Annotated in this window: 87 protein-coding genes and 2 tRNA genes (2 of these 89 running past the window's edge); 36 read left to right on the top strand and 53 right to left on the bottom strand. The window is 70.4% G+C overall.

Annotation, left to right across the window (positions count from 1 at the left end; genetic code table 11):
- The 3 genes in view from OV090_RS46790 to OV090_RS46800 are tightly spaced (at most 41 nt apart) and all read left to right on the top strand, a layout consistent with a single transcriptional unit that may run on beyond the window.
- Positions 1–32: the end of a hypothetical protein gene (locus OV090_RS46790; RefSeq protein ID WP_267711564.1), read on the top strand. It extends 595 nt beyond the left edge of the window; 32 of the gene's 627 nt are visible here — the last part of the coding sequence; its start codon lies off the left edge, out of view; the stop codon is at positions 30–32.
- A gap of 5 nt (positions 33–37) precedes the next feature.
- On the top strand, positions 38–616 hold the full coding sequence (locus OV090_RS46795) for a hypothetical protein (RefSeq protein WP_267711565.1): 579 nt from the start codon (positions 38–40) through the stop codon (positions 614–616).
- A gap of 41 nt (positions 617–657) precedes the next feature.
- Entirely contained in the window at positions 658–1,512 is an 855-nt protein-coding gene (locus tag OV090_RS46800; RefSeq protein ID WP_267711566.1) for a hypothetical protein, read from the top strand.
- On the opposite strand, the gene OV090_RS46805 is transcribed toward OV090_RS46800, so the two are convergent.
- The 3 genes from OV090_RS46805 to OV090_RS46815 form a co-directional block, all read right to left on the bottom strand.
- Complete coding sequence (locus OV090_RS46805; RefSeq protein WP_267711567.1) at positions 1,509–2,066, bottom strand: DUF3501 family protein; 558 nt, start codon at positions 2,064–2,066, stop codon at positions 1,509–1,511. The genes OV090_RS46800 and OV090_RS46805 overlap by 4 nt on opposite strands.
- Before the next feature lie 2 nt (positions 2,067–2,068).
- Positions 2,069–3,424, bottom strand: a complete 1,356-nt coding sequence (locus tag OV090_RS46810) for a heterodisulfide reductase-related iron-sulfur binding cluster (RefSeq protein ID WP_267711568.1) — start codon at positions 3,422–3,424, stop codon at positions 2,069–2,071.
- Positions 3,425–3,558: 134 nt separating this feature from the next.
- Complete coding sequence (locus OV090_RS46815) at positions 3,559–3,987, bottom strand: rubrerythrin family protein (protein WP_267711569.1); 429 nt, start codon at positions 3,985–3,987, stop codon at positions 3,559–3,561.
- 139 nt (positions 3,988–4,126) lie between these two features.
- Here OV090_RS46815 and OV090_RS46820 point away from each other — a divergent pair, with 139 nt between their 5' ends.
- Positions 4,127–5,302 (top strand): molybdopterin-dependent oxidoreductase, encoded by a 1,176-nt coding sequence (locus tag OV090_RS46820; RefSeq protein ID WP_267711570.1) that lies wholly within the window; start codon positions 4,127–4,129, stop codon positions 5,300–5,302.
- 51 nt (positions 5,303–5,353) lie between these two features.
- Here OV090_RS46820 and OV090_RS46825 read toward each other — a convergent pair whose 3' ends face one another.
- The 6 genes from OV090_RS46825 to OV090_RS46850 all read right to left on the bottom strand — a co-directional run bounded on the left by OV090_RS46825 (position 5,354) and on the right by OV090_RS46850 (position 14,903).
- Complete coding sequence (locus OV090_RS46825) at positions 5,354–5,794, bottom strand: hypothetical protein (RefSeq protein ID WP_267711571.1); 441 nt, start codon at positions 5,792–5,794, stop codon at positions 5,354–5,356.
- Positions 5,795–6,036: 242 nt separating this feature from the next.
- Positions 6,037–6,843 carry a hypothetical protein gene (locus OV090_RS46830; RefSeq protein ID WP_267711572.1) on the bottom strand — a complete coding sequence of 269 codons (807 nt, stop codon included), beginning with the start codon at positions 6,841–6,843 and terminating at the stop codon, positions 6,037–6,039.
- Positions 6,844–7,044: 201 nt separating this feature from the next.
- The gene (locus tag OV090_RS46835; RefSeq protein WP_267711573.1) at positions 7,045–10,827 is read right to left on the bottom strand and encodes a BadF/BadG/BcrA/BcrD ATPase family protein; all 3,783 of its coding nucleotides are present in this window, start codon (positions 10,825–10,827) and stop codon (positions 7,045–7,047) included.
- A 58-nt stretch (positions 10,828–10,885) separates the two neighbouring features.
- Positions 10,886–12,688: a 2-hydroxyglutaryl-CoA dehydratase gene (locus tag OV090_RS46840; protein WP_267711574.1), complete on the bottom strand. Its 1,803-nt coding sequence runs from the start codon at positions 12,686–12,688 to the stop codon at positions 10,886–10,888.
- 807 nt (positions 12,689–13,495) lie between these two features.
- Complete coding sequence (locus OV090_RS46845; RefSeq protein WP_267711575.1) at positions 13,496–14,773, bottom strand: NifU family protein; 1,278 nt, start codon at positions 14,771–14,773, stop codon at positions 13,496–13,498.
- Positions 14,774–14,820: 47 nt separating this feature from the next.
- Positions 14,821–14,903: transfer RNA gene (locus OV090_RS46850), tRNA-Leu, on the bottom strand.
- 25 nt (positions 14,904–14,928) lie between these two features.
- Between OV090_RS46850 and OV090_RS46855 the strand changes: the two genes are divergently transcribed.
- Positions 14,929–15,666: a hypothetical protein gene (locus OV090_RS46855; protein ID WP_267711576.1), complete on the top strand. Its 738-nt coding sequence runs from the start codon at positions 14,929–14,931 to the stop codon at positions 15,664–15,666.
- Positions 15,667–15,774: 108 nt separating this feature from the next.
- Here OV090_RS46855 and OV090_RS46860 read toward each other — a convergent pair whose 3' ends face one another.
- Together OV090_RS46860 and OV090_RS46865 are read right to left on the bottom strand one after the other, a co-directional pair.
- Complete coding sequence (locus OV090_RS46860) at positions 15,775–17,193, bottom strand: FAD-binding oxidoreductase (RefSeq protein ID WP_267711577.1); 1,419 nt, start codon at positions 17,191–17,193, stop codon at positions 15,775–15,777.
- 127 nt (positions 17,194–17,320) lie between these two features.
- Positions 17,321–17,599 (bottom strand): hypothetical protein, encoded by a 279-nt coding sequence (locus OV090_RS46865; protein ID WP_267711578.1) that lies wholly within the window; start codon positions 17,597–17,599, stop codon positions 17,321–17,323.
- A 75-nt stretch (positions 17,600–17,674) separates the two neighbouring features.
- Between OV090_RS46865 and OV090_RS46870 the strand changes: the two genes are divergently transcribed.
- From OV090_RS46870 to OV090_RS46880, 3 genes are all read left to right on the top strand, one after another.
- Positions 17,675–18,589, top strand: coding sequence for a TatD family hydrolase (locus OV090_RS46870; RefSeq protein WP_267711579.1), 915 nt, complete (start codon positions 17,675–17,677; stop codon positions 18,587–18,589).
- A gap of 1 nt (position 18,590) precedes the next feature.
- On the top strand, positions 18,591–20,195 hold the full coding sequence (locus tag OV090_RS46875) for a hypothetical protein (RefSeq protein ID WP_267711580.1): 1,605 nt from the start codon (positions 18,591–18,593) through the stop codon (positions 20,193–20,195).
- A 140-nt stretch (positions 20,196–20,335) separates the two neighbouring features.
- Positions 20,336–20,758: a VOC family protein gene (locus tag OV090_RS46880; protein ID WP_267711581.1), complete on the top strand. Its 423-nt coding sequence runs from the start codon at positions 20,336–20,338 to the stop codon at positions 20,756–20,758.
- A gap of 4 nt (positions 20,759–20,762) precedes the next feature.
- Here the strand turns inward: OV090_RS46880 and OV090_RS46885 are convergent, their stop codons facing one another.
- Complete coding sequence (locus tag OV090_RS46885; RefSeq protein WP_267711583.1) at positions 20,763–21,569, bottom strand: PfkB family carbohydrate kinase; 807 nt, start codon at positions 21,567–21,569, stop codon at positions 20,763–20,765.
- Here OV090_RS46885 and OV090_RS46890 point away from each other — a divergent pair.
- Positions 21,568–21,786, top strand: a complete 219-nt coding sequence (locus tag OV090_RS46890) for a DUF5818 domain-containing protein (protein WP_267711584.1) — start codon at positions 21,568–21,570, stop codon at positions 21,784–21,786. The two genes, OV090_RS46885 and OV090_RS46890, sit on opposite strands and share 2 nt — an antisense overlap.
- 204 nt (positions 21,787–21,990) lie before the next feature.
- Here the strand turns inward: OV090_RS46890 and OV090_RS46895 are convergent.
- Together OV090_RS46895 and OV090_RS46900 are read right to left on the bottom strand one after the other, a co-directional pair.
- Positions 21,991–22,073, bottom strand: a tRNA-Leu gene (locus tag OV090_RS46895).
- Between the two features lie 110 nt (positions 22,074–22,183).
- Complete coding sequence (locus OV090_RS46900) at positions 22,184–25,225, bottom strand: hypothetical protein (protein WP_267711586.1); 3,042 nt, start codon at positions 25,223–25,225, stop codon at positions 22,184–22,186.
- A 347-nt stretch (positions 25,226–25,572) separates the two neighbouring features.
- On the opposite strand from OV090_RS46900, the gene OV090_RS46905 reads away from it, so the two are divergent.
- Positions 25,573–27,171, top strand: a complete 1,599-nt coding sequence (locus OV090_RS46905; RefSeq protein WP_267711588.1) for an adenylate/guanylate cyclase domain-containing protein — start codon at positions 25,573–25,575, stop codon at positions 27,169–27,171.
- A gap of 268 nt (positions 27,172–27,439) precedes the next feature.
- On the opposite strand, the gene OV090_RS46910 is transcribed toward OV090_RS46905, so the two are convergent.
- From OV090_RS46910 to OV090_RS46940, 7 genes are all read right to left on the bottom strand, one after another.
- Positions 27,440–39,601: a tetratricopeptide repeat protein gene (locus tag OV090_RS46910; protein ID WP_267711589.1), complete on the bottom strand. Its 12,162-nt coding sequence runs from the start codon at positions 39,599–39,601 to the stop codon at positions 27,440–27,442.
- Positions 39,602–39,874: 273 nt separating this feature from the next.
- A complete protein-coding gene (locus OV090_RS46915; RefSeq protein ID WP_267711590.1) occupies positions 39,875–40,678 on the bottom strand; it encodes a tetratricopeptide repeat protein in 804 nt (267 codons plus the stop codon).
- 436 nt (positions 40,679–41,114) lie between these two features.
- Entirely contained in the window at positions 41,115–43,217 is a 2,103-nt protein-coding gene (locus OV090_RS46920) for an AgmX/PglI C-terminal domain-containing protein (RefSeq protein ID WP_267711591.1), read from the bottom strand.
- 121 nt (positions 43,218–43,338) lie between these two features.
- Entirely contained in the window at positions 43,339–43,617 is a 279-nt protein-coding gene (locus tag OV090_RS46925; RefSeq protein WP_267711592.1) for a hypothetical protein, read from the bottom strand.
- Positions 43,618–43,839: 222 nt separating this feature from the next.
- Positions 43,840–45,300 (bottom strand): tetratricopeptide repeat protein, encoded by a 1,461-nt coding sequence (locus tag OV090_RS46930; protein WP_267711593.1) that lies wholly within the window; start codon positions 45,298–45,300, stop codon positions 43,840–43,842.
- A 32-nt stretch (positions 45,301–45,332) separates the two neighbouring features.
- Complete coding sequence (locus OV090_RS46935) at positions 45,333–49,214, bottom strand: hypothetical protein (RefSeq protein ID WP_267711594.1); 3,882 nt, start codon at positions 49,212–49,214, stop codon at positions 45,333–45,335.
- Between the two features lie 105 nt (positions 49,215–49,319).
- The gene (locus OV090_RS46940; protein ID WP_267711596.1) at positions 49,320–51,092 is read right to left on the bottom strand and encodes a hypothetical protein; all 1,773 of its coding nucleotides are present in this window, start codon (positions 51,090–51,092) and stop codon (positions 49,320–49,322) included.
- A 771-nt stretch (positions 51,093–51,863) separates the two neighbouring features.
- On the opposite strand from OV090_RS46940, the gene OV090_RS46945 reads away from it, so the two are divergent.
- A complete protein-coding gene (locus tag OV090_RS46945; protein WP_267711597.1) occupies positions 51,864–52,487 on the top strand; it encodes a hypothetical protein in 624 nt (207 codons plus the stop codon).
- Positions 52,488–52,489: 2 nt separating this feature from the next.
- Here OV090_RS46945 and OV090_RS46950 read toward each other — a convergent pair whose 3' ends face one another.
- From OV090_RS46950 to rpsP, 6 genes are all read right to left on the bottom strand, one after another.
- Complete coding sequence (locus OV090_RS46950; RefSeq protein WP_267711598.1) at positions 52,490–52,924, bottom strand: YraN family protein; 435 nt, start codon at positions 52,922–52,924, stop codon at positions 52,490–52,492.
- A gap of 6 nt (positions 52,925–52,930) precedes the next feature.
- Positions 52,931–53,344, bottom strand: coding sequence for a 50S ribosomal protein L19 (rplS, locus tag OV090_RS46955; RefSeq protein WP_267711599.1), 414 nt, complete (start codon positions 53,342–53,344; stop codon positions 52,931–52,933).
- Entirely contained in the window at positions 53,331–54,689 is a 1,359-nt protein-coding gene (trmD, locus tag OV090_RS50325) for a tRNA (guanosine(37)-N1)-methyltransferase TrmD (protein ID WP_346660422.1), read from the bottom strand. Before trmD ends, rplS begins: the two co-directional genes overlap by 14 nt.
- Positions 54,686–55,279, bottom strand: coding sequence for a ribosome maturation factor RimM (gene rimM, locus OV090_RS46965; protein WP_267711600.1), 594 nt, complete (start codon positions 55,277–55,279; stop codon positions 54,686–54,688). Before rimM ends, trmD begins: the two co-directional genes overlap by 4 nt.
- 11 nt (positions 55,280–55,290) lie before the next feature.
- A complete protein-coding gene (locus OV090_RS46970) occupies positions 55,291–55,548 on the bottom strand; it encodes a KH domain-containing protein (RefSeq protein WP_096329709.1) in 258 nt (85 codons plus the stop codon).
- Between the two features lie 99 nt (positions 55,549–55,647).
- On the bottom strand, positions 55,648–55,944 hold the full coding sequence (gene rpsP, locus OV090_RS46975) for a 30S ribosomal protein S16 (protein WP_267711601.1): 297 nt from the start codon (positions 55,942–55,944) through the stop codon (positions 55,648–55,650).
- 247 nt (positions 55,945–56,191) lie between these two features.
- Here rpsP and OV090_RS46980 point away from each other — a divergent pair, with 247 nt between their 5' ends.
- Together OV090_RS46980 and rimO are read left to right on the top strand one after the other, a co-directional pair.
- On the top strand, positions 56,192–57,982 hold the full coding sequence (locus OV090_RS46980) for a multiheme c-type cytochrome (protein ID WP_267711602.1): 1,791 nt from the start codon (positions 56,192–56,194) through the stop codon (positions 57,980–57,982).
- A gap of 74 nt (positions 57,983–58,056) precedes the next feature.
- Positions 58,057–59,400: a 30S ribosomal protein S12 methylthiotransferase RimO gene (gene rimO, locus OV090_RS46985; protein WP_267711604.1), complete on the top strand. Its 1,344-nt coding sequence runs from the start codon at positions 58,057–58,059 to the stop codon at positions 59,398–59,400.
- Positions 59,401–59,438: 38 nt separating this feature from the next.
- On the opposite strand, the gene OV090_RS46990 is transcribed toward rimO, so the two are convergent.
- The 5 genes from OV090_RS46990 to OV090_RS47010 form a co-directional block, all read right to left on the bottom strand.
- Positions 59,439–60,377 carry a class I SAM-dependent methyltransferase gene (locus tag OV090_RS46990; protein ID WP_267711605.1) on the bottom strand — a complete coding sequence of 313 codons (939 nt, stop codon included), beginning with the start codon at positions 60,375–60,377 and terminating at the stop codon, positions 59,439–59,441.
- A gap of 20 nt (positions 60,378–60,397) precedes the next feature.
- Positions 60,398–61,228 (bottom strand): class I SAM-dependent methyltransferase, encoded by an 831-nt coding sequence (locus OV090_RS46995; RefSeq protein ID WP_267711606.1) that lies wholly within the window; start codon positions 61,226–61,228, stop codon positions 60,398–60,400.
- 70 nt (positions 61,229–61,298) lie between these two features.
- Positions 61,299–61,775: a J domain-containing protein gene (locus OV090_RS51380; RefSeq protein WP_267711607.1), complete on the bottom strand. Its 477-nt coding sequence runs from the start codon at positions 61,773–61,775 to the stop codon at positions 61,299–61,301.
- Between the two features lie 65 nt (positions 61,776–61,840).
- Positions 61,841–62,488 (bottom strand): PilZ domain-containing protein, encoded by a 648-nt coding sequence (locus OV090_RS47005; RefSeq protein WP_267711608.1) that lies wholly within the window; start codon positions 62,486–62,488, stop codon positions 61,841–61,843.
- Between the two features lie 15 nt (positions 62,489–62,503).
- The gene (locus tag OV090_RS47010; protein ID WP_267711609.1) at positions 62,504–64,075 is read right to left on the bottom strand and encodes an Rne/Rng family ribonuclease; all 1,572 of its coding nucleotides are present in this window, start codon (positions 64,073–64,075) and stop codon (positions 62,504–62,506) included.
- A 224-nt stretch (positions 64,076–64,299) separates the two neighbouring features.
- Here OV090_RS47010 and OV090_RS47015 point away from each other — a divergent pair, with 224 nt between their 5' ends.
- Entirely contained in the window at positions 64,300–64,794 is a 495-nt protein-coding gene (locus OV090_RS47015; RefSeq protein ID WP_267711610.1) for a hypothetical protein, read from the top strand.
- 24 nt (positions 64,795–64,818) lie between these two features.
- Here OV090_RS47015 and OV090_RS47020 read toward each other — a convergent pair whose 3' ends face one another.
- Positions 64,819–65,127, bottom strand: a complete 309-nt coding sequence (locus tag OV090_RS47020; RefSeq protein ID WP_267711611.1) for a hypothetical protein — start codon at positions 65,125–65,127, stop codon at positions 64,819–64,821.
- Between the two features lie 92 nt (positions 65,128–65,219).
- Between OV090_RS47020 and OV090_RS47025 the strand changes: the two genes are divergently transcribed.
- Complete coding sequence (locus OV090_RS47025; protein ID WP_267711612.1) at positions 65,220–66,305, top strand: FAD-dependent oxidoreductase; 1,086 nt, start codon at positions 65,220–65,222, stop codon at positions 66,303–66,305.
- A 2-nt stretch (positions 66,306–66,307) separates the two neighbouring features.
- On the opposite strand, the gene OV090_RS47030 is transcribed toward OV090_RS47025, so the two are convergent.
- Positions 66,308–67,096 (bottom strand): Stp1/IreP family PP2C-type Ser/Thr phosphatase, encoded by a 789-nt coding sequence (locus OV090_RS47030; protein WP_267711613.1) that lies wholly within the window; start codon positions 67,094–67,096, stop codon positions 66,308–66,310.
- Between the two features lie 50 nt (positions 67,097–67,146).
- Here OV090_RS47030 and OV090_RS47035 point away from each other — a divergent pair, with 50 nt between their 5' ends.
- Positions 67,147–68,790 (top strand): DUF4388 domain-containing protein, encoded by a 1,644-nt coding sequence (locus OV090_RS47035; RefSeq protein ID WP_267711614.1) that lies wholly within the window; start codon positions 67,147–67,149, stop codon positions 68,788–68,790.
- Between the two features lie 96 nt (positions 68,791–68,886).
- Here OV090_RS47035 and OV090_RS47040 read toward each other — a convergent pair whose 3' ends face one another.
- On the bottom strand, positions 68,887–69,861 hold the full coding sequence (locus tag OV090_RS47040; RefSeq protein ID WP_267711615.1) for a fused MFS/spermidine synthase: 975 nt from the start codon (positions 69,859–69,861) through the stop codon (positions 68,887–68,889).
- A 38-nt stretch (positions 69,862–69,899) separates the two neighbouring features.
- Positions 69,900–70,889 (bottom strand): fused MFS/spermidine synthase, encoded by a 990-nt coding sequence (locus tag OV090_RS47045; protein ID WP_267711616.1) that lies wholly within the window; start codon positions 70,887–70,889, stop codon positions 69,900–69,902.
- 79 nt (positions 70,890–70,968) lie between these two features.
- On the opposite strand from OV090_RS47045, the gene OV090_RS47050 reads away from it, so the two are divergent.
- The 4 genes from OV090_RS47050 to OV090_RS47065 all read left to right on the top strand — a co-directional run bounded on the left by OV090_RS47050 (position 70,969) and on the right by OV090_RS47065 (position 73,894).
- Positions 70,969–71,418 (top strand): hypothetical protein, encoded by a 450-nt coding sequence (locus OV090_RS47050; protein WP_267711617.1) that lies wholly within the window; start codon positions 70,969–70,971, stop codon positions 71,416–71,418.
- 242 nt (positions 71,419–71,660) lie between these two features.
- Complete coding sequence (locus OV090_RS47055) at positions 71,661–72,575, top strand: hypothetical protein (protein WP_267711618.1); 915 nt, start codon at positions 71,661–71,663, stop codon at positions 72,573–72,575.
- A 151-nt stretch (positions 72,576–72,726) separates the two neighbouring features.
- On the top strand, positions 72,727–73,455 hold the full coding sequence (locus OV090_RS47060; RefSeq protein WP_267711619.1) for a sigma-70 family RNA polymerase sigma factor: 729 nt from the start codon (positions 72,727–72,729) through the stop codon (positions 73,453–73,455).
- 19 nt (positions 73,456–73,474) lie between these two features.
- Complete coding sequence (locus OV090_RS47065; protein ID WP_267711620.1) at positions 73,475–73,894, top strand: hypothetical protein; 420 nt, start codon at positions 73,475–73,477, stop codon at positions 73,892–73,894.
- Positions 73,895–73,966: 72 nt separating this feature from the next.
- On the opposite strand, the gene OV090_RS47070 is transcribed toward OV090_RS47065, so the two are convergent.
- Positions 73,967–76,228, bottom strand: coding sequence for an adenylate/guanylate cyclase domain-containing protein (locus OV090_RS47070; RefSeq protein WP_267711621.1), 2,262 nt, complete (start codon positions 76,226–76,228; stop codon positions 73,967–73,969).
- Complete coding sequence (locus OV090_RS47075; protein ID WP_267711622.1) at positions 76,228–77,349, bottom strand: hypothetical protein; 1,122 nt, start codon at positions 77,347–77,349, stop codon at positions 76,228–76,230. The genes OV090_RS47070 and OV090_RS47075 overlap by 1 nt, the downstream gene beginning before the upstream one ends.
- A gap of 295 nt (positions 77,350–77,644) precedes the next feature.
- On the opposite strand from OV090_RS47075, the gene hisH reads away from it, so the two are divergent.
- The 6 genes from hisH to OV090_RS47105 all read left to right on the top strand — a co-directional run bounded on the left by hisH (position 77,645) and on the right by OV090_RS47105 (position 81,506).
- Positions 77,645–78,265, top strand: coding sequence for an imidazole glycerol phosphate synthase subunit HisH (gene hisH / locus OV090_RS47080; protein WP_267711623.1), 621 nt, complete (start codon positions 77,645–77,647; stop codon positions 78,263–78,265).
- Positions 78,265–78,987: a HisA/HisF-related TIM barrel protein gene (locus OV090_RS47085; protein WP_267711624.1), complete on the top strand. Its 723-nt coding sequence runs from the start codon at positions 78,265–78,267 to the stop codon at positions 78,985–78,987. The genes hisH and OV090_RS47085 overlap by 1 nt, the downstream gene beginning before the upstream one ends.
- Complete coding sequence (hisF, locus tag OV090_RS47090; RefSeq protein ID WP_267711625.1) at positions 78,981–79,796, top strand: imidazole glycerol phosphate synthase subunit HisF; 816 nt, start codon at positions 78,981–78,983, stop codon at positions 79,794–79,796. Before OV090_RS47085 ends, hisF begins: the two co-directional genes overlap by 7 nt.
- A gap of 66 nt (positions 79,797–79,862) precedes the next feature.
- On the top strand, positions 79,863–80,588 hold the full coding sequence (gene hisIE / locus OV090_RS47095; RefSeq protein WP_267711626.1) for a bifunctional phosphoribosyl-AMP cyclohydrolase/phosphoribosyl-ATP diphosphatase HisIE: 726 nt from the start codon (positions 79,863–79,865) through the stop codon (positions 80,586–80,588).
- 75 nt (positions 80,589–80,663) lie between these two features.
- Positions 80,664–81,260, top strand: coding sequence for a glycerol-3-phosphate acyltransferase (locus OV090_RS47100; protein WP_267711627.1), 597 nt, complete (start codon positions 80,664–80,666; stop codon positions 81,258–81,260).
- Positions 81,261–81,263: 3 nt separating this feature from the next.
- Positions 81,264–81,506 (top strand): RNA-binding protein, encoded by a 243-nt coding sequence (locus tag OV090_RS47105; protein WP_267711628.1) that lies wholly within the window; start codon positions 81,264–81,266, stop codon positions 81,504–81,506.
- Between the two features lie 89 nt (positions 81,507–81,595).
- Here OV090_RS47105 and OV090_RS47110 read toward each other — a convergent pair whose 3' ends face one another.
- The 3 genes from OV090_RS47110 to hisS all read right to left on the bottom strand — a co-directional run bounded on the left by OV090_RS47110 (position 81,596) and on the right by hisS (position 85,998).
- Positions 81,596–82,708, bottom strand: a complete 1,113-nt coding sequence (locus tag OV090_RS47110; protein ID WP_267711629.1) for a hypothetical protein — start codon at positions 82,706–82,708, stop codon at positions 81,596–81,598.
- A 39-nt stretch (positions 82,709–82,747) separates the two neighbouring features.
- Complete coding sequence (locus tag OV090_RS47115; RefSeq protein WP_267711630.1) at positions 82,748–84,193, bottom strand: sigma-54 dependent transcriptional regulator; 1,446 nt, start codon at positions 84,191–84,193, stop codon at positions 82,748–82,750.
- Positions 84,194–84,510: 317 nt separating this feature from the next.
- Positions 84,511–85,998 (bottom strand): histidine--tRNA ligase, encoded by a 1,488-nt coding sequence (gene hisS, locus OV090_RS47120; protein WP_267711631.1) that lies wholly within the window; start codon positions 85,996–85,998, stop codon positions 84,511–84,513.
- Between the two features lie 110 nt (positions 85,999–86,108).
- On the opposite strand from hisS, the gene OV090_RS47125 reads away from it, so the two are divergent.
- The gene (locus OV090_RS47125) at positions 86,109–86,381 is read left to right on the top strand and encodes a hypothetical protein (RefSeq protein WP_267711633.1); all 273 of its coding nucleotides are present in this window, start codon (positions 86,109–86,111) and stop codon (positions 86,379–86,381) included.
- A 28-nt stretch (positions 86,382–86,409) separates the two neighbouring features.
- On the opposite strand, the gene ileS is transcribed toward OV090_RS47125, so the two are convergent.
- On the bottom strand, positions 86,410–89,712 hold the full coding sequence (gene ileS / locus OV090_RS47130) for an isoleucine--tRNA ligase (protein WP_267711634.1): 3,303 nt from the start codon (positions 89,710–89,712) through the stop codon (positions 86,410–86,412).
- Between the two features lie 193 nt (positions 89,713–89,905).
- Between ileS and OV090_RS47135 the strand changes: the two genes are divergently transcribed.
- Positions 89,906–91,045, top strand: coding sequence for a hypothetical protein (locus OV090_RS47135; RefSeq protein WP_267711635.1), 1,140 nt, complete (start codon positions 89,906–89,908; stop codon positions 91,043–91,045).
- Between the two features lie 121 nt (positions 91,046–91,166).
- On the opposite strand, the gene OV090_RS47140 is transcribed toward OV090_RS47135, so the two are convergent.
- From OV090_RS47140 to OV090_RS47150, 3 genes are all read right to left on the bottom strand, one after another.
- Positions 91,167–92,216 carry a DNA adenine methylase gene (locus OV090_RS47140; protein WP_267711636.1) on the bottom strand — a complete coding sequence of 350 codons (1,050 nt, stop codon included), beginning with the start codon at positions 92,214–92,216 and terminating at the stop codon, positions 91,167–91,169.
- Positions 92,213–93,112: a tetratricopeptide repeat protein gene (locus OV090_RS51385; protein WP_267711637.1), complete on the bottom strand. Its 900-nt coding sequence runs from the start codon at positions 93,110–93,112 to the stop codon at positions 92,213–92,215. Before OV090_RS51385 ends, OV090_RS47140 begins: the two co-directional genes overlap by 4 nt.
- Positions 93,113–93,206: 94 nt before the next feature.
- Positions 93,207–94,052: an OmpA family protein gene (locus OV090_RS47150; protein ID WP_267711638.1), complete on the bottom strand. Its 846-nt coding sequence runs from the start codon at positions 94,050–94,052 to the stop codon at positions 93,207–93,209.
- 580 nt (positions 94,053–94,632) lie between these two features.
- On the opposite strand from OV090_RS47150, the gene OV090_RS47155 reads away from it, so the two are divergent.
- Genes OV090_RS47155 through OV090_RS47175 form a run of 5 tightly spaced genes read left to right on the top strand, consistent with a single transcriptional unit; the run spans position 94,633 to position 98,653 of the window.
- The gene (locus OV090_RS47155) at positions 94,633–94,941 is read left to right on the top strand and encodes a hypothetical protein (protein WP_267711639.1); all 309 of its coding nucleotides are present in this window, start codon (positions 94,633–94,635) and stop codon (positions 94,939–94,941) included.
- Positions 94,942–94,945: 4 nt separating this feature from the next.
- The gene (locus OV090_RS47160) at positions 94,946–95,965 is read left to right on the top strand and encodes a hypothetical protein (protein WP_267711640.1); all 1,020 of its coding nucleotides are present in this window, start codon (positions 94,946–94,948) and stop codon (positions 95,963–95,965) included.
- Between the two features lie 6 nt (positions 95,966–95,971).
- On the top strand, positions 95,972–97,237 hold the full coding sequence (gene murA, locus OV090_RS47165) for a UDP-N-acetylglucosamine 1-carboxyvinyltransferase (RefSeq protein ID WP_267711641.1): 1,266 nt from the start codon (positions 95,972–95,974) through the stop codon (positions 97,235–97,237).
- Positions 97,221–97,949 carry an ATP phosphoribosyltransferase gene (gene hisG, locus OV090_RS47170; RefSeq protein ID WP_267711642.1) on the top strand — a complete coding sequence of 243 codons (729 nt, stop codon included), beginning with the start codon at positions 97,221–97,223 and terminating at the stop codon, positions 97,947–97,949. Before murA ends, hisG begins: the two co-directional genes overlap by 17 nt.
- On the top strand, positions 97,946–98,653 hold the full coding sequence (locus tag OV090_RS47175) for a hypothetical protein (protein ID WP_267711643.1): 708 nt from the start codon (positions 97,946–97,948) through the stop codon (positions 98,651–98,653). Before hisG ends, OV090_RS47175 begins: the two co-directional genes overlap by 4 nt.
- A 69-nt stretch (positions 98,654–98,722) precedes the next feature.
- Here OV090_RS47175 and OV090_RS47180 read toward each other — a convergent pair whose 3' ends face one another.
- The 4 genes from OV090_RS47180 to OV090_RS47195 form a co-directional block, all read right to left on the bottom strand.
- On the bottom strand, positions 98,723–99,220 hold the full coding sequence (locus OV090_RS47180; RefSeq protein WP_267711644.1) for an Hsp20/alpha crystallin family protein: 498 nt from the start codon (positions 99,218–99,220) through the stop codon (positions 98,723–98,725).
- A 60-nt stretch (positions 99,221–99,280) separates the two neighbouring features.
- Positions 99,281–100,546 (bottom strand): imidazolonepropionase, encoded by a 1,266-nt coding sequence (hutI, locus tag OV090_RS47185; RefSeq protein WP_267711645.1) that lies wholly within the window; start codon positions 100,544–100,546, stop codon positions 99,281–99,283.
- Positions 100,543–102,213 (bottom strand): urocanate hydratase, encoded by a 1,671-nt coding sequence (gene hutU, locus OV090_RS47190; protein WP_267711647.1) that lies wholly within the window; start codon positions 102,211–102,213, stop codon positions 100,543–100,545. Before hutU ends, hutI begins: the two co-directional genes overlap by 4 nt.
- A 265-nt stretch (positions 102,214–102,478) precedes the next feature.
- Complete coding sequence (locus OV090_RS47195) at positions 102,479–103,744, bottom strand: vWA domain-containing protein (protein WP_267711648.1); 1,266 nt, start codon at positions 103,742–103,744, stop codon at positions 102,479–102,481.
- Positions 103,745–103,881: 137 nt separating this feature from the next.
- Here OV090_RS47195 and OV090_RS47200 point away from each other — a divergent pair, with 137 nt between their 5' ends.
- Both OV090_RS47200 and OV090_RS47205 read left to right on the top strand, forming a co-directional pair.
- Positions 103,882–106,443: an Ig-like domain-containing protein gene (locus tag OV090_RS47200; RefSeq protein ID WP_267711649.1), complete on the top strand. Its 2,562-nt coding sequence runs from the start codon at positions 103,882–103,884 to the stop codon at positions 106,441–106,443.
- A 129-nt stretch (positions 106,444–106,572) separates the two neighbouring features.
- Positions 106,573–107,622, top strand: a complete 1,050-nt coding sequence (locus OV090_RS47205) for a TIGR03032 family protein (RefSeq protein WP_267711650.1) — start codon at positions 106,573–106,575, stop codon at positions 107,620–107,622.
- Between the two features lie 78 nt (positions 107,623–107,700).
- On the opposite strand, the gene OV090_RS47210 is transcribed toward OV090_RS47205, so the two are convergent.
- On the bottom strand, positions 107,701–109,086 hold the full coding sequence (locus OV090_RS47210) for a hypothetical protein (protein WP_267711651.1): 1,386 nt from the start codon (positions 109,084–109,086) through the stop codon (positions 107,701–107,703).
- 445 nt (positions 109,087–109,531) lie between these two features.
- Here OV090_RS47210 and OV090_RS47215 point away from each other — a divergent pair, with 445 nt between their 5' ends.
- Positions 109,532–110,461, top strand: coding sequence for a MerR family transcriptional regulator (locus tag OV090_RS47215; RefSeq protein ID WP_267711653.1), 930 nt, complete (start codon positions 109,532–109,534; stop codon positions 110,459–110,461).
- Between the two features lie 157 nt (positions 110,462–110,618).
- Here the strand turns inward: OV090_RS47215 and OV090_RS47220 are convergent, their stop codons facing one another.
- The 3 genes from OV090_RS47220 to OV090_RS47230 all read right to left on the bottom strand — a co-directional run.
- Positions 110,619–111,260, bottom strand: coding sequence for a lysoplasmalogenase (locus OV090_RS47220; RefSeq protein ID WP_267711654.1), 642 nt, complete (start codon positions 111,258–111,260; stop codon positions 110,619–110,621).
- Between the two features lie 173 nt (positions 111,261–111,433).
- Positions 111,434–114,475 carry a hypothetical protein gene (locus OV090_RS47225; RefSeq protein WP_267711655.1) on the bottom strand — a complete coding sequence of 1,014 codons (3,042 nt, stop codon included), beginning with the start codon at positions 114,473–114,475 and terminating at the stop codon, positions 111,434–111,436.
- A gap of 35 nt (positions 114,476–114,510) precedes the next feature.
- Positions 114,511–114,923: the 3' portion of a hypothetical protein gene (locus OV090_RS47230; RefSeq protein ID WP_267711656.1), read on the bottom strand. It continues 157 nt past the right edge of the window; 413 of the gene's 570 nt are visible here — the last part of the coding sequence; the start codon falls outside the window, past its right edge; its stop codon occupies positions 114,511–114,513.

Genomic DNA, 114,923 nt, shown 5'->3' on the forward strand with positions numbered 1-114,923 from the left:
TCACCCGCATCCGCCCGGAAGACGAGGTCTGAGCGCCATGCATCACCGCAACCGCATCCCCGTGCTCGCCCTCATGGGCCTCCACTTCACCGGCTGCACCGGCGACGACGACAAGCCGAACCCGATCGTCGGCGACTGGGGCGCCGTCCAGCTCGAGGGCGAGAAGCTGCCCATCATGGAGTCCGAGGGCCCCTACTCGGCCGTCTACGGCCTGCGAATGAACATCGAGGACGACCTCGTCGGCGCTTTCGAGTACTACGGCGTGCTCGACTACGACAGCTACGAGTACCGTCACTCGTACGGCTCGGAGCTGATCGTCGACGACAGCGCGGCGCCGAAGTACCGCATCGAGGTGCAGAAGGACTTCCTCAGCGGTGGCGACGTGGACTACTCCGACTCGGTCGGCACCGCAGTCACCTCCGACGGCTATGACGGCGGCTACCTCGGCGACGACTCGCCGACGGTCGACCTGGCCGCGCCGGGCCGGCCGATCGTCGCACCGGCGGAGCTGGTCCTCACCTGCACTTTGGACCAGGACCTCCTGACCTGCAGCAGCGAAGGCGTAGAGTCGCTGGTCTTCAAGCGCCAGGTGCCGGTGGCGCCCGAAAAGGGCTGACGCTGGCCCGCGGCCGCGCGCGATGCTAACTCGCGCGCACGATGCCCAAGCTGCACCACGAGGCGCTCGTCCAGTTGGTCCGTCACGCCCCGGCGCTGATCCCCGACCTGCTGTGGCCCGGCGAGCGCTCGCCCGGACCGGTGCGGATCACCGCCGCCGAGTTCGTCGACCTCAACTTCGCCGAGCACCGCGCGGACGTCGTGCTCGGCCTCGGCGGCGCGCAGGACCGGCCCGACGAGGCGCTGGTGGTCGAGGTCCAGGTCGAGCGCGACCCTCGCAAGCGCTGGACCTGGCCCGTCTACGTCGCCGGCCTGCGCGCGCGCCTCGGCTGCCCCGTCACCCTCGTGGTCGTGTCGCTCGACCCCGAGGTGGCCCGCTGGTGCGCCGAGCCGATCGACCTCGGCCGGCGCCGCACCACCGTCCATCCGTGGGTGCTCGGGCCCGAGGCGGTGCCGGCGATCACCGACCTCGAGCGGGCGCGCGAGCTGCCCGAGCTGGCGGTGCTGTCGGTCGCGGCCCACGCCGACGACCCCGGCGCCGAGCACATCGCCCTCGTCGCCCTCGAGGCCACCCGCGAGCTCGACGACCAGCGGGGGATCCTCTATCCTGACTTCGTCGTCGCCCTCCTGGGCCGCGTGGCCCGCACCGCGCTGGAGAAGCTCCTCATGGCCAACGGAAGCTGGGAACCGCTGAGTGACATGTTCCGCAAACCCTGGCTCGAGGGCAAGGCCAAGGGCAAGGCCGACATGCTGCTCAAGCTGCTGCTGCTCAAGGGCTTCGCCCTGAGCGACGAGCAGCGCGCCCGGGTCCTCGACTGCGGCGACGAGGCCCAGCTCGACGCGTGGGCCGCTCGCGTGTTGACTGCGACGCGCCTCGACGAGGTGTTCGCCGACTAGTCGCCGAGGTCGGCGCTCAGGGCCTCGCGCTGCTCCGCGGTCAGGGCCGTCTCGCCGACCAATTCGCCGGCGAAGTCGACCCCGCAGGCGACCGGCGCGGCGCCCTGGACGGCGAACTTCAGGTACTGCACCGACGACAGCCGCCGCTCGCTGACCTGGCGCGGGTCCCAGGCCGCGCGGATGTGCCGGCCGTCCGCGCCGACCAGGTACAGGTGCTGCGGCAGCGCCTGCCAGCGCGCCAGCTTGAGGTCGCGCTCCGCCGGGTCGTCGAAGCCGATCAGCACGGTCACCCCGATGTCGCCGCCGTGGCCGAGCAGCTCGTTGTAGGTCTCGATCTCGTGGAGGATGTCGCGCTCGCGGACGATCTGCTCGACGCGCATCATCTCCTGGATCTGGTAGCGGATGGTCTCGTGGTTCTCGAACAGGAAGGTCAGGCAGTCGGCGACCACCACCCGGCGCAGCCGCTTGGCCGCCAGCGCGGCCTCGCGGTGCTGCGCCCGCTGCTCGGCGTAGGTCACGTAATCGACGATCTCGGCGCGCTGGACCGCTCGCATGGTCACTCTTCCTTCGTCTCGTCGGTCTCGCCGGGGCCGAAGCTGTCGCCGCGGTAGGCGCGGGCCAGCAGCGACATCGGGTGCAGCGGGCGGGTCCCCGCGTGCTGTTCGAACTGGAGCGCGGCCAGCGGGCAGTCGGTCACCCACGTCGTGGCCTCCGCCCCGTGCATGCCCTCGAACGCCTTCTTGCCGATCCGCTGCGACGGCTCGAAGCCCTCGACGCGCATCGCGTAGGTGCCGTCGTGGCCGCAGCACTCGGTCACCGTCGTGACCTGGACCCCGGGCAGCCGCTTGATCAGGTCGCGGCCCTTGAAGCCGACCGCCTGGGCGCGCAGGTGGCACGGCGTGTGGTAGGCGATCTGGCCGTGCGGGCTGCTCTCGAACGCGCCGGCGAACCGCGGCTGGCGGCGGATCGACCACAGGAACTCGCTCGGGTCCATGACCGCGGCTGCGAGCTTGGCGGCTCGCTCACGATCTGTCCCTTCGAGCAGGCCCGGGTACTCGCGGCGCAGCATCATCGAGCAGGTCGGATTGATCGCCAGCACCTTGGCGCCGCGCTCGACGAACGGCATGAGCACGTCGAGGTTCTTGCGGGCGTTCTTGCGCAGCGACGCCAGGTCGCCGTGCTCCCACGCCGGCATCCCGCAGCAGCGCAGGCCGGCGGCGCAGCGCAGGTCGACCCCGTTGCGCGCCATCACCTCGCAGGTGTCCTTGCCGATCTGCGGCTCGTTGTGCTCGACGTAACAGGTCTGGAACAGCACCGCCTCGCCGCCGGGCTCCTCGGCGATCTTGCCCGACTGGTCGGCCCACTGCTCGAAGCCCTGCGGCGCGAACTCCGGCAGCAGCTTGTCGCGGTGGATCCCCAGCACCTTCTCCATGAACCACCGGTGCAGCTTCACCTGGTTCAAGGTGTTGACCGCGCCGAGGCTGGCGCGCGCCAGCTTGCCGGTCAGGTCCGGGTCACCGAGGAACTTGTCGCCAAGGCTCGTGCCCTCCTCGCGGGCGCGGATCGCCTGGTGGCGATGGACCAGCCTGGGGAAGTCGAGCTGGAACTCGTGCTTGTCGCGCGGCGTGTACGGGCACTGGACCTCGCACAGCTTGCACTGGAAGCAGGCGTCCATCACCCGGTGCGTCTCCTCGGCGCCCAGCTTGGTGACGTCGCCGTCGTGCTTCTTGTCGAGCAGCTCGAACAGGGTCGGGAACGCGTCGCAGTACTTGAAGCACATGCGGCAGCCGTGGCAGATCTCGAACGCGCGCGTGACCTCCTTGGCCAGCGCGGACCTGTCCCAATAGACAGGTTCACTCGGATCGTAGGACAGCCCGTCGGTCGGCTTGTACGAGATCGGCCCCTGGCTCATGGCGCTCTGCGGTGCGGGAGTCGGTGGAGCGGCCCGGGGCCGCAGCGTTCAGCTGGCCTCGCAGACATGTCCGTTCGAACATGTCCGCAAGGCCCTGTCGTTCTGCGCACCGCCGAGGGCGGCGCGCGCGCGGCTCAGAACTCGATGACGTCGAGGGCCTTCTGGAACCGGCCGGCGTGCGAGCGCTCGGCCCGCGCCAGGGTCTCGAACCAGTCGGCGATGTCCTCGAAGCCCTCTTCGCGGGCGGTGCGCGCCATGCCCGGGTACATGTCCGTGTACTCGTGGGTCTCGCCGGCGACCGCGGCCTTGAGGTTGTTGGAGGTGTCGCCGATCGGCAGGCCGGTGGCGGGGTCGCCGACCTTGCGGAGGTAGTCGAGGTGGCCGTGCGCGTGGCCCGTCTCGCCCTCGGCGGTGTCGCGGAACAGGCCGGCGATGTCGGGGTGACCCTCGACGTCGGCCTGCTTGGCGAAATACAGGTAGCGGCGATTGGCCTGCGACTCGCCGGCGAACGCGTCCTTGAGGTTCTGGTGGGTCTTCGTGCCGTTCAGCTTCTGCGCGCTCATGTGGAGGATGCTCCTGCGTGGATCGGTGCGCACCCCTTTTACCACGGCGGCCGTGTCCTTGGACACATGCCCGGACGCTCGTCGCGTCGCCCGCTGCGTTGCTCGCGGGCGGGGGCCGGGCTAGCGTGACGGCGTTCCGATGACGGACGGCGACACTCTCCGCGTACACGACTTCCCCGAAGCCACCGAAGCGCTCGCGCCGGAGGGGGCTTCGCTCGAGCTGCGGCCTGTCGACGGCATGCCGACCTGGTTCGGCCGCCGGCTCGCGCGCGCGCTGCTGCGACTGGTGAGCATGGAGGAGAACAAGCCTGCCCAGCTGTCCCAGATCGTCACACCCACCTCCGGTTACTTTCGCCGCGACCGCCACGTCCACCCGGCCGTCGACCCCGAGACCTACCGCCTGCAGATCACCGGCGTCGCGACCCCGCGCGTGCTGACCCTGCCCGAGCTGCTCGCCCTGCCCCGCGAGACCCGCGTGTGCGTGCAGGAGTGCGCCGGCAACGGCAACCACCTCCAGGGCTCGGCCGGCCTGTGCGGTCAGGCCGTGTGGGAGGGCCCGAGCTTCGCCAGCCTGCTCGAGCTGTGCGGCGGGCCGGGGCCGGCCACCCACTTCGCCTGCCACGGCCTCGACGACCTCGGTCTCCTCAAGCGCGGCTACCACTACGGGCTGTCGCTCGACGAGCTCACGCGCGCGCGGGCGATCGTCGCCGTGACGATGAACGGCGAGCCGCTGTCGCGCCGCCACGGCTTCCCGTCGCGCCTCATCGTGCCGCGCATCTACTCGATGTCGCACGTCAAGTGGCTCAGCCACATCGAGGGCAAGACGAGCCCGCACATGGGCATCCACAACCGCTTCGTGTTCACCAACAAGGAGCGGCGCGGCGGCAAGTGGGTGCGCGTGCAGGCGCGCTGGATCGGCCTCAAGTCGATCATCTCCGACTGCCGCGCGGCCCAGGGCGGCGGCTGGCTGCTGCTCGGCGCGGCGTGGGGCGGCGAGCGCCCGGTCGCCGCCGTCGAGGTCAGCACCGACGGCGGCCTGTCGTGGCAGCCCGCCCGCCTGCAGCCGATCCGCGAGCAGGTCGCCCGCGACGCCCGCCTCGCCTCCGGCGAGGTCGACGGCGCCTGGTCGGTGTTCCAGTTCCACTGGCAGCCGCCCGGCCCCGGCACCTACAAGATCGGCGCGCGCGCGATCGACGAGGACGGCAACGTCCAGGCCCTCGACAACGACCCCGACGTCCATGGCCATTTTAACCAGACCCGCGTCAAGTGGCGCATGGTCGCGGTGCCCGAGAACCGCCTACCGGCTGGCGCTTGAGACATGTACCGGAGGGCATGCTCTTTCGGACATGCCCGATCAGACGGCTCATTATAGGCTGGTCGTGCCGATGAACAGGCCGAACTGCGGCATCGGGGCGTACTCGCGGTGGCCGATGTCCCAGCCGAGCCGGACCAGGCCGCCGAAGTGCCAGCGGCCCGACTCGAAGCGCACCGCGACCCGCGTCTCCGCCTCGACCACCGGGCTGAGCGGCCACACGAACGCCGCGCCGCCGCCGACTGCTACCAGTCCCCGTCGGTTGCGACCGAAGCTGCGCATGCCGGTGACGTGGTGGCGGTGCGCCACGGGGATCGCCCCCTCGCCGAAGTAACGCTCCGCCCCGCCGAGCGACAGGCCGATCTGATAGCCCACGGCCCACGGACCCCGCGTGCGCCCGCCGAGGAACACGGTCGCGGGGCTGAACGAGGGGATCGGGCTGATGCCGAGGTTCAGCCCGATCCACCAGGCGTAGACGAACCGCCCGCGCTGCACGGCCGCAGGGTCCGGCGTCGGCGCGGCGTGAACCACGGGGGTCGTCGCGGCTGCGGGCGCGCTCGGCCGTGAATCCGCCGGCAACGGCTCACCCGGCTGCCCGCTCGCGGACGCCGGCGAAGCCGCAGGCGCCGGTACGACCGCCGCCTCGGTCGACTCGTTCGCAGGTGCTGCGGGCGGCGTCGCCACCTCCACCGATTCGGCCGGCCCGACGAGCAACCGGGCCGCCAAGACCACGGCGCTCACGCCGACCTCCGGCGCCGGCCGGCCAGCCACAGCAACGGTCCCACGACCCACAGCGCGTGCCAGGGTCCCGGCTCGGCGACGGCGCACAGCACCAACACCGCCTGGTTGAAGCGGATCTCCTCGACCCTGACCGCCTCGCCGCGGGTGCCGTCGACCGCGACCGGAGTCAGCGTGATCGGGCCGTCGGTCTCGGGGAAATCGTCGACGAAGGAGAGGGTCTTTTGGGTGACCGGAAGGACATGTCCTTCGGGATAGGCGAGCTCGATGCGCCCGCCCTCGCGCAGGTAGGCGGCGTCGAGGTCCGCGAGCTCGAGGTCGAGCCGGTCGCCGCTGCTGCACGGGAAGTCGGACTGACGGTCGAGCCCGATGGCCGCGACGCGCACCGTCTCGGGAGCCGCGGCTGGACCCTCCCGGGTGGTGAAGCTCTGCTCGCTGGAGGCGCAGCCGTTCACGTAGGTGTGGTCGGGCCACAGCGGCTCGCGCGGGACCAGCTCGACGATCCGGCCGTGGTGGCCCTCTCGCGTGCACTCCGAGCTCTGCACGCGATCGACCTCCACCGTGTGCGCCTCGGAGGCGAAGCTGCACGGCACGAGCTCGGAGTAGCAGCTGAAGAACTGCCACAAGCGGGCGTCGACCGGCACCGGCTCCGCGGGCGCGCTGACGGTCCAGTCGTCCTCGCCGTCGCCGTCGCCGTCGGTCTCACCCAGGACTTCGGACCCGCCGCCGCTCCACCACGGGCCGCCGCCGCACGACAGCGCGTCCGCGGGCCGGGCGGCGTACAGGACGCCCAGCGCTACCACCATCGACGTCAACCATAACACATCCAGGGTGACACGCGACCTCCGAGCCGTCAACGCGTCGCCGGCGATGGACACAAACCTGGCCCGCAGGACAGGCTCTCCAGATCTCGCTCGACGCGCTCGGGCCCCGTCATCCGCCCGACCCACGCAAAAAGCGACGACCTCCGCGCGGGAGGTCGTCGCAACGCTTACCTGTCCTTCAGGTCAGCCCTTCTTGTCGAGGTGCGCGCCGGCCGGCACACCGCCGGCGGTCGGGCGCGGCAGCAGGCCGGCCGCCTGCAGCACCACGTCGGGCTTTTGCGCCTGCTCGGCCGCCAGGCGCTCCTGGGCCGACTCGATGCGGCGCAGCAGCTCGGCCTGGTACTCCTCGAGGCGCTCCTGCACGCGCTGCTTCTTGGCCAGCTGGCGGCGCATGTCCTCCTGGTAGCGCTTGAGGAAGTAGCCGATGGTCTCGATGCGGATCTTGATCGACCCGGTCGGCTTGTTCTCGTCGATGTCCTTGAACGAGAAGTACGGCGTGCCGGAGTTCTCGATGATCTCCTCGATCACCGTGTAGATCGGCGCGTCGTGGCCGCACTTGAAGCTCGACAGCTCGAGCGCGACCAGGTTGGGGTGGCGCGCCGTGAACTTGGCGGCCCACACCTTCTGGTTGGTGTTCTCGCTGTAGCTGTTCTTCCACACGTCGGTGATGTCGAACGGGTCCTTGATGAAGCCCGCGTCGATGTCCGGCTGGAACAGCGGCTGGACGATGTCCTCGTCGAGCGGCAGCGACTGCACGGTGAAGATCGGGTAGCCGAGCTTCTGCAGCTCGTCCGGGATCTCGTGGTTCATGCCCGGGTCGTTGTGGTACGGGCGGGCCAGCAGGACCACGCCGATCCGCTGCTCCTGCTCGAGCCACTTCAGCACCTTGCGCCCGTCGGCGCGGTGGCCGACGAAGAAGCCGTCCTGGGCCTTGAACGCCTCCTCGACCGCGCGGGCGTTCTCCTCCTCGGACAGCCCGAGCACGTCCTTGAAGTACTCGAACATCTGCTTCTTGCACAGCTTGCGCTCGGCCATCTGCACGAACGGCACGACCAGCTTGATGCCCTTCTGGGCGAACACGTCGGCCTCCTTGATGAAGGCGGCCTTGGTCGTGTCGGCCGAGCCGACCACCGTCGGGCACGCGCGCGAGCCGACCGTGCCCGACAGCCAGGTCTCCATCGAGTCGACCTGCGGGAACACGATCACGTCGAGCGGGCGCTTCTTGTGCTTGGTCTCGACCAGGTTGTGCATGTGGGCGATGCACACCTTCGACGGGAAGCACGGGTCGATCGCGCCGCGCTTGGCGCCCTCCTTGTAGAGCTCCTCGGAGGTGAAGTCGGAATAGACGATGTTCCTCGCCGGGACCCCGAGCGCCTCGAAGTAGGCGCTGAAGAACGGGTTCTGCGAGTACTGGTTCAGCACCCGCGGGATGCCGATCCGCAGCGTCGCCCGCTTCTTCATCAGCGCGATCCGCTGCTGCTGGGCGGCCAGCGTCTCGCGCGTGACCGCGGCCAGCGGCGCGGCCTTGCCGACCTTCTCCGCGACCTTCTCGAGCGTGCCCGCGGCCTTGCCGAGCAGCTCGGCGACCTTCGGGCTGCGGTTCAGCTTGCGCAGCAGGCCGTCGACCTTGTCCTGGTGCTCCGCCAGCTGCGGCGGCAGGTCGAGGTGCTCGCTCAGGCCGAGGCCGACGTCGTCGATGCTGTCGGCCACGTTGGGCGGGTTCTGGGCGTCCCAGATGTCCTTCGCGGCCTTGGCGGCGAGGTTCGGGTAGTTCTTCTTGAGCTGGTCGAGGCCGCCCTTGATCTTCTTCATCGAGTCGAGGTCTTCGACCTCGCCCTTCTCGCAGGTGGCGATGATCAGCCGCTTGGTGCCGACGGCCTCGTCGGGCTTGTCCTCGCGCTTGCGGATCTTCAGCAGCTGACCCAGCGCCATCCGCTTCTCGGCCTCCTGCTGCTTCATCTCGAGGTCGACGTCGATGAAGGTGCGCAGGCACTTGTTCTTGCAGAAGTAGCAGCGGGTGCTCTCGTCGCGCCGCTGCGAGAAGTCGATGCTGGCGACCTTGTCGATGCCGATCCACTCGGTCGTGTGCTCGAGCTGCTGAACCATGCGCCGCACCTCGAGCGCCGCGCCGATCGCCCCCGACTCGCCGCAGTGCTGGTGGACGATGACCTGCGCCTCGGTGCCCTTCGACTTGAAGCGCTCCTGGATGAAGTCGACCTGGGCCTTGACCGCGGCGAGGTTGTGCTGGGTGCCGCCCTGGAGGATGAACTTGCTGCCGAGCTTGGCGAGGTTGGGGATCTGGCTGACGTACAACCAGATGTTCTTGGGCAGCACGGCGGCGAGGCCGGCCATGATCTCCTCGGGGGCCCAGCCCTGACGCTGGAAGTCGACGATGTCGGACTGCATGAACACGGCGCAGCCGTAGCCGAAGGTCGGCATCGCCTGGGCGCCGAAGGCCCGCTGGGCGTACTGCTTGACGTCGATGCCGAAGCCCTCGGCCGTGCTCTGCAGGAAGTAGCCGTTGCCGGCCGAGCACTGGGTGTTGAGCTTGAAGTCCTTCACCTTCCCGTTCTTCAGGATGATGATCTTGATGTCCTGCCCGCCGACGTCGCACACGACGTCGACGTTGTCGTAGAAGTGCAGCGCGCTCTCGCAGTGCGCCACGGTCTCGACGATCGCCGCGTCGGCGCGCAGGGTGTCGCGCAGGATGTCCTTGGCGTAGCCGGTGGTGCCGACGCCGAGCACGGTCAGGGTGCAGCCTGCCCCCTCGACCTGCTGGCGCAGGTCGGCCAGCAGCTCCTTGGTGTCGACGATCGGGTTGCCCTTCGAGAGCTGGTAGACCTTGCGGATCACCTCGCCCTGCTCGTTGAGCATGACTGCCTTCGACGAGGTCGAGCCGCCGTCGATGCCGATGAATACCCGCACGTCCTCGCCCGGGGTGAACTCCTTCGGCACGAACTTCGGCGGCCGGTACTTGGTCATGAACTCTTCGAGGTCGGCCTCGTCCTTCGACAAGCCCGCCGCGCCGGCCTTCTTCTTCTCGAGCAGGCGGCCCTCGGTGAGGTACCAGTGCAGCTTCTCGGTGCCCTGATAGACGCCGACGCGCTCGTCCTCGTCCTTGCCGAACTCGACCGCGCCCATCGCCGCGTAGTACTGGGCGTTCTGCGGCACGATGATGAGGTCGGCCGGGTCGACGCCCTCCGGCAGCGGCACGTTGCGCTCGTGCCAGATCGGCGGGATGTTGGCCTTCCACGCCTCGACCATGCCCTTGATGTACGTGTTCGGGCCGCCGAGCAGCAGCACGTGCGGCATCAGGGTGTGGCCGCGCGTCAGCACCGACAGGTTCTGCTGCACGATCGCCTCGAACAGCGACGCCATCAGCTCGTCGGCCGGCACGCCGAGCTTCTGCAGGCCGTTGACGTCGGTCTCGGCGAACACGCCGCACTTGCCGGCCACGGGGTGCAGCTTGTGGCCGACGTAGCCCTGCTGGCACAGCAGGTCGGCCGGGATCTTCAGCTTCGCGTTGATCTTGTCGATCACCGCCCCGGTCCCGCCGGCGCACTTGTCGTTCATCGACGGGATCTTCTTCTTGCGGCCGGTCTCCGGGTCGGGCTTGAAGATGATGATCTTGGCGTCCTGGCCGCCGAGCTCGATGACCGAGTTGACCTCGGGGTGCAGCTTCTCGACCGCCAGCGAGACGGCGTTGACCTCCTGCACGAACTTGGCGCCGACCCACCGGCCGACGGTCGCGCCGCCCGAGCCGGTGATGAACATTCGCGCGTTGCCGCGGAGGTCGCCGACGGCCTCCTCGATCTCCTTGAACATCTTCAGCGCGCGGTCGGCCTGCTTGCTCTCGTGGCGCTGGTAGTCCTTCCACACGATCGTGTCCGTGGCCGCCTCGACGACGACTGCCTTGACCGTGGTCGACCCGAGATCGACGCCGACGATGTACTTGAGCTGGGACATGTTCTGAAGTTCCTGTTCCTGAAGACCTGGCGAGAAGGACCTGGCGCGAGAGGCAGCCTCACTCGGCGGCGACGCGGTCCTGCTTGGGCTTGACGCCGTCGGCCTGCATGCGCTCGGCGACGTGCAGGGCGAAGTTGGCGCCGGTGCCGACCACGCGCGGGTTTTGCCGCGGGAACTGGTACATCGGCCGCTTCATCTCGGGGTGAGCGTCGACGTAGGCCTTGAGCTCCTCGAGGCTGTACGGGAGGCCGGAGAGGACCTCGGCGAACTCGCGCTTGGCCTTGGCCTTGGCCTCGCCGAGCGCCATCTGGACACGGCTGTGGGCGTTGATCTCGCCCTCGCCGGAGGTCTCGATGGGCAGGAAGATCATCTCCTTGTAGCGGTTGACGACCGCCGACTGAGCGCCGTCGGACTGGGTGCTGGGCATGCAGCCGAACGGCTTGAGGCTCAGCACCATGTGGGCGAGGCCCTTGTGCGAGTAGTAGATGTTCTTCGACACCTCGAGGTGGCCTTCGCCGCCCTCGGAGCGGGTGTGGTAGAAGCCGTGGCCCAGCCGCTCCATCTCGTCCATGTCGACGATCTCGTGGGCGATGTGGCCGAGCGCCTCGACCATGCGGCTGTACTCGCGGCGGAAGATGGTGTCGGCGACCTTGGCGATCGCCCGCTTCTTCATGTAGCCGACCTCGAGCTGGGCCCGCTTGCCGAGCTCGTACCACTTGACCTCGTCGGCCTTCTCGACGAGGCCGTGGCGGTCGCGCGCCTTGATCTTGGTCTGCCACAGCATGTACGCCAGCCAGGTGGCGATCGGCTCGGTGATGACCTCGGCGCCCTCGCTGTGGAGGAAGCGGAACATGTTGAAGTTGCCGTCGCCCTCGGTGGTCTGAGCCCAGAACTCGCCGGTGACCTTGACGATCGGCTTGGGCTGCAGGCGGTCGACCTCGACCTCGTCGAACTTGCGCGCGACGTGCCGCAGCGGCTCGATGTAGTCCTCGCTGGTCAGCAGGTCGAGGAACTTGACCGCCTGCTCGGCGATGTCGAACGCCTTGGAGTTCTTGCCCTTGAGCAGGTCGCCGACGGTGGTGCCCGCGAGCTCGGCCGGCTGCTTGCGCTTCATGACCCGGTACATGAACTCGAGCGACTCGCTCGCGGCCTTGTCGGTGGCGCCGGGGGTGGTCTCGTAGGCGCGGATGCAGTTGGCGACCTCGCTCAGGATGTCGCCGCAGTTGAACGCCGAGACCATGCCGGCGAAGAAGTCGAGGTTCATCTTCAAGCCGGCCTCGAGGTCGCCCTGCTTGAGCCCGCCCTTCTGCTGGAACAGCATGACGCGGAAGCCGTCGAACCCGGCGTTGCGCAGCGCCAGCCGGTACTCGGCCTCGTACATGCCGAAGCGGCACGGACCGCACGCGCCCGCGGTCAAGAACACGTGCGAGTCGATGATCTCCTGCACGCTCATGCCCTGCTTGTCGCGCAGGTGCTGCAGGTACTGCACGAGGTTGCCGACCGTGAAGTAGGTCGGGTTGCACTGGCCGTTGTTGCCGTACTCCTTGCCGAGCTGGAACGCGTCGACGTTCGGCGTCGGCACGACGGCGGTCTTGTAGCCCAGCGACTCGAACACGCCCTTCAGCAGGTGCTCGTGGCGGAAGGTCAGACCGCCGAACAGGAGCGTGGTGTGCGGCCGCTGCGGCGCCGTGAACGTGTGCTCGAACGGCTTCTTGAAGTGCATGTTGACGCCGCCGAAGCTCACGCCCTCCTCCTGGGCGAACTTCTGCTGCGCTTCATCGAGGAGCGACTTCACCTGCGGCTGCGAGAGGATCTTGAGCGAGGTGCGTTGCGAGGTCGGGGTCGTCGTCGTGGTCGCCATCTGGGTCCTGCCGGGCGGTAAAAGTTGGCTGACAGTGTCGTCAGTGACACAGGTGTCAGTCAACCGGGAAGAATCCTGCACACTTCCCAAATCCCGGCAAGAAAGCACACCACGGGGCGAAAGGACCCACGGGCCCGTCCCGAGCCGGGGTTTAATAACCCCTGACCACGGGGTGAGAATTGGGCGCTTTCGCGCGCGCGAAGGCGCGGTTCAGAACTGCATTCCTCGGGCGCCGGGAGGGGAATTCGGCGTGGCGAGCCGGTGCGGCCGAGCGACCGCGATCGCCATGAAGAGGATCGCCGTCCCGCGGCCGCGCGGCTCGCGACTCGAAGAGGAAAGAAGAGGGGAATGAGCCGATCTCGGTGACGGGCGCGTCACGACGGCTTGGGATGCGGGGGCGAGAGGAGCCGATCGCCGAACGGCGCAGCGGGGTTGAGTCTTGCGAGGCAGCGGCTCGCTCGTGGCGTCAGCGCCTCGCGTCGAGCTCGCGTCCTCTGCTGTGCGGCGAGGCGCGGGCGCCTGCTGTTCAGGTGCGACGCTCGGCCCCTCGCTTCTGCTGGGGCCTGCTCGCGCGACACGGGCTCCGGTCGCTGCGGACGCTCGCGAAAGGACGACGGGCAATGAGGCGAGGCGGAACGGACTTCGGTGCGCTCAGGAAGCGACGCCGAACAGCGCGGCTCGGCCTCACGCCACGGGGGCGCGTGACGTACGGGCGCCGCGGGAAGCGATGCCGAACAGCGCGGCTCGGCCTCACGCCACGGGTGCGCGCGACGTACGGCGCCGCGTCGCGCTCGTGTCGTGCTCGCGTTACGGCGCGAGCTGGGGCGAGCGGATGCCCTTGATTTGCGGGATCTGCTGCTTCAGCTTGCGCTCGATGCCCTGCTTCAGGGTCGCCTGCGAACTCGGGCAGGTGACGCAGTTGCCGGTCAGTCGCACGCCGACGGTGTCGGAGGTGACGTCGAGCAGCTCGATGTCGCCGCCGTCGGCCTGGACCAGCGGGCGGCAGGTCTCGAGCACTTCGCGGACGCGGGCGATCAGCGCCTCGCCCTCGAGCGGCTCGCTGTCGACCGCGGCGTTCGGGTCCTCGAGCAGGGCCTCGAACGGCGAGCGCTCGGGGTGGATCACCGGCAGCTTGACGGGCGGCTTCTTGGCGGGAGCGGCGGGGGTCGGCTCGTACGGCACCGTCGCGCCGCCGGCGGCCTTCCAGCCCTCGATGCCGCCGCGCAGGCTGACGACCGACTTGAAGCCGCGGCGGCCGAGGATCTCGGCGGCTTGCAGCGAGCGCCGGCCGGAGCGGCAGTAGGCGATCCACACGCCCTGCGGGTCGAGGTCGTCGACCTTCTCGAGCTCGCCGAGCGAGACGGTGCGCGCGCCGGCGAGGACGCCGGTCTGCGCCCACTCCGACGGCTCGCGCACGTCGAGCAGCAGGACCTTGCCGCCCTCGGCCAACCTGGCCTTGAGGGCAGCCGCGGTCAGCTCGCGGCCGTCGCCCTCGTCCTCGTCGTCGTCGCCCCCGACGATCGCCGCGACCACCGGCTCGGCCGTCGGGTCCGCGAGCAGCTGCTTGAGCTTGCCCGACTCGTGCAGCTCCCGCAGCTCGTCGAAGCCGCCGATGCACTGCTCGCGGATGAACACGTGCGGCGTGGTGCGGCGGCCGGTCTTGGTGCGGACCGCCGTGCGCAGGTCGTGGTTGTCGGTGTAGTCGATCGTCTTGGCGAGCAGGTTCTGCTCGCGCACCAAGTCGAGCGCGGCGCGGCAGTAGGGGCAGCCGCGCTTGTAGTAGATCACGAGGACCGGCTCGGCCGGCTTGGCGTCGGCGGCCTTCTCGGGCTTGACGATGCCGCGGTCCTGCTGCCACTTGCGCAGCTTGTCGCGGTCGGTCTGCCACATCGGCTGGTCGGGCGTGCCGCCGTCCCAGCCGGGGATCTCGAGGCGGATGTCGATGCGATCGAGGCCGACGATCCCACGCACGCGATCGAGGCCGGCGGCGGCCATGCGCACCGGCGCGTGCTCCGAGGTCTTGCCGCGCTCGACGACGCGGTCCAGGGTGTGCACGGTGATGCGCTTGAGGAGCGTGCCGATCACGATGGGACGCCTTAGCCGGCGGGACCGGCGGCGTCAAGTCGGGCAATTGCGAGCCGTCGGACTCGAACCGACACACCCGGCGGGTACTGGAACCTAAATCCAGCGCGTCTACCAATTTCGCCAGGCTCGCGCGGAACAGAGCGTATCATCCCGCTGTGACGTCGCTCCAGAGGGTTTACACGTGGGCGTGTGGATTCGCGGTGATCGGCTGTTCGCAGCCGACCGGGCCGCAGAGGGCGGAGCCCGAGGTCAAGGCGGAGGTCAGGACCGAGGCCAAGGCCGCGGAGCCGGCCAAGTCGCCGGAGGTCAAGGCCGCGGCGCCGACGACCTTCGGCAAGGTCCGCAGCGACGTGAGCCTGCCGCTGCCGGCCCTGCTCGGCCAGCCGGTCGCCTCGGTCGAAGCCAACTTCGGCGAACACCAGGGCAAGGGCATGGCCCGCTCGACGTGCGTCCGCTTCGCGCCGGAGCGGACCTTTTTCCGCTGCAGCTTCGCGCTCCAGCGCTACGCCGACAAGGGCGACGAGTGGGCGGGGATCCGCGTCGAGTACGAGGACGGGATCGCGGCCTCGATCGGCTTTGACGGTTTTAAAAAGGGAGCCGGCCCGTTCGACCCCAAGGCGCTGCTGGCGGCCGTGGGGCTCGAGCTGCCGGACGAGCCCCGCACCGACGCGCCGGCCGCCGGGGTGCGGCGATGGGCGTGGTTCAACGACCGCGCGCGCCTCAAGATCGGCGAACACCAGTATCGGGTCGAGATCTCCGTGGTCGGCGACGACTGGGCCCGCAGCCGCATCGACGTGCTGCTCAACGAGCCGCTCTCGCCCGAACAGCAGGCCAAGATCGTCGAGCCCGGCGCGGGCAAGCCGGAGCTCAGCGAGCCGCCGCCGGGGCAGTGAGCGGGCGAGCCCCTCGCGCTCGCGCTCCGTTGCTCAAAACCTCAGGACATGTCGCTCAGAACATGTCCCGAGGAGCATGCTCTTCAGAGCATGCTCCTTTGCACATGCTCAGAAGATCTTGCCGGGGTTGAGCAGGCCGGCGGGGTCGAGGACCGACTTGATCCCGCGCATCAGCGCGACCTCGGTGGGGTTGCGGCTGTAGTGCAGGTGGTCGCGCTTGAGCAGGCCGACGCCGTGCTCGGCGGAGATGCTGCCGTCGTGGGCCTGGACGAGGGCGTAGAGCTCGTCGTCGAAGGCGTGGACGCGGTCCAGGAACTCGGGCAGGCCCACGGCGTCGGGGCGCAGCAGGTTGAGGTGGAGGTTGCCGTCGCCGACGTGGCCGAAGCACAGCGCCTCGATGCCGGGCAGGCGCTCGGCGACGAGGGGACGCCAGGCGGCCAGGAACTCGGCGACGCGGGCGACCGGCAGGGCGATGTCGGCCTTGTGCGGGGTGTGGCGGTGGAGCGACTCGCTGATGTCCTCGCGGTAGGCCCACAGCGCGCGGGCCTGGGCCTGCGTCGCGGCCAGCACCGCGTCGGCGACCTCGCCGGCGTCGACCGCCTCGCCGAGGCAGGCGCCGAGCTCGTCGCGAGTGTGCTCGAGCGCCGCCGCCCCGGGCACCGGCACCTCGACCTCGACCAGCACGTAGCGCGCGGCCGCCTCGGCGAACGGCGGATCGCCCTTGCGGTGGGCGAGGACGTGGCCCAGGCAGCCGTGGTCGAGGAACTCGAAGGCCGACAGCGTCAGGCTGCTGCACCGCAGGCGGGCGAACAGCGCCAGGACCTCGGCGTCGGACGGCACGGCGCACAGCGCGACGAGGCTGTCGGCCGGCGGCCGCGCCAGCTTGAGGGTGACCTCGACGATCACCCCGAGAGTGCCCTCGCTGCCGATGAACAGCTGCCGCAGGTCGTAACCGGTGTTGTTCTTGACCAGGGCCCCGCCGAGCACGAGCAGCTCGCCGCTGGCGAGGACGACCTTGAGGCCGAGCACCCAGTCGCGGGTGAGGCCGTAACGCAGCACCTTCACCCCCCCGGCGTTGGTCGCCAGGCTGCCGCCGATCTGGGCGCTGCCCTTGGCGGCGTAGTCGACGGGATAAAGGAGGCCGGCGGCGGCCGCCGCGTCCTGCACGGCCTGGAGGGTCGCCCCGGCCTCGCAGCGCAGCGTGCGGGCCGCCGGGTCGACCTCGAGGATCCGGTGCATCCGCTCGAGCGACAGGACGACCTCGCCGCGGGTGGCGGTGGCTGCCCCCGCGAGGCCGGTGCGGCCGCCCGAGGGGACGATCGGAACGCCGTGAGCGGCACACGCGCGGACGACCGCCTGGACGTCGGCCGCCGAGCGCGGAAACACGATGAACGACGGCTGCACCGGCCAACCGCCGCGGCATCGGTCGGCGCCGTAGTAGCCGAGGTCGGCCGGATCGTCGCTCAGGCGCTCGGCGCCGAGGGCCGCGATCAAGGCCGCGCGGAGGTCTTGGAGGTCGGGGACCATGGCGTGCGAGGGTAACCCAAAGGCGCGAGCGCGCCCGCTTGCCGCGGACGCGCTCGACACAGCTTCCCGGTTACCAGCGTTAGGCCGCCCCCGAACGATGTTCTTCGCCCGGGAAGCGGCCTTGGTGCTAGAGCGCCGGGAGGGCGTTGGCCGGCAGGCGCATGAGCTGGCGGACCATGCGGACCACCGACTTCACGACCGGGTGGCCCTTGATGAAGACGACGCCCACCACGTGCTTCTCGTCGCCGGCGACCAGGATCGCGTGCTCGCCGACGAGGATGCGAACAGCGGTTTCGCCCGCCACCTGCCGCAGCTTCACCGCTTCGAGCACGATGGGCTTCCAGCGCTCCTCGCCGACCCACGCCGCGTCGCCCGCCTGCGACTGCTCCGCGGTTTGGTCCAACACGGCCACGATACCGTCGTGGCGAAGAACGCGCTCAATTCGTGTCGATGACATGGACTTCCCTGTTTTCTGGCCCAATTGGGCCCGTACGTCGCAAACTGGGGGGGTCGCGTTACGGGCTTTGGGTTTTACAAAAAGCCCCCAGGTGCGTCAAATCCGCAAGACCGTATCCTCGGCATTTACCGTATGAATTTAATCGACACCCACGCGCACATCGACATGCCGCGCTTCGGCGATCGTGCGGAACGTCGATTTGCCGCTGTTCGGGCCGCTGCCGCGGGAATTTCGGCAATCGTGATCCCCGGTGTCGAACCGGAATCTTGGGCCGACCTGCTCGAGACCGCGGCGGACCTGCGCGAAATTGCGCCGACCGTGCGCTTTCACACCGCCCTGGGGATCCACCCGCAAGTCCTCCCGGAGCTCGACCCCGCGCATGATTCCGCGGTCCTGACCGCATTAAGCGACCAAATTCGCGCCGCGCCGGCCGGGCTGGTGGCGATCGGCGAGTGTGGCCTCGACTTCGGGGTTGGAGTGCCGCGCGAGCGGCAGGTCGCGGTGCTGCGGGCCCACTTCGCGCTGGCGCGAGCGACCGGGCTTCCGTTGCTGCTGCACTGTTTGAAGGCCCACGCGGCCATGCTCGAGCTGCTGGACGAGCAGCCGTTGCCGCCGTCGATCCTGCACAGCTACTCGGGCAGCGCCGAGATGGTGCCGGCGTACTGTCGCGGCGGTCACGCGATCTCGTTCGCCGGGGCCATCACGTTGCCGGGCGCCCGGCGGCCGGTGCTGGCCGCCCGCGCCGTCGCGGCCGACCGGCTGCTGCTCGAGACCGACTCGCCCGACCAGACCCCGGCGTCGCGTCGGCCGGCCCGCAACGAGCCGGCGTTCCTCGAAGACATCGCTCGCGCCGTCGCCGCGGCCCGCGGTGAGCCGCTCGAGCTGGTGGCCGCGACGACCACCGCCAACGCGCGCCGCCTGTTGCGGCTCGCCGCCTGACATGATGCGAATCTGCCGTCTGATCACCGTTCTGGCGCTCGGTACAGGCCTGCTCGGCTGCGGCGCCCCGCCGCCCACGCCGGCCCCGGCCGCCGGGGTCCCGCCCCCCCCGCCGCCCGTGGTCGCCACGCCCGAGCCCGAGCGCGTGCCGCCGCCGCCGGAGAAGCTGGTGGTCTCGCACCCGCGCGAGCTGGCGGAGCTCGACCTCGGTCGGCTGGTGTCTCTCGACCTCGCGCTGTCGCCGGAGGACCGACGCGAGCGGGCCAGCCAGCTGCGCGACGACCTCGATTACGACCACGCCTGCGCGGAGCTCGACCTGACCCGCCTGGCCGAGCGCACCCCGGCGCTGCGGACGCTGCGGATCTCCGGCTGCCTCGACGCGGTCCACGCGGGCCTCGGCGCGCTCGTCGGGGTCGAGAGCCTCGAGCTCGCGGACGTCACGCTCGACGGCGTGGTGATGGGCCGGATCGCCAGCCTGCCGCGGCTGCGCGACCTGACCCTGGCGCGGGTGACTCAGGGCGCCGAGCCGGTGGCCTTGCTGGCGCGCGCGCGGCTCGAGTCGCTCGTGCTCCGCGACCTCGCCACCGACTCGGGGCTGGCGGCGATCGCCGGCGACGTCGCCGGGCTGCAGGCGCTCACCCTCGAGGGCCAGTGGGCCGGGCACGACGCGCTGCTCGAGGTCGCCGACGCGACCGCGCTGCGCGACGTCAAGCTGCTCGACACCCGCGCCGGCAACTTCTCGCTGCATCAGCTCAAGCCGCTGACGGGGCTGTCGCGGCTGACGCTGCGCGGCCCCGGCTTCAACGACTACAGCCCGCTGTACGTGCGCGACCTGCCGCTGACCGAGTTCACGTGCGCCTGCCCGAACCTCGGCGACAAGGGCCTGCGCGCGCTGGGCCGTCAGCCCGGGCTGCGGCGGCTGGTGCTGCCGCAGTCGCGGATCACCGGCGCGGGGCTCGAGGAGCTGGCGAAGCTCGGCCTGCAGTCGATCGAGATCCGCGGCCGCGACCTCGGGCCCGACGGGCTGCTCGCGCTGAGCCGCCTGCCCGACCTGCGGACCCTCGTGCTCGGGCTGGCGCCGCCGCTGACGCTGGCCGACCCGACGATGCAGCACCTCGGCGAGCTCGCCGGCCTGCGCACGCTCGTGCTCGACATCCCGAGCCTCGGCGACCGCGTCGCCGACGAGCTCGGCGAGCTCATCGGATTGGTCGAGCTCGACCTCGGGCGCACGCAGATCTCCGACAACGGGCTGCGCGCGCTCGCGGGGATGCACGGGCTCAAGGTGCTGCGGCTGCATCACACCAAGGTGACGCACCGCGGGCTCGCCCACCTGGCCGGGCTGACGCAGCTCGAGGTGCTCGAGCTCGACCACACCGACGTCGTCGACGGCGGCGTGGCCCACCTCAAGGACCTGACCGCCCTGCGGGTGCTGCGGCTCGACGCGACCCTCATCACCGACCAGTCGCTGCAGTACCTGCGCGGCATGGACAAGCTCGAGCAGCTCAACCTCGCCGACACGGTCGTCACCGCCGACGGCGCGGCGACGCTGCTGGCGCTGCCGTCACTGCGCTCGGTCAACCTCGCCCGCACGCGCGCGAGCGACTGAAGACCGCGGCGAGGTCCGAGCTGTCTCCGAGGACAGGAGACATCCGAGGGTGGCCAAGCCGCGCAGATGCGGTAGCCTCCTCGAGGCTCGCGTCGCGCCGGCTTCCCTCGCCGCCTGACGCTTTTCAAAAAGAGGCAACGATGCAGTTCAGTCTGATCGGCGTGGTGGTGGCGGCGGAGAACCCGACCCGGAGCGCGCAGTGGTTCGTCGCGCACTTCGGGTTCGAGCTGGGCATCGACATCGGCTGGTACGTCAACCTCCAGCACCCCGGCCACGCCAACGTCAGCCTCGACTTCGTCCAGCGCGACCACGAGTCCTGGCCGATCGCGACGCGGGGCAAGCCCGTGGCAGGCTCGCTGCTGGCCTTCCTGGTCGCGGACGTCGACGCCGAGCACGAGCGGCTGCGCCGCGCGGGTCTCGAGATCGTCCTGCCGCTGGTCACCGAGCCGTGGGGTCAGCGGCGGTTCCAGGTGGCGGCGCCGGACGGCCTCTTCGTCGAGGTGCTGCAGAGCGTCGCGCCCGACCCGGCGTGGCTCGCCGCCAACGGCCTGGCCGCGAGCTGAGGCCTCACGCCAGCGGCGGCGCGCGCTCGGGCAGGTGGACGCGGCCGTCGACGCCGGGCACGCAGCGGGTGCGGGCGACGTCGAGCCAGGCCACCGCGGCGCTGATGCACGCCAGCATGTGGCGGCCCTGCGCCAGGCCGCAGGCGATCGCCGTCGCCAGGGCGCAGCCGGTGCCGCGCGGGTCGGGGCCGGCGACGCGCGGCCGCTCGAACACGTGGACCTGTCCCGGGAGACAGACGATGTCGCGGACCCGCTGCTCGTCGACCACCGCGCTTTTGAGCAGGACCCCGGCGCGACCGAGCGCGTCGGCGGTGCGCTGGACCAGCTCGGGGTCGTCCTCGGTCGAGCCGGTGAGCACGGCCGCCTCGCGCCGGTTGGGTGTGACGAGCCATGTCTCTTCGGACATGTCCCGAAGGCAATCTCGCAAGATGTCCGCGCTGGCCCCGAGGTCACCGCCGTCGGAGGCCGCGAGCACCGGGTCGACGACCACCGGCACGCGGTGAGACGCGACCTCGCCGAGAACCGCCTCGACCAGTTCTCCCGGCAGCAGGCCGATCTTGATCGCGCGCGGCGGCGGCATCGTCCGCAGCTCGCGGACGACCGCGCTCACCGAGCGCGGCTCGGCAGTCGCAGGTCGGCCGTGGCCCTGGCGCGTCCACGCCGTGATCAGGCGCGCCACCGGGACGCTCGGGGCGCACGCGGCGGCCGTGAAGCTGTCGCGCAGCAGGCCGGCCCCGCCGGTCGGATCGAGCCCGGCGAGCAGCCACAGCGCGGTGGCGTGGCTTGAAGTCTCGGGTACACTGCGGACCATGGCGACCTTCACCGGGACCGTGCGGAAGAACGACCTCGAGGGCGGCTTTCACGAGCTCGTCACCGACAAGGGCGATGTGTACCGCCTGAGCAAGTGCTCCGTGAAGGCTGGGGCGCGGGTGAAGGTCGAGGGCAACGTGGAGTCCGGGGGTTTTGGGATCCACATGTCCGGCCCGAGCATCGCGGTCAAGAGCATCGAGGTCCTCGGCCAGTCCTGACCCCGCCCGGCGCTCTCACCAGCGCATCAGGCCGTCGCCGACAGGTCGCCCGCCCCGCGCTGGCAGCCCGTCGGGACATCGTTTTGTGGCGAGACCGTGCGGCCCGAGCGAAGGCCCCCTGCCTGCGCGGCGGGCCTCGAAACTTCAGGCGACCAAAGACGAAGGCCCTGTCACCGGGTGGTGACAGGGCCTTCAGCCTTCTAGTGCGAGGAAAGGGACTCGAACCCCCACGTCCTAGGGACACACGGACCTGAACCGTGCGCGTCTACCAATTTCGCCATCCTCGCGGCGGGCGTGGAACCTAGGATAACCCGGGTCTGGCGTCAAGCACTTTCGCGAAGATCGAGGTCGAAAGCTCCCGGACTCTGGGCGCCTTCTGCGCGAGCCGGCTCCGGCGCTACGAGGACTTGTCGCCCTGCGCCTTGCCGGACTCGGCGACAGGCAGGGGCCCGGTCTTGCCGTCTTCGGCCGCCTGGTCGGGACGGACGGCCAGGAGCGCCTGCAGCTCCGGCTCCATCTCGCCGTCGGCGGGCCAGGCCTCGTCCTCCAGCACCTCGATGACGATCCGCTGGGTCGTCATCTCGCTGGCGCGGGGGGCGCTCGAACGCTTGTCGTCGTCGAGCTCGCCCCACTCGGTGTCGATCGAGAACACCTCGTCCTCGTCGTCCTCGTCGGGCACGACCACCACCCGCGTGTGCGACGCATCCATGTCGTCGTCGGAGTCGGCGTCGACGTCGGACGGCAGCCGGAACACCGGGCTGGAGACCTCCGCGCTGCCGAGCGAGCCTATGTCGAAGTCGCCGGAGTCCCCCGCCGAGCCGCCCGCCAGGCGCGCCGCCAGGCTGACCGGCTCGGACTCGTCGTCGAGGTCGATGCCCGCCAGCGGATCGGGGTCGCCGGGGTAGCGGCGGATCGCCGGCGCCACGATCGAGTCCTCCGGGTCGGGCTCGGGCTCGTCGACGTTCACGTCGAAGCTGCCGCTGGTGTCGGGCCCGTCGATGATCGTCGCCGGCGCCAGCGACACGCGAGCCAGGCGGGCGCGCTCGCTGTCGAGGAGGCGCTCGAGCTCGGCGATCTTCGCCTGCGCCTCGACCAGCAGGTTGCGCGTGACGTCGAGCTCGTCCGCGAGGTCCTCGTACTGTTCCTTCTGCTTCTCGAGCTGGGCGAGACCGGCGGCCAACCGCGCCGCGGAGCGGTCGGTGGCGTCGTTCATCTCCCAGATCTTCTGCTCCGCGGTGTCGAGCTGGAACAGCATGTATTCCATCTCCTCGGCGCGGATGCCGGCCTCGAGGCGAGAGCGGCGCAGGCGGGCCCGTTCGTGCTCGACGATCCGCTGATGCTCGGCCTCGCTGCGGGCCAGCGCCTCGGCGTGTTCGGCGGCCTGGTCGGCCAGCTCGCCGCGCAAGGTCAGGATCTCGGCGCGCGCGGCGTCCGACAGCGGACCCGAGGCCTGGCCCATGCGGCTCGCCCCGAGCGACACGATCTGCTGCAGCTGATCGATGGCCTGATGCTTGGCCTCGAGCTCGCGGCGCAGGCGGAACAGCTCGACCTCGGCGCCCTGCTTGGCCCCGGCGAGCGCCTCCATGTCCTGCCGCTGGCGACGCAGGCGGGCCCGCAGGTGCTCCTGTTCGGCCACGCCCTCCTCGAGCCGGCGCTGCAATTCGGCCGCCTCGTCCTCGCGCTCGATGGTCTTGCGCTGCTGGTCGCGCAGGCGCTCCTGCAGGCTCGGGACGGTCTCCTCGAGGCGCTGGATGTGGACCTGCAAGACCGCCAGCTCGCCGCGCAGCTGGGCCGCGAGCGTGGCGTGATCTTCGACCGAGCGCCGCAGCTCGCGGACCGTGCGGGTCGCGTCGGCCAGCTCGCGGTCGCGTCGGCGGACGATGTCGGCGGCGGCGCGCTCGCGGGCTCGCAGCTGGTCGCGCTGGGCAGTGACCTTCTCGAGCTCGAGCTGCCGCGCCGCGCTGTCGGCCGGCGTCGCCGCCCCGCCGCCCCCGCCAGCCTCCGCGCGCGTGCGCAGCCGCTGCTCTTGCGTGTTGTAGAGGCCTTGCAGCTCGGCGTGGTCGACCTCGAGCTTGCGCAGCTCGTGGCCGAGGCGCTCGAGCTCCTGCACGCGGTCCTGCTCGATCGCCCGGCTGCGCTCGACCTGCTCGCGCAGGCGATCGACGTCCGTCACCAGGCGCACGTTCTCGAGGTGCTCGCGGCGGATCTCCTCTTCTTGCTGCAGCACCCGCGTCTCGAGCTCTTGCAGCTCGCCGGTGCGGCGCGCCAGCTCCTCGCGCAAGCGGTTGCGATCGATCGCGGCGTCGGCGGTGGCCCGGCCGCTCTCCGGGGCGGCGAGCGGCGCGACCTCGTCGACCAGCTCGTGGGTGGCGACCGCGTTGTCGGCGTCGGGCCGGCGCATCAGCATCGCCAGCGAGTGCATGCGGCTGTCCTCTTGGACATGTTGCAGCGACTCGAGGCGCTGACGCGCGGCGTGCAGCTCGGCGTCGGTGCGGGCCTTCTCCTCGCGCGTGCGGTCGAGTTCGCCGGCGAGCTTGACCGCGTGCCCCAGCAGGCTCTCGCGCTCGGCCGAGAAGTTGTTGACGATCTCCCGCAGGCGCTCGAGCTCCGCGAGCGTGCCCGGGTCGACCTGGACGGCCTCCGGCACTTCCGGCTCGAGCGCCGCGGCCGCCGGCTCCGGCTCGGGGATCGGCGACGGCGCCGAGATCTCGTGGGCGCGCGGCTGCGGCACGCCGCCGAGCAGGGCCGACGCGGACTCGGCGGCGAACAGCGCGACGAGGTCGAAGTCGGTGTTCTCGGCCGGTTCGGGCTGCGGTGCGGGCTCCGGCTCGGGCGGCAGCGGCAGCGGCGACGCGACCGTCACCTCGACCACTTCGATCGTCGGGGTGAGCGGCGCGACCGGACCGGTCGGCACGATGATGCACTCGCGCAGCCGGGCCTCGAGCTCCGACTGCGAGGCGATCAGGAGGTAGCGCTGGATCGGCAGCGGCTCGTCGAGCAGGCCCTCGCGCAGGACCGGCACCAGCGCCTCGCCGGGGGCGGTGGGCAGGAGCGGCGCGACGCTCACGCCCTGCCACTCGAGCTGGGCGAAGGCGCCGACGTGGGCGAAGACGCCGCGGAGATCGTCCTCGACTTCCCAGAGGTGATCCGGGTCGGGTTCGACGGCGAGGGCGAGGATGCCACCGTCCCGTAACACTCGCTTCGCCTCGAGGATGAGCGCGTGGCGGGCGGTCGGGTCGTGGGAGACGCCGCCTTCGATGCACGTCACGGCGTCGAGGCTGCGGTCTCGCAGCGGCAGGCGCGACAGCTCCAGCGGGCCCGACCACACCTCCAGACCGGGCTCGGCCGGGCAATCGCCGCCCAGCACCAGCACCCGCGCGACCCCGGCTGCCGCGAGCCGCCGCGGTCCTTCCGGCCCCCCGGGGAGCACGACGGCCACGCGCTTTTGGAGCAGCCAACGCTCCAAAGCTACATATGCGGGCAGGTGGTACACGAGGAGGGGACTTTGGCCCCGGCATCATACTGCAAGGGCCGTCGCTTTCCCCCCAGAGAGAGCGATGGCGCAAACGCGCGCGGCGGTCCGCACGCGGGCCGCAGGGGCCCCGTCCGCGGATGAACTCGAGGCCAGCCGGGGGCCGCGAGGGGGTCGGCGCCGCGAGAGGCGGCGGTGCGGACGCGGCCTGGGATCCACCTGCCGGGCCCATGGCGGTCGATCGTCCGGCTCGCAGCGAGATGTCGAGGGCGGTTGATCCGCGGATTTACCTGCCCTACGATGCGGAATCGTCGATGGCGGCCAAGCTCATCCTCATCGGGGGGGACCACCCGACTGAGCACATCCTCACGTCGTTCAACACCCTCGGGCGCCATCCCGACAACTCGATCCAGGTGCTGGATCGGATCGTCTCGAAGGAGCACAGCCGGATCACTCTCGGCCCCGACGGCCGCTACGTGGTCCGCGATGTCGGGAGCCTCAACGGCACCTTCGTCAACGGCGAACGCGTCACCGAGCGAGTGTTGAAGTCGGGCGATCAGATCTCGCTCGGCAACACGACCTACCGCTTCACCGAGGACCCGCCGCGCAACCAGCCCCCGGTCCTCAACAAGGTCACCATGACGCCGGACCAGGTGCAGAGCCAGGTCCAGAGCTCGGTGTCCGCCAGCTCGCGCTTCTTGCCCGCGTCCGACATCAAGGACGTCGCCACCCTGCGCGCCGACTACGAGAAGCTGCGGATCGCCCACGAGCTGTCGCAGCGGCTGTCGATCGACGCCGAGCTCGACACGCTGCTGCAGAAGATCGTCGACGAGGCGTTCCAGCTGATCCGCGCCGACCGTGCGGTCATCCTGCTCGTCGATCCCGAGACCGACGACTTCGTGCCGCGCTACGTCCGGCAGAAGCGCGACGAGGAGATCCGTCTGTCGCGCAGCATCCTCGACGAGGTCCGGCTCAAGAAGCGCGCCGTGCTGTCGTCGGACGCGATGGTCGACGAGCGGTTCAAGGCGGCCAAGAGCATCATCATGCAGGGCATCCGCTCGACGATGTGCGTGCCGCTGCTCTACAACGACAAGCTGCTCGGCGCGATGCACATGGACTCGATGCTGGCGACCGGCGCGTTCAACGAGCGCGACCTGCTGCTGTTCTCGGGCATCGCCACGCAGGCGGCGGTCGCCATCGAGAACAACCTGCTGGCGCAGAAGATCGAGCACGAGGCGTCGAAGCGGGCCCAGTTCCAGCGCCTCTTGTCGCCGAACCTGGTCGACCAGATCGTCTCCGGGCAGCTCACGCTCAACCAGGGCGGGTCGCGGCGCGAGGTGACGATGCTGTTCGCCGACATCCGCGGGTTCACCGGGATGAGCGAGCGTCACCCGCCCGAGGAGATGGTGGCGACGCTCAACGAGTACTTCGAGGTCATGGTCGACGTGCTGTTCCGCCACGGCGGCACGCTCGACAAGTACGTCGGCGACGAGATCATCGGCCTGTTCGGCGCGCCCGTGGAGCTGCCCGACGCGCCGCTGCGCTCGGCCCGCTGCGCGCTCGACATGATGCGCGCGCTCGAGGAGTTCAACCGCCTGCGCGCCGACCAGGGCCGCGAGAAGATCAACATCGGCATCGGGGTCAACACCGGCCTGTGCATCGCCGGCGCGATCGGCTCGTCGCGCACGCTGCAGTACACCGTCATCGGCGACGCGGTGAACATCGCCGCCCGCCTGTGCAGCCTGGCCAAGCCCGGCGAGATCATCATCTCCGAGTCGACCCTGCAGCTGTCCGGCCCGCACGTGATCGTCGAGCCGCGCCAGACCGTGAAGGTCCGCGGCCGCAACGAGCCGCTCAAGATCTACGCGGTCCAGGGCATCCGCGACACCGCGCCGCCCGCCAGCCGCAGCTGAGCGAGCCGCAGTCACGGCGACCCGTCGGCGAGACGGCGCCGTGCTCGTCGCGCGGGTGTCGAGGCTCTGCCGAGACCTGAGGCAGTGACGCCTCGGCGAGCGCCGTCGCTAGCGCCGACAACGGCGGCCACCCTCCCCTCCTCGCGGCGGCGCGACCGGCCGCACCGGGGAAGGGTCTCGCACGCCGTGACGTCGGCCGACCAAACGCCGAGAGGGCGGCCTGGGCCGCCCTCTCGAACCTGTCCTTACGGACAGCAGGCTCTCAGTCTCAGGCGACCGAGACGCCGATGCCCTTGCGCGCCTTGAAGTAGTCCTCGCTGATGCTGTAGAGGACCAGCTCCTTGATCTTGTCCTTCGGCGTCATCGCCGAGCCGAACCCGGCCTGCTCCTGGGAGATCAGGTGCGCGGCGGTGATGAGGTCGTCGCACAGCAGGAAGCCGATGCGATAGGCGGTGATCTCGGTGCCGAGGGCCCACTTCTTGACGTCGGTGGAGCCGCCGGCCTCGACGAAGCGGCGCATGAGGCTGCGCATCTGGTCGCGGGCGTTGGCCGGGAGGCGCGACAGGATCTCGCGGGCGATCTGGTCGAGCTCCTGGCGGTTGCCGCCGGTCTCCATGTCGCACATGTGCATGCAAGCGAGGAACACCTGCTTGAGGTTCTGCGGCGAGCGGTCGAGCGCGACGTAGGCGTAGTGCGGCAGGTAGAGGTCGGACATGTACCGGCCGAGGGCGAAGGCGAGGTGCTTCTCGTTCTTGCCCTTGAGCAGGTTCTGGAACACGACCATCGTCGGGTGGACGCGACCGTCGCGCTGCGCGTTGAGCAGCGAGACATCGCCCTGGTCGTCCGGCCGGAGGTAGAGGTCCGGCTGGCCGACGTTGAGGAGCTGCATGACGTACTTGGCCATGCGCGACACCGGCGCGGGGTCGGTGTTGATGTCCGTGCGCTCGTTGGGCTTGAGGTACGCGGGCAGCGGGTTGGCGCGCCACGCCGCGATCGCCGGGGCGATCGAGCCGAGGATGCCGGTCAGGAACAGGTCCTCGTCGGGGTGGAACACGTGGCGGCGGAGGATCTCCTCCGAGAGCCGCTGACGCGCCTGCCGGAACTCGTTCGTGGCGTACTTGTCGTGGATCTGCTGCTCCTCGGGCGTGGCCTGCTTGAGGAACACCAGCGTGCGGGCGAGGCAGTACGCCTTATCGAACTGGTTGCTCTTCCGATAGATGTTGAAGAGCGCGTGGTAGCTCTCGTACCGGAAGGGCTCCTGGGCGATGAGGATCTGGTGCTCCTTGACCGCCTGCGTGGCGTACTCCTGCGGGTTCTCCTGCATGAGCGCCTCGTAGAGCTCGGCCAGCAGGTAGTGCCGCTCGGTGTTGTCCGGGTCGAGCTTGGCCGCCACTTCGAAGGCAGCGGTGGCCGCCTTGAAGTCCTTCAGGCGCGTCCGGTAGATCTCCGCGAGGTTCGACCACAGCGTGATCTTCAGGTCGCCCATGCTGTCGGCGGGCAGCCGCTTCAGCATCTTCCGGTACGAGCGCTCGAGGGTCTTCCAGTCCTTCGACTTGGTGACCATCGCGTCGATCGCCTGGAACGCCTTCAGGTACGCCGGGTCGTCGTCGAGCACCGAGTTGAAGCGGTCGATCGACTCGTCGTGGGCCTTCAGCTCGTCGCGGAGCAGCACCGCCGCGGTGTAGTTGTACCGCGAGCGCCGCTTCGGGTCCTTCTCGATCTCGACGATGCGGTCGATGATCCGGATCGACTCCTCCCACTGCTTGTTGCGGGTGTAGATGTCCAGCAACGTGTGCAGCAGCGGGTAGTCCTTCGGCTGCAGGTCGAGGGCGTTCTGATAGGCCGCCGCCGCCTTCTGCCAGTTCCCGAGCTTCTCGAGGTACAGCTTGCCGATCTCGTTGTAGATCGCCGCCTGCTGATCGCCGGTGGCGGCCACGTCGATCATGGCCCGCTTGGCCTGGATGACGCCCTCCCAGTCGCCCGCGCCCGTCTGCAGCTCGATGACCGCGTTCAGGGTGGCGAGGTCGTGCGGGTCCACCTCGAGCGCCTTCTCGAGGTAGTTGAGCGCCTTCCGCGGCTCGTTCTGCCGCTTCTTGATCATGCCGAGGCGGTAGTAGACGAGGACCGTCTCGGACGAGCTCTGGGTGTCGCGATGCTGGACCAGGATCGTCTGGTACAGCTTGAACGCCTTCTCCCAGTCCTCCTTCTCGAACAGCAGGTCGGCCATGCCGACGAGCACCTCGCGGTTGGTCGCGTCGATGTCGTAGGCGCGCTTGAACTGCTTCAGGGCCTTGTCGCCGTTGCCCAGCTTGCGCGCGACCTTGGCCGCTCGCAGGTAGAGGTCGCGCTGGTCCTGGTCGCCCAGGCCGAGCTGGTCGGACTTGCGGGTGAGGACGTCGAAGATCGGGTCGGCGTCGGCGAAGCGACCCTCGTCGTAGTAGATCTGGCCGATCACGCGGCCGACCTTGACGTGCTCCGGATCGAGCTTGAGCACCTCGGCGAACAGCGCGACGGCCTTCTCCTTGTTCTCGAGCTCCTCGTAGTAGATGAAGCCGGCCTCGGCCGCGAGCGCGATCTTCTCGAGCTTGGTGTTCGAGTAGCCGAACGCGGCCTCGAGGTTGCGGGCCGCCTTGAGCCAGTCGCGCCGGCCCTTGTACAGCTCCGCCAGGCTGACGATCGCCGGCACGTAGCCCGGGTCGATCTCGGTCGCCTGGGTCAGGCGCCGCTCGGCCTCGTCGAGCTGGCCCAGCTTCTCCTGGTAGACCTGGCCCATGCGGGTCAGGTGCTGCACGCGGACCGCGGGGTCGCGCGACAGCTCGACCAGGCGCGCCAAGGTCTTGAGCGCGGCCGGCCAGTCCTCGATCTGCTCCTGCAGGCGAGCGAGCGTGACCGCAGAGTCGAAGTGCTGCGGGTTGAGCTCGAGGATCTCGCTGTAGGTCTCGATCGCGCGGTCGATGTCCTGGATCTGCTTCTCGTAGACCTGGGCCATCGCCACCAGCAGGTCGACCTTGGCGGCGGGCGCCGTGGTGACCACGATGTGGTTGCGGTAGGTCTCGACCAGCTCGGTCCACTTCTCGAGCCTGGTGTACAGGTCCTCGAGCTGGCGGTAGGTCGAGTCGCGGTACTTGTCGAGGAGGAGGATCTTCTCCAACGCCTCGGCCGCCCGCGCCGGGTCCTGCGCCAGGTTGACGTGCGCGGCCGCCATGCGGTCGTAGATCGCGATCTGCTCGTCGCGCACGGTGGTGGTGTCGAGCTCGGCCTCGAGGACGCCGAGGTACTGCGGGACGCTGCCGCCCGCCAGGTACAGGCGCTCGAGCGCGGCCAGGGCCTCGCGGTCACCCGGCTCGCTGTCGACGATGCTGCGGTAGGTCTCGATCGCCGCCGCAGCGTCGCCGAGCTGGCCCTCCTGCACGCCGCCGATGCGCTTGCGCAGGGCGATGACCTGCTCCGGCTCGTCGAGGGTGCCGACGCGCCGCTCGAGCACGCCGACCAGGTCCTGCCACTGACCCTGGTTCTGGTGCAGCCGGGCCAGAGCGTCGAGCGCGTTGATGTTCTCGCCGTCGATCTCGAGCACCTTGCGGTAGCTCTCGATCGCCGCCGGGATGTCGCCGAGCCCGCCGTCCTGGACCTCCGCTAGCTGCGTCAGCGTGCGGACCTGGATGTTCGGGTCGGTCTCGAGCGGGACGATCCGCGCCAGCGTCTTGGCCAGCTCGACGTTGTTCATCGCGCGCCGGTAGAACCCGGCCTGCTCGCGCAGCGCGTTGATGTTGTTGGCGTTGAGCTTCAGCGCCTCTTCGAGCGACTTGAGGCCGTAGTCGACGCGGTTGAGGTGCTCGCCGTACCAGCGGCCGATCTTCACCCACAGCTCGGCCTGCTCGCTCTTGTCGGGGATCGAGCGGACGATGCCGTTGTACTCGTTGAGCAGCTCGCCCCACTTGTTGGCCTGGGTGGCGAGGCGCTCGAGCTCGCGCGAGGTGTCCTCGTTGGCGTAGTCGATGTTGAACGCGTACTTGAGGACCTCGAAGGCGTTGTCCGGGTCGCCCTGGTTCTCCTCGAAGACCTTCGCCATCTTCTGGTAGGTCGAGACCTTGAACTTGGCGTCGTCGAAGATCTCGACCTGCCGCAGGTAGAGCTCGATGAGCTCGCCCCACGCCTCGGTCTCGCGGTAGATGGTCTCCAGCGCCTCGTGGGCCGGCATGTAGGCCTGGTCGAGGTCGAGGATCTCGAGATAAGCGCCGGCCGCCTCGGTCTTGTTGCCGAGCTGCTGCTCCCAGATCGCGGCGATCTGCATGAGCACGTCGATCTTCTCGGGCGCCGACTCGACGACCTTGCGCTTCTTCTCGAGGACGCGGATGACCTCGTCCCAGCTGGCCTCGCTGCTGTGCAGGCGCTCGAGCGCCGCCAGCGCCTCGAGGCTGTTGGGCTCGAGCTCGAGGACGTGGCGCCAGGCAGCGATCGCGGCCTGGGTGTCCATGAGGTACTCGGCCTGGATCCGGCCGACCTGGGCGTAGTAGGCGCGGAGCTGCTCCGTGCCGAGGACGCCCGGGCCGAGCGCGATCAGGTTCGAGAGCACGTCGTTGAGCTCCACCCACGACTCGTTGCGCTGGTAGATCGCGTGGAGCGCGGTCAGCGTGTCGAGGTCACGGCCGTTGAGCTCGCGGGCGTTGAGCCACGCGTCGAGGCTGTTGCGCTCCTTGCCCAGCTTGTCGCCGTAGACGAGGGCGAGCTGCTGGTAGATCGCAACCTTCGCGGTCGGCTCCTCGACCGCGAACACCTGCCGCTCGAGCACCTCGGCGAGGTCGTCCCACCGCTGCGAGCGCTCGTGCAGCACGGCCAGCTCGCCCAGCGCGAGCGGGTCCTCGCCGCGCAGCTCGAGCACCTTGCCCCACAGATCGACGGCCGTCTCCTCCCGCTCGAGGGCCTCGGCCGCGATCTTCGCCATGCGCTGATAGCAGGCCGCGGTGTCCTCGTCGGTGTTGGCGATCGCCGCGGTGCGCTCGTACGTCTTGTACAGGTCCTCCCAGCGGGCGGCGCTGAGGTACAGGGCCTCGAGCCGCTCGAGGGCGCGGAGGTTGTTGCCGTCGATGTCGAGGGCGCGGTTGTAGGCAGCGATCGCCGCCTCGGGGTTGGCCAGCCACTGCTCGAAGGCAGCGGCGAGGCGCATCTCGAGGTCGACGAGGATCTCGCCGTCCATGGTCGCCTGGATCCGGCGCTGCAGGATCTCGGCGAGCTCCTCCCAGCGGCCGGTCTGGGTGTACAGGCGGTCGAGGGCCTGCAGGCCCTCGGCGTGGTCGGGCACCAACGCGAGCAGCCGGTTGTAGACCTCGATGGCGCGCGCGCGGTCGCCGAGCCGGGTCTCGAGGACCTGACCCGAACGGCTGAGCACGGCCACGCGAGCGTCCTGCGAGAGGTTCTGGTTCTCGAGGATCTGCTCGCCGACGTCGACGATGTAGCCCCACTCCTGCGTGAGCTCGGCGAGGCGCTCGATCTCCTCGGCGACCCGCTCGCTCAGCGGATCGTCCATGTAGGCGCGCAGCCACCAGTAGTAGGCCTGGCCGGCATCGCCCAGCTGCTGCTCGCAGATCTGCGCGGTGTTCTCGATGATCTGCAGCCGCTCCGCGGTGTCGGCGGTGGCGTTCAGCTTGACGTCCGCGAGCTTGATCAGGGCGTCCCAGTTGCGCGACGCCTGGTACAGCGGCTCGAGGATCGAGGCGATCTCGCTCTGGTGCTCGCCCTCGGCGAAGATGAGCTCGAGCGTCGCCTGCGTGGCCGAGCTGTCGGGGTCGATCTCGAGGATCGTCCGGTAGGCCTCGATGGCCTTCGGCAGGTCCTGGATGTTGTTCTGGTAGATCTGGCCCATGCGGTACTGCAGGGCGATGACCTCCTGCTCGTCCGCGGTGATGGCGATCTGCCGGCGCAGGTTCTCGACCAGCGGCTGCCAGCGCTCGAGGCCCGTGTAGATCCGGTCGAGCTGGGCGATGGCGTCGCGGTTCTCGGCGTCGATGTCGAGGATCGCCAGGTAGCGACCGATCGCGTCGTCGATGCGGTTCAGCTTGGTCTCGAGCACGCCCGCGAGGCGGTGCAGCATGCCGACCTTGGTCGCCGGATCGGGGATCGCGGCGGCCTGCTCGGCCAGCAGACCGGCGAGCTTCTCGTGGTCGCCCGTGACCTCGGCGAGGCGGTGGAGCTGGCCCAGAGTCTCCTCGTGGGTCGGCTCGATCACCAGCGCGCGGGCGTAGGCGGCGAACGCCTGCTCGAACTGCTGCAGCTGCCGCTCGTGGATCGCGGCGATCTGGTGCAGCAGCTCGATCTGCTGCGCCGGATCCTGGACCTGCCTGACCATCACCTCGTAGATGTCGACCAGCTTCTCCCACTCGGCGAGCTGGTTGTAGAACGGCGCCAGGACCTCGGCGGCCAGCATCGGCTGGTCCTCGCCGTGGACGATGCGGTCGAGCGCGGCGATCGTCGGCGCGTGGTCGGGGGCGTGCGCGAGGGTGTCGCGGTAGGCCTCGACGGCGCGGACGATGTCGGCCAGCTGGGTCTCGTAGAGCCCGCCGATCCGGTGACGCAGCGCGGTCTTCTCGTCGCGCTGCGGCGCGACCTCGACGGCCCGCTCGAGGATCCCGAGCTGGTCCTGCCAGCGCTCGGCCTGACCGTAGAGGCGGTCGAGCGCCTGGATGGCGTCGTAGTCGGCCGGCTCGAGGTCGAGGATGGCGCGGTAGGTCTCGATCGCCTGCTCGACGTCCTTGAGCTTCTCGTCGTAGATCGGGCCGAGCTGGTGCAGCCAGTAGCGCCGGTGCTCGGGGCTCTCCGCCAGCTCGGTCTTGCGGCGGTAGATGTCCTTGAGGTTCTCCCACGCCTCGGTCTGCGTGAACAGCTTGGCGAGGGCGTCGAGCGCCGAGGCGTCGGCGTCGTCGAGCGCAAGGACCTGCTGGTACAGGGTGATCGCGCCGGCCGGATCCTCCATCGCCGTCTCGCGCGTCTGCGCGGCGTAGAGGAGGAGCGCCTTGCGGTCGGCGACCTCGGTGACCATCTCCGACTTGCGCACCACCGCCTCGACCAGCGAGCTGAAGTTCGAGTTCTTGAGGTGGAGGTTGATGAGCGCGTCGACGGCCTCGAAGTTGCCGGGGTCGACGCCCAGGATCCGCTCGTAGCTCGCCGCGGCCTTGGCCGGGTCCTCGATCACGAGCTCGTAGATCTGGGCGATCTTCACCAGCAAGCGGATGATGAGCGCGTCGTCGACGATGTCGGGGATCGACTCGTCGTAGAGGGCGACGAGGCGCGGGTAGTCCTCGAGCTGGCGGGCCAGCGTCTCGAGCCGCTCCTGCGTGGTGGCGTTGCTCGGATCGACCTTGAAGGCGCGGCCGAGGGCGTCGAACGCCTTGCCCTGCTCCTCGCCGGCGATCTCGTACAGCTCGGCGATCCGGTGCAGGAGGCCGATCTTCTCCTCCGCGTCGGAGGCGTGCGTCACCATGATCTCGTACGCCTGGATCAGCCGCGGCCAGTTGTTGTTGACGCGGTAGAACGGCTCCAGGGTCTTGGCGACGGTGAGCTGCTGCTGCTCGTTGGTCAGCAGCGTCTCGAGGGCGCCGAGCGCGGTGGCGTTGCCGGCGTCGAGCGCGAGCACGCGGTGGTAGGTCTCGACGGCCTGGCCGGCCTGCTCGAGCTTGGTGAGGCGGAGGTCGCCGAGGCGGAGGTTGAGCTCGATCTGCTTGTCGGGGTCGCTCGACAGCGTCAGCTGGCGCTCGAGGTTCTCGGCCAGCTCGGTCCACGCGCCGCGCGCGAGGTAGAGCCGGTCGAGGGCGACGATCGCCTGCAGGTTCTCGAACTCGTCGGCGAGGATCTCGTTGTAGGTCGCGATCGCCTCCTCCTTCTGGCCGAGCATCTCGTCCTGAAGGTAGGCGATGCGGAACCGCAGCTCCTGCCGCTTGCTGCCGTCCTGGGTCAGCGGGATCTGGCTGCGGTACACGCCGAGCAGCTCGCCCCAGTTCTGGTCGCGGCTGTAGAGCTTCTCGAGCGCCTCGAGGGCCTCGACGTTGTCGGCGTCGACCTCGAGCGCCTTCTTGAAGTTCTCGATCGCCTTGGGCGCGTTGCCGAGGCGCTGGTCGTACAGGTTGGCCAGGCGCATCAGCAGGGTGCGCTGCAGCTCGCTCGGAAGGTCGCCGGCGACCGCCTCCTCGAACAGCGCGGCGTAGTCCGCGTAGCGGTTCTCGAGGTGGGCGAGCTTCTCGAGCTCGGCCTGCGCGGCCTCGTTGCGCGGGTCGTGGCGGAACGCGCGGCTGTAGGCGTCGAACGCCGCCGTGGTGTTGCCGATGTTGTTGGCCAGGATGGCGCCGATCTGCAGCAGCAGGCCGACGCGCTCGTCGACGGTCCCGGCCGCGGCGACCTGGATCTCGAGCGTCTGGACCATCTTCGGCCAGTCGAGCAGGCGCTCGTAGACCGGGAGCAGGATGCCGGCCACCGTGGTCTTGAGCGCGTCGTCCTCGAGGTAACCCTCGAGCCGCTTGCGCGCCTCCTCGTTGGCGGCGTCGACGTCGAGGACCTGGCGGAACAGGTCGACGGCGTCGGGCGCCGAGTTCAGCTTGTCCTGCTGGACGATGCCGAGGCGGAGCAGCAAGGTCGCGCGGGCCTCGACCTCGTCGGGCGCGGTGACCTCGAGCTCGCGCCGCAGGATGTCGGCCAGCTCGGTCCACTTGCCCTGACCGAGGTAGAGGCGGTCGAGGGCGGCGAGCACGGTCGGGTCCTCGACGCCGGTGGCGAGCACGGCCTCGTAGGCGGTGACGGCCTGGTCGACGTGACCGAGCTGCTCGTGGATGCTGCCGATGCGGGTCTGGATCGCGCGGCGGTCGTCGTCGTTGCCGGCGAGCGAGAGCTGGGTGCGGAGGACGTTGAGCAGGTCCTCCTCACGGCCGAGCGCGAGGTACAGCCGCTCGAGCGAGGCGAGCGCGGTCGCCTCCTCGGCGTTGATCTCGAGGATCGCCTGGTTGGCGGCGAGGGCCGCCTCGAGGTCGCTCGAGCGCTTCTCGTAGATCTCGGCCAGCTTGAGCCGCAGCGGGATGCTGTCGGGGTCGGTGCCGTACTTCTCGATCGCGGCGCGCAGCGACTCGATCTGCTCGGTCCACGCGCCGATCGACTCGCCGAGGCGGAACAGGTGCTCGCGCGTGTCGGCCTGCGTGTGGTCCTCGGTGAAGGCCTGGCGGTAGTAGGAGAACGCCAGCGCCTCGTCCTGGCTGATGCGCTCGGCCAGCTCGGCGAGCCGGCGGAGCAGCGCCTGCCGCTGCGCCGGATCCTCGCTGTGGTTGAGCTGGATCTTCAGCGGCACCGAGATGTGCCGCTCGTCGTGCGCCTGCTCGTAGAGGTCGATCAGGGCATCGGCGACGGTGAGGTTGTTGTCGTCGAACGACAGCGCGCGCTCGAGGGCGCGGGTGGCCTTGTCGGCCTTGTCCATCCGCGTCTTGTAAAGATCGGCGATCTTGAGGAGGAGCGTAGTGCGAGCCGCCCCCTCGGCGGTCTCGGCCTCGCGCTCGAGCACGCGGATGAACTCGCCCCACTTGTCCTGCTTGGCGTAGAACTCCTGCAGGCTCTCCATGTCGCCGACGGCGAGGTAGAGCTTCTTGAGGGCGTCCTGGGCGCGGCGGTTCTCGGAGTCGAGCTGGTACAGCTGCTCCCACGCCTTGATCGAGCTGGCGTTGTCGTCGAGCTTGTCGCTGTAGTTCGAGCCCAGCTTGACGAGGTAGTTGGCCTTCTTGGTCGGGTCGCCCTCGACCTCGGCGAGCGTGCGCAGCACGCCCGCGAGCTGGCCCCACTCCTTCTCGCGCTCGAGGAGACCCTCGAGCTGCTCGAGCGCCTCGTGGTGGGTCGGCTCCATCGCCAGGACCTGGTTCCACAGCTCGATCGAGAGCGGGTTCTTCTTGATCTTCGAGACCGCGGTGCGGGCGACGTCGAGCAGCTGCTCCATGCGCTGCGCCGGGCTCTCGATCAGCGTCAGCTCCTTCTGCTGGACGTGGACGAGCTTCTCCCAGTCGCGCCGCTTGGCGTACAGATCCTTGAGCTTGGTAATCGCCTCGACGTTGTACTCGTCGGCCTCGAGCACCGACTCGAAGCTCTTGATCGCCTCGGCCTGGTTGTTGAACTTGTCGAGGAAGAGGCGACCGGCCTCGAGGTGCAGGGCGGTGCGACCGACGGGGTCGGTGGTCAGCTCGGCGCGGCGGCGGATCCTGCTGATCAGGTCCGGCCAGCGCTTCATCTGCTCGAACTGGTTCTGCTGGGTCTCGACGACCTTGAGCAGCGACTCGGTGTCGCCGGCGTCCTCGAGCACCTTCTCGAACGCGGCCAGCGTGGTGACCACGAGGCCGGGCTGACGCAGGTGATCGCGGTAGATGTCGAGCAGCTGCCAGTACGAGGCCTTGGTGTGCTCGAGGTCCTTGTGCGGGTCGCCCTTGAGCTCGTCCTTCAGCAGGTCGGCGACGTTGCTCCACTTGCCGGCCTCGCCGTAGAGCTCCCGGAGGCGCGTCCGCGGGTAACGCTTCTGCGGCAGCTTGCCCATCGCGTCGCGCCAGGCGTCGATCGCCTTGGCGCCACCGGCGGCCTCGGCGGTGCGAGCGGCGTTGTAGATCCGGACCTCCTCGGGGAGGAAGATCTCGCCGTGCAACTCGACGCCATCCGCCGGGATCGCGGCGATCTCGGCGGCGATCTTGTCAGCGGCGGCCTTCTCCGCGGCGGCCTTCTCGGCAGCGGCGCGCTCGACGGCGGCGGCCTTCTCGGCCTTCTCCGCGGCGGCCTTCTCGGCGGCGGCGGCTCGCTCGGCGGCGACGCGCTCGCGCTCCGCCTTGTCGGCAGCGGCCTTCTCCGCGGCCAGACGCTCGCGCTCGGCCTTCTCCGCGGCGGCCTTCTCGGCCGCAGCGGCCTTGTCGGCGGCGGCCTTCTCGGCAGCGGCGGCCTTCTCCGCGGCGGCGGCGGCCTTCTCCTCGGCGACGCGCTCGCGCTCGGCACGGTCGCGCTCGGCCTTCTCGCCGGCGGCGCGGTCGGCTGCGACGCGATCACGCTCCGCTCGCTCGGCGGCCTCGGCCTGCTCGGCGGCGGCCTGCTCGGCGGCGAGGGCAGCGGCTGCGGCCTGCTCGCGCGCGGCGTCTTCGGCCGCGGCCTCGTCGACGGCGGCGCGCTGCGCAGCGGCGGCCTCGGCCTCGGCCCGCTCCGCGGCGGCACGCTCGGCGGCGTTGTCCGCGGGCGCCTCGAGGGCGCCGAACTGCTGCGTGAACTCGATGAGGGTCGGGTGACGCGGCGCCGCGTTGACGGCGTAGGCGAGCAGGCTGCGGGCGCTCTCGACGTCCTGGCGCTGCTTCCACGCGACCTCACCGCCGAGGATCGCGAGCAACGCCGCGTCGGTCTGGTCGGTGATGACCTGCAGACCGCGCGCGGCCAGCTCGACGAGGCCCTCGGAGTTGCCGGTGCGCTCGGCGGCCTTCTTGAGCATGTGGAACGCGCCGAGGTGCCAGTCGGCGTCGTTCTCGTCCTTGAGCACGCTGACGCCGATCGAGTAGGCGTACTCGAGCGCCTGGCGGAAGAAGTACGCCGCCATGTCGGCGTTGTTGAGGCGCACCTGCCAGATCAGCGCGAACTGACGCAGCAGCGCGACCTTCTTGTCCGGCTCGCGCTCGAGCGCTGCGCGGCGGTCCTGCAGCTTCTGGATGTGCTGCAGGTGGCCGCCGCCGGCGAGCAGGGTCTCCGCGATGTAGCCGGCCTCGTCGTTGCTCGGATCGGAGTCGAGGGCCTTGAACAGCAGCGGCAACAGGCGCGGGTCTTCGGGCGCCTCTTGCTGCAAGATCCGCGCGGTGCGGAGGTAGAGCGCCGACAGCTGGTGGCCACCATTCTCGACGTTCGCGGCCAGCGGGTCAGCCTGGCCGCTGAGCGCGATCAGCTGGTTGATGCAGATGTTCTGCAGCGCGAACTGCCAGTTGCTCCGGTCGTACAGCGACTCTTGGAAGCGGTCTTGGAACTCTTGATTGCGACCTTCGGCGCTGGCCGCCGCCTCGAGGTACGGGCGCGCTTGCTCGATCTGCCGCAGGTTGAGCAGCGCCCGCCCGTAGGCGTAGTTCAGGGCCGGGGCTCGGTCGGGGTCGCGATTGGCCCGCAGCTCGAGCGCCATCAGCTTGGTGACCATCTCGAGGTTGGCCATCTGCTGATAGATCTTGCGCGCCGACTCCAGGGCCTTGAGGTTCTCACGGTCGCGCTTGACGGCCGTCTGGTAGAACGTCATCGCCTTCGCCTTGTCGAGCAGCAATCCCTCGCAGGCCTGGGCGAGGTGGTAGAACGCCGCCGACTGCGCCTGAGGCGTGCCGGCGGAGCTCGCCTGCGACTCGGATTCGTCGATCACCCCGCTCCACTCGGAGACCTCGGTGAGCCGTGACTTGATGCGCGTCGTTACTTCCATCTGAGACCCTGTTTTTTGAGCATTATCGGGGGATTACCCCGGGCTCGGGAGACGGCGGATATACCACGCACCTCGCCGAGCGTTCAACGCGTCCGGAACGATTCAACGCAGGCAGGCCCAGTAGGCCCACCGTGCGCACGACGGGGGACACCCGCGGCGAGCCGCGGGGTAACTGATGGTAGGTCGGGCCTGGTGGGCCGCGTAAGTCGAGGTAGCGAGCAGCCCTCGACGGACCGTGGGGCCCTGGCCTCACGGATACCGTCGCTGTCGGGCTCAGATGACGTCCTGCATGCGAGCGACCGTGTCGCGCGCCGCCTTGATGAGGTCGGGACGGGCGTCGCCGGCCTTGCCCAGGAACAGCTCGAGGTTCTCTTTGGCTTCCTTGCGCTGGCGGAGCTCGGCGTAGGCCATGCCGAGGCCGTAGAGCGCGTCGGCGCCGTCCGGATCGATGGCCTTGGCCTTCGTGTAGGCGTCGATGGCCTCTTTCATCTGGCCGAGCTCGAAGTGCGCACGGCCGAGGCCGTTCCACATGCGCGCGTCCTTGTCGTTGATCTGCGCGCCGGTATCGAGCACCGCCATCGCCACGTTGGCGAAGCCGTAATCGATGTACATGTTGCCGAGCGAGACGAACGCCGGGCTGTAGCTCGGCTTGATCTCGATGGTCTTGCGGTAGGCGGCGTCGGCCTTCTCGGGCTGGTCGAGCTTCTCGTACAGCACGCCGGTGCGGTAATGGGCGCGGTACATCTTCGGGTCGAGCTTCAGCGCCTCTTGGAACGAGTTGATCGCGGCGGTGAACTTGGTCTCGCGCTCCGACGACGACACGCCGTCAGCCTCGCCCTGGGCCTGCTGCACAGCGCCGAGGTCGTACCAGTACTCGGCCTGCGGCTCGGCCTTCATGTTGTCGATCGCGCCCGTGAACGCCTTCTCCGCGTCGACCAGCTTGTTCTGCTTCTTGTAGATCTGGCCCAGGGTGTGGTGCGCGGCCGCGTAGGACGAATCGAGCTGAATGGCGTCCTGGATCGCCTTCTCGGCGCCGGCAGTGTTGTTGCGGTCGAACAGTTGGATGCCTTCGTTCATCCGATTGATCGCCTGGACTCGGTTACGGCTCGCCAGGCCGTTGCAGGCCGGGAGGAGGACAGCGCAGGAGACGACGAGAGCGGCCAGAGGGGAGAGACGACGCATCAGAGACCTTTCCGGATCGCGTGCGGATGATAACGGGCGGGGCATCTGGTGACAAGGTTGCACGGCGGCGCGATCGTTCGCGCCGTTTCTCGGCCCTCGCGAGGTGTCGCCGACGTCATGGGCGAAAACGCGCCATCCGCGCCGGAGCTCGCCGAACGGGCTGCCGTGCCCAGCCATGAGGGTTGTGAGTTGACGCGAGCCCGCTGCGGGCGCCGGGCGATCTCGTCGACAGATCTCCGGAAGCGCAGCAGGTCCTTAAACGCCGAAGGCCCGGCGTGCGCCGGGCCTCCTGGCCTTCGAGACAGGCTGTCCTTCGGGACAGCCTCGCCGATCAACCCGGCTCGAGGACGAACGGGTACGAGACGATGACCGAGCCGCCGCCCTCCGGCTTGGGGAAGGTCCAGCGCTTGACCGCCTGGGCGATGCAGGAGCCGACCGCCGGGTCCTTCATCGTGCTCTCCTGGACCACCGCGGTGGGCACCTTGCCGGTGCCGCCGATGGTGAACTGGACGGCGACGCGGCCCTTGGCGTTGGGGTCGCGGGCGAGGGCCTGGTTGTAGCAGTAGCGGACCTCGTTGATGTGCGCGCGGACGATGCGGCGGATGATGTCCTTGTCGAGCGCGCCCTGGACCTCGGCCTTGGCCTGACGGACCGTCGGGACGCGGGTGCCGCGGCCGCCGAAGCCGGCGCCAGCGCCACGGCCGTAGCCGGAGCCCGTGCCGCCGCCGCCGCCCTTGCCGATGAGGCCCGTGTTGCCGAGGCCGATCGTGCCCTCGCCGGTGCCACCGCCGCCGCGGCCGGTGCCGACCAGGCCGAGGCCGCCGACGCCGTACGCCTCGCCGACCTCCGTGCCGGTGAGGCCGCCCCACACGTCCGCGTCGTCGTTGCCGACCGCGAACGCGCCGCCGTACGGCGAGGCGAGGAAGTGGCCGCTCTCGGCGCTCATCACCCCAAGGATGCCGGCCTGGCGCGCGGCCATGTCGGGGTCGAAGTTACGGGCCATCTGCGGGATGGCGTCCTTGGGGCCCTTCATGGCGTAGAGGCCCGACTTGCTCTTCGAGGTGGGCTTGCCCATCTTGCCCTCCTCGCCCTTGTGGCGCTGACCGGTGCCGCCGGCCTCGTCGTCGGAGTTCTCCATGTCCTCCGGCGGCGGCTCCTCCTCCTCCGGCGGCTTGTCGGGCTGGTTGAGGTAACCGACGAAGCGGTTCTCTTCCATCATCTCGTCGAGGCTGAGGTTGCCGGCCTCGTTGGGGATCAGGTGCGTGAGCACCAGCAAGCTGCCGATGACCACGAACGACGCGCCGTTGTAGATCCAGAACGGCTTGTCGGTCTCGCTGCCGCCCTTGATCACCGCGCCCGGCGCGACCGAGTTCACGTAGAAGGTGACGTCCTGGTACTTGACCCGCGCCGTCGCTCCGGGCGGCAGCGGGAAGCTGAACGACGAGCCCTGCGAGCCCGCGCGGCCGGTCGCGACCAGCTGCTGCAGCGTGATCGTCTGGCCGTCGAAGGTGACCTCGCCGCTCATGTTCTGCGTGAAGTTGAGCGCGAACTCGTGGTCGCTGCCGCGGACCAGCGGGAAGCCGTTGGGCTCGGGCAGGCCGGCGGGCGGCACGTGGAACGACGCGCCGTGGCCCTCGCCGATCGTGAAGTTCTTGTTGACGTAGTCGCCGGTGCGGATGAGGCCCATGCTGAACGGCACGAGGCCCGCGATCGCCAGCAGCATGCCGATCGCCGCCAGGCCGTTTCCGGGCGGGGTCGGGCGCGGCGTGCCCTGCTCGATCGAGTCCTGGACCTTCTTGCCGTAGCCGGCCCAGTCCTGGTTCACGTCGCTGAAGAACACGCCCACGCCGGCGACCAGCATCACGCCGCCGATGGCGAGGAAAATGGGCGCCTGCGACTTGCGGTTCTTCAGCTGGCCGACGTGCTGCACGTCGAGCACCGTCGAGCCGTACATCGCCACGACCTCGGCCACCCGCGAGCCGCTCTGAACCTCGACCTCGCTGAGGTCGATCTGGATCGGGGCCCGCGTCGCCATCGGCGCCGCAGCGAGCGGCGCCGCCGCGACCGCGGCCGCCGCCACGGCCACCGGCGCGGCCACCTGCGCCGGCGCCGGCGCAGCCGCGACCTGCTGCTTGGCGAAGCCGACCTCGAGGCGGTACGGCCCGAAGTTCAAGGCGTCGCCGTCGTGCAGCACCGCGTTCTTGTCGATCCGCTGGCCGTTGAGCACGGTGCCCGCCGCGCTCCCGAGATCGATCACCCGCACCTCCTCGCCGGACACCTCGATCACGGCGTGCATGCGGGCCACGGCCTCGTCATCCAGGCAAACGTGGCTGCTCTTCAGCTTGCCGATCTTGATGACATCCTGCGTCAGCGTCTGGGTGTCGACGAGCTGGTCGCCGTAAAAGACTTTGATAGCGAGCGTCTTGGTGGACATGGTCGGTCCTCGGTCCGGCGGGTTGCGCGGGCAGAGACAGCGGGCTTCGGTGGCGGTTCCCGGGTTCCGGGGGATTGTTCAAAAAAGAAACGTGAGTGAAAGCACGGACGCAGGGCCCGGATCACACATCGTTGGCCATCTTGATGAGCTCGGGGATGAAGTGCGGCCGGATGGTGATGAGGCTGGCGTGCTTGGTGCGGCCACGGGAGGCGACGTTGGCGCCTTCGGGCGAGAGCAGCTCGCCGTCGACGTTGTCGTCGTCGAAGTCGTAGACCGTGGTGCCGCTGCCGCCCTTGCCCTTGTTGGCCGAAGTGTCGGCGTCCTGGTCGCTGGCCGGAGCCGCGAAGGCGGTTGTCGAGGCGAAGAGGGTGGTCAGCAGAGTGATCAGAGCGAGCCGCATGATGAACCTCGTGGAGCGGTCCCCCTGGGACCTTCACGCACCATACCTCGCTCCGGCCAGCCTTGTAAACGCCCGGCCATTGTGATGCGGCGGGCAGAGAGCGCGAACGAAGGAGGAGACGGCTTCGACTGCGAGATCGCTCCGCCCGCGGCGGAGCCGGAGGACCCAATGAAAAGGGGCGGCCGTCCGGCCGCCCCTCATGCGCGGATGACGAGCTCCCGATTACTTGGGAGGCGTCGCGCCGCCGGCGGGCGCTGCGCCTGCAGCCGGGGCACTGCCCGCGGACTCGGCGGCCTCGGCCTGCTTCTCGAGCTCGAGGAGTCGCTTGCGCTCTTCCTCTTCCTGCTTCTTCGCCTGCGCCTCGAGCTCCTTGGCCTTCTTCATCATCTCCTCGGAGACGCGGTTGAAGGCGATGGTCTCATCGATGGTGGCGATGCGGTCCTTGGCCAGCAGGGCCTGCTGGCTCCACTTCTTGTCGCTCTTCACCGCCTCGATGAACTTGTTGTAGTGGCCCTTGGCGACGTTGATGAGCTTCTCGTTCTGCGCCGTGTCGACGGTGTCCTGGGTGCTGATGTGGTCCTGGTACAGCACGCCGAGGTTGTAGAGCGGGCGCGGATCGGAGGCGTTCAGCTTGAGCGCCTTGTTGTAGGAGGCCTCGGCCTCCTTGAACTTCTTCAGGCCGCGCTGCGCCACGCCGAGAGCGAGGTGCGCCTCGGTATTCTTGGCCTGACGCGAGTCCTTCAGGGCGATCTCGAACGACTTCTCCGCGGTGGCGTAGTCGCGGAAGCGGATCGAGATGAAGCCGATGTTGAGGTTCGCCTCGACGTGGTTCGCCTCGACCCGCACCGCCTCCTTGAACGCCTTGAGGGCGTTGACCTGGTCCTGACGCTCGAGCAGCAGCAGGCCCTGGATGTTGTACAGGTCGGCGGACTCGCGGCTCTCGTTCTTGAGCACGCGGACGCCCTGGGTCACCACGAGGTTCGCGAGCACCAGGTACGACTTGTCCTTGCTGTGACCGCGGTCGTAGTAGATGCGCGCGAGGTTCTCGTAGGCGGCCTGGTTGCCCGAGTCGAGCGCGAGCACACCCTGGATCGACTTCTCCGCCTCGTTGAAGGAGTTGACGTCGGTGTTGCCGACGTACTGGTTGCGCAGCAGGCCGGCGACGTTGTTGCGGGCGGCGCGGGCCGACAGCTTGTTGGCCTCGACGCCCTTCTTGAACATGTCGAGGGCCTTCGACTCCTGGCCCTTCTTCCAGTAGATGACGCCGAGGTTGTTGTAGGCGAGGTCGAACTTGGGCGCCTGGGAGATGAGCTGGGCGTAGATGCCCTCGGCCTTGTCGGCCTGGCCGCACTCCTCGTAGACGACGCCCGAGTTGAACTGCGCCAGCGCCATCTGCACGCCGTGGGTCTTGTAGACCTTCTGGAAGTTGCCCGCGACGCGCTCGCACTCGTCGCCGCTCAACTTGCCGTCGCTCTTGGCCGCGTTGTAGGTCTTCACGGCCTCGGCGAAGTCGTTCTTGGCCTCCTTGGAGGCTTCGGCCGGCGCCGGCCCGGTCGGGCCGCCGCCGCCGCCGCCGCCGCCGCCGCCGCCGCCCGGGGTCTCGGTGCCGGTCTTGTTCTTCCCGCAGGCCGTCATTGCGACAGCCAGGGCGCCGATGCTTGCGATCTTGATCAGGTTACGCATGGTGGTCGCTCCTTTGCTGGCTCCGGCCGGCCTCACTCGCTGTCCTCGTCGCCGTCGTCGGTCTTCTCGGCGGGCTTCTCGGCGGGCTTCTCCGCCGCGGCGCCGACGCTCGGCTTGCGCTTCTCACCCTCGAGGTCGAGCTGCACATCGACGCGATCGGGGCGGCTCGCGGTGTACTGAGAGATGCCGAAGATCTCTTCGGTCGCCGGGTACTTGTCCGGCTCGCGCTGCTGGAGCTCCTCCTCGCACAGACGAGAGAACTCGTTGAAGAACTGGAAGGTCGTCGACCGCTCGAGGCAGAACGAGAACTTCTTGACCGCGTCCTCCTGGATCGGCTGGGCCTTGTCGCCGAGCTCGTCGCAGAAGGCGTAGGCCTGATCCTCGGTCTTGAACTCCTTCGGCACCTCGGCGCGGTAGAGCTGGTCGGCGTAGTTCTGCGAGACCATGGCCGAGCGGGCGGCGGCGGCGAGCATCCAGTACGGGCTCTGCTTGGCGTTGACGATGCCGTCGTACTGCTGCTGCAGCGCCTGACCCTGCTTGGTCTTCTTCTCGTAGAACTCGAGGAAGCGCTTGGTCGAGTCGGCCTTCTTCGCGACCTGCTCCTTGTACTCCTTCTCCCACTTCGGCAGGCCGGCGTCCTTCTTCCACTCTTCGACGAAGAAGCTCAGGCCGCCCGGCATCTCGATCTTGAGGTACTCCTCGTAGCCGCGGTCGGCCTTGTACACGCCGGCCATGGCGACGGCGTTGGCGAAGTCCTCGCGCCGGTCGCGGTCGTCCTCCGGCACGTTGATCTTGCTCTTCGCCAGCTTGAGGACGCTGTCGAAGTACTTCTGGGCCTCGTCCGCCTTCTTCTTGTTGCGGGAGTGGACCGTGATGATGCCGGAGGTGGCCGAGCCGCAGTACTCCGGGATCTCCTGCTTCTTGCTCGACGAAGCAGCGGCGCCCTTCTTCTCGGTGCCCTTCTTGACCTTCTTCTTCAGCGCCTCGGCGGCGGCGCGGGCCTTGTCACCGGCCTGCGCCTTCTTGCGCTTGATGGTGATGCACGAGTCGTAGAGCAGGCCCTCCGCGCACGACTGGCGCCACAAGATCTGGCCGATCGAGGCCTCGGCGACGATGCGACGGTCGAGGCCGCCGTTCTTGCCGTAGATCTTGAGGTACTCCTCGGCGTGCTTGAGCTTCTCTTCCTCGGTCTTGAGGATGTCGTGCTTCGACCAGAAGATCTTGGCGGCGAGCTCGGGGTTGTCCTTGCGGTAGAGACCCTCGTACTTCGACAGGTCGGCGCTGGCCTGCTGGTCCTGGCCGAGGCCGAGGCGGAACAGGTAGGCGTTGCGCAGGTAGTCGGGCGACTGCTTGTCCTTGATGTACTTCTCCGCGTACAGCTCCATGTGCTGCGCGGCCTTGTCGTACATCGCGATGGCCTGGTAGTTGCCGGCGAGGTTCGACAGCGTCTTCTGGTAGTGCTCGCTGTTCGGGAACTTCTCGAGCAGGATCTTGCGGAAGCGGACCGACTGACCGAGCAGGAAGGCCGCCTCGTAGCACTCGGCCGCGTTCCAGATCAGCGTCGAGGCCTTCTCGTGGGCGTCGCCGTACTCGTTGTAGATGGCGATGAACTGCTCGGCGCACTTGCGGTAGCCGTCGGGGTCACCCTTCCGGCCCGCCTCGAGGTAGGTCATGCCCTTCTTCCAGCCGATGCCGGCCAGCAGCCGCGGGATCGCCTCCTTGAGCTCGTCGGCCTCCGGATGCGTGTAGACCTTCATCTTCTGCATCTTCTTCGACCACGTCTCGAGGTCGTCGGATGCCTTGATCGCCTCTTCGGGCGTCAGATTCTTGTCGATCCAGCGGATCGTCAGAATGTCGAGGAGCATCTCGGAGCACCACGCGGCGTAGATGGAGCCGTCGAACTTGACGACCATCTCTTCCAGGAGCGGGCGCGCCTCCTGGAACTTGTTGTGAATCATCATGAGCTTCGCCCGGTGGTAGACGATCTTGGGCAGCTCGGGGTCCTTCGGGTCTTTGACGTACTTCTGGTAGATGTCGTACGCCTCGATCATCTTCTTCTCGTCCTCGGCGTAGTCACTCTCCGGGTACGTGAGGCTCTGATCGCCCTTGGTGTTCTCGTCGGTCTTGGTCTTCTTCTTCTTCTCTTTTTCCTTGTAGACGCAAAGACCTTCGGCGTTCGTCTTGCAGGACTTGGCCTGACCGCCCGTCTCGTCGTACTCGAGGGCGTTCTTCATCGCCAGCATCTGCGCGTAGGCGGCGTCCTGGGTGAACTTGCCCTCGGGGTTGATCTCGAGGACCTTCACGAACTCGTCGTGCGCGCGGCGGAACTTGGTGAGGCCGTCGGGCTTGGTCTTCTTGTCACCGATGAGCGAGCTGGCGCGGGCCCACAGGAGCTCCGCGTAGTACATCTGGATCTCGTACGAGTCCTTGTCCTTCGGGAAGGTCTTGAGGAAGCCCTCGTAGGCCTTCTCCGCGAGCGTGTACGTGGCCTCGTTCTTGGTCTTCTCGGCCTCGTCGTGCCACACGGTGGCCATCTGCTTCATCGTGTCGAGCGTCTCGTCTCGGCACTTGCGCTTGACGGCCTCCTTCTGCGAGCCGTTCTTGAACTTGTCCCAGTACTCGCCCAGGCGCGCCGTCTCGGTCCACTGGACCTCCTTGTTGTCGGTCGCCAGCGCGTTGATGACGACGCGGCCCTGCCACTCACAGGTCTGCGGGTCGTCGGGGAACAGCTCCTGCAGCTTGTGGTAGGTGTACGTCGACTCGGTGTACATGCCCTGCCCGAAGTACTGGACTGCGAGCAGCTCCATCATCTTGCGGGACATGTTCTCGTCTTCCTTCGGGCCGTCGCCGACCTTCTGGAAGAACTCCCACGCCTTGGACGGCTTGCCGGCCATGACGAAGGCGCGGACGAGGTCGCGACGGGCGTCGCGGCGCAGCTGGCGGGCGTTGGCCTCGCTGCCGGCGCGGCCCTCGAGGGTCGCGGTGATCGTCTTGACGAAGAAGTCGAGGCTGAGGTCGTAGCGCGGGTCCGCGGTGCCGACCGGGTTCAGGTGGCACCACGCCATCTTGTAGAGCGCGTAGGCGTAGACCGGGCTGTCCTTGAAGGTGATGACCTTCTCGTACAGCTGGAGGGCGTCGCCGATCTTGCTCTGGCCGAAGTAGTAGTCGGCGAAGCTGAGGTACGCGTTGGGGATGTACTGGCTGTTCGGGTAGTCCTGAATCAGCCGGATGTACGCGTCCTTCATCTCCTGCTCGCGCTTGAGCTGGCCGAGCTCGAACGCGTAGAAGTACAGAGCCTCGTCGAGGCGCTTGTACTTGCTGAGGCTGGGGTCCGTGACGAGGGCCTTGTACAGCTTGACCGCCTGCTCGCTGGCGGCCTTGGACTGCGCCTCGAACTTGGCCTGCTTGGCCTTGAGCTGGTCCGCCTTGCCCTTCTGCTTGGCCTCCTCCGCCTGGAAGATCGGGTCGTAGAGGGCGCCGGACTGAGTCTCGAAGTACGCCTTCTTCTCGAGGAAGTGGTCCGAGAGGCGATACAGCAGGTCCGGGTAGTCCGGGTGAGACTTGTCGGTCGCGTTGAGGAGGCGCTTGAGCTGCTCGATCTGCGTGTCGGCGATCTCCTGGGCGACCGCGGCGCGCTTCTTGGCGAACTCCGCACCCTCCATCATGTCGACGCGGCGCTTGGTCTCCTTCTCCTGCCGCTCTTTCTCTTCCTTGAACTTCGTGTCGAGCGTGTCCTTGGTGCGGACCTTGCCCGACTTGCGGTTGTACTTGACGGCACTGTTCGCCTCGGCGCCGCCCTCCGCCGGGGCCTGCGCGCTGGCAGGAGCCGCGGCGGCGAAGACGACCACCGCGAGACCGACGCCGCTCAGGATGTTCAGCTTGCGAAACTTGCGGGGATGGCTGTGTGGCTTCATGGACCTCTCACCTCAGATGGGCGGGTCCACGGGACCCGGCCTTGTTGCTGGCTCTTGTCAAACGCCGGCGAGGTCGCGCGCATGACCTCGCCGGCGCCGCCGCGGCTACTCCTCCTTGCAGCGGCTAGTAACCTTGTAGTTGTAGTAACCGAGCTCGTCTTTCCAGTACTCGCCGTTGTAGTTGTAGATCTCGTGCTCGGCGTCGACCTTCGGTCGAACCGGACGGCGCTCGGTCGCTGCGCCGGAGTCACCGGCCTTGATGCGGTTCAAGATCTCGTACTCGATCTTGATCGCCTCGCGCTCGAGGTCGTTGATCTGCTGGATCTGCTGCATCAACCGGTTGCGCGCGAGGGCGCCGGTCGACTCCTTGCCCAGCGAGAGCAAGCCGTCGAGCGTCTCCGTGATCTGCTCGGCGAGCGGGCTGCCCTTGAAGTCCGACTTGGCGTCCTCGAGCTGACCCTGCTCGCGCACGATCTCGTTGACGAACGCGTAGTTCTTCTCGAGCGTCTTGTCCTGCAGCGACTTCTGGGCGACCTCCTCGACGAACGGGTCGAGCTTCGACTCGCTGTTGCGGATCTTCACGCTGAGGTCGAACAGCGCGAAGTCCTCGGGCGCCTTGGCGAGCAGGTCCTTGAGGTCGTCGCGGGTCTTCGGGTACTTGCGGTTGAACTCCTCGATCGACAGCTTCGCGGGCTGGTAGCGGCAGTTGAAGTAGTACGTGACCGCCTTGAGGATGATCGACTCGGGGTACAGGTAGTCGTAGAAGAACGGCGCGTTGAGCGTGTGGATGTACCCGAGCGTGCGCTGGTAGTGGATGTTCGCCTGCTCCGGCTCCACCTCGACCAGGCGGAACTCCGTCCACGACGACGCGAGGATCGAGTCGAGCCAGTAGGGCGACTCGAGCGGAATTTTGTCGTAGTACTTCAGCGCCGTGTCGTACTTGCCGACCTGGTAGAAGATGTAGCCGAGAGCGAGGTTGGCCCGCTCCTCGTAGCGCTGCATCTCCTCCTCGAAGCTCAGCTCCTCGACCTCGCCGGCGAGCTGCTTCTTCTTGTTCTTCTTGGCGAGCTTGGCCTTGGCCTTGGCTTCCTTCTTGCGCTTCTTCTTGTCCTTGGCCCAGCTCTCCTTGAGGGAGATGTTCTTGCGGAGGACGTTCTTGAACGCCTCGACCGCCTGCGGCCCGTGGAACTCGCGCGTCTCGGCGACGCCGAGGAAGAACTGCGCCGGGATGTAGTAGTCGCTGTTGTCCGGCACCTGGCCGAGCAGCGCGATCGCCTGCCCGAGGTCGCCCTTCTGGTAGTTGAAGCGGCCGAGCAGGTAGTACAGCTCGTCGCGCACCTCGTCGAAGGCCGAGTCCTCGAGCTCGGTCGCCTTGTACGTACCAACCTTCTCGAGCACGCCTGCCCCTTCGGGCAGCTCGCGGCTCAGCGACGCGAGCCACGGCAGCGTGAGCTTGTGGTACGGGTGGCTCGGGCCCGCCGTCACGATCTCGCCCAGGATGGCCAGCGAGACGGCGTAGTACTGCAGCTTGTACAGCGACTTGCCCAGCCAGAACTGGGCGCGCGACTTGTCGCCCGGGGTCTTGCCGCTGGCGACCGCGTGGAAGATGACCGCGGCGCCCTGGTAATCCTCGGCCTTGTACTTGTCCTCGGCTTCGGCCAGCACGCCCGTGGCCGCGCCGTCAGGGTTGCTGGGTGCAGCCACCGGGCCGCCCGAGGGCGGCGGGACGGCCGGGCCACCGGTCGGCGGCGGGACGGCCGGGCCGCCCTTGGCCGGAGGCGGGGGCGGCGGACCGGCCACAGCCGGCGCCGCGTACAGGGCCCACGTGGCGCAAAGACTGAGAAGAGTGGTGGACGTCAGTTGGCGGAGCGATTTCATGCGGTCGATGCGTCCTCAGCGTGCGGAGTTTCGGCGATCCGAGAGCAGACCCTCAATCACAAAGTTGCAGGCCAGGGTAGGTGGACCTGCGCGGCGCACTGCGGGCCTTCATAGGGGTTTTCGGACGATACCAGCGGCGCGCTCACAGCCGCAAGAGCCAGCCGCGACGGGTTTGGGAGGGACAAGCGCACGGAAAGGAAGAAGCCGAGGGTCGCGGAGGTTTTCGCGCAGCGACCCGACTGCGGCCCTGACCCGGGTTACACACCCCGGCGCCGGAGAACCGCTCGCCGACCTGCAACGGGGCCCAGCTTCCGCCGATCTGCGGGGGTTCCGTTCGACCTGCGGAAATTCCGGCCTGGCCTTCGCGGGCTTTCGTGATTTTTTACACGGTCTCGCGCTTCAAACGGCGGCTGGGCGCGTCCCGAGGAGATGCACGGGCAAGGTGGAGATCGCCCACTTGCAGATCCCGGATATCGCCGCCGAGCAGCGTTCGCCGCCGGCGAACCACAGGGGTGCCGGGCCCACCGGCAGTCGTGGCCGAAAAGCCCGTGCGGACCGTTTCCCGCGCGAACGGCCATCGCGCTCGGGGCGACGCCGACGCGAGCCGAGGGGCGCGCGCGGACGAGATCGGTCGCGCCCGGACGGGATTGTCACGCCAGAGCCGCGTTGAGGTCGGCGCGTAGGGCTTCTACGCCGTTTCGCGGCGCTTGACCCTATGGTCCGGCAGTGTACGATGGGAAACCTGTTCGGCCGCCAAGACTGAGACGCCACATGCAAGTCACTCGCACGCCTGCTCTCTTGCGCACCGTCGCCAACGCGTTGGGCGCCCTGCTCCTCGTGCCGCTCCTCGCCGCCTGTCCGAAGGGCGATGTCGGCGCGCCCTGCAATCATGGCGACGTCGACCCGCCGGCCGACAAGGTCGTGACCTTCCCGGCCCTGAGCTGCAACGACCTCCTCTGCGTCTACGCCGACGAGAAGGACCCGCCGACCGCGCCCTGCACCAACAACGAGATGTGCAACTCGGCCAACGAGGACGGCAAGGCCCGCTTCCAGTGCGTCGAGTCGAAGTGCGTGCTCGCGTCGACGTACGTGCTCGAGCGCTCGATGTGCTCGAAGACCTGCTCGTCCGACACCGACTGCCAGGACGGCGGCATCGGCAAGCAAGTCCTCGCCCAGGAGTCCAACTGCGCCGCCGGCTTCAGCTGCGTGCAGATCCAGAAGCTCGGCGAGTTCTGCTGCCAGAAGCTGTGCGTGTGCAACGACGACCTCTCGCAGGGCACCGTCGACATGCTCGCCACCGAGTGCGCGGCGCTTCCGACCGACCCGAACGGCAAGCCGGTCTGCGAGGACGAGATGACGCCCGCGCCGCCGCCGTCCGACACCACCGGCGCCTAGCCTCACGGCGTGCGGTCGGCTTCGAAGGCCCCGGGGATCCAAGTGATCCGCGGGGCCTTCGCGTTTAAGTCGTCTGGCGAGTCGTCGCTCGCCGCGACCAGCACGCTGACGACGTCGAAGCGGACGGCCACGGTCTCCCACAGGTCGCGACCGACCAGCCAGGCGGCCGCGCCCCGTCGCAGTCGAGCTTGCTTGCGAGGGTCGACGGTCTCCTCCGGGAGTCCGGCGCGATCGTCCTCGCGGCTGCGGACCTCCACGAATACGTATGTGTCGACGCGATCATCCACACCGGCTGGCACGAGCCCGACCAGGTCGAGCTCCACACCACCGGCGCGGACGTTGCGGTCGACGACGAGGAGGCCGCGCGCCTCAAGGAAGCGCGCGGCCTGATCCTCCGCCAGCTGGCCGCGCACCCGAGTGGAGGGCGGCGCGGGCATCGGGGCTCAGTCGCCCTGGGGCTCGCTCGACTCGCTGCCCGAGGTGAGCAGCTCGTTGGCGTAACCGCCGAGGCGGGCGCGAATGCGGGCAGCATTGCCGCTGAGGTTGCGCAGGTAGTAGAGCTTGGCCTTGCGGACCTTGCCGCGGCTGACGAGCTCGACCTTCACGACGCGGGGCGAGTTGACCGCCCACACGCGCTCGACGCCGACACCGTGGGAGATCTTCCGGACGGTGAAGGAGCCGCGGGCGCCGCCACGCTTCCGGTGGATGCAGACGCCCTGGAAGACCTGGATGCGATCCTTGCCGCCTTCGGAGATCTTCGCGTGGACGCGGATGGTGTCGCCGGGACGGAACTCGGGAACATCGCTCCGCTTGTAGGAGGCCTCGATCGCTTCAATCAACGGGTTACTGTTGCTCATGGCGGAGCTCCGAAGGATTCGTGGAGCGGCGGGACTTGAGTTCAGCCAGTGCGGCGGCGACAAGTTGTGCTGCCGCTTCCACCGGCTGGGGGCCGGAAGAGTCTTTCATCGAGGGCGTTTCTGCAAGTCCTGAGGCGAGCCCCGGCGCTGGCGAAAACGCCGCCTCCAGGCCCTTGGCGGGCTCAGAAGATGGCGCAGAGCGGCCCTGCGGCGGGTTCGCGGCGGGCCGTGCGAGATCTCCCGCGACCTCGCACGGCAGCACCAGCACCAGCGGCGCTGAGAGATCTCCCGCTCCCGAAGCCGCGAGCAGATCGAGCAGCGGCGCGACTCCGCGGGCGAGCGGCAGATCGTCCGCCGGGCCGAGAGCGACCAGCCGCGGCGCGGCGCCGTGGCGACGGCGGAGCTCGCGGGCGAGATCTTTGAGGCTGCGGGTTTGGGCTGCGCGGGGGACGCCGGCGGCCTCGGGCACCCGCTGGCTCAGCGCGACGACCCGCAGTTCGGCGCCGCCTTCGCGGGCCGCTGCGGCGAGCGAAGCGATCAAGCCTGCCCTTTCGGACATGTCCGTTGCGCCCTGCCCGAAGTGGGCCACGAGGTACAGCGGCGCCTCGGCGGGCAGGGTCCGCTGCGGCCGGAGGTCGGGGCGCAGGGCCCAGGTGCGGCGCCAGGCCTGCTCTCGGCGCCAGCGGGCGACGTCGGCGTGATCGCCCGCGAGCAACACCTCGGGCACACCGTGGCCGCGGAACTCGGGCGGGCGGGTGAAGTGCGGGTGCTCGAGCCAGGCGCCATGGTCTTCGGGACCTGCCCCGGAGGACATGTCCTGAAGCGAGAAGCTGTCGCGCGCGGCCGACTCGGGGTTGCCGAGCACGCCCTCGCGCAGGCGGGCGACGGCCTCGATGATCGCCAGCGCCGCGACCTCGCCGCCGTTGAGGACGAAGTCGCCGAGCGACAGGCACTCGTCGACGAAGTGCTCGCGGACGCGGTCGTCGATGCCCTCGTAGCGGCCGCACAGGAGGCCGATCCGCGGGACCGCGGCCAGCCGCTCGGCGACCCGCTGGTCGAAGCGCGGGCCCGCGGGGGTAAGGAGGATCCGGTGCATCGGGCCGCGCAGCGCAGTGACGTGCTCGAGCGCCGCCACGACCGGCTCGATCTTCATCACCATGCCCGGGCCGCCGCCGTACGGCGAGTCGTCGACCGTGCGGTAGCGGTCGGTGGCGAACTCGCGGTAGTCGGTGCAGTGGACGCTGACGAGCTCGCGCGCCACGGCCTTGCCGACCAGGCCGCCGCGGAGGAAGCCGGCGACAGCGTCGGGGAACAGGGTGAAGACCTCGAAGGCCTGGCCGCTCACGGCGCCTCTCCGCCCTCCTCGAGGGCGTCGGGCAGGAGGCCGAGCGGCAGGTCGACGCGCAGGCGCTCGCCGTCGAGGTCGGCGATGAATTGCGGCAGCACGGGCAGGAGCCAGGTGTCGCGGCGACCGTCGGGGCGGGTCCACTCGACCTCGAGCAGATCTTGCACGCCGTTGCTGGTCACGCCGGCGACGAGGCCGAGCGCCTGAGTGCGGCCGTCGCCGAGCTCGCGCTCGACGGGGAGGCCGATCGCGTCGGTGAGGTAGAACTCGTCTTCGGCCAGGGCCGGGAGATCGGCGCGGGCGACCCAGACCTCGCAGCCGCGCAGCCGCTCGGCGTGGTCGCGGTCGTCGACGCCGGCCAGTTGCACGCGCACGGACGGCTTGCCGGGGACGGGCTCGACGGCGAGAATCCGAAAGGACATGTCCGATCGGGCAGGTCCTTCCGGACTGTTCGGCGGCCGGAGCTCGACCCGCAGGCCGCGCCTCAGCGCGCGCGAGTCGGGGTCGTAGAGGTGGAAGCGGAGCTGGCCGCGGACGCCGTGCGGCGCGGAGACCTCGGCGACGGCGATCGCGGCGGAGCGGCCAGACACGGCGGCTCCGCTTACTCGAGGATCTCGAGGTCGGCGCGCTTGCGGAGCTTGGCCGAGGCGGCGCTCAGGAGGGCGCGCATCGCCTTGACGGTGCGACCCTGCTTGCCGATGACCTTGCCGAGGTCGTCACGGGCGACGCGGAGCTCGAGCACCACGGTCTGCTCGCCGGCGATCTCGGCCACGTGGACCTCGTCGGGGCGATCGACGAGGGCACGCGCGAGGAACTCGACGAGGTCCTTGAGGGAGATGTTCGCGGACGCTGCGGGCATGGGTGCCTCCGGGGGGTGTAGCACCGTCGCGGCTCCTGCGGGCGCGACGGGGCGAGGCGCGAGGACGACGGACCCGAGGAGAGAAGCGAGCCGAGCGGCTTACTTCTTCTTCTCGGTCTTCTTGGTCTTCGGCTTGGCGGCCCGGGGGGCCTTGCCGGCGGCGATGTTGCGCGCGCGACGGAGGAGGCGCTCGACGGTGTCCGTGGGCGTCGCGCCCTGTTTCTCCCAGTACTCGACCCTCGGCGCGTTGAGGACGACCGACTCGGCGTGCGGGTCGTAGGTCCCGAGGCGCTCGAGGAAGCGACCGTCGCGCGGGCTGCGGGCGTCGGCGGCGACGATGCGGTAATAGGGACGCTTCTTGGAGCCCATGCGGGCGAGCCTGATCTTGACGGCCATGACTGCGTGCTTTGCTGGAGCTTGTGCGCCGGAGGCGAAAGGGTGCGAAGCCTAAACGGCTCGCCGTGCGCGGGTCAAGTCGCTTGCGTGCCAAAGGTGGAGCCCCGGGGCGACGCTGCTGGCGGAGGCGTATACCTCGGCCCAGCGGGCAGGCAAAGCCAGTGTGGCAGGGGCGGACGTGCGCAATGTCCCCTGCTGCGGAGCGGCGCCGCCGGCGGCGCGATCTAAGATCTCCGCCCCCGCGACCATGCCGATCTCCCCTCCCCGCGCCGCCGGTCTCGCCGCCCTCGGGCCCCGCCCCCGCGCGTTCGCCGGGCTCACCGCGCTCGTGGCTTCGGCCATCCTCGCCTGTGCGACCTGCGGACCCGCCGGCTCCGGACCGACCAAGACTGGCCCCGTGGAGCCGCCCGCCGCCCCGCCGCGGCTGACGCTCGACCTGGTGGCGTTCGCCCGGGTGATGGGGGCCGTCGCGCCGTGCGGCTGCACGACCGAGCCGTTGGGCGGGCTGCAGTACGTGTTCGGGTATCTCGGGCACGACATCGATCCGCAGCGGCGCCTGGTCGTTGAGCCAGGTGGACTTCTGATCCCCGACCCCAAGGGGCCCGAGGCGCCGCACGACGAGGCGGCGTGGGCGCAAGCGTATCAGCGGGCCGGCGCGCTCCAGGAGCGATTCGCCTCGCTGGGCGGCTCGCTGGTCTCCGGCGTCGGCGCCAATGATCTGTCCAGTCCGCTTGCGCAGGAGGCGCTGAAGCGCTGGCCGCTGCCGCGCGTGCTCGCCAACAGCCGGGCGTTCGACGCGCTCGGGGTGGTGCCGCACCGCGTGGTCGACATTCCGGGGGCCGACGGCAAGCCGGCGCTGCAGCTCGGCGTGACTGCGGTGCACGAGACGAGCCCGGAGGCGGTCAAGTCGCTCGGGCCGCTCGAGCCGACCACGAGCGCCGCCAAGCGTGAGGTCGCGGCGATGCGCGCGGCCGGGGCCGACGTGGTGATCGTCCTGGTCCACGGGACGCGCGCCGCGGCGGTCGAGGTCGCCGAGGGCGTGCCGGGGGCGGACATCGTGGTGACGGGCATCCCCGAAGGCACCGAGAAGGCGCGGCTGGGCGCTCCGGCGACCCGCGTGGGCCATGGCTGGGTGCTGGAGCCGGGCGATCAGGCGCAGACGCTGACGCGGGTGCGGCTGTCGATCGACCCGTCGGCGCTCGCGGCGTTGCCCGGGCCGGACGCGTGGAAGGTCCAGCCGTCGGCCGCCGCGCAGGCGAAGGAGCTCGAGCGGCTCGACGCGCGGCTGGCCAAGTTCCGCGCCGATCCGGCCGCCGATGCCGGGTACATCGCGCGGCTCGAGCAGGAGCGCGCGGCGCTCGCTTCGGCGATGGCAGGCGACGCGGCGCCGGCGGGCGCGGTGGCCGTCACGTTCGAGCAGCAGAAGATCACGTGCAAGCTGCCGGTCGACGCGGCCGGCGCCGACGCGCTGCGCAGCTACGACGCGTGGGTGGCGACGCAGAACCAGCAGCGGTTCGCGGGCGTGAAGCCGCCGGCGCCGGCGAAGGGTCAGGCGAGCTACATCGGCGGCGAGCAGTGCGGCGCGTGCCACGACAAGGCCGAGGAGCACTGGGCCACGACGCGCCACGCGGGGGCCTACGAGACGCTGGTGAAGGTGAACAAGCAGTTCGACCTGTCGTGCGTCGGCTGCCACGTGACCGGGTTCCGCCAGCCGGGTGGGTCGGAGGTGGTCGAGGTCGCCGGCCTCGAGGACGTGCAGTGCGAGGTCTGCCACGGGCCCGGCAGCATCCACGCGGAGACGCCGGAGAAGGCGGGCAAGGCGTTCGGCATCCGCCGCGAGGCCGCGGTCGACGTCTGCCTCGGCTGCCACACTGCGGAGCACTCGGACACGTTCAACTACGAGGCCTACCTGCGCGACGTGCTGGGCGCCGGGCACGGCGAGGGGCGGCGGGCGCTGCTCGGGGACGGGCCGACCGGGCGCGAGCTGCGGGCGGCGGGCCTGGAGAAGGCCGGCGGAGCCTGCCCGAAGCAGATGTGAGGCGCCCGGGCGTGCGCAAGGTCTTGAGCGGCCGGCGTTGACCCCAACGGTCGCGCGTGCTCTCTTGCCCCGTCATGTCCGCGCCCGCGCCGAAGAAGGTCTACTTCGTATCGCTTGGCTGTCCCAAGAACCAGGTCGATACGGAAGTCATGCTCGGCGTCGTGCGCGACCAGGGGCACACTCTCGTCGACTCGCCCGAGGACGCCGACACGCTGGTGGTCAACACCTGCGGCTTCATCGAAGAGGCCAAGAAAGAGTCGATCGACACCATCCTCGAGCTGGCGCAGGTCAAGGCCCAGGGCGCGGCCAAGCGGCTGGTGGTCGCCGGCTGCCTGAGCCAGCGCTACCCGAAAGAGCTGGCCGACGAGATGCCCGAGGTCGACAACTTCCTCGGCTCGGCCGACCAGCTCGGGCTGGCGCAGGTGCTCGCCGAGCAGGCCCCGCGTATGGCCGTGAGCCCGCTGGGCCGCCGCGCTTACCTGTACGATCACACCACGCCGCGGCAGGTCACCGGCGCGCGGCACAGCGCGTACGTGAAGATCGCCGAGGGCTGCGACCGACCGTGCGCCTTCTGCATCATCCCCAAGCTGCGCGGGCCGCAGCGCAGCCGCACGATCGACAGCATCGTCCGCGAGGCCGAGCAGCTGGCCGAACAGGGCACCCGCGAGATCTGCCTGGTCGCCCAGGACCTCACCACCTACGGCACCGACCTCGACGACCCGCGCAACATCGAGCAGCTGCTCACCGGGCTGTGCGGCGTCAGGGATCTGCGGTGGATCCGCCTGCACTACGCGTTCCCGACCACGGTGCGCGACGAGCTGCTGACGATGATCGCCGGCGAGCCGAAGATCGCCACCTACCTCGACGTGCCGCTGCAGCACGTCGACACCGACGTGCTCAAGAAGATGCGCCGCGGCTACACCGAGAAGGTGGTGCGCAACCTGGTCGAGAAGCTGCGGGCGCAGTCCCCGTACATCTGGCTGCGCACGACCATGCTGGTCGGCCACCCGGGCGAGACGGAGGCCGCGTTCCAGCGGCTGTACCAGTTCGTCGAGGAGGGGGCGATCGATCACCTCGGCGTGTTCCCGTGGTCGCGCGAGGACGGGACGCCGTCGGCGCTGCTGCCGACCCGCGTGTCGCCCGAGCTGGCCGAGGAGCGCCGGCTGGCGCTGATGGAGCTGCAAGAGGAGATCCGTCAAGAGCGCCACGAGGAGATGATCGACGAGGTCATCGAGGTGATGATCGACGGCGAGTCCGACGAGAGTGAGTTCCTCCTCGAAGGCCGCCACGAGGGCCAGGCGCCGGGCATCGACGGCAAGGTCGTGCTCACCGACGGGACCGCCAAGCCGGGTGATTTCGTGCAAGCGCGCATCACCCAGGCCGACGCGAACGACCTGGTGGCGACGCTGGCGCTGTGACGCGAGGGCAGTGATTCGCCGCGCGGCGAATCACTGCCTCACTTGAGCGCGACCACGTAGCCGAGCCAGGCTTCCTGGTTCTCGATCTCCGTGTGCTCGACGAACTCGCCGGTGCCGGTCAGGTACTCGTCGTCGTCCTCGTCGGCCTCGACGCGCTCGAAGTAGAACTTCACCTCGGAGAAGCCGGCCTCGCGCAGCAGCTCGCCGAGCTCCGGGAGGGTCCACAGACGCCAGTCGTAGGTGAAGGCGCGGTACAGCTGCGAGCCGTCGCGGAACTTCCAGGTGATGTGGCAGAGCGTGTGGTGGTTGATCGGGTTGAACTTCTCCTGCTCCCACACGTACGTCAGGCCGCCGCGCAGCTCGCGTTCGTCGCTGAGCTCGACCACCGCCTCGGTGCCGCCGTAGACCTCGAGCGCGAACACGCCGTCGTCGACCAGGTTCTTGCGCGCGGCGGCGAAGTAGCCGCGCAGCTCCTCGCGGGTCTTGAAGATGCAGTAGCTGAAGTTCATCGCCACGATCAGGTCGACCGCGGGCAGGCTGGTGTCGCGGACGTCGGCCTGGGCCAGGGTCACGCGCTCGACCGCGTCGGGCGGCGCCGCGGCGAAGGTGTTGGTGCGGCCCCACTCGAGCGTCGGGCCGTCGAGGTCGACGCCGAGGGCCGTGCGGCGCGCGTCGGACTTGCACCACTCGGCGGAGAACAGCGCGGTGCCGCAGAAGTCCTCGCGCACGCTCAGGGGCACCCGGCCGCGGTGCTTCTGGAACTCGGCGTCGAAGAACTCGATGTCGACCGTGGGCGACTGGACCGAGCGCTGGTAGAGCGCGAACTTGTCGGCGCTCTCGGCCAGCGTCGGCCCCTTGCGCCCGGGCTGCTTCGGCTTCTTCTTGGCCGCCGACTTCGCCTGCGTCTTCGCGGGCTTCTTCGGCGGCTGCTTGCTGGACGACTTCTTGGCGGGCGGCTTCGCGGTCTTTTTGGACATGTTCGTTCAGACAGGTTGCGTCAGCGCTCGGCGGCGAGGTAGGTCCACCAGATCTCCTGGTTCTCGACGTAGTCCGGCTCGTAGAACGCGCCGGTGCCCTCGCCCTCGGCGTTGGTCTTCTCCCAGTAGGCGTGGACCTTGGAGAAGCCGGCCTCGAGCAGCAGGTCGCGCAGCTCGGGGGCCATCCACAGGCGCCAGTCGTAGGTGAAGGCCTCGAGCAGCTTGGAGCCGTCGGGGAACAGGAAGTGGATGTGGCACAGGAAGTCGTGGGTCAGGGCGTCGAAGCGGGCCTGCTCCCAGCGATAGATGAAGTCGCCGTGGTCGTTGTCGGTCGAGCCCTCCATGATCGCCTCGGTGCCGCCGAGGAGGTCGAGGAAGAACAGACCGTCCTTGGCGAGGCCGGCGTGCACGGCCCGGAAGTAGTCGAGCAGCTCTTCGCGGCGCTTGAAGCAGTAGTAGGAGAAGTTGAGCGCGCAGGCGATGTCGACCTTGGGCTTCTTGACCTCGCGGACGTCGGCGCAGACGAGCGAGACGCGGCTGGCGACCGCGCGGCCGGCGGGGACGATGCGGTGCTCGAGGCCCCAGTTGATCGTCTCCTGCGACAGGTCGACGCCGAGGGCCGTGCGCTCCGCCCCGCTCTTGACCCACTCGGCGCACAGCACCGCGGTGCCGCAGAAGTCTTCGCGCAGCGACACCGGGTCGTGGCCGCGGAGCTTTTTGTAGATGCGGTTGAAGAACTTGACGTCGTTGCCCGGGTCCTGGACCGCGCGCTCGTAGAGGGCGTGGACATCGGCCTGGGCGGCCATGGTCTTCTTCGCGGCGGACTTGCTCTTCGCGGGGCGTGCGGTCAACGGGTCCTCGGGACCGCCGCACGGTACCGCAAAAACCGCGCAGCGCCGCGCGGACTTTTTGCCGGTCGGGTCAGCGCTGCTGCTCGAGCAGCGTGGTCAGGCCGTCGTAGGCGACCGTGATGTTGCGCGTGACCTCGGTCGCGACCTTGTACTTCTCCGGATCCTTGGCGAAGCGGTCGGGGTGGTACGTCTTCAGCAGACGCCGGTAGGACTTGCGGATCTCCTCGTGCGTGGCGCCGGGCTCGAGCTCGAGGGTCCGGTACCAGCGCAGGCGCTCGGCCTCGGAGCTGCGCTGACGCGGCGGATTATTGCCGGCAGCGCGCTGGCTGGCCTCGAAGGCCCGCTCCCACATCTCCTCGGCGGCGTCGCGGACCTGGCGGGCGCGCTTGCCGGCCTTGGTGCCGACGGTGTCGCTCTCGACCTCCTCGTCGATGACGCGGCGCTCGTCCTCGCTGAGCCCCTCGAGCGGGTCGCCGCGGCGGAACGCCTGGGAGAAGTCGGTGATGTTGGCCCGCGCGAGGTCGAAGAAGCGGCGAGTGATGCTCACCCGCTCACGATAGTGAAAAACGCCTCGCTCGCAAGACGCGCGGCCGCGCGCGCGGGCCGGCCGCGCTAGAAGTCCTCGTAGTCGTCGTCTTTGGGCGGCGGCGGCGGGGCCTTGCGCGCGGCCGGGACCGGGGCGGAGGCGCCGAAGCGCGGCGGGGGCGGGAGCGACTGGTTGGAGTCGTCGAGGCCGAGGCGGGACAGCGAGTCCTCGCGGCCGCGGCGGGCGAGGCCGCTGCGAGCGGCCGCGGGCAGGCTGTCCTCCGACAGGACGGCGGAGGCGCTGAGGCTCGTGACCGACTCGCCGGCCATCTCGTCGCCCTCTTCGAGCTGGGCCAGCTCCTCGGCGGTGAGCTCGCGCGTGCGGAAGCCCGGCTCGGCGGTGCGTGAGGCCTCGCGAGTGCGGTGCCAGGCGATCGCGTCGATGACGCGCAGCGTCATCTCGGCGCTGAGGTTGTGGAACGCGACGCCCATGCCGCGCGGCTCGTCCTGCAGGTGGACGACGCGGCCGGTGCCGCTGATGACGACCGGGTCGTCGAGCAAGATCGTGAAGCGGAGGTCGATCGCGGCGCCGACCGGCAGGCGCGCGCGCGTGTTGATGAACACGCCCTGCTCGCTCAGGTTGCTGACGAAGGAGATGCTGCCGGGATCGAGCTCGGCGAACTCGGCGTTCACCGTGTAGCGCTCGCTCCGGCGCCGTTCCATCGCTTTCGCCATGGTCGCTCCTCTCGCTCAGTCGGCCGGGTTGTTGCTGTTGTTGTTGTTGCGTCCGCCGCCCTTGTTCTTGGTGCGGATCTCGAAGTGCTCGATGTGGAAGTCCTTGCGGCCCTGGATGTCGATGCCCTTCTGCAGGCGCTTGACCATGTTGTCGACCGCGGCGACCTCGGGGCCGTTCATCAGCTCGGCGACCGAGGGGGCGGCCTGGACGATGATGGTGTCGCCGACGAGGTGCGGCCCTTCGCGCCGGACCTCGCGCAAGATCTCGTAGCACATGGTGGTCGGGCTCTTCGTGTAGCCTTTACCGTTACAGACCTCGCAGGGGGCCGTCAACAGCCGCAGCAGCGACTCCTTGGTCCGCTTGCGGCTCATCTCGACCAGGCCCATCTCCGAGATCTTCGTGATGTGCGCCTTGGCGCGGTCGCGGCGGAGGACCTCCTGCAGCTTGCGGTAGACCTTGCGCCGGTTCGACTCCTTGTCCATGTCGATGAAGTCGATGATGACGAGGCCGCCGAGGTTGCGCAGGCGCAGCTGGTCGGCCAGCTCCTCGGCCGCCTCGAGGTTCGTCTGCGTGATCGTCTCCTCGAGCGTCTTGCCCTTGGCGCCGACGAACTTGCCCGTGTTGACGTCGATCGCGGTCAGCGCCTCGCCCTGGTCGAACACGAGCGAGCCGCCGCTCTTGAGCTGGACCTTGCGCTCGAGCGCGCGGTTGATCTCGAGCTCGATGCCGTAGCCGTCGAAGATCGGCTCGCGCCCGGTGTAGAGCTCGACGCGGTCGACCAGCTCGGGCATGAACGCGCCGATGAACCGCACCGCCTTGTCGTGGGCGATCCGGTCGTCGACGATGACCTTCTTGAACTCGGGCGTGAGGTTGTCGCGCACGACCCGGAGCATGAGGTTGAGGTCGCGGTAGAGCAGCGCCGGCGCGCGCTGGTGCCGCTCGTTGAACTGGATGTTCTCCCACAGGCGCAGGAGGTAATCCATGTCGGCGCGGACCTGGCTGTTGCTGGCCGACTCGGCGACAGTGCGGACGATGAAGCCCGAGCCCGGCGGACGCATCTGGTCGATGAGGCGGCGCAGCCGCCGGCGCTCGCGGTCGCCGGCGATCCGGCGCGAGATCCCGATGTGGCTGACCGTCGGCATGAACACGACGTTGCGCCCGGGCAGCGAGATGTACGTGGTGATCCGCGCGCCCTTGCTCGAGATCGGATCTTTCACGACCTGGACGAGGATCTCCTGGCCGGGGCGCACGAGCTCGGTGATGTCGCCGTGGCGACCGGTGCGACGCGGCGCGACCTCGTCGTCGTCGTCACCGCCGAGCGCGCGGAGGGCCGCTTCTTTCTCGCCCTGGCCACCCGGAGCGGCGATGTCGCCGGCGTACAAGAACGCGGCCTTCTCCTCGCCGATGTCGACGAACGCGGCCTGCATGCCCGGCAGCACGCGTAGGACCTTGCCCTTGTACACGTTCCCGACCGTGCCGCGCTCGCGGTCGCGCTCGACGTAGTACTCGGAAAGGATCCCCTGTTCGATGAGAGCGACCCGCGTCTCGGGCCCATCGGCGTTGATGACAATGACGGAATCTGACACGGCGACCGGGCATTGGTAGCACAACCGGGGCGCCCGGTGACAACCGCGGACACGCGGGCCGAGCGCTCGCGGGTCGCTGGCAAGTCGCCGCCCGAGGCCGCGGCCTGCCCGGGGGGACCCGGGCGTGACCTGGAGCACCCCCGCGCGCCGGGCCGGCGACGTCGCGCGGCGCGGGATTTTTCGACTTTCCTGGCCCGGCCGTCTTCTGTAGTGTTCCCCGCGCCATGGCCTTCCAGTACCAACCGGGGATCTTCAAGACCACGAAGTTCCTGCCCGAGCACGAGGCGACCGTCGCCCCCAACCTGCTCATCCTTATCCGCACCGACGCCGAGTTCGCGCCCGCCTCGGTCCTGCTGCCGGTGCAGAACATCCACAACCAGTGGCGCTTCCAGATGCCCGGGGTGAAGGTCCCGAAGGTCGACTACGGCTGGGGCTCGTCGCTCGTCAAGCTGCCGCACGAGGGCTTTTACCGGCTTACCCGGGAGTTCAAGTTCGGCGACAACGGCCGCTGGCTGCCCAACGCGATCGTCCAGCTCGGCTACACCCGCGGCGCCGAGCCGATCCTCTTTATCGCCCAGCGCCGCAACCCGCTGGTGGCCAACGACCTGTTCTTCAGCGACAAGGGCGTCAAGGTCGAGCTCAGCGACATCACGGGCAACAACGCGATGCTCGAGGCGCTGACGTGGTTCCAGGAGCAGGAAGGCGCCGCCAAGCGCTGACCGCCGCGCCCGGCCCCGGCCCGATCAGGCCGAGCGGGTCGGGCGGTTCTCTTCGGTGATCTCGTCGCCGACCTCGACGCGGATCGTCTGGCCCTTCTGTCCGCGGGCCTGGATCCGCTGCAACAACATCGCACTGGCGCCGCCCTGGTTGATCCAGCCCTCGTTGGACTCGTCGACGACCTTGTTGAACACGACGATCCGCAGGGGCACCGGCGGCGTCACCCGCAGGCCGTTCCGCTGCCAGTAGAAGAACGGGCTGTACCACAACGTGTCGATGGTCTCCCACTCGCCGTCGGTCCGGAACGTGTGGCTCTTGATATGCATCTCGGCCATAAGCGGGCTTCCCCGTGGGGGTTTTAAACCTCGCGGCCCCGCCAGGCAAGCGACGCAGTGTCGCAGGTAGCCGCGCCTGCTAAGGTTCGAGCGTGACCGGCGTGGACCAGGTCGACGTCGTCGTCGTCGGCGCCGGCGTGGTCGGCTGCGCGGTCGCAGCGACCCTGGCGCGCCGCGGCCTCGAGGTGCTCGTGCTCGAACGCGAGGCCAAGGAGGGCACCGGGGTGTCGAGCCGCAACAGCGGCGTGATCCACTCCGGGCTCTACTACCCCCCGGCCTCGCTCAAGGCCGAGACCTGTCTGCGAGGACAGGAACTTTTGTACAGTTGGTGCGAGGCCCACGGGGTGAGTCACGCGCGCCCCGGCAAGCTGGTGATCGCCCGCACGGGTGACGAGGAGGTCGCGTTGCAGGCGCTCGCCGCCAACGCGGACGCGGCTGGGGCGCGGGGCTGCGTCCTCGTCGGCGCCGCCGCGGTCCGGGCGCGCGAGCCCGAACTGCCGGACGTGCGGGCGGCGCTGTGGTGCCCGAACACCGGGATCGTCGACGTCCACGGGCTGTGCGCCTCGCTACGGGCCGACGCCGAGGCGCACGGGGCGGTGTTCGGCGTGCGCACGCGGGCCTTCGCGGCCGAGGTCGCGGGCGGCGCCGTGACGCTGCAGACGACGCGCGGGCCGGTCTCGGCCGCGCGGGTGGTCAACGCCGCCGGGCTGCACGCGGACGAGGTGGCGGCGATGCTGGGGGCGGAGTCACCGCGCATTCAACCGTGCCGCGGCGACTATTTCAGCCTGCGCACGCGGGCGCGCTACCGCCACCTCATCTATCCGGTGCGAGCGCGCGGCGCGGCCGGCCTCGGCGTCCACCTCACCCTCGACCTGGCAGGCGCGTATCGACTCGGACCTGACGTCACGTACGTCGCGGCGCGCGACGACTTCGGCCCGGCGGCGCACAAGCTGGCCGCGTTCCATCGCGCCGCGTGTGCATTGCTGGGGCCGATCGCCGAGGACCAGCTCGCCTATGAGGGTTGCGGGATCCGCCCCAAGCTGCGCGCCCCCGACGAACCGGCCGAGCGCGACTTCGCGGTCTTCACCAGCCCCGGCTGCGTCCACCTGGTCGGCATCGAGTCGCCCGGTTTGACCGCCGCGCTGGCGCTGGCCGAGCGGGTGGCCGCGCTGCTGTGAGCTCAGGGCTTCTCGATGCGGCAGAGGATGGCGGTGATGTTGTCGTTGCCGCCGGCGTCGTTGGCGGCCTTGATCAGCTCGTTGCAGCTGGTGTCGAGGCTGTCGCGGGCGCTGATGATCTCGAGCAGGACGCGGTCGTCGAGCATGCCGCTGAGGCCGTCGCTGCACAGCAGGAACACGTCGCCGACCTTGAAGGCGTCGAAGATGACGTCGACGTGGACCTGGTCGGCGAGGCCGAGGGCTCTGACCACCACGTTCTTCTGGGGGAAGTGGACCCCTTCGTCGCCGCTCAATTCCTTCATGCGGAGGTAGTCGTTGAGCAGCGAGTGGTCCTCGGTGAGCATCTGAATCCGGCCCTCGCGGATCCGGTAGACCCGGCTGTCGCCGACGTGGCCGATGAAGAAGCGGCCCTGGTTGAAGTAGATGGCGTCGACGGTGCAGCCCATGCCCTTCTTGGTGCCGTCGGCGGCGGCCGTCTCGAAGATGTTCGAGTTGGCGAGCTGGATGGCGACGCTCATGCGCTGCTTCTCGATCTCGAGCGAGGGCAGCTTGAACGGCCAGGTGTTGGGGCCGCTGCGGGCGGTGTCGCGGTAGTGCTGGTCGATGGTCTCGACGGTGATCCGGCTGGCGACGTCGCCGGCGGCGTGGCCACCCATGCCGTCGGACACGACCGCGAGGGCCATCTCGCGCGGGATCAGCAGGCTGTCTTCGTTGTGGGCGCGGACCAGGCCGATGTCGGTCTTGCCGGCGAAGCGGACCCGATGCGGGCCGACCATGAAGCTGATGCTCATGCGAGGCCAAACGTAGCAGGCCGGCGCGCCGAAGTGCTAGCATCGAAGCCATGGAGACGGCCCCGCCGAGCGCCGACCCGCAGGTCGTCGACCTGGCCAGGATGAGCCTGCCCCGGCTCATGTTCGCGCTGCTGCACCGCCGCTTCACCGGGACGATCAGCCTCACGCCGCCGGCCGCGGACGTGCCGGGCCGGAGCGCCGACGCCGGCGCGCGGCGGGTGTGGTTTCAGGGCGGGATGCCGATCTTCACCGACTTTTCCAGCCCGCACGATTCGATCGGCCAGGTCCTCGTCGATCTCGGGCTCATCGAGCCGGCGGAGCGCGACCGCGCGATGGCCGAACTGGCCCGCCTGGCCCAGCCGGGGGCCCCCCGCGAGCGTTTCGGCCATTACCTGGTGCGCCGCCGCCTTCTCACCGGCGGCCAGCTCCGCAAGGCGCTGCGCGTCCAGTGCGCGCGCAAAGTGGTCCACCTGTTCGCGCTGCGGACCGGCACGGTGCAGATCGTCGCCGGCGACGCCGCCGCCGCCGAGACCGACGCCTCCCAGCCGACCCAGGTCAACAGCCTCGAGCTCATCCACGCCGGCGTGGTCGCCCACTTCGACCCACGCCGGATCGCCGCCGAGATGGGCCTCCTGCTCGACGGCCCGCTGCGCCTGCGCTCGTCGTTCGACCGCTACCGCAACCAGTTCCACTTCGCCAGGGGCGACGAGGCGATCGTCGACGCCCTCCGCCCCGGCAACCTCTACGTCACCGACGTCGCCCGCCTGTCCGGTCAGCCCGAGGCCCGCGTCGCCGCGGTGGTCTACACCCTGTGGGCCTGTCAAATGCTGAAGTCGGCCAACGCGCCGCCCGAGCAGGCGACCGGGCCGAACGCCACCCTGCCCGAAGCGACAGGTTCTACGATACCTGTCCTCAAGAACAGCAAGCCCGCGGGTCGCGACAGCCTGCGCGCCGCCGAGTTCGCCGGCGAGCTCGAGCGCCTCGAGGCGGCCATCGCCGGCGGCGCCAACGCGTTCGACCTGCTCGGCCTGGCGACCACCGCCGACCGGGCTCAGATCCGCGCCGCCTGGCACGTGCTGAGCCGGCGCTTCCACCCCGACAGCCTGCCGCACCAGGGCCTCGGCCACCTGCGCGAGCGCTCGCAGGCGGTGTTCGCCGCGCTGAGCGAGGCCTACCAGCGCCTGTCCGACGACGCCCAGCGCGAGCAGATCGTCGCCCTGCTGCGCGGCGGCCAGCCGGCTCCCCGCGCGACCGCGGGCCCGAGCGCGCAGCAGGTGCTCGAGAGCGAGGTGGTGGTCCGCGAAGGCGACAAGCTGCTGCGCGCCGGCAACTTCGACCGCGCGCTCGAGCGCTACCGCACCGCGGCGGCGCTCAACCCCGAGGAGCTCGAGATCCGCGCCGCGCTGGCGTGGTGCGAGTACCAGCTGGCGGCCGACAAGGCCGCGGTCCGCGACGCCACCCGCGCTGCGCTGTTCGAGGTCCTGGCCCGCCAGCCGCGCTGCGTCCGCGCCCACTACGACCTGGGTCTGCTGTCCCTCGGGTCAGGTGACGACGAGCAGGCGCTGCTGCACTTCAATCAGGTGCTCGAGCTGGAGCCCGACAGCATCGACGCGAAGCGCCAGATCCACGCGATCCAGCTGCGCCGCTCGACGCCCGAAGGGCCGCGGCGCAAGCTGTTCGGCCCGCGCAGGTGACAGCGCCGAGTTCGGCTCGAGCGTGTGTCCCGAACGACATGCCCTTTCAAACATTCCCTTGAGGACATGCTCGATCGAGCATGTCCCAAGGACGAATCACAGCCCGTAGCGGCAGTTCTTCACGCAGGTCTCGTTGTGCCGGCCGGCCGCCGCCTCGAGCTCCGCGGGTTTAAAATCGTCCTTGAGCACCTCGGCGGTGTCTTCCCAGTCGCGTCGGATGTAGTAGCGGGCGGCGAGGCCGAGCATGTCGGCGTCGAACTGGGGCTGGACCGTGCGGGCGTTTGCGCGGATCTGGTAGGCCCCGACGCGCTCGCGGCCGGCCGAGGCGACCAGAGTGGTCTGGTTGCCGGTCTCGCTGACGAAGCTGTAGCGCTGGGGGAACACGGCCGAGGTGGTCTCGCGGTCGTGCGGGTACATGCGGGTGACGTTGTGCAGGTTGGCGACCACCACCCCGTCGGGCGCCAGGCGGGCCAGGCAGGCGCGGTAGAACTCCGCGGTCTTGAGGTGGTAGGGCACGAACACGCCGCGGAAGGCGTCGAGCATGATCATGTCCCAGCGGACATCCGCGGCCGCGCGCTCGACGAACAGCCGCGCGTCGGCCACGTGGACGCGGTAGCGCGGGTCGTCCTTCGGCACGTCGAAGAACTCCTGGGCCAGGCGCACCACCTCGGGGTCGATGTCGACCGCGTCGATCTCGAGCTCGGGGAAGCGGGCCTTCAAGTAGTTGCTCATGCCGCCGCCGCCGAGGCCGAGCATCAGCAGGCGGCGCGGGCGCGGCTGCAGCAGGAAGCCGGCCATCATCGTCCGCGTGTAGTCGAGGTCGAGGCTCTGCGGGCGCGAGCGGTCGTGGCGCGACTCGATGAACTGGGTGCCGTCGTCGCCGACGAAGTACATGGTGCGGACCGTGCCGCTCTCGGCCACGCGGATCCGGTTGAAGCGCGAGACGGCCTCGGCGAGCACCGTCTCGGCCGCCGCGGCCGGGCGCGCGATCGCAGCTGCCCCGAAGGCCAGGCTGCCGCCGCCGAGGAGCAAGAGGCCGCGGCGCGACAGCGAGGGCGAGGCGAGGGTCACGGGCAGAACATAGCCCGAGCGCCGGCCCAGCGGTAGCGCTAGCGGTACTTGCAGCCGCGCAGGCACGAGCCGTTGTTGCGCTCGGCGGCGGCGGCCAGGTTGTCGGCGGGGAAGTCGTCGCGCAGCACCTGCGCCCGCTCCCAGTCGCGGCGGGCGTAGTAGCGGGCCGCCAGGCCCAGCATGTCGACGTCGTCGAAGCGCTGCTGGATCTGGCGGGCGTTGGCGCGGAGGGCGTAGACGCCGAGGCGCGCGGGGGCGGCGCTGGCCACCAGAGTGGTTTGATTGCCGGCCTCGCTGAGGAAGCTGTAACAGCTCGGGTAGACCGCGGCGATCGTCTCGCGGTCGTGCGGGTACATGCGCGTGACGTTGTGAAGGTTGGCGACCGCGACCCCGCCCTCGGCCAGCCGCTTCAGGACCTCGCCGTGGAACTCGGCGGTCTTGAGGTGCAGCGGGACCTGGACCCCGCGGAACGCGTCGAGCACGATCATGTCCCAGCGCTGGTCCGCCGGCGCGCGCTGGAGAAACAGCCGGGCGTCGGCCACGTGGACGCGGTAGGACGGATCGGCCGTCGGCACGCCGAAGAACGCCTGGGCCAGGCGCACCACCTCTGGGTCGATGTCGACCGCCTCGAGCTCGAGCCCGGGCAGGCGCTCGTGGAAGTAGCCGGGCAGCGCGCCGCCGCCGAGGCCGAGCACGAGGATCCGCCGCGGCTCGGGGTGCACCACGAAGCCCGCGAGCATGGTGCGGAAGACGTCGAGGTCGAGGCTGCGCCGGTGCGCCACGTCGATGCGGGTCTCGATGTACTGCGTGCCGTCGTCGGCGATGAACAGCATCGTCCGCACCGAGCCGCGCTCGACCACGCGCACGTGGTTGTAGCGCGAGCGGCCCTCGCCGAGGACGCGATCACCTGTCCCCGGGGACATGTCATTGCCCGGCCCGGCCGCCCGGACCGCGCGCGCCGGCAGCACGCCGCCGAGGCCGGTGACGGCCGCTCCGCCGAGCTGCTGGAGAAAGCCCCGCCGCTGCACGCGGGCGACTGTAGCGCACTGTCCGGGCGCCGCGCCGCAAACTTGGCCGGCGCGGAAGACCGTGGCATAGGCCGCGGTCGTGAGACCCGCTGCCCTGATCGGCTTCGCCGCGGCCGCCCTCCTGCTCGGCGGGCTCGTCGTCGGTTACTTCGTCGCCATCCCGACGCTGTCGGCCTCGCCGCTGCTCGACGCCAACCTCGCGCGCGCCCTGACGGCCCCGCTCGGCCAGCGCCTCGCCGACCTCGCGGTCGTCTTCAGCGTCGTCCTCGCGCTCGCCGCTCCGCGGTGGATCGCCTCCAAGGCCGGCACCACCATCGCCCTCGTCCTCACCGCCGCCGCCCTCGCCCACCGTCTGCTGCTCGTGCCGCACCTCGACCGGCTGTGGGCCCGCGTCGACGTCGTCGCCGCCCGGCCGGTCGACCTCCTCGCCGAGGCCCAGCGCTGGAGCGATCACCAGCAGTGGCTGCTGCTGGCGATGTGCGTGCTCGTCCTCGCGCTGTTCGGCCTGGCCTCGCGCCGCACCGTCTGACACCCTCTGCCTGGCCCCGATCTTGCTACGGCGAGGCGGCCCCCGCCGACATGCCCGAAACCCGCCGCGCCCTTCGCCTCTCGCCCGCCCGTTCGGGCCGCCGTGCCTGCCTTTCCGCCGCGCTGGCCGTGTCCGCGGCGGTTGTCATCCCGTCACGGGCGCAGGCTGCCCCGGGACTGGATGGCACGCGCAACCTCGGGATGGGCGGAGCGACGCGCGCCTCCTCGACCGGTTCCGGGGCCATGCTGGCCAACCCGGCCAACATGGGGTTCACGCGCCAGTTCTTGATCGACCCGGTCTACCAGGCGCAGATCGAGAACAACACCCACGGGGTCGGCATCCAGGCGATGGACTCGCTGATGAACCCGCGGGTGGCCGTCGGCCTCGGCTACGTGGCCACGCTGGGCCTGCCCAACGTCACCTTCAAGGACGACCGCGGCGGCGAACACCAGCTCGAGCTGTTCCACATGGCCCACGAGGTCGGCCTGCCGATCGCCATCAACGCGGCGCCCGGGTGGCTCGCGTTCGGCGTGCGGCCCAAGTTCCTGCAGTCGAGCCTGCGCTTCGTCGACGGCCAGGGCGACCCGCACGACGCCAAGAAGCAGCGGCTCGCCTTCGGCCTCGACCTGGCGATGACCGTGTCGATCCTGCAGTTCGTCAACGTCTCGGTGGTCGGCCAGAACCTGGTCGGACCGGCGCCGCCGGCCACCTCGCTGCGGCTCGACCCGTTCGTGGTCGCGCCCGACAGCCTCAGCCGTAGCCAGGTCAGCCTGCTGTCCGACTTCCCGCGCACTCTGGCCCACGGCCTCGCGGTCTTCCCCACCCGTCAGAACGGCTTCTCGATCAACTTCGACGGCCTGTACGACTTCACGTCGTTCCGCCACCAGGACAAGTACACGCGGATGATCTTCGCCGGCGGCGCCGAGTACACCATCAAGAACACGGTGCCGCTGCGCCTCGGCGGCTACTGGGACAGCCGCGGGCGCGGCAAGCAGGACGACCGCGGCTTCATCGCCTGCGGCATCGGCTTCGTCCGCGACGCGCCCAAGCGGGGGATCGGCTTCGACCTCGGGGTCGGCTTCTCGCGCCAGATCACCGGCCCCAACCCCGAGACCCGCCTGGCCGTCAACCTCGGCATCCGCATCAATCCCCAGTGATGCCGCAGTGATGCCCGCGCGGAGCCGGCAATCACGCGGCGCGCCGGGCGAACTCCGCCGCCCGGACCGCCCGCGCGCGCGGACGTGCCCGTGACGGAGGTTCGCACAGGAACCTTGCCCCGGCCCCGCGGTCTGGACGACAGTGAGTCGCGTGACCGACCCCGAGCGAGTGTACAGCGCCGAGGAGCTCGCCGCTGCCGCCCCGCCCGACGAGCCCGAGCCGGCGCCGGCTCCCGACGAGACCTTGACCCTGGAGCAGCGGGCCGAGAACGCCCGCCGCGCCGAGCAGGACCGCCGCGATCGCCAGTTGGTCCGCCGCCTCAAGCAAGGCGACGAGGCCGCGTTCCGCGAGCTGGTCCACACCTATCAGAACCGGATCTTCGGCCTCATGCTGCGCATGATCGGCAACCGCCAGGAGGCCGAGGATCTCGCGCAGGAGGTGTTCATCATCGTCTACCGGGCGATCGGCAACTACCGCGGCGAGGGGCGCTTCTACACCTGGCTCTACCGGGTCGCCACCAACACCTGCAAGAACCGGATCAAGTACCTCAAGGGCCGCAACTTCCACCGCAGCCTCGACATCGACGAGACGCCGCAGGCGCAGATGCCGGCCGCCGAGACCGGCGCGGTCATCACCTTCCAGAGCCAGGTGCCGGGCCCCGAGGCCGTGACCGAGGGCATGCGCATGGAGAAGATCGTCCAGCGCGAGCTCGCCGCCCTTGACCCCGACCATCGCCTGCTCATCGTGCTGCGCGACGTGCAAGGCATGTCGTACCAGGACATCATCAAGATCACCGGCCTGCAGGAGGGCACGCTCAAGTCGCGCCTGCACCGGGCGCGCCTGGCGCTGAAGGAGCGCCTGGAGCCCTTCATGCGCTGAGGCGCCGAGGATCGTTCTTATGGCCAAGCCCGAGACCGACAACGCCGAAGCGCTGATGAGCGCCTACCTCGACGAGGAGCTCGACGCCGAGGGCAAGAGCAAGCTCGAGGCGATGCTCGCCGACTCGCCCGAGGCGCAGCGGGAGCTGTCCGGCCTGCAGAGCATGCTGCGGCTGGTCAAGGGCCTGCCCGAGGAGCAGGCCCCGCCCGACTTCTACGAGAAGGTGGCGAAGAAGATCCGCCGCCGCCGCTGGCTGCGCGGCGACTACCTGATCGCCCTCAGCCTGCCGTTCCAGATCATCAACGTCCTCGTGATCCTCGCCGTCGCGGTGGTCTACATGATGCTCCACCTCGACAACGACGTCGCCGGCCGCAAGCTCGAGCGCGACCCGACGGTGCAGAAGGCCAAGCCGCCGGCCCCCCAGACGCCTGCCCCGTAGGACATGCCCATCGGGGCATGCCCGCTTGGACATGCTCTGAAGAACATGTCCCTTGCGACTGACCGACATCGCTCACTTGTGATGGAACACGGCCACGCCGTCCCACTCGGGCGGCGCCTTTTCGCCGAGGCCGGCCAGCCGCGCGAGGTGCAGCCGCACCACCGGGTCGTCCGGGTTCTCGGCCTGGAACGCCTGCCAGTGGGCGCGCGCGGTCGAAAAATCGCCGGCGCGGAAGGCCGCCAGCGCCGCGGTCCAGCGGTCCAGCGCCGCGTACTCGGCGACCGCCCCGCCCGGCCCCGCCATCAGCTCGAAGATGGCAGCCGGCTGGCCCTTGCCCTTCACGCGCACCAAGTCGACCTCGCGGAAGCGGTAGCTCGCGGGCGCGGCCGCGCGGGTGCCGGCGCCGACCAGGCAGAACACCCCGTAGGTCTTGGTCAGCCCCTCGAGGCGCGACGCGAGGTTCACCGCGTCGCCGCACACCGTGTAGTCGAAGCGGTCGGCCGAGCCCATGTTGCCGACCACCATGTCGCCGGTGTTGATGCCGACGCCGATCTGCAGCTGCTCGACCCCGAACTGGCGCAGCGACGGCTGCAGGCGCGCGAGCGCGGCGTGCATCGCCAGCGCGGTCGCCAGGCCGCGCTCGGCGTGGTCGGCCCGGGCCACCGGCGCGCCGAACACCGCCATCACCGCGTCGCCGATGTACTTGTCGAGGTAACCGGCGCGCGACATCACCTCCTGCGTCATCGGCGTGAGGAACGTGTTGAGCAGCGCGACCAGGTCCTCCGGCGACAGCCGCTCGGCCACGCTGGTGAAGTCGCGGATGTCGGAGAACAGCACCGTCAGCTCGCGCCGCGCCCCGCCGAGGCCGAGCGCCTTGGGGTCGGCCAGCAGCTCGTCGAGCACCTCCGCGCCGAGGTAACTCGAAAACGTCCGGCGCAGCCGCGCCCGCTGCAGCGCCTCACCGGCGTACGCGGCCGCCAGCGCCGCCGAGCCTGCGACCACCGCGGCCAGCAGCGGCCACACCAGCACCAGCCACAGGTGCGCGCGCGTGAACGCCAGCGAGGCCGCGACGACGTCGAGACCGACCACCGCCACCACCCCGGCGATGCGCACCAGCGGCCCCGCGCGAAGGGCCGCGACGAACAGCAAGCTGACCAGGAGACCCGACAAGAGCGTGAACAGGGCGTCGGTCAGCGCCGAGCTGCGGACCAGCGGGTCGCCGGCGAGGATCGTGTCGACCGCGGTGGCCTGCAGCTCGACCCCTGGCAGGTCGCGGGCGAACGGGGTGCGGACGACGTCGTGGCCGAAGTAGGTCACGCCGAGCAGGACGATCTTGCCGCGCAGGACGTCGTCGGCCCGACCCTCGAGGACAAGGGCCGCCGACACCGTGGTGAAGGTGCCGGCGTCGCCGCGGAAGTTCAGCACCACCGCCTCGTGGTCGCCGAGCGGGACCCGGCGCGACCCGATCTGCAGGCTCGACTCGCCGCCGAGGAACGCCAGCTCGGCGCGCCCGAGGCCCTCGCGCAGGGCCACCAGCTGGACCGCCAGCGGCGCGTAGGCGGCGTCACCGACCCGCCAGGCCGCGGGGATCGCCCGCACCGCCCGGTCGCTTTCCTCCTCCACGGTGATCCCGCCGAGCGCCCGCGCCCCCGCGACCAGCTCCGGCAGCGACACCAGCCCCGTCTCGGCCGTCCGGATCGGGGGCGAGCGCGCGTCCTGCTGGCCGTAGCGGCCGTGCCGCAGCGTCGCCGCCTCCGGCAGCGGCCGCCCGTCGCCTGACTCTTGGGTCAGGTGGATGGCCAGCGCCACGTTGCCGGCCGCCGCGACCGCCGCGGCCAGCTCGGCGTCGCCCATCAGCTCGCGCCCGACCTCCTGCAGCAGCGCCTCGGCCTGTCCCTGCGTACCTGGTTCGATGAACATGTTCTTGGCGACATGTCCCTTGATACGCCTGGTGAGCCCCGGCGACAGCACCTCCTCCGGGTCGATGTAGACCTGGTCGACGCCGATCGCCGCCGGTCCGGCCGCCGCGATCGCCCGCACCAGCGCGGCAGTGCCGGCGCGGCGCTGGTACAGCTCGGGCCGGCGCTCGAGCGTGTCGTCGTCGATCGCCACGATCACGACCTCGCCGGTCGGCGGCACCGGCCCGCGCCAGCGGAACCGCTGGTCGAGGCTGGCCCGCTCGAGCGCGTCGACCCAGCGGATCTCCAGGCGCGTGCGCTCCAGCCCGCACAGCAGCGCGATCGCCACGCTGATCAGCGCCGCCAGCAGCGCCGGCGAGCGCCACGGGGCGCGCCGGCGGCGGTGCGGAGGGGGGTTCGCCGGGCCGCCGCGCATCACCGCCTTACGCGCACGATCACCCAGCCGTCGCTCACGCCGGTCAGGCGCTGGTTCAGCAGCTCGCGGGCGCACGCCGGCGCCGCCTTGCCGCCGCCGAGCGCGATCTCCTTGACGATCCCGCCGACCACCTTGAGCCGCAGCTCGGGCCCGGCCACGCCCGGCAGGGCCCCGGCCACGCACTGCGCCAGCGCATGGCGCCGCGCCTTGAGGGCCTCGGGCAGGCTGGTGCGCGTGACCTGGGTGTCGGGGTTCGTCTCGAGCACCCACGAGTCGGCCAGGTCGGCCGCGGACGACGACTCCTCCGCCTCCGGCGCGCTGCCCGGCGGCGGCACGCCCTGGCCTGGCGGCGGGGGCGGCTCGCTCTTCTTCGACGAGGACTTGTCCTTCTTCGCGTCCGTGTCGACCGGCTTCTGCGACGGCGGCGGCGCCACCGGGTCGGCCGGGCCGGCGAGGTCGTCCTCGGAGCGCCTGTTAGGCACCGGCTTGGCCCCGCCGATCTTGCCGATGCCCGCCTCGGCGTTGCCGTCGAGATCGTCGTCCCGGTCGCCGCGCTTGTTCTCGGGCACCGTGACGTCGGTGAGCGGCGCGTCGGGCCTGTCGGCCTGCTGGGCGGGCTCGGCGGACTTCACCGGGGCCGGCGGGGCCTCCATCTTGGCGACCGGAGCCGGGGTCTCCCCCGAGGCCCTGCGGGCGTTCCAGCCGGCGATCCGCTCGAGCCTGTCGGCCCCGCCGACGCGGGCGAAGGCCTCGGCGCCGAGCGCCTTCTCGAACAGCTCCGCCACGCTCTCGCCGGGCGGCGGGTCGTCGAGGTGGGCCAGCGCGCGGACCGGCGTCGACTGGTCCTCCTCCAGCTTGATCACGTAGCCGTTGGCCAGCACCACCACCGCCAGCGACCCGGGGGTGGTGATCACCGTGTCGCTACGGCGCAGCGGCAGCTCCGGGCGGCCCGGCGTGACGGCGCCCTGGGCGTCGCGGACGCTGACCTCGCCCTCGACCACCGCCAGCAGGGCCACCTCGGCCAGCGGATCTGCCACCGGCGCCGGGCCCGTCGCCGCGCTCGTGCCCGGCTCCCCGCAGCTCGCCAGCAGCAGCAGCAGCGCCACTGGAACCCCCCACATGCCTCGACGAGCCGTGCCGCGCATCGTGCCTCCTGCCGCTCAGACGGGCGTATACCACGAAAATCCGGGCCTCTCGGGCGCGCGGCCCGGCGTTTGTGTCCGCGAGGACAGCCGCGAACGTCCTCGTCGCGCGCGGCCCCGCCCATTTTCGCCGTGCGAGCGCACGTGACCACGAATTCAGCGCTTGACAATTCGAGTTCTTCGCGCTGCAGGCCCAGTACACAGTACCGTACGGTGTCACGTAAAAGCCGCGCTGGATCTGAGCGGACCTGTGATAAAAACCGGCTGTTCCCTCATGCCGCGCGAAGTCATCCTGGTCGACAGTCAGCTCGGGAACCTGGACAGCGTCGAACACGCGCTCATCCAGGTAGGCGCCTCGGTGATCGTCTCCAGCGACCCCGACCGCGTCGCCACCGCGCGCATGGTGGTGTTCCCCGGCCAAGGCTCGTTCGGGCCGACCACGCGGGCGCTGGTCGACGGGGCCATGGGCGCCGCGCTGCGCATGGTCATCGAGCGCGGCGACCCGTTCCTCGGCATCTGCCTCGGCATGCAGCTGCTGTTCGAGCAGAGCGACGAGGGCGGCGGCTTCGACGGCCTCAAGGTCCTGCCCGGCCGCGTGCGCCGGTTCCCGGCCGACATGCGGGCCGGCGACGAGCCTGACGCCGCGCGCCTGAAGATCCCCCACATGGGCTGGAGCGACGTGCAGCCGACCGGCGAGCACTTCTACTTCGCCCACAGTTACTACGTCGAGACCACCGACCCCAGCCTCGTGATGTGGTGGTGTCGCTACGGCAGCGTCGAGTTCCCGGCCACGATCTCTCGCGGCAACGTGTTCGGCTGTCAGTTCCACCCCGAGAAGAGCCAGTGGTCGGGGCTTCGGTTCCTCCGCAGCTTCATCCTGGGAGGCCGCGCCTGATGCTGGCGATCCCCGCCATCGATCTGATGGGCGGCAAGGCGGTGCGCCTGCAAGAGGGCGACCCGCGGCGAGCCACGATCTACGCCGACGACCCGGCCGCGGCGCTGCGCGATTTCCTGGCCGCCGGGGCGAGGCGCGTCCACGTCGTCGACCTCGATGGCGCCTTCGCCGGCCGCCCGGTCCAGACCGACCTCATCCGCGAGCTCGTGGCCGTCGCCCACGCCGGCGGCGCCGAGGTCGAGGTCGGCGGCGGCCTGCGCGACGTCGCCGCCGTCACCGCGGTGCTCGACACCGGCGCCGACTACGTCGTCGTCGGCACCCTCGCGGTCCGCGACCCCGACGCGGTGTCGCTGCTGTGCCGCCAGTACCCCGGCCGCATCATCGTCGCCATCGACGCGCGCGACGGCCTGGTCGCCCTCGCCGGCTGGCAGGAGCGGTCCGCCGTGCCCGCGCTGGCGCTGGCCAAGACCGCGGCGATCTGGGGCGCGGCGGCGCTGCTGCACACCGACATCGCCCGCGACGGCCTGCAGTGCGGGCCGGCCGTCGACGCCACCATCAGCCTGCAACGCGCCGTCCCCAGCGTCCTCGTGATCGCCAGCGGCGGCGTCGGCTCGCTCGCCGACCTCGACGCCCTGCGCGCCGCCGACGTGCGCGCGGTGGTCCTCGGGCGGGCGCTCTACGAAGGTAGCTTTACGTTGGAGGAGGCCCTCGCTCGATGTTGAAGCGCCGTGTGATCCCCTGCCTCGATATCAAGAACGGCCGGGTCGTCAAGGGCGTCCATTTCGCCAACCTGCGCGACACGGGCGACCCCGTCGAGGCAGCGCGCGCCTATGACACGCAAGGCGCCGACGAGCTGTGCCTCCTCGACATCACCGCGACCACCGAGGGGCGTGACACCTTCGTCGACGTGGTCCGCCGCGTGGCCGGGCAGATCTTCACGCCGCTGACCGTCGGCGGCGGGGTCCGCCGCGAGGCCGACGTCCGCCGCCTGCTGGGCGCCGGCGCCGACAAGGTCGCCGTCAACAGCGCCGCGGTCGCCAACCCGCTGCTGATCCGCCAGCTCGCCGACCGCTACGGCAGCCAGTGCATCGTCGTCGCCGTCGACGTGCGCCAGCTGAAGCCGCTGCCGGGCGAGACCGACCCGCTGTACGAGGTCGTGATCCACGGCGGCACCCGCTCGACGGGGCTCGACGCGGTGTCGTGGTGCGAGCAGGCCGCCTCCCTCGGCGCGGGGGAGATCTTGCTGACCTCGATGGACAAGGACGGGACCCGCGACGGCTATGACCTGGCGATCACCCGCGAGGTCAGCCGGCGCGTGCCGATCCCGGTGATCGCCTCCGGCGGCGTCGGCTCGCTCGAGCACCTGCGCCAGGGCCTCGACCCCAAGGAGGGCGCCGCGGACGCCGCCCTCGCCGCCTCGATCTTCCACTTCGGCCTCTACACCATCGCCCAGGCCAAGCACTACCTGGCCGACCACGGCATCCCCGTCCGCCCGCACGAGGCGCCGCGCGGGGTGCTCATCACCGGCTGACCGTTCGGACATGCCCGCTCGGGCATGTCCGTCGGTACCTGCCCCGACATTCCTGGCCCTTCGGACATGTCCCTCCAGACAGACCCCGCCGCGCTGTGGTCGACGCTGACGCCCGGCCCCGACGGCCTGGTCGCGGCGGTGGTCCAGCACGTGGACACCGGCGAGGTGCTGATGCTCGGCCACATGAACGCCGAGGCGCTGGCGCGCACTCTGGCGCGCGGGCGCGTGACGTTCTGGAGCCGCAGCCGGCAGCAGCTGTGGGAGAAGGGCGAGACCTCGGGGCACACTCTCGAGCTGCGCGGGCTCGCGGTCGACTGCGACGCCGACGCGCTGCTGGTCCAGGCCGCGCCGCGCGGGCCGACCTGCCACACCGGCGCGCCGAGCTGCTTCTTCCGCCCCGTCGGCGAGCCGCCGGCGCCGCGGCCGACCGAGGTGTTCGAGCAGCTGTTCGCCGAGATCTGCGAGCGCAAGGCCGGGCGCGGGATGACGAACCGCGACGGCAAGAGCTACGTCCGCGACCTCCTCGCCGGCGGAGTGGCGAAGATCGCCGCCAAGCTGCACGAGGAGGCCGGCGAGCTGGCCGAGGCGCTGGCCGAGGACGACCGCGGCCACATCGCCCGCGAGGCCGCCGACTTGCTGTTCCACGCCCTCGTCGGCCTGGCCCACCGCGACGTCCCGCTCGCCGACGTCGCCGCCGAGCTCGCGCGCCGCATGGGCCGCAGCGGCCTCGACGAGAAGGCCGCCCGCGCCCCGGCCGCCGCCGAGCCGGACGGACCTGCGCCCTCGGGCTGACGCCGACGGCGAGGTCGCGCGGGCCCGTCGTCGCCCCGGGACGGCGCGGCGGAGAGCGGATATGCTGGGCGCGCCATGGCTCTGAGCGTCCTCGGGTGGTGTCTCTTCGCCTACCTCATCGCTGCGATCCCGATGGGCGTGGTGGTCGGATATTTGCGCGGGGTCGACATCCGGCAGGTCGGCTCCGGCAATATCGGCGCGACCAATGCGTCGCGGGTGCTCGGCGCCAAGTGGGGCCTCGTCGTGTTCGCGCTCGACGTCTTCAAGGCCTACCTGCCGGTCCGCATGGCCATGGAATCCGGCCTCGGCGACCTGCCGGACGCGCCGTCGGCACTCGCCTGGGTCGGTCTGGCGGCGACCCTCGGCCACATCTTCCCCGTCTATCTCGGGTTCCGCGGCGGCAAGGGTGTCGCTTGCGCGCTCGGGGTCTTCTCCGCCCTGCTGCCGCTCGCCGGGCTCATCGCCGCGGTCATCTACGTGCAGACCCTCGCCCTCACCCGCGTGTCCGCGATCGGCTCGCTCACGGCCGTCAACGCCGCGGCGCTGCACATCTTGATCACCGACGCGCCGCCGGCCTACAAAGGGTTGGTCGTTGCGATCGCCGCGCTCATCTGGGTCCGGCACCGCGGCAACCTCCGCGAGCTGTCCCGCTCGCGCAGATCCCCTTCCTGACTCATGCCCGCGCCCAAGACCCGCACGCTCTACGTCGGAGGCTTGCCCCCGGAGGCCTCCCCCGAAGCGCTGCGCGAAGCCTGGGCCCGCTTCGGCGTCATCGACGACGTCCGCCTGATCCCCCGCCGCGAGCTCGTCATCGCCTACGTCACCTTCGCCGACGAGGCCTCCGCCCACGGCGCCCGCCGGGCCCTCGACGGCTCGACCTTCGCCGGCCACCGCCTGCGCGTCGAGTTCGCCATCTGACCTCCGGGGCATGTCCTAAAAAACATGCCTATTACGGCATGCCCGCTCCCGGAGTCGGAGCTCGTGCGAGGCCGAAGTCGCCGCGACCCTCAGGCCGCGCGGGACCACAGCGCCGCGTCGAGCTCGCCGCACAGGCGGACGGCGGTGGCGGCCGGCGGCAGGCCGAGGACGCGCAGGGCCGGCTCCTCGAGCAGGGCCAGCGACGCCTGCAGCTCGGCGATCGCCGCCCGGCGGGCGCTCGCCACCGCGTCGCGGCCGGCGGCGTCGAGCTGGCCCATGAGCCAGGCGTCGATCGCCCACGCCAGCTCGGCGTGGCGCGCCTCGTCGGCGGCGATCTCCTCGTACATCGTGCGCAGCGCGGGCACGGCGGCGAAGCGGGCCTGATGCGCGGCCGACAGCGCGGCCCAGGTCTCGCGCACGCAGCCCTCGACCGCGTTCTCGACCGCGATCGCCAGCAGCTCGCGCACCGCCAGGGCCACGTGCGCCGGCGGCGTGACCTCGGCCCCGCGAGCCCGGGCCGCGTCGGCCACGACCTCGGCGTGCCGCACCTCGTCGGCCACCGCGGCGTCGATGCGCGCCAGCAGCTCGGCGGGCGCGCCCCAGGCCGCCAGTTCGCGCGCCAGCGAGCGGAACGCGTGGACCGAGGCCGCCTCGTCGTGGGCCGCGCGCGCCAGCCAGGCCCCCGCCGGATCGGCCTCGGGCCGCTCGCCCCGCGAGGTCACGCAGGCGTGGCGCCGGCCCTCGCAGTAGGCCGGATACGTGCATGCGACGACCACCTTCGTCGCCTCCTTGGTGACCTCGCAATCGAGCGGCTTTTCGAACTCGTCGATCCGGTACTTGCACACCAGCGCGCAGGTCTCCGCCTCGGTCAGCAGCTCGCCCCCGGTCGCGTCGGTCGTGCCCGCGCTCGCGTCCGTCGTGCCCGCGCTCGCGTCCGTCGTGCTCGCGTCCGTCGTGCTCGCGTCCCCGTCCGTCGTGCCGGAGCTCGCGTCCGTCGTGCTCGCGTCGGCCGACGTGGTCGGACTGTTCGGGTCCGGCGTGAATGGATTGTTCTTCTGAAACTCGGCGTAGTCCTCGGGGGTCAGCTCGACCTCCTGAGTGTACTGGGAGCTCATACAACCGGAGACAGAGTCACCGCAGCCGGACAACAGGTTGGCGAACAACGCGGCGAGGGGCAGCGACAAATAAGACTGAGAACGCATGCGGCCGAGCGTAGCAGCCCGTTTGCTGCATGCCACGGGTCACCCGCCGCGGGCGATCCCGAGGAGCTTCATCTTCTTGTGAAGATGGGTGCGCTCGACGTCGAGGGTCTCGGCCGTCTTCGACACGTTCCAATTCTGCTCGCTCAGCCGCTGGAGGATGAACGCGCGCTCGACCGAGTCGCGGAACGCCTTGAGGGACATGCCCGGAGGGACAGCCCCCTCGCCGAACTGGACCACCGCATCGCCCCCGACCAGCGCCCCCGCCTCTTCTTCCGGGTCGCCGCGGATCTCCAGCGGAACGTCGCCGATCTCGATGTCGCCGTCGGACAGGATCGCGATCCGCTCCATCACGTTGCGCAGCTCGCGGACGTTGCCCGGCCACGGGTACGTCTCGAGCGTGGCCTGGGCCGCTGGCGACATGCGCTTGGGCGCGATGCCGTTCTCGTGGCAGGCGAGGTCGAGGTAGTAGCGGCACAGCAGCGCGACGTCGCCGGGGCGCTCGCGCAGCGGCGGCACCGAGATCGGCACCACCGCGAGGCGGAAGTACAGGTCCTCGCGAAACTCGCCCGTGCCCACGAGCTCGCGCAGGTTGCGGTGGGTCGCCGCCAGCACGCGGACGTCGACCTTGATCGGCCGCTCGCCGCCGACGCGCATCAGCTCGCCGCTCTGCAGCACGCGCAGCACCTTGGCCTGCGCGTTGAGGTCCATGTCGCCGATCTCGTCGAGGAACAGGGTGCCGCCGTGGGCCAGCTCGAACAGGCCGCGCTTCTGCCCGGTCGCGCCGGTGAACGCCCCGCGCTCGTGGCCGAACAGCTCGCTCTCGATCAGCTCGCGCGGGATCGCGGCGCAGTTGACCTTCACGAACGCCGCGGCCCGCCGCTCGCTGGCGTCGTGGATCGCCCGCGCCACCAGCTCCTTGCCGGTCCCGCTCTCGCCCTCGATCAACACCCGCGCCCGCGTGCCGCCGACCTTGATCACCTGGCGCAGCAGCTCCTGCATCGGCCGCGACTCGCCGATGATCTCCCGCCGCGCCCGCGCCCGCAGGCTGCGCAGCTCGGCCTCGGTCTGGTAATGACGCAGGGCGTTGCGCACGCTGACGATCACGCGGTCGCGCGCGAGCGGCTTTTCGAAGAAGTCGAACGCGCCGAGCCGGGTCGCACGCACCGCGTCGGTGACTGTCGCGTGACCGCTGATGAGGATGACCGGCAGCGGCGGAGTGCCGCCGCCGATCTCGCACAACTTCTCGAGCAGCTGCAGGCCCGACATGTTGGGCAGGCAGACGTCGACCATGACCACCTGGATCGGCCGCTGGCCCTCGGGCCCCTCGACGAGGGCGCGCTGGATCATCTCCAGGCCCTCCTCCGCGCTGTCGGCGTCGAGCACCGTGGCGCCCTCGCCCTCGAGCACCATGCGGAGCGTGCGACGGATGTTGCGCTCGTCGTCGATGACGAGGATCGTGCCGCCCAGGCCCGTGGTCTCGCTCATGCGCGTACGATCCTAGCACCGCCGGCGGCACGCTCGCCCTGCCCGCGACGGCGCCCGCGATGGCCCCCCGCGGGTGTCTGGCGTCGAAGTGCGCGGCGCCCGCAGCGGACTCGTCGCCCTCGCATCACCGACGCTCACGTGGGGCGCTTCGCCGCCGGTGCGCATGCGCAGCGCTCCGCCGCCCGCGCATCACCGGTGCTCACACGCAGCGCTTCGCGCTCCCGCATCACCGGCGCTCACGAGCGGCGCTTCGCATCCGCGCACCACCGGCGCTCACGCGCGGCGCCTCGCGCTCGCGCGCGCCGCGACTCACTGGTTCACTGGCGCAGCAGCGCGCGCACCGCCTCGCCTGCGCCCTCGAGCGCGACGCGCTCTTGCGTGCCGCTCGCCAGGTGCTTGAGCGTGACCTGCCCGGCCTTGAGCTCCTCGCCACCGACGATCGCCGCCACGGGAGCCTTCACGCCCGGCGTGTCGGCGTACTGCAGCTGCTTGCCGAGCTTGGCCTCCTCGGGGAACACCTCGACCTTGACGCCCTGACGCCGCAGCGAGTGGGCCACGCGCAGCGCCTCGACGCGCGGCGTGCCCTCCATCCAGCACAGCAGCACGTCTGGCCCGATGGACAGGTTGGGGAACATCCCGCGCTCCTCCATGACCACGAGGATCCGCTCGAGGCCGAGCGAGAAGCCGACCGCCGGCACCTGCTTCTTGCCGAACATGCCGACGAGGTTGTCGTAGCGGCCGCCGCCGCCGAGGCTGCCGGCGAGGTCCGGCACCGCGATCTCGAAGATCGAGCCGGTGTAGTAGCCGAGGCCGCGCGCCAGATCGAGGCTGAGCTGGATGTGCGGCCCGGCCGGCGTCGCCGCCAGCAGGTCGAACAGCTCCTCCAGCTCGGCCAGCGCCTTGAGCCCGAGCTCGTCGGTGATCTGCTTGCGCACCCGCTTGATCGGCGTCTTCGGCCCCTCGGCGATCTGGTTGAGGTCGAAGCCGAACAGCTGCTCGCCGTCGGCGGTGAGCACGAGCATCATCAGCTTGTTGGCCGCCTCGGTGCTGATCCCGCGGGTCGCCAGCTCCTCGAGCACGCCGCCGTGGCCGACCTTGTCGAGCTTGTCGATCGCCACCAGCGCCGCCGCCTCGTGGGCGATGTCGATGCCCGCGTGGTGCATCATGGCCCGCAGCAGCTGGCGGTGGTTGATGCGGATCTTGAAGTCCGTGAAGCCGAGCGCGTGCAGGACCTCCGCGACCGCGCCGCACACCTCCGCCTCGGCGACGAGGCTGCTCGTGCCGGTGACGTCGACGTCGCACTGGTAGAACTCGCGAAACCGGCCCTTGCCCGGCCGGTCGGCGCGCCACACCGGCTGGATCTGGTAGCGCTTGAAATATTTGGGCAGGTCGTACTGCGCGGCCACGCGAGCCAGCGGCACGGTGAGGTCGTAGCGCAGGCCCTGGTCGGACAGCTGGCTCTCGTAGAGCCGCACGTCGGCCCGCGCCTCGCGGCTCGGGTCCTCGCCGACCGACTCCAGCTCATCCTCCGACAAGCCCGCGACGAGCTTGGCCCCCGCCTCGAGCCCGCGGTGCAGCGCGTCCCGCCGGTGCAGCAGGCGGTACAGCAGCTGGTCGCCCTCCTCGCCGTACTTGCCCAGCAAGGTGCTGAGGTTCTCGATCGCGGGGGTCTCGAGCGGGACGAACCCGTAGCTGCCGTAGATCCGGCGGACCACGTCGATGACGTGCTGCCGCCGGGCGATGTCGGCGGGCAGGAAGTCACGCATACCGCTCGGCGGCTTGGTGGAGATCTTGGGGGCGTTCATGGCGGTCGAAGAAGGGCAGCGCTCGGCTCGCCCGGTCATTGCCATGCCAGGACTGTGCCGCGGGCGCAAGGCCGTCGCGTGCAGCGCGGCCCTGTGCCAAATATAGGGCCGTGGCCCCCGAATCGGACCTGCCGCGCGAGCCGCCCGGCGTTTTTTACCCGGTCAGCGACGACGCGGGTCAAAGCGGCCTCCAGTCGGTCGTGATCCACCTCCTGCTCGACCTGCTCGAGGATTACTTCGCGGTCCTCGAGCGCCCGGTGTTCGTCGGCGCGAACCAGTTCCTTTATTACAAGCAGGGCGATCCACGCTCGGTGGTCGCGCCGGACGTCTACGCGACGCCTGACCTGCCTTTTCAGACAGGCCACCTCCCGCGGCCGACCTGACCATTCAGCCAGGTCGAGCCGCGCGCCGTCACGCCTTCGTCAGGGTGATGGCGACCTGCTCCTCGTCGATCGTGTCCTCGAGGACATGATCCCCCGCCAGCTCCGTCCCGGGTGCCACGACCTGCAGCGCATCGGCGCGGGTCTCGCTGCGGATCTCCGCGGCGTGGGCGGCGTCGGCGAGGGCGGCGGCCAGCTCGCCGCCGCAGCGGAAGGTCACCACGATCCGCTCGTTCATGTCGAGCTCGTGGTCGCGGCGCAGGTCCTGCACGCGCTTGGTCAGCTCTCGGGCCAGGCCCTTGCGGCGCAGCGCCGGCGTCTGGGTCGTGTCGAGCACCACCGTCACCCCGGCCTCGTGCGCGACTACCAGGCCCGGCCGCGGCGTGCGAGTGAGCAGGACGTCGTCGACGCCGAGCGCCTCGCCCTCGACCTCGACGCGGCCCTCGGCGAGGAAGCGGCGCAGGGCCGCCTGGTCGAGCGCCTGGACCGCCGCCGCGACCGCCTTCATCTTGCCGCCGAGGCGCTTGCCCAGCGTCTTGAAATTGGCCTTGGCGCTGAGCTCGACCAGCGCGCTGTCGTCGGCCGAGGCCGCGATCTCCTCGACGTTGAGCTCGCCCTTGAGCTCCTCCTGCACGGCCGGGTCGGCGAAGCGCGCCAGCTCCTCCGGGCGCTCGTGGACGATCGTCAGCCGCGCCAGCGGCCGGCGCACGTTGATGCGCTCGCGCTCGCGCAGGCCGAGGCCGAGGCCGACGACCTGGCGCTGGGCCGCGACCTCGCGCTCGAGCGCCTCGTCGCGGGCCCACACGTCGGCTTCCGGGAAGCGGGTGAAGTGGACGCTCTCCTCGCCGGGCACCGCGAGCCCCGGATCGACCACCAGCCGCTGGTACAGGTGCTCGGTGAAGAACGGCATCACCGGCGCCATCGCCCGCGCGATCGTCACCAGCGCGCGGTACAGCGTCGCGTAGGCCCGCTGCTTGTCGACGTCGGCCGGGTTGTTGGCGCGCCAGTAGCGGCGCCGGCCGCGGCGGATGTACCAGTTGTTGAGGTCGTCGCAGATCTCGAGGAAGTGCGGCACCAGGTTCGACAGCTCGTAGGCCTCGTACTCGCGGGTGAGGTTGGTGAGGAAGCCGCCGACGCGCGAGGTGATCCAGCGGTCCAGCGGGTGCTCCAGCGCCTGCGGCCCGAGGTCGTCGGCGGTCGGCGTCCAGCCGTCGGCCAGCGCGTAGGTGGTGAGGAAGTAGTAGGCGCTCCACAGCGGCAAGATCGCCAGGCGCACCGTCTCCTTGACGCACTCGCCGGTGAGGTCGTTGACGTCCTTGCCGAACTTCATCGGCTCGCCGCGGACCACCGCGCTGTTGATGAGGTAGGCGCGCAGCGCGTCGGCGCCGAAGCTGTCGATCACCTTGGCCGGGTCGGGGTAGTTCTTCAGCCGCTTCGACATCTTCTTGCCGTCGGCGGCGAGGATCAGCCCGTTGACGATCACGTTCTTGAACGCCGGCCGGCCGAACAGCGCGGTCGACAGCACGTGCAGCGTGTAGAACCACCCGCGCGTCTGGTCGAGGCCCTCGGCGATGAAGTCGGCCGGCAGGTTGTCCTCGACGTAGGCCTTCTTGTCGGCGTCGAACGGGTAATGATTCTGCGAGTAGGGCATGCTGCCCGACTCGAACCAGCAGTCGAAGACCTCGGCGATCCGGCGGTACGTGCCGCCGCCGGGCGCGGGCCAGGTGATGCCGTCGACGTTCTCGCGGTGGAGGTCGGCGAGGCTGCCGGCGGCGAGGCCGGCGAGCCGCTCGAGCTCGGCCACGCTGTGGATGCAGACCATGTCGGCCGGGTCACGGTCGTTGCGCCACACGGGCAGCGGCGTGCCCCAGTAGCGGTTGCGGCTGAGGTTCCAGTCGCGGGCGTTCTCCAGCCAGTTGCCGAACCGGCCGCTGCCGACGTGCTCGGGGACCCACTGGATCTTCTTGTTGTTGGCGACCAGCTCGTCGCGCAGCGTCTCGACGCGCATGAACCACGTCGACAGCGCCATGTAGATCAGCGGCTGCTCGGTGCGGTAGCAGTGCGGGTACGGGTGGACGATCGTGTCCTGGTCGACGACCTTGTGCTCGCGCTTGAGGCGGTCGACGATCGGCTTGTCGGCGTCCTTGACGAAGGTGCCGGAGAACTCGCCGACGCGGTCGTCGAAGATGCCCGAGAGGTTGACCGGGCAGACCACCGGCAGGCCGTTGGCCTGGCCGACCTGGTAGTCGTCCTCGCCGAACGCGGGGGCCTGGTGGACGATGCCGGTGCCGCTGTCGGTCGACACGTAGGTCGCGCCGAGCACCTTGAAGCACCAGCGCGTGCCGTCGGGCCGCTCGCGCAGGTCGGCGAAGAACGGCAGCAGCGGCGCGTAGGGCCGACCGACCAGGTCCTTGCCCTTGAGGCGAGCGAGCTCTTCCGTGGCGCCGACGCGGCCGCGCTGCTGGTAGTCGGCGAGCCGACCGGGCTCGAGGTACGCGACCTCGCCGGTGTCGACCACGCGCACCTTGACGTAGTCGATGTCGGGATGGACCGCGAGCGCCAGGTTGCTCGGCAGCGTCCAGGGGGTCGTGGTCCACGCCCACAGGTTCGCGTCCTCGTCTTCGAGGCGGAAGCGCACGGTGAGGCTCGGGTCCTGACGACGCTTGTGGCCCTCCTTGCGCGTCACCGGGTCCCTCTCTTGCGGCCCCTGGGCGACCTCGAAGTTGGACAGCGGAGTGCCCAGCGCCGGCGACACCGGCTGGACGCGATAGCCCTCGTAGATGAGGCCTTTGTCCCACAGCTGGCCGAAGCACCACCAGACGGACTCCATGAACGTGAAGTCCATGGTCTTGTAGTCGTCGCGGAAGTCGACCCACCGACCCATGCGACCGACGACCTTCTCCCATTCGCCGGTGAAGCGGAGGACGCCCGCGCGACAGGCCGCGTTGAACTGCGGCACGCCGAAGCGCTCGATGTCCGCCTTGCCGTGGAGGCCGAGCTCGTTCTCGACGAGGCTCTCGATCGGCAGGCCGTGGCAATCCCAGCCGAACCGGCGCTCGACGCTCCGGCCGCGCATGAACCAGAACCGCGGCACGATGTCCTTGATCGTGCCGGCCAGGAGGTGGCCGTAGTGAGGAAGCCCGGTGGCGAACGGCGGGCCGTCGTAGAACACGAACGCGGGCCGCCCCGAGCCGTCTGCGCGCGTGGTGGTGCGCAAACTCTTGCCCTCGATGTCCCCGTCGCGCCAAAATTGGAGGATCTCCTGCTCGAGGCGCGGGAGGTCGAGCTGCGAATTGGGCCTCAAGAACGGGGATGCGGGCTTCGGGGCGGACATACGGCCTGAATGCCTGCATGGCTCGCCCGCGGCCACAGGTCAAGTCCCCGTCGCGCGCGCGGCGAGGTCGCCTGGCGCGCCGTGAAACCCGACCGGCTTCGGACCCGTCTCAAGCAAGGCCGTCGTGACGTTGTCGACACGCTCACGGCTGGGTATCCTGCTCTCTCACCCTCGCGCGAGGCCACTCCGGACCATGACCATGAAACACCTGACCCCTGCCCTCCTCGTCACCGCGCTCGCCGCCGGTGCCTGCGGCGACAACGGCACCGCCACCACCGACGGGGACACCGGCGATGCGGAGCGCCAGCCCCAGGTCGGCGAGTGGAAGAAGGAGGTCGACGCGCTGCCGTTCCCGCTGAGCGGCGACGCCCGGATCACGACGCTGACGATCGGCCGCAAGGAGTTCGACGAGAACTACGCCAACCGCGGCAACATCGAGGTCCTGTTCGACCACCCCGAGGAGACGATCACCGTCGAGACCCGCAAGTACGTGTTCGGCGACGGGATCGACAGGGACAACACGTTCGACAAGCTGTCGCTGTGGGCGTTCGTCAGCTCGGGCAACCCGACCCGGCCGGACTCGCAGCCGGGCGCCAGCGACTGCACCAAGGACACCTGGAAGGACAACTGCGCGATCTACGTCTACTACGACGGCAAGTCGCAGCCCGAGCGCTCCGGCATGGACTTCCGCGTCCACCTGCCGACCGGCTACCGTGGCAAGCTGTTCGTCAGCACCGAGGACAACATCACCGAGCAGTCGTACCCGCGCCGCGGCAACATCACGCTCGACAACCTGTGCACCCACGGCGACGTAGCGATGGAGGCCGGCTGGGCCAAGATCAAGATGTGCCGCGAGCTGACCCCGGCGCCCGCCTGTCCGCCGGCCGGCATCGAGAACTGCGAGACCTTCCCCGACGGCGCCTGGTCCAAGGACTGCCAGTGCGGCGACGGCAGCCTGTTCGGCCAGCTCATCGTGCGCGCGCCCCAGCCGTGGGCCGCCAACATCACGGTCGACATCCCCGAGACGGTGTGGCTGAACACCACGCTGAAGAACACCGAGGTGATGAAGCCGCACGACTGCAAGCCGCAGATCACCGCCTGCACCGGCGACAACTGCACGATGAACACCGAGGACGAGTACGCGCCCTCCGCCGAGTTCAACTACCCGAGCAAGGCGGCCCCGTCGGGCGCCGGCTTCAACGTCACCGTCGAGAGCGGCGGCTGCACCAAGATCCCGTTCGTCGACGACCCGAAGAAGTGGAAGCCCGAGGCCGAGGGCGAGCCGGACGAGCAGCTGCGCGGCCTCCTCGACGTCTGCAGCGGCTGCCTGTGATCACCTGACCTTCGGGACAGGTCCCAGCGAGCGCGTCGCCCTCGGGCGGCGCGCTCGTCGCTTTCTCGCGCTGCGCCGCTTCCGACGCGCCGGCCCCCCGCCTGTCCCCGGGGACAGCCGCTCAGCGCTCGGGCAGCGCCGCCACTGCGTCGGCGTGGCGGCCCTCGCCGACCACGTACAGCATCTCGGTGTTGCGCAGGTGGCTGACGCGGCCGACTTTCTCGCCGCGCGGGCTGTAGATGCCGATCTGGGCGCCCACGTAGCGCTTGTAGTCGAACGACAGCACGCGCACCGGGCCGCGGCGGGCCAGCAGGGCCTCTAGCTCGGGGCGGCTCAGGTAGCCCTCGTCGCTGAACGACACCACCAGGAGCGGCGCGCGCACGGCGTCGATCAGCGCCTCCATGCTGGCGCGGATCTTCGTGCGGGCGTTGAAGGGGCTGCGGCGCTCCTGGCAGTCGACCCGCTTGCGCGCCACCCCGTAGGCCTCGGGCGCGTCGCCGCGGACGATCGTCTCCCACACGTGGTAGTTGCCGAGGTACGAGTGTTGATTGTAGGGCGGGTCGAGGTAGGCGAGGTCGGCCTCGAGCACCGCCGCCGCCGCGACCGCGTCGAGGCCGTGCGCCTGGCCTTTCCCCCATGTCGCGCGGGACAGGACCTCGGGGACACGTAGCTCGAGGTCGCCATGGGCGCGGGCGGCCCACGACTTGAGGTAGGCCATCTGCACCCCGGTGGTCGAGTCGACGCGGTCGGCGGCCTCGATGAGGGCGACGAGGAGCACGGCCTCGAGCTCGGGGGGCAGGCTCTTCGCCGCGATCGCGCGGCGGATGGCGTCGATGCGGGCGCCGTTCTTCGGCTGGAAGAAGCGGGCCTCCTCGCAGAACGTGCGGGTGACGTAGCCGGGCTCGCCGGGCAGCGCGTTGAGCTCCGCGACCAGGCGGCGGACGTCCTCGAGCACGTCCTCGCGGTCGGCCTGCACGTAGCAGCGGGCCAGCGTCTCCGCGTACGTGTTGTGGTCGTTGGCGAGGACGCGGTAGCCCGCGGCCTTGAGCGCGTGCCCGACCCGGGATGTCCCGGAGAACAGGTCGATCACCGTCCGGACCTCCGGCAGGCCGCGGATGACCCGCAAGATCTCCGGGATCAGCAGCCGCTTCGAGCCGAGGTACTTGATCACTTCTTCTTGGTGCTCTTGGCCGGCGCGGGCGCCGGCTCCTTGGCCGCCGGCTTCTGCGTCTCCTGCACGCCCTGCTTGGCGGCGGCGCCGGCTCCGGCGTCCTCGCGGTCGAAGCAGAGGTCGCCGTTGTCCTTCTTCAGCAGGTCGATCTGGTCCTTGGCCGCCTTCTGGTACTGCGCCGGCGCGGTCGACTTGGGCCGGTTCAGCGCCTCGAAGTAGGCGATCGCGTTCTTGCACTGGCCGAGCTTGGCGAACCCGAGGCCCGAGTAGTAGAGCGCGTCGCTGACGACCGGCGCCTCGGCGTGGTCCTGGATGATCTTGTAGAAGATGCCGAGGGCGCTCTTGTAGTCGCGCTCGCTGTAGAACGTGAGGCCCACCTTGAAGTCGGCGTCCGGCAGCTTGGGGTCGCCGGGGTAGCGCGAGATGAAGGTGCGGAACAGGGTGCGGGCCTGCTTGAAGTCCTTGCGCTGCAGCCGGCGGTCGGCCTCGGCCCACAGCTCGTCCTTGCCCTCGGGGATGCTGGTCGCCTCGTTGAGCTTCTCCTCGAGCTTCTTGAGGCGCTCGTCGATGTCGGCGCGCAGCTCGAGCAGCGCCTGCTGGGTCGACGACGCGACCAGCTCGGCGTTCTCGGCCGCGCCGCGCAGCTGCTGGGTGTCCTGCTCGACCACGTCCATGCGCACGCCGATGCCGGCCTGGCTGCCGCGCAGCAGCGACTCGGCCTGGTCGAGCTTGGCCTGCAGCTCGGCCAGCTTCGTGTCCGCCTCGACGACCTTGTCGTCGAGCTCCTTGCTGCGGTCGATGGTTTGGGTCTCGATCTTGTCGACCTTCTTGGCGAGGTCGTCGTGCTCGGCCTTGAGGGTGAGGCAGCCTGGCGCGACGAGAGCGGCCGCGAGCACGCTCGCGACCGCCCCTGGGCGACCGAGGCCGCCGAGGAGTCGGCGGCGCAGATGAAGCATGGAGTCTTTCAGGTCCCCTGCGGGACGGTGGTCGTCACTGGTAGATGAAGTCGACGCGGCGGTCTTCCTTCATGCTGCCGTCGTCGGTCCCGGTCGCCTCGAGGTCGCCCTTGGACACGACGGTCATGCGCGAGGGGTCGATGCCGAGGTTCTGCAGGAACTCCTTGACCGTCACGCCGCGCTTGTCGGTGAGCATGATGTTGTACTCCTCGGTGCCGCGCGAGTCGGCGTGGGCCTCGAGGATGAGCTGGGCCTGGTTGCTCTTGAGGCACTCGGCCAGCGCCTTGAGCTTCTCCTGGTCGGCCGGCTCGGGGTTCGGGTTGTCGAACCCGAAGTAGATCTTCGGGACATCCGGGCACGGGTTGGTGCCGCCGCCCATGCTGCCCGAGAACTCGCAGGTGCCCGCGTTGCAGATCTCGTCCATCGCGCACTGGTCGTCGGTCTGGCAGCCGCCCGTGCCGCCCGAGCCCGGCGCGCTGCAGCGGCCGGTGCCGATGTCGCAGGTGCCCGGCTGGCAGTCGAAGTCCTCCGAGCAAGGGGCGCAGGCGCCGGCCTTGCACACGAGGTTGTTGGTGCACTCGATCGTCTGCTGGCAGGGCGCTCCCACACCCTCGCCGCCGCCGCTGGCGCCCGCCAGCGCCGGGTCCTGGCAGCGGAAATCAGCGCACTTCCACGCCGTCCCGTTCGGCCCCTTGGTGGCGCAGTCGGCGTCGGTCTTGCAGTTCTGGCACTGCTTGTCGACGCACTTCTCGTCGAGGTCGACGTTGCAGTGCTTGTCCTTCTTGCAGGCCGGGTAGACCGGCGGCTTGCAGGCCGCGCTGCCGAGCGCGACAAAGCCCAAACCGAGAGCGAGCAGGTGGGGTTGGATGCGGGAGAACATGGCGCGCATGAGGGGCGACTCCGGGGAGGCGGTGTTTCTCGAGGCCGTTCGGCCGGGGGAGACAAGGTTCAGGCCAGGAGGGCCGTGAGGCGAGTGGCCAGGAGGGCCGTGAGGCGAGTGGCCAGGAGGGCCGTGAGGCGAGTGGCCAGGAGGGCCGTGAGGCGAGTGGCCAGGAAGGCCGTGAGGCGAGTGGCCAGGAAGGCCGTGAGGCGAGTGGCCAGGAAGGCCGTTGAGCGAGGCTCAGAGCAGTCTGGCCCGAAGGGCCGTGGGGACCTGGCGTGCGTGCTGGACGGTAGGGCCGGCGAACTCTCGGGCGTGGGGGTCCGGGAAGCAAATTTCCGGCTGAAACTTCCGTCCTGGCGGGCAAAGGGATACCGAGCGGTGCGAGGGGTGTCAACCGCACGAGCGGACGAGCCTGCGCGCCGGGCTGATGCACACGGCTCCGCCCGCCGTGCCCTGCCATGGGGTCGCAGAACCCGCACCAGGCGGCCGCGCCGGACCGCCTGCGAACGGACGCGCCGGCCAAGGTCACGCCCCGCCGGCTTTTGCTTCCGGGCCGCGTCTGGCATGGTTCGCGCCGATGGTCGCCAAGGTCAGCCCCGCCTCGGACAACAAGACGATGTTCGAGATCTACCGCGAGTCCGACTATAATCGCGCCTTCCATTTCGTTTTCTTCACGGACCTGGACGAGCACAACCGGGGCAAAGAGATCGCCCGCGCAGCCGCAGGCGAGACGGTATTCCACGGGTTCGTCGGTGACGATCGCAAGGAGTCCGCCCGCGCCGAGGTCGCCGCCATCGTCGACGAGCTCAACGCCATGGACGAGGATGCCGCCGGCATGCCAGCGGCCGAGATCCAGCGCCGCCTGGGCCAATTCCTGGTCCCCTGAAAGCATGCGCTCGCGCCTGCCCCATCGCGTCGGCCTCCGCGCGCTGCCCGCGACCCTCGCCGCCGCCCTCGCCTGCGCCCCCGCCGACGACGCCACCCCGGTCGACCTGTCCGCCGATTACGACGGCCTGGTGTTGACCGACGCCCCCAACGCAGTCGCCCACCTGGCCTGGCACTCCCCGCGCCCGGACTGCCCCCTCGCCTACCGCGTCCGCATCGACGAGACCTTCCCGCCCGGCCTCGCAGAATTCCTCCACACCCAGGAGGAGCACAGCCAGTCGGTCCTGGTCCTCGGCTGGGGCATGCGGTCCGCGTATGGCGAGAAGGACATGCTCGATGAGCAAGGGCCGATCGGACCTGTCCCGAAGGACAGGCCGTTCGCCGGCCAGCTGATGTTCCGCGGGCCCAAGTCGTCGGGCCGCGAGCTGCTGCGCGAGTGGGCCGCCTCGGCCGAGTTGGTCGGCCCGGCCGCGCCCGACGCGGCCTGCTACGAGCGCTCGTGGGACCCGGTCGAGGACGCGCTGGCGCTGGCGTTCCCGCAGCTGCCCGGCCGGCGCGTCCGCGTCGGCGAGGTCTGGCGCGGCGCCCGGGTCGAGGGCCGCTGCAACCGCTCGGCCTGCGTCGACCCCGACAACGGCGCCGGCGGAGGCGCGGCCCACGAGCGCCCGTGCGCGACGATGTCGTGGCGCGAGCGCCTCGACGGCCTGTACACGCTGGCCGGCGCCGGCGGCGAGGTCACGACGGTGGCCCAGCTCGCCGGGTTTTGGAGCGACGGCCAGCCGCTCGACAAGGGCGTGTGGAGCGAGCGCACCGTGCTCGTCGACGTCGAGCACGGCCGCCCGCTGCGCGCCGAGGTGTTCGTCCACCACAACTTCACCGGGATCGAGCGGCACGTCGTGATCGACGCGGTCGACACCTGTCCCGGAGGACTGGTCGCGGCCGGCTGGGCCGCGCCGCAGGCGGTCGTCGACGAGCGCGCCGCCCTCACGGCCGCGCTGGAACGCGCGACTCACCGCAAGCGTTAGGGGCCCATGGACAAGATCGTCATCCACGGCGGGGCACGACTCAAGGGCGAGCTGCAGGTCCTCGGGGCCAAGAACGCCGCCCTCCCGCTCCAGTGCGCCGCCCTCCTCGGCGACGGCCCCACCACGTTCCGCCACGTCCCCCGCCTGTCCGACGTGCAGACGATGAACCAGCTGCTGATCGGCCTCGGCTGCGCCGTCGAGGGCGACCGCACCCTGATGATCGACCCGACCGGGGTCCAGGACGGCCCGAAAGAGGCGCCCTACGAGCTGGTCAAGACCATGCGCGCCTCGGTCACGGTGATGGGCCCGCTGCTCGGCCGCCACGGCTTCGCCCGCGTGTCCCTGCCCGGCGGCTGCGCGATCGGGGCCCGGCCCATCGACCAACACCTGCGCGGCTTCGAGGCCCTCGGCGCCAAGATCCGCATGTCCCACGGCTACGTCGAGGTCAAGGCCAAGCGCCTCAAGGGCGCCCGCATCAACTTCGACATGGCCACAGTCGGCGGCACACAGAACGTGATGATGGCCGCGTCGATGGCCAAGGGCACCAGCGTGCTCGAGAACGCCGCGCGCGAGCCCGAAGTGCAGGAGCTGGCGGTCGTCCTCGGCAAGATGGGCGCCAAGATCGCCGGCGCCGGCTCGTCGACGATCGAGATCGAAGGCGTCGACAACCTGCAGGGGATCGACCACGCGATCCTCCCCGACCGCATCGAGGCCGGGACCTTCGCCATCGCCGCCGCGATCACGGGGGGCGACCTCCTGCTCCTCGATGCTCCGTCGTCCCACATGCACGCGGTCATCGCCAAGCTCGAGGAGTCCGGCGCCCAGTGCCGGGTCGAACCGGGCGGCCTGCGCGTGATCGGCCCGGACGAGCTCGCTCCGATCGACCTCGTCACCCGCCCGCACCCCGGCTTCCCCACCGACATGCAGGCGCAGATGATGGTCCTGGCGACGCTCGCGCGCGGCCAGAGCGTGATCACCGAGACGATCTTCGAGAACCGCTTCATGCACGTGCCCGAGCTGTGCCGCCTGGGCGCAGACATCCACGTCAACGGCAACGTGGCCGTGATCCGCGGCAAGGCCCGCTACACCGGCTCGATCGTCATGGCCACCGACCTGCGCGCCAGCGCCTGCCTGGTGCTGGCCGGGCTGGTCGCCGAGGGCAAGACCGAGATCCGCCGGGTCTACCACCTCGACCGCGGCTACGAGACCATCGAGAAGCGCCTGCGCAAGGTCGGCGCCAAGATCCGCAGGTACCATGGCGCCCCGAGCTGACGGCCTCACCCTGGCCCTCCCCAAGGGCCGGATCCTCAAGCAAGCCCTGCCGCTGCTGCGCCGGGTCGGGATCGACCTCGCCGGGGTGTGGGAGGGCGAACACGACCGCCGGCTGCTGGTCGAGCTGCCCGGCCGGCCGGAACTGCCCGGCGGCGCGCGCGTGCTCCTGGTCAAGCCGGTCGACGTGCCGACCTACGTCGAGCACGGGGTGGCCGACGTCGGCATCGCCGGGGCCGACACCCTGGGCGAGGAGGCCCGCGACCTCTACGAGCCGCTGGACCTCGGCATCGGCGCCTGCCGGCTGGTCGTCGCGGAGCCCGCCGCGCGCCCGACCCCGCTCCGCCGCGGCATGGCCCTCCGGGTGGCCACGAAGTACCCCCGCCTGACCCTGAACCATTATCGCTCCAAGGGGATCCAGCCCGAGATCATCCCCCTGTTCGGGTCGGTCGAACTCGGGCCCATCACCGGCCTGGCGGAACAGATCGTCGATCTGGTGGAGAGCGGCGAGACGCTCCGGCAAAATAACTTGCGGGAGGTCGAGACCATCCTGTACGTGACAAGCCGGCTCATCGTGCACCCGGCCAGCCTCAAGCTCAAGCAGGCGCCCATCACCGCGCTCATCACCGCCCTCCGTGACGCGCTCGCGACCGACGGGTCCGGGTCGTCCGCTCGCACTGCTGCTCGACCCATCGGGTCGGAAGGGACCGCATGAGCAAACCCGACGACCCCGCCCTCGTCCGCGCCGCAGTGCTCCAGCGCCTGAAGGTCCACGTCCGCCTGGCCCAGCAGGGCCTGGCCCCGACCCCCGACCAGCGCCGCCGCCTGGCCGCCTCGCTGCCCGAGCTGGTGGCGTTCGGCGACCGGCGTTACGCCCAGTGCCACGCGGTGCTCGACTGGGACCACCGTTTGCCGAGCGACGCCGCGGTGCTGCGGCTGTACCTCTCGTACACCGACCGCGAGGCCGGGGCGATCGAGAGCGCGCTCAAGTCCCGCGACCGCGAGATCGACTCCGGCAACCTCTACCCGGAGTTCGACGTGCCCGACTACGCCGACGTCGACGCCAGCGAGTCGTACGTCGCCGTGCTGCGGCCCGGCAACCACGAGGTCGGCGACCTGCGGTTCTTCAGCGACTGGCGTAAGGGCGTCCACCAGTCGGTCGCCCGCGAGGCGGTCGCGGCCGTGCGCGCGAGCCCCAGCTACGAGCGCTCGATGCGGGAGCGCAGCCACGACAACCTCGGCCCGCCGGTGGTGATCGGCTGGACCCCGCCGTGCCTGGCCCAGAGCAAGCACTGGGCGATCGAGGTGTGGCTGCTGGTCGACTTCGACGGCCACGTCGGCCGCGCCCACGTGTTCATGGTCGACAGCAAGTCGCACCTGGTCACGCGCGAGTACTTTACAGAGGTCCAGATCGGCTGATGTCAGGGACATGTCCTTCCGGGCATGCCGCTTCGAGCATGCCCTGCGGGACATGTCCCTCGCGCCATCCTAGCTGTCCTGGATCTTGATGGTCCGGCAGCTCTCGCCGGCGATCTTCGGCATCTTGAGGGTGAGCACGCCCTTCTCGAGGTGGGCGTCGGCGGCGTTCGAGTCGACGTGGCACGGCAGCTCGATGCGGCGGATGAACGAGCCGAAGCTGCGCTCGTGGTAGAAGTAGTTGTCCTTCTCGTCGCGGATCTCCTCGCGCTTCTCGCCGCGCAGGGTCAAGATGTTGCCCTCGACGCTGAGCTCGACGTCCTTGGCGTCGAGGCCGGGGACCTCGGCGCGGACCATCACGCAGTCGCCGCAGTCGCTGACGCTCAGCATCGGATAGTTGCCGACCTGTTCGATGCCGAGGGGGAAGCGGCCGAACACGCGGTCGAACATGCGGTGCACGTCCTGCTGGAACGGCGACAGCTGCGTCGGCGGCGTCATCAGGTTGCTGACAGGTTGATTCTTCTTCCACGGGAGCAGCGACATGATCTTCTCCTCAGAGCGGAGAAACATGGGCCAGACCGCGTGGGTCGCAAACGCAAAATTTTGCGCGCGAGGGGCCGAACACGGCCGTCAGCGCGCGACCAGGCGACCGCGGTGGACCACCGCGTCGATGAGCGGCGAGCCGGCGTGGTACACGAGGTCGCGGGCGTCGGCCGTCGCCAGCAGCACGAGGTCGCCGGCGAGACCGACCTCGACGCGGCCGCGCTCGGCGTGCAGACCCAGCGAGGCCGCCGCGTTGTGGGTCGTCGCAGTCAGCGCCTCGGCGGGCGACAGCCGGTTGCCGTAGCACGCCAGCGCCAGCACCATCGACAGCGACTCGATCGCGCACGAGCCCGGGTTGCAGTCGGTCGCCACCGCTACCGCCACGCCCGCCTTCACCAGCGCGCGACCGTCGGCGAAGCCCTTGCCGAGCACGAGCGAGGTCCCGGGCAGCAGCGTGGCGACCACGCCGGCGTCGCGCAGCGCGGCTCGTTCGCCGTCGTCGAGGTGGAGCAGGTGGTCGGCCGAGCGCGCGCCGAACTCGGCCGCCAGCAGGGCCCCGCCGGTGTGGCCGAACTCGTTGGCGTGCAGGCGGATCGGCAGGCCCAGCGCTCGGGCGCGGTGCAAGATCCGCCGCGTCTCCTCCGGCGTGAACGCCCCGCGGTCGCAGAACACGTCGCAGAAATCGGCCAGGCCCGCCGCGGTCACCGCCGGCAGCACCTCGTCGCACACGCGGCCGACGAACGCCTCGCGCCCCTCCGGCCGGTCGCGCAGCTCGGCCGGCAGCGCGTGCGCGGCCAGGCAAGTCGTGACCACGCGGACGCCTGTCTCTCGGGCCAGGCGACGCGCGACCCGCAGCTGGCGCAGCTCGGTGTCGAGGTCGAGGCCGTAGCCGCTCTTGATCTCGACCGCGGTGGTGCCGGCCCGCAGCATGCGGTCCAGGCGGGCCTTGCTCTCGCTCAGCAGCGCCTCGTCGTCGCGCTCGCGAGTCTTGCGCACGCTCGAAAGAATCCCGCCGCCGGCGGCGAAGATCGCCTCGTAGTCGGCGCCGGCGAGTCGCATCTCGAGCTCGTCCTTGCGGTCGCCGCCCCACACCAGGTGCGTGTGGCTGTCGACCAGGCCCGGCAGCAGCGCGCGGCCGCGGCAGTCGAGCTCGGCGGCGCCGGCCGGCACCTTGTCGGCGGTGAGCTCGGCGTCGGGTCCGGCCCAGGCGATCGTCCCGTCGCGCACGACCACGCTCCAGCCCTCGCGCACGCCGAGCGCGGCCATCTCGGCGCCCGCGCGCGGCCTGTCCTTCGGGCCATCCGCGAGCGTGTAGATCCGCGCCGCCGCGCGCAGCAGCAGGTCGCCGGTCATCGCCCGTCCTCGAAGACCGTCCGGCCCGGCACGCGCACGTCGTGCTCGCGGGCGAACTGCAGCGCGTCGTCGTAGCCGGCGTCGACGTGGCGGACCACGCCCATGCCCGGGTCGGTGGTCAGCACGCGCTGCAATCGGCGCTCCGCGCCCGCGGTGCCGTCGGCGACCACCACCATGCCCGCGTGCAGGCTGTAGCCGATGCCGACCCCGCCGCCGTGGTGGACGCTGACCCACGTCGCGCCGGCGGCGACGTTGATCATGGCGTTGAGGATCGGCCAGTCGCCGATCGCGTCGGAGCCGTCCTTCATGCCCTCGGTCTCGCGGTTGGGCGAGGCCACGCTGCCGCAGTCGAGGTGGTCGCGGCCGATCACGATCGGCGCCTTGACCTTGCCGGTGCGCACCAGCTCGTTGAACAGCAGCCCGGCCCGCTCGCGCTCGCCGTAGCCGAGCCAGCAGATCCGCGCCGGCAGGCCCTGGAACTTGACCTGTTTGCGCGCCAGCTCGATCCACCGCCGCAGCCCCGCGTTGTGCGGGAACAGCTCCAGCACCGCGCGGTCGGTCACCGCGATGTCCTCCGGGTCGCCCGACAGCGCCGCCCAGCGGAACGGCCCCTTGCCCTCGCAGAACAGCGGGCGGATGTACAGCGGCACGAAGCCCTTGATCTCGAACGCGTCGCTGACCCCGGCGCGGACCGCCTGGGCGCGGATGTTGTTGCCGTAGTCGAACGCGATCGCGCCCTTGTCCTGCATCGCCCGCATCGCCGCCACGTGGCGGCCCATCGCGTCGACGCTGCGGCGCACGTACTCCTCGGGGTCGCTGCGGCGCAGCTCGGCGGCTGCCTCGAGGGACATGTCGTCCGGGACATAGCCGTGCAGCTCGTCGTGGGCCGAGGTCTGGTCGGTGACGACGTCGGGGATCACCCCGCGGCGGACCAGCTCGGGCAGCACCGTCGCGCAGTTGCCGAGCAGGCCGACCGACAGCGGCTCCTTGGCCTTGCGCGCCTCGTCGAGCCAGCGCAGCGCCTCGTCGAGGTCGGTCGTGCTGCGCATCAGGTACTTGTGCTGCAGCCGGCGCTCGATGCGTTGCGGGTCGACCTCGACGCACAGGATCGCCGCGCCGTTCATCGTCGCCGCCAGCGGCTGCGCCCCGCCCATCCCGCCGAGCCCGCCGGTGACCACCAGTCGCCCGCGCAGGTCGCCGCCGAAGTGGGTCTGCCCGCACGCCGCGAACGTCTCGAACGTGCCCTGCAAGATGCCCTGCGTGCCGATGTAGATCCAGCTGCCCGCGGTCATCTGGCCGTACATCGTCAGGCCGAGCGCACTCAGCCGCTCGTGCTCCGCGAGCGTCGCCCACTTCGGCACCAGCAGGCTGTTGGCCAGCAGCACCCGCGGCGCGTCCTCATGAGTCTTGAAGATTGCCTGGGCCCGGCCGCTCTGGACCAGCAGCGTCTCGTCGGCCTCCAGGCTCTTCAGGCTGGCGACGATCCGGTGGTAATCGGGCCACGAGCGAGCGGCCTTGCCGGTGCCGCCGTAGACCACCAGGTCTTGCGGGCGCTCTGCCACCTCGGGGTCGAGGTTGTTCATCAACATGCGCAGGGCGGCCTCCTGCGACCAACCCTTGCACGACAGCGCGGTGCCGCGCGGCGCGCGGATCTCGGGGGCGTTCATGGTGGCCCGGAGGGTAGCAACTCCCCGTCGCCCCTGCTGGCCGCACGGGTGTGACTTTGTCGGCGCGAGCGGCCTGCGATCGCCGTGGCGGCGCGCCGGACGGGCCCGCCGCTGCTCGCCGGCGAGGCAAAGCAGGCCGCCTCGCCCGCGCAGCCGCTTGCGCGCCGCCGACGCCAGCCCCGCGCCGGGCCGCCAGTCATCGAGCCCGCGGCGAGCTACGCGGAGACATGTCCTCTTCGACATGTCCCCAGAGCCATGCAGGCACTCAGCCCGGATTACAGAAATACAGGGCCTGGACCTTGCCTGTCTCTTTGAGCAGGTCACAGGCCGACCCGCACAGCGTGACCTCGGTGTGGGGCACGCTCCACACGTAGCCGTCCTCGTCGCAGCTGGCGACGTTCGGCACCGGCTGGCCGTCGATCCACACCTCGAACAGCTCCGGCTCGCTCGGGGCCGGGTCGACCGCGATCACGCACGACAGAGTGTCCTTGACGATCTGCTGGATCGCCGCCTGCAGCTCGTTCTGGTTGGCGGTCTGGTAGAAGGGGTCGGGGCCGGGCTTGGGCTTGCCGCCGGCGATCGCCAGGGTGGCCAGCTGCTCGCTGGTCGAAGGGTCGACGTCGATGCCGACCACGTAGGTCGCGATGTCGAAGGTGCCGAACGCCTCCTCGACCGCGGCCTGGGCCTCGAGGAAGTTCTCGCCCTGACAGGTGTCGGAGATCTCGCCGTCGGCGACGAGGATGGCGAACCGCTGCTGGCTCGCGTCGAGGGTCTTGAGGTACTCGTAGCCGCGCTTCAGGCCGGTCTCCATCGGCGTGCCGCCGAGGACCTCGTAGTCGACGGTCGGGATGCCGGCCAGCACCCCGGCCGCGTTCATCGGCGCGATCGGGACCTCGACCCCGGGCGTGACCTCGCAGGCGCCGACGTTCACGAACGAGCCGGCGTCGATCTTCGGGTACAGCTTCACGCCGAAGTGGACCATCGCGTCGAACATGGTCACCACGCCCTCGACCACCTGGTGGAGGCTGTGCCAGCGGGTCACGTCGGCGGTCATCGGCTTGGCGTCGTGGTCCCACTTCTCCATCGACATCGAGCCCGACTTGTCGAGGATGAGCAGCACGCTCGGCGGCACCGGCACGACCTCGGTCTCCTCGCTGTCGCAGGGGATCTTGTCGGGCATGGTGGTGCCGACGCTGGTGCTGCTCGGGTCGCCGGTGGTGGTCGAGGTGCCGGGCTCGGTGGTCGTGCCGGTCGTCGTCGGCTCGGGGCCGGTGGTCGGCACGACGGGGCCGGTGGTCGTGCCGGTGCCGCTCGCGGTGCCTTCCGAGTCTGTCGTTTCGGACATGGTCGAAGAGACAGTCTCGCCCGCGGTCGTCTCGGTGGTGGCCGAGCCGGCGGTGGCGGTGGTCGGCTGGGTGCCGGCGGACAGGCCCGAGGTCTGCCCGTTCGAGTCTCCGCAGGCGAGGGGCGCGCTCGCGAGGGCGAGCAGGAGCGCGAACGCGCGGGGGTGAGAAAGGGCGATCGGCGTCATGGCAACCTCCGGCGGACTCATCATGCGCGACAGCGAGACGCTCGGCCACGCCGTTCGCGGGCCTCGAAACCCGCGGCCAGCCGCGATGCGCGCGACCGCGCGTGCGCGGGAGGGTCGGGTCCGATAAGGTGGTCGGTATGTTGCGGTCGCCGCTCCGCCGCGCCTTCGCGGCGCTCTCGCTCGCCATCCCGCTCGGGTGCACCGACGACACCACCACGACTCTGGCGACTGCCAGCGAGGCCACGACCACCGGGACAGGCACCGACGGCACCGGCGAGACCGACACTGACGGCACCGGCGTGCCGACCACCGGCGTCGGCACCAGCACCAGCGGCCCCGACCTGACCACCACCGAGCCGGTGCCGACCACCGGCGAGCCGACCACCACCGGCATCACCACCGACTCGACCACCACCGGCCCGTTCCCCTCGGTCAACCAGCCGCCGGTCGCCCTGGTCGACCACTACGTCACCAAGGCCAAGCAGGCGCTGTCGGTCAGCGCCGCCGAGGGCCTGCTGAAGAACGACTACGACGTCGACGACGACCCGCTGACGCTCGTGTCCGCCGACCCGATCACCCCCGGCGGCGCCATGAACACCGCCTTCGTCGACGGCGGCTTCACCTACATGCCCCCGGCCAAGCTGTGGGGCAGCGACACCTTTCTTTACAAGATCTGGGACGGCAAGGACGGCTTCGCCCAGGCCCCCGCGCGCATCGAAGTGCGCCCGACCTCGATCGACCTCGAGTACGTCGCCGACGGCATCGGCGGGTTCGCGATCGACGGCCAGGCCCCCGGCCATTACTCGGGGCGCAGCGTGCACGCCGTCGGCGACCTCGACGGCGACGGCCTCGCCGAGGTCGCGGTCGCCGCTCGCAACGCCGACGGCAACACCGGGCGGATCTACGTCGTCCAGGGCCAGGTCGACGGCGACTCGGTCGCGCTGAGCAAGCTCGAGGCGCAGCAGCGCGGCTTCATCATCTACGGCGAGCTGCCCGGCGACTTCGCCGGCACCACGGTCGCCGCGGCCGGCGACGTCGACGGCGACGGCTTCGCCGACCTGGTGATCGGTGCGCCCAAGGCCTCGACCAACGGCACCTCTTCGGGCTCGGCCTACGTGGTGTTCGGCAAGGACGACCTCGAGCCGATCTTCCTCGCCGACGTGGCCTCGGGCGTCGGCGGGTTTGCGATCCTCGGCGAAAAGGCCGGCGACGCGGCCGGGCGCAGCGTCGCCGGCGCGGGCGACGTCGACGGCGACGGCCTCGCCGACCTCGTCGTCGGCGCCTACGGGGCCGACCCCGGCGGCTCGTTCTCGGGCGCGGCCTACGTCGTGTTCGGCCACGGCGAGGACAAGCCGACCCTGCTGTCCGACATCAGCGCCGGCATCGGCGACGGCTTCGCGGTCAACGGCGAGGTCAGCCTCGACTTCGCCGGCTTCGCGGTGGCCGGCGCCGGCGACGTCGACGGGGATGGCCTTTCGGACATCCTCGTCGGCGCCTACGGCCACGACACCGCCGGCGACAGCGCCGGCCGCACCTACCTCGTCTACGGCAAGCCCGACCAGGTCGCGGTGCAGCTCACCGACATCGCCGCCGACCAGGGCGGGCGTTACTTCGACGGCGCCGCTGCTTACGACCGCTCCGGCTTCGCGGTCGCGGGCCTCGGCGACGTCGACGGCGACGGCTTCGCCGACCTGGCCATGGGCGCCCCGCTGGCCGACGCCGGGCCCGAGGACAGCGGCCGCGCCTACGTCGTGTTCGGCGGGCCCGACCTGGTGTCCGGCGGCCTGCAGCAGCTCGCCAAGGCCCCGACCGGCTTCAGCCTCTCCGGCGTGCAGAGCCGCGACTACGCCGGCACCTCGGTCGAGCGCGCCGGCGACGTCGACGGCGACGGCTACGACGACGTGCTGGTCGGCGCGCCCGGAGCCAGCCCGCACGGCGGCGACTCCGGCCGCGGCTACGTGGTGTTCGGCGGGCCCGACGTCCTCAGCACCTCGCTGGCGTGGATCGAGAACGGCGACGGCGGCTTCTCGCTGGCCGGCGAATCGACCGAGGACTACTGCGGCTTTTCGGTCGCGCCCGCCGGCGACGTCAACGGCGACGGCCACGCCGACGTGATCATCGGCGCCCGCGGCAACGACGGCAAGGGCGACGACGCCGGCCGCAGCTACGTGGTGTTCGGCGGCAACTTCAGCGGCGCCGCCTCCATGTCCTACGGGCCAGGTCCCGAGAACATCCCCGGCACCCCGGCGGGCGAGTCGCTGATCGCCGGCCGCGGCAACGACGTCGTCGCCGCCGAGGGCCCCGACATCGTCTACGCCGGCGCCGGCGACGACGACCTCCGCTGCGTCACCGTCGACTTCGTCCGCATCGACGGCGGCGCCGGCTTCGACACCGTGCGCCTGACCGGCCAGAGCGTCACCCTCGACCTCACCCTCCGCTCCGACCTCGACCTCGTCGACGTCGAGGCGGTCGACCTCGGCGACGGCGGCAACACCCTCAAGCTCGAGTGGCGTGACCTTCGGGCCATGTCCCCGCGGACACACTCGCTGATCGTCGACGGCCAGCTCGGCGTCCTCCAGGCCGACCTCGCCGGCGGCGGCTTCGTCGACGGCGGCGTCCAGGACGGCTACCACGTCTACCAGAGCCCGGTCTTCACCCTGCGGGTGGTGGCCGCGGTCGAGGCCCAGGTCACGCTCTGACCTGACCCTTCGGGCATATCAGCCTCGCGGCCGACAGGCGCGCGGCGAGGCCGACATGATCCTCGGAGCATGTCCATTCGGACATCTCATCGGCTGACAGTCCTGCGCCATCCCTGCTATCGTCGCCGCATGGCCGAACGCCTCGAGGTCCTGAGCTCGCGCCACTTCCCCGGCCTCCTCGCCGAGCTCGGCGTGAGCCTGGCGTTCACCACCTACCAGGCCGGCAAGCTGTTCCTGCTCGGCAGCGGCGACGGCGGGCGGCTGTCGCTGTTCGAGCGCACCTTCGCCCGCTGCATGGGCCTGTGCGTCGACGGCGAGTCGCTGTGGCTGGCCACGCTCTACCAGCTGTGGCGCCTCGACAACGCCTTGCCTTCGGGACATGTCCACGAGGGCTACGACCGCCTGTACGTCCCGCGCGTCGCCCACACCACCGGCGACCTCGACGTCCACGACCTCGCGGTCGACCGCGCCGGCCGCCCCGTGTTCGTCAACACCCTGTTCAGCTGCCTGGCCACCCTCGCCCCGCGCGCCAGCTTCGCCCCGCTGTGGCGCCCGCCGTTCGTCTCGCGCCTGGCCGCCGAGGACCGCTGCCACCTCAACGGCCTGGCCATGGACGACTGCAGCCCCGCGTTCGTCACTGCGGTGGCGCGCAGCGACGTCGCCGACGGCTGGCGCGACCACCGACGCGGCGGCGGCGTGGTGATCGACGTCCGCACCGACGCGGTCGTCGCCGAGGGCCTGTCGATGCCCCACTCGCCGCGCCTGCACGACGGCGCGCTGTGGCTGCTCGAGGCCGGCACCGGCTTCTTGGGCAAGCTCGACGCCGCCGGTCGCTTCGAGCCGGTCTGCTTCTGCCCCGGCTACGCCCGCGGCCTGTGCTTCGCCGGCCCCTACGCGCTGGTCGGCCTGTCGAAACCCCGCGGCAGCCGCACCTTCGCTGGCCTCGAGCTCGATGCCAACCTCGCCGCCCGCGGCGCCGAACCCCGCTGCGGCCTGCTGGTCGTCGACACCCGCACCGGCGAGGTCGCCCACTGGCTCCGCCTCGACGGGGTGGTCGAGGAGCTCTACGACGTCGCGGTCCTGCCCGGCGTCCGCCGCCCGATGGCGCTCGGCCTCGTCAGCGAGGAGATCCACCGCACCATCACGATCGCCGACCCGGCCCCGCTGCGAGCCGAGTGAGCTGTCTATTTCGCCATGAACCATGGTGCATGTCTTGGTGGACATGCCCCATGAGACCTATCCTTTAGAGCATGTCTCTCAGGGCTGTCCACGCTCGCAAGCGAGGAGCGCCTCGTAGCGGGCCCAGGCCGGGCCGCCGCGCGCCTTGAGGCGACCCGCGAGGGTGCGGACGCGGAACGCCCGCAGCAGCCGCTCGAGCCGCGCGCTGCGGGCCAGCAGCTCGGCGACCTCGGCCTGCACCGCGGCGACCTCGTCCTGCGCCGCGCGAAACGCCGCGTAGGGGGCGCTGCCTGCCAACAGCGCCTCGATCTGCGCCCGGTGGGCCGCCAGCGTCGGCGCGAAGTCCGGGTGCCACGGATCGTCGAGCACGGGGAAGCGCGCCAGCAGCTCGGCCGCCGCCGCACGATAGGCCTCGTCCTCGCGCCCGCTGGCCGCGTCGAGGCGCTCGTACGTGGCTGACGTGTCCTTCAGGACATGTTCCAGAGCGACCCCGACCTCGTCCTCCCGGGTGAAGCCGAGCGCCGCCGTCAGCCCGGCGATCACCGCGTCCTCCTCTGGCAGCGCGGCAGGCCGCGACTTGCCGCGGGTCGGCGCGGCCGCGTACAGCCACCGCTCCGAGGTGGTCGTGGGCACGTCGATCCCCTGCCCGGCGATCCGCGCCCGCGCGTGCGCCTCGAGCGGCGAGATCGTCCCGTCGCCATCGAGGTCGAGCGGCACTGGCTCACCGCCGCGATCGCGCCCGCGCAGCGCATTCAAAAAGTGCAGCGCGTAGCCCTCCTGGGCCGCGCGGTCGGGGTTGGGATCGCAGCCGGAGGCCTCGCGCTCGGCCGTCGCCGCGAACAGGCCGCAGCGGATCGTCGGCGCCGGGCCGGCCGCCTGCTCCGCGCGCGCGAACACGATCTCGGCGAACGCACCCGAGAAGCAGCTCGTCGCCACCACCTGCACCGGGCGCTCGGCGGCGTCGAGCACCTCCGCGAGCTCGCCCACGCGCAGCGACGTCTGGCCCCACAGACTCAGCCCGCCCTCGCGCGGCGGCTCGCCGCGTTCGCCGTGACCCGCGAGGTACAACCGCAGCAGCGACCCCGGCTGCGCGATCGCCTGCTTCACCGCTTCGAGCGCGTTGCTGCGGGTCGCCGCGGCGATCGGCGAGGTCTGCGTCGGCCGGTACGTCGCCACCCGCCCGCCGCGCGGCCCGAACAGCTCGGCGAGCTTCGCCAGCAGCGGGTCTGCGCGCGCCTCGGCGTCCTCGACCTGCACCCCGTGACTGCCGGGTCCGCCAGCGAACAGCAGCGCGCCACCTGTCCCGAAGACCTCCTGCGCCAGCAGCAGGTCCTGCTCGATCGACACTTGATTGAACTCGGGCGTCGCCCCGCCGCCGATCGCCAGCCAGCGCAGCGGCTCGGGCAACCGCGCCGGCAGCTCCGGATGCAACGGCCCGACCGCGAGCGGCGGCCGCGGTGCCATGCCTGCGGGACTCGCAGCGCTCGCCTCACTCGCGGTGCCTCCCGCAGCAACATTCGCGGTGCCATTCACGCTCGAGCTCGTCGCGAAGTTCGCCGTGCCATCCTCGCTGGCGACGCCGCTCGTCCCGCTCGCGCTCGCCGCGACGCCCGCGTTCTCACTCGTCCGCGCCGCCGCGCCGGCGCTCGCCTCCCGTGCGATGCCCGCGCTCGCGTCCGTCGCTCGTACCGCATCACCGCTCGGCGGAGCGCAGGCCGATCCAGCGAGCACGACTGCGGCCACCCACTCGCTGGTTCGCGCTGCCCGGCTCACGTCCCGGCGACGATACGACCTCCGGGGGCCCCGCGAAAGCCGGCGACCGGGCGCCAGCGCCCGTGCGATGCATTCTTCATCTTCTCCGGCGATCCGTGCTTGACTCTCCCGTTACGGGAGGCCTCACGGTGTCGCCATGGTGAACGAGCGAATCACGATCGGCGCGCTCGCGCGTCGGTCGGGCGTGCCGGTCAAGACGCTGCGCTTCTACTCCGACGAGGGGCTCTTGCCGCCCGTCGGACGGACGCGCAGCGGCTACCGCGTCTACGCCGAGGACGCGGTCGTGCGGCTCGATCTGATCCGCACCCTGCGCGAGGCCGGGCTGGGGATCGCCGCGATCAAGGCGATCTTCGCCCGCGACATGACTCTGGCCGAGGCCCTGCGCCTGCGGCTCAGCGCCATCGAGACCCACATCGCCTCGCTGCAGCACATCGCCGCGGCCCTGCGCGCCGCGCTTCGCTCCGAGCCTGACCAAGCCGACATCAGGAGGTTGTGTACCGTGACCCGACTTACCACCGAAGAACGCAAGGCAGTCATCGAGCGCTTCTACGAGCGCGTGTCCGAGGGCGTGCCGATCGACGACACCTGGAAGCGCCAGATGATGCAGGCGAGCGCGCCGACGCTGCCGGAGGTGCCGACGCCGGAGCAGCTCGACGCCTGGATCGAGCTGGCAGAGATCGTCCAAAACGAGGAATTTATCAAGAAGATGCGCGATGCTGCGGCCGAGACCTGGAACTCTGGCCTCGACCTCGCCGCCCATCAGCGCGTCAGCCAGGAGGCCAACGCCGCCGCGCGCGAGCTCATCGATCGCGGCGTCGCCCCGACCGACGCGGCCGCTCGCCCCGTCGTCGAGCGCATGGCGGCCGGCCTCGCCGCTGCCATGAGCAAGCCCGACACGCCCGCCTGGCGCGCCACGCTGCACGAGAAGAGCCAGGGCCATGACCCCCGTGCCAGCCGCTACTGGGAGCTCGTCGCCATCCTCAAGGGCCAGCCGCCCCAGAGCGGGCTCAACGAGGAGTGGCACTGGCTCAACGCCGCCGTCGCGCACCACCTCGCGCCGACGTGACCGAAAGGACATGCTCGACGGGGCATGTCCTTTCGAACACCTCGACGATGCCGAGCGAGCCGACTCCGCAGTCACTCGCGCTCGTCGACGCGCGCTCGCACAGGGCTTCACAGCATGTGCGAGCGCGAGGCCCTCGGAGACTCCCCCTCGCCGCGCCTCACTCCTCGCGCGCCACGGACGACGCGATCAGCACCTGCGCCACCCAGTAGAGCACCATCAGCAGCAGCTCCACGCCGAGCGACCAGGCGACGAAGCGGTTGACCGCGATCAGAGTGTCGCTCAGCGCGAACGCGATCGCCCCGGCCAGGCCCGCCCACGCGCGGCCTTCCTCGCCGGGCCGCTCGCCGACCTGGGCCGCGGCGCGCCACATCATCGCGCAGATCACGATCACGTAGGCCAGCACCGGCCCGCGCAGCTCGCCGAGGTTCGGCGCCAGCCAGCCGTACACGGACCAGCCGAACACTGCGATCGGCGCCAGCCGTAGCAAGTGCAGCGCGCGCGTGCGGCCGACGAAGGCCGCCACGTAGGCCACGTGCGCCAGCAGGAACGCCGCCAGGCCGGCGATGAACAGGTCCAGCGCCTCTGCCAGCAGCACGTCGCCGAGCACCGAGAGCACCAGGCCGAGGCGGAGCCGGCGGGCGTCGGCGCCGCGCAGCGGCCACAACCACGCCAGCACGCACAGCACCGGGATCGGCTTGAGCACCAGGCCGGCGAGCTTCCACTCGGCGATCAGCGCGACGAAGAACAGCACCGCGGCGACGAGCCCGGTGCGCAACAACTGGGTCGACCGGCGAGACACGAGCCCGAGGATCGCCGAGCCCGCGCCCGCGCGCGAGCCCCAAAGTGGCCCTGCTCGAATTCGCACCCTGTCCGAAGGGTCAGCTGGTGCATGAGCACTGCCCGGCGCGGCCGGGCACTGTCCGAATGGTCAGCCCGGCCGCACGCGGGCTACGACCTGGCCGATCGGACAGATTATTTCGGCGCTGGCCCGAGGTGCAGCGAGAACTTCGTGCGCAGCGAGCGGGCGTCGGGGCCCGCGGCCTCCGGCTCCTTGTCGAACGCCACCTCGCCGCGGACCGCGGTGAGGCGCTGCATCAGCCGCTCGATCGGCGAGCCTGCGATCGGCAGCGGCGGGAACGTCGGGGCGACCGCCGAGCCTTGCAGCGGGTCGGCCGCGCCTTCGGGGCGGAGCGTGAACTCCGGCGTACCGTGGGCGTTGAGCGGCGCGAAGCCGAAGTACTGCAGGCCGAGCCGCGCCAGCCCCTCCGTCGACTGCGTCGCCGCCGGGTCGCCGCGGAGCAAGATCTCCGCCGAGCGCAGCGCCGACTTGCTCGCGGTGTTGGCCTGGCCCTGCAGCATCCACAGCAGCGCCGTCCACAGCGGCGCGCCGACGGCAGTGCGGGTCTGCACCACGAATTGCGGGTCGGTCGCGGCCCCGACTTTCGGCAGGCGGCCGTCGAGAAGATCGTCGATCACGCGGGTCACTGTCGGGCGGTCGAGGCCGACCACGATCGCCGCGCCCGTCTGCACGTAGTGGATCCCGAACGCCTCTGCGATCGCCTTGTCGGGCAGCAGCGGCGCGCCCGGGTTGACGCCGATGCGCACGATCGGCAGGTCGCGGTGGCGGGCCACCGGGTCCCACGCCACCATCCCCGGCGCGACCGACTCCACCGTCGTCTTGATCGCCGCCAGAGTCGCCACCAGCATCGTCGGGTTCTTGACCTCGGCGATCGCGTAGCCCGGGAACTTGCCGATCTGCTGCCACAGCTCGAGGTCCTCGAGCTGGTTGCGCTCGCGCTTCGGCGGCAGCTGGGCCGTGTCGTCCCACTGCGACAGCAGCCCGACCAGGCCCGCGCGGTCGTCGAGGCCGAGCATCACCCAGTCGCCGAGCCAGCCGAGCCCGACGTCGCCCTTGCCGGTGAGCGTGCGCATCAGCTGGTCCATGTCGCGGCGCAGCTGGCTGTCCTGGCCCACCGCCCACACCGCCTGTAGCCCGCGGTCGCTCGCGGTCACGGTCACCCGCGACTTGCCGACCACGCTCTCGATCTGGCTGTAGTCGGTCGCCGAGATCAGCGGCAGCACGCGCACGTCGACATCGGCGACCGCTCCCTCGGCCTCGTCGCGCACGTCGAGGCGGATCGCCACCGGGTCGATGAACTGTTGCCAGTAGTTCTGGTAGCCGAGGGCGAAGTTGTCGTACGCGTTCCGCTCCGCCTCGCTGACCTTCTCGAGCGCCGGCAGGTCGACGATCGGCGTCAGCGCCTCGGGCGAGCCCCAGCTCGAGCGCGCCGCCTGGCCCGGCGTGAATCCGATCGCCTCGCCGCCGACGTGCTTGAGCTCGTCGGCCGCGAGCAGCCCGGCCGCGGTCAATTCCTTTGTGTCCTTCGGGGCATGTCCGAACAGCCAGCCGTGGAGCAGCGCCGCGTAGCCGGGCACCAGCAGCTCGGCGAGCGCCTCCTGGCGGCGGGCGGCGAGGATCTTCTGCTGCGGGCCGACGACCGCGGCGATGAACTTGTCGCTGAGGAACGCCAGCGCCTGGTGCGTGCCGGGGTCGCGGGCCAGCATGTACTTCAGGTCAGGTTCATCCGCCAGCCGGGGCGCCTGGCCCTGGGCGGCCGCGAGCACGCGGGCGAGCGCGCCGGGGCTGTTGGACACGAACGCGAGGTCGCCGACGCGGGCGCGGTGCTGGCGGACCTGGCCGTTCGGGTCGGCCGCGCGCTGGACGTCGACCCCGGCCAGCTTCACCGTCGTCTCCTCGATCCCCGCCACCTCGGCGCGGTAGCCGTCGAGCTGGCGGGTCAGCTCCGCGCCATACACCTCCGGCTGCTTGAGCGCGAAGATCAGGGTCACGTCGGTGCCCTCGCGCAGGTACGGGTCGCTGCCGACGATCGCCACCTCGCCGACCACCGTGTGGCCGAACAGCTTCGCCAGGTCGCTGCGGCGCAGACCGAGCTGGCGCTGGTATCGCGCCGTCAGGCTGCGGTCCTCCGGGTTTTGTTGCAAGATCTGCACGACCGGCGTGATCCACGTGTCTGCCTCGTCGAGCAGGCGCAGCAGCAGGCGCACGTCGTCGACGCGGGCGTACCAGAACTCCGCCGGCGTCGCCGCGGCCAGCGGCTCGGCCGTGCCGCCGTTCGGGTTCGGCAGCGCCGCCTGCATCGCCGCGAACGGGTGGGCTGCCAGCGGCGGCGGCTTGAGGTCGGCCAGCGCGACCGTGCGCGGACCTGTATCTCGGGACAGGCGCAGCCCGCGGTCGTGCTGCAGCGCCTCCTGCATCGACATCACCCCGGTGGTGGTGTCCATCAGCTGCGACAGGTCGGTGCGGGCCGGCCGGTCGCGCAGCAGGTCGGAGCCGGCGATCGCCTTGGCCCCCGGCTGTTTCTTGAGCCAGGTGGCGATCCGCCCGGCCGCGAACTGCTTCCACGGGTGCGGCTCGGTCCACGTGTCGCCGAGCACGTGCGCCAGCGCCTCGGCCCAGCGCGCGACCAGCCCGGCGTCGTCGGCCTGCTTCGCCGGACCGGCGCCGCCGAACGGCACCCGGACCCACTCGTTGCGCCCGTCTTGCCAGCGGCGGGCCAGCAGCGCCCCGCGCAGGGCCTCGGGCGCGGCCGCCGACTTAGGCCGGCGGACCAGCACCACCGCCTCGGTCGCACCTGTCCCGTTGGCCAGCACGCCGACGTGACCCGGGCCGGCGCCGTCGAGCTCGACGTGCAGGCGGTCCCAGTCGAGCGAGAGGTCGTCGCCGGTGACGGGCAGCCGGACCTCGACGTACTCGACCTCGCCCTCGACCCGGTAAGCCGCGATCGCCCCCTTGAGCTCGGCGTGCTCGGCCGGCGCGAGGGTGCCGGTGCGCAGCGCCGGCAGCGGCTCGGGCGGTTCCTCGGCGCGGGCGGCCGGCGGCGCTTCGACCTGCTCGTTCGGACCTGTCTTTTCGGACTTCTCAGTCCCGCAGCCGGCGAGCGCCAGCGGGGCAGCGAGGAGCGGGGCGAACCAGCGGGGGGCGAGGCGACGCATTCGCCGCACTGTACCAGGACGCCCGCCGCGTCACCTCACCAGGACAACCGGTAGAGGCACTTGGCGCCGCCCCTGGCCCGGCACTCGCTGGACTCGTGCGCGACCTGTACGTCGGGCTCGAAGCGGCCGGCGAAGCCGTGCACGAGGCCCATGTCGAAGCGGCAGGGGTAAGGGTTGTCGCAGAGCATCAACACTTCGCGCTCGCCGACGCGCTCGTAGGTGTAGTGGCCGATGCCCTCGGTCATGTCGCCGGTGGCGAGATCGAACATGACGACGCCGTCGCGGCTGTGATTGAGGTGATAGATCGTGTCGAGCTTGGACAGCACCGTGTGGGCGCCGTCGATGCCCGGCGGGAAGGCGACCAGCGCCGGGATCTGGCGCCCGAACCGCTCGAGCCCGCGGGCGCCGAGCAACAAGTCGACCTTCTGGTAGGCGCGCAAGATCAGCC

It is taken from the genome of Nannocystis sp. RBIL2, assembly GCF_026626745.1.
Classification (GTDB): domain Bacteria; phylum Myxococcota_A; class Polyangia; order Nannocystales; family Nannocystaceae; genus Nannocystis.

What these genes read in the sequence shown, in the direction of transcription:
- OV090_RS46795 (WP_267711565.1), top strand. Translation starts at nt 38, where the DNA reads ATGCATCACCGCAACCGCATCCCCGTGCTCGCCCTCATGGGCCTCCAC.
- OV090_RS46800 (WP_267711566.1), top strand. Translation starts at nt 658, where the DNA reads ATGCCCAAGCTGCACCACGAGGCGCTCGTCCAGTTGGTCCGTCACGCC.
- OV090_RS46805 (WP_267711567.1), bottom strand. Translation starts at nt 2,066, where the DNA reads ATGCGAGCGGTCCAGCGCGCCGAGATCGTCGATTACGTGACCTACGCC.
- OV090_RS46810 (WP_267711568.1), bottom strand. Translation starts at nt 3,424, where the DNA reads ATGAGCCAGGGGCCGATCTCGTACAAGCCGACCGACGGGCTGTCCTAC.
- OV090_RS46815 (WP_267711569.1), bottom strand. Translation starts at nt 3,987, where the DNA reads ATGAGCGCGCAGAAGCTGAACGGCACGAAGACCCACCAGAACCTCAAG.
- OV090_RS46820 (WP_267711570.1), top strand. Translation starts at nt 4,127, where the DNA reads ATGACGGACGGCGACACTCTCCGCGTACACGACTTCCCCGAAGCCACC.
- OV090_RS46830 (WP_267711572.1), bottom strand. Translation starts at nt 6,843, where the DNA reads ATGGTGGTAGCGCTGGGCGTCCTGTACGCCGCCCGGCCCGCGGACGCG.
- OV090_RS46835 (WP_267711573.1), bottom strand. Translation starts at nt 10,827, where the DNA reads ATGTCCCAGCTCAAGTACATCGTCGGCGTCGATCTCGGGTCGACCACG.
- OV090_RS46840 (WP_267711574.1), bottom strand. Translation starts at nt 12,688, where the DNA reads ATGGCGACCACGACGACGACCCCGACCTCGCAACGCACCTCGCTCAAG.
- OV090_RS46860 (WP_267711577.1), bottom strand. Translation starts at nt 17,193, where the DNA reads ATGGTCCCCGACCTCCAAGACCTCCGCGCGGCCTTGATCGCGGCCCTC.
- OV090_RS46875 (WP_267711580.1), top strand. Translation starts at nt 18,591, where the DNA reads ATGATGCGAATCTGCCGTCTGATCACCGTTCTGGCGCTCGGTACAGGC.
- OV090_RS46880 (WP_267711581.1), top strand. Translation starts at nt 20,336, where the DNA reads ATGCAGTTCAGTCTGATCGGCGTGGTGGTGGCGGCGGAGAACCCGACC.
- OV090_RS46890 (WP_267711584.1), top strand. Translation starts at nt 21,568, where the DNA reads ATGGCGACCTTCACCGGGACCGTGCGGAAGAACGACCTCGAGGGCGGC.
- OV090_RS46885 (WP_267711583.1), bottom strand. Translation starts at nt 21,569, where the DNA reads ATGGTCCGCAGTGTACCCGAGACTTCAAGCCACGCCACCGCGCTGTGG.
- OV090_RS46905 (WP_267711588.1), top strand. Translation starts at nt 25,573, where the DNA reads ATGGCGGCCAAGCTCATCCTCATCGGGGGGGACCACCCGACTGAGCAC.
- OV090_RS46910 (WP_267711589.1), bottom strand. Translation starts at nt 39,601, where the DNA reads ATGGAAGTAACGACGCGCATCAAGTCACGGCTCACCGAGGTCTCCGAG.
- OV090_RS46915 (WP_267711590.1), bottom strand. Translation starts at nt 40,678, where the DNA reads ATGAACGAAGGCATCCAACTGTTCGACCGCAACAACACTGCCGGCGCC.
- OV090_RS46920 (WP_267711591.1), bottom strand. Translation starts at nt 43,217, where the DNA reads ATGTCCACCAAGACGCTCGCTATCAAAGTCTTTTACGGCGACCAGCTC.
- OV090_RS46925 (WP_267711592.1), bottom strand. Translation starts at nt 43,617, where the DNA reads ATGCGGCTCGCTCTGATCACTCTGCTGACCACCCTCTTCGCCTCGACA.
- OV090_RS46930 (WP_267711593.1), bottom strand. Translation starts at nt 45,300, where the DNA reads ATGCGTAACCTGATCAAGATCGCAAGCATCGGCGCCCTGGCTGTCGCA.
- OV090_RS46935 (WP_267711594.1), bottom strand. Translation starts at nt 49,214, where the DNA reads ATGAAGCCACACAGCCATCCCCGCAAGTTTCGCAAGCTGAACATCCTG.
- OV090_RS46940 (WP_267711596.1), bottom strand. Translation starts at nt 51,092, where the DNA reads ATGAAATCGCTCCGCCAACTGACGTCCACCACTCTTCTCAGTCTTTGC.
- OV090_RS46945 (WP_267711597.1), top strand. Translation starts at nt 51,864, where the DNA reads ATGCAAGTCACTCGCACGCCTGCTCTCTTGCGCACCGTCGCCAACGCG.
- OV090_RS46950 (WP_267711598.1), bottom strand. Translation starts at nt 52,924, where the DNA reads ATGCCCGCGCCGCCCTCCACTCGGGTGCGCGGCCAGCTGGCGGAGGAT.
- rplS (WP_267711599.1), bottom strand. Translation starts at nt 53,344, where the DNA reads ATGAGCAACAGTAACCCGTTGATTGAAGCGATCGAGGCCTCCTACAAG.
- OV090_RS46970 (WP_096329709.1), bottom strand. Translation starts at nt 55,548, where the DNA reads ATGCCCGCAGCGTCCGCGAACATCTCCCTCAAGGACCTCGTCGAGTTC.
- rpsP (WP_267711601.1), bottom strand. Translation starts at nt 55,944, where the DNA reads ATGGCCGTCAAGATCAGGCTCGCCCGCATGGGCTCCAAGAAGCGTCCC.
- OV090_RS46980 (WP_267711602.1), top strand. Translation starts at nt 56,192, where the DNA reads ATGCCGATCTCCCCTCCCCGCGCCGCCGGTCTCGCCGCCCTCGGGCCC.
- rimO (WP_267711604.1), top strand. Translation starts at nt 58,057, where the DNA reads ATGTCCGCGCCCGCGCCGAAGAAGGTCTACTTCGTATCGCTTGGCTGT.
- OV090_RS46990 (WP_267711605.1), bottom strand. Translation starts at nt 60,377, where the DNA reads ATGTCCAAAAAGACCGCGAAGCCGCCCGCCAAGAAGTCGTCCAGCAAG.
- OV090_RS47005 (WP_267711608.1), bottom strand. Translation starts at nt 62,488, where the DNA reads ATGGCGAAAGCGATGGAACGGCGCCGGAGCGAGCGCTACACGGTGAAC.
- OV090_RS47015 (WP_267711610.1), top strand. Translation starts at nt 64,300, where the DNA reads ATGGCCTTCCAGTACCAACCGGGGATCTTCAAGACCACGAAGTTCCTG.
- OV090_RS47020 (WP_267711611.1), bottom strand. Translation starts at nt 65,127, where the DNA reads ATGGCCGAGATGCATATCAAGAGCCACACGTTCCGGACCGACGGCGAG.
- OV090_RS47030 (WP_267711613.1), bottom strand. Translation starts at nt 67,096, where the DNA reads ATGAGCATCAGCTTCATGGTCGGCCCGCATCGGGTCCGCTTCGCCGGC.
- OV090_RS47035 (WP_267711614.1), top strand. Translation starts at nt 67,147, where the DNA reads ATGGAGACGGCCCCGCCGAGCGCCGACCCGCAGGTCGTCGACCTGGCC.
- OV090_RS47055 (WP_267711618.1), top strand. Translation starts at nt 71,661, where the DNA reads ATGCTGGCCAACCCGGCCAACATGGGGTTCACGCGCCAGTTCTTGATC.
- OV090_RS47065 (WP_267711620.1), top strand. Translation starts at nt 73,475, where the DNA reads ATGGCCAAGCCCGAGACCGACAACGCCGAAGCGCTGATGAGCGCCTAC.
- OV090_RS47070 (WP_267711621.1), bottom strand. Translation starts at nt 76,228, where the DNA reads ATGCGCGGCGGCCCGGCGAACCCCCCTCCGCACCGCCGCCGGCGCGCC.
- OV090_RS47075 (WP_267711622.1), bottom strand. Translation starts at nt 77,349, where the DNA reads ATGTGGGGGGTTCCAGTGGCGCTGCTGCTGCTGCTGGCGAGCTGCGGG.
- hisH (WP_267711623.1), top strand. Translation starts at nt 77,645, where the DNA reads ATGCCGCGCGAAGTCATCCTGGTCGACAGTCAGCTCGGGAACCTGGAC.
- OV090_RS47085 (WP_267711624.1), top strand. Translation starts at nt 78,265, where the DNA reads ATGCTGGCGATCCCCGCCATCGATCTGATGGGCGGCAAGGCGGTGCGC.
- hisF (WP_267711625.1), top strand. Translation starts at nt 78,981, where the DNA reads ATGTTGAAGCGCCGTGTGATCCCCTGCCTCGATATCAAGAACGGCCGG.
- hisIE (WP_267711626.1), top strand. Translation starts at nt 79,863, where the DNA reads ATGTCCCTCCAGACAGACCCCGCCGCGCTGTGGTCGACGCTGACGCCC.
- OV090_RS47100 (WP_267711627.1), top strand. Translation starts at nt 80,664, where the DNA reads ATGGCTCTGAGCGTCCTCGGGTGGTGTCTCTTCGCCTACCTCATCGCT.
- OV090_RS47105 (WP_267711628.1), top strand. Translation starts at nt 81,264, where the DNA reads ATGCCCGCGCCCAAGACCCGCACGCTCTACGTCGGAGGCTTGCCCCCG.
- OV090_RS47110 (WP_267711629.1), bottom strand. Translation starts at nt 82,708, where the DNA reads ATGCGTTCTCAGTCTTATTTGTCGCTGCCCCTCGCCGCGTTGTTCGCC.
- OV090_RS47115 (WP_267711630.1), bottom strand. Translation starts at nt 84,193, where the DNA reads ATGAGCGAGACCACGGGCCTGGGCGGCACGATCCTCGTCATCGACGAC.
- hisS (WP_267711631.1), bottom strand. Translation starts at nt 85,998, where the DNA reads ATGAACGCCCCCAAGATCTCCACCAAGCCGCCGAGCGGTATGCGTGAC.
- ileS (WP_267711634.1), bottom strand. Translation starts at nt 89,712, where the DNA reads ATGTCCGCCCCGAAGCCCGCATCCCCGTTCTTGAGGCCCAATTCGCAG.
- OV090_RS47135 (WP_267711635.1), top strand. Translation starts at nt 89,906, where the DNA reads ATGACCATGAAACACCTGACCCCTGCCCTCCTCGTCACCGCGCTCGCC.
- OV090_RS47150 (WP_267711638.1), bottom strand. Translation starts at nt 94,052, where the DNA reads ATGTTCTCCCGCATCCAACCCCACCTGCTCGCTCTCGGTTTGGGCTTT.
- OV090_RS47155 (WP_267711639.1), top strand. Translation starts at nt 94,633, where the DNA reads ATGGTCGCCAAGGTCAGCCCCGCCTCGGACAACAAGACGATGTTCGAG.
- OV090_RS47160 (WP_267711640.1), top strand. Translation starts at nt 94,946, where the DNA reads ATGCGCTCGCGCCTGCCCCATCGCGTCGGCCTCCGCGCGCTGCCCGCG.
- murA (WP_267711641.1), top strand. Translation starts at nt 95,972, where the DNA reads ATGGACAAGATCGTCATCCACGGCGGGGCACGACTCAAGGGCGAGCTG.
- hisG (WP_267711642.1), top strand. Translation starts at nt 97,221, where the DNA reads ATGGCGCCCCGAGCTGACGGCCTCACCCTGGCCCTCCCCAAGGGCCGG.
- OV090_RS47175 (WP_267711643.1), top strand. Translation starts at nt 97,946, where the DNA reads ATGAGCAAACCCGACGACCCCGCCCTCGTCCGCGCCGCAGTGCTCCAG.
- OV090_RS47180 (WP_267711644.1), bottom strand. Translation starts at nt 99,220, where the DNA reads ATGTTTCTCCGCTCTGAGGAGAAGATCATGTCGCTGCTCCCGTGGAAG.
- hutI (WP_267711645.1), bottom strand. Translation starts at nt 100,546, where the DNA reads ATGACCGGCGACCTGCTGCTGCGCGCGGCGGCGCGGATCTACACGCTC.
- hutU (WP_267711647.1), bottom strand. Translation starts at nt 102,213, where the DNA reads ATGAACGCCCCCGAGATCCGCGCGCCGCGCGGCACCGCGCTGTCGTGC.
- OV090_RS47195 (WP_267711648.1), bottom strand. Translation starts at nt 103,744, where the DNA reads ATGACGCCGATCGCCCTTTCTCACCCCCGCGCGTTCGCGCTCCTGCTC.
- OV090_RS47200 (WP_267711649.1), top strand. Translation starts at nt 103,882, where the DNA reads ATGTTGCGGTCGCCGCTCCGCCGCGCCTTCGCGGCGCTCTCGCTCGCC.
- OV090_RS47205 (WP_267711650.1), top strand. Translation starts at nt 106,573, where the DNA reads ATGGCCGAACGCCTCGAGGTCCTGAGCTCGCGCCACTTCCCCGGCCTC.
- OV090_RS47210 (WP_267711651.1), bottom strand. Translation starts at nt 109,086, where the DNA reads ATGGCACCGCGGCCGCCGCTCGCGGTCGGGCCGTTGCATCCGGAGCTG.
- OV090_RS47215 (WP_267711653.1), top strand. Translation starts at nt 109,532, where the DNA reads ATGGTGAACGAGCGAATCACGATCGGCGCGCTCGCGCGTCGGTCGGGC.
- OV090_RS47225 (WP_267711655.1), bottom strand. Translation starts at nt 114,475, where the DNA reads ATGCGTCGCCTCGCCCCCCGCTGGTTCGCCCCGCTCCTCGCTGCCCCG.